This window comes from Pseudomonas sp. AF32 (assembly GCF_022342325.2).
Classification (GTDB): Bacteria; Pseudomonadota; Gammaproteobacteria; order Pseudomonadales; family Pseudomonadaceae; genus Aquipseudomonas; species Aquipseudomonas uvaldensis.
In genome coordinates, this window is sequence record NZ_RQJK02000005.1 from 113391 (window position 1) to 225036 (window position 111646).

114 protein-coding genes, 5 tRNA genes and 1 pseudogene (2 of these 120 only partly in view) are annotated in these 111646 nt (G+C 60.8%); 99 read left to right on the plus strand and 21 right to left on the minus strand.

Annotated features, from left to right (window positions below; genetic code table 11):
• Together EGM97_RS06640 and EGM97_RS06645 are read right to left on the minus strand one after the other, a co-directional pair.
• Window positions 1-989 carry the 5' portion of a HAMP domain-containing sensor histidine kinase gene (locus tag EGM97_RS06640; RefSeq protein ID WP_238965442.1) on the minus strand. Its footprint begins 58 nt before the window's first position, so only the first 989 of its 1047 coding nucleotides appear in the window; its start codon is at window positions 987-989; the stop codon falls past the left edge of the window.
• Window positions 989-1744, minus strand: coding sequence for a response regulator (locus tag EGM97_RS06645; RefSeq protein WP_238965441.1), 756 nt, complete (start codon window positions 1742-1744; stop codon window positions 989-991). Before EGM97_RS06645 ends, EGM97_RS06640 begins: the two co-directional genes overlap by 1 nt.
• A gap of 292 nt (window positions 1745-2036) precedes the next feature.
• On the opposite strand from EGM97_RS06645, the gene pyrF reads away from it, so the two are divergent.
• On the plus strand, window positions 2037-2735 hold the full coding sequence (gene pyrF, locus EGM97_RS06650; RefSeq protein WP_172679608.1) for an orotidine-5'-phosphate decarboxylase: 699 nt from the start codon (window positions 2037-2039) through the stop codon (window positions 2733-2735).
• 120 nt (window positions 2736-2855) lie between these two features.
• Here the strand turns inward: pyrF and EGM97_RS06655 are convergent, their stop codons facing one another.
• Window positions 2856-3860 (minus strand): NADP-dependent oxidoreductase, encoded by a 1005-nt coding sequence (locus EGM97_RS06655; RefSeq protein ID WP_238965440.1) that lies wholly within the window; start codon window positions 3858-3860, stop codon window positions 2856-2858.
• 224 nt (window positions 3861-4084) lie between these two features.
• Between EGM97_RS06655 and EGM97_RS06660 the strand changes: the two genes are divergently transcribed.
• From EGM97_RS06660 to EGM97_RS06675, 4 genes and pseudogenes are all read left to right on the plus strand, one after another.
• Window positions 4085-4846 (plus strand): SDR family oxidoreductase, encoded by a 762-nt coding sequence (locus EGM97_RS06660; protein ID WP_238965439.1) that lies wholly within the window; start codon window positions 4085-4087, stop codon window positions 4844-4846.
• A gap of 215 nt (window positions 4847-5061) precedes the next feature.
• Window positions 5062-6453 carry an aminotransferase-like domain-containing protein gene (locus tag EGM97_RS06665; protein WP_238965438.1) on the plus strand — a complete coding sequence of 464 codons (1392 nt, stop codon included), beginning with the start codon at window positions 5062-5064 and terminating at the stop codon, window positions 6451-6453.
• A gap of 148 nt (window positions 6454-6601) precedes the next feature.
• Window positions 6602-7666 (plus strand): annotated as a pseudogene (locus EGM97_RS06670) (HAMP domain-containing protein); the annotation flags it as partial.
• Complete coding sequence (locus EGM97_RS06675) at window positions 7664-8527, plus strand: methyl-accepting chemotaxis protein (protein WP_477788791.1); 864 nt, start codon at window positions 7664-7666, stop codon at window positions 8525-8527. The pseudogene EGM97_RS06670 and the gene EGM97_RS06675, both read left to right, overlap by 3 nt.
• A 112-nt stretch (window positions 8528-8639) precedes the next feature.
• Here EGM97_RS06675 and EGM97_RS06680 read toward each other — a convergent pair whose 3' ends face one another.
• Window positions 8640-9398 (minus strand): VHS/ENTH/ANTH domain-containing protein, encoded by a 759-nt coding sequence (locus tag EGM97_RS06680; RefSeq protein WP_238965436.1) that lies wholly within the window; start codon window positions 9396-9398, stop codon window positions 8640-8642.
• A 370-nt stretch (window positions 9399-9768) separates the two neighbouring features.
• On the opposite strand from EGM97_RS06680, the gene EGM97_RS06685 reads away from it, so the two are divergent.
• The 4 genes from EGM97_RS06685 to EGM97_RS06700 all read left to right on the plus strand — a co-directional run bounded on the left by EGM97_RS06685 (window position 9769) and on the right by EGM97_RS06700 (window position 10183).
• A tRNA-Glu gene (locus EGM97_RS06685) sits at window positions 9769-9844 on the plus strand.
• 2 nt (window positions 9845-9846) lie between these two features.
• Window positions 9847-9922: transfer RNA gene (locus EGM97_RS06690), tRNA-Gly, on the plus strand.
• Between the two features lie 106 nt (window positions 9923-10028).
• Window positions 10029-10104 (plus strand) — tRNA-Glu (locus EGM97_RS06695).
• Between the two features lie 3 nt (window positions 10105-10107).
• Window positions 10108-10183: transfer RNA gene (locus tag EGM97_RS06700), tRNA-Gly, on the plus strand.
• 55 nt (window positions 10184-10238) lie between these two features.
• Here EGM97_RS06700 and EGM97_RS06705 read toward each other — a convergent pair.
• Window positions 10239-11108, minus strand: a complete 870-nt coding sequence (locus tag EGM97_RS06705; RefSeq protein ID WP_238962781.1) for an AraC family transcriptional regulator — start codon at window positions 11106-11108, stop codon at window positions 10239-10241.
• 253 nt (window positions 11109-11361) lie between these two features.
• Between EGM97_RS06705 and EGM97_RS06710 the strand changes: the two genes are divergently transcribed.
• The 15 genes from EGM97_RS06710 (at window position 11362) to EGM97_RS06780 (ending at window position 24389) form a co-directional block, all read left to right on the plus strand.
• Window positions 11362-11556 carry a Flp family type IVb pilin gene (locus tag EGM97_RS06710; RefSeq protein WP_053150053.1) on the plus strand — a complete coding sequence of 65 codons (195 nt, stop codon included), beginning with the start codon at window positions 11362-11364 and terminating at the stop codon, window positions 11554-11556.
• A gap of 153 nt (window positions 11557-11709) precedes the next feature.
• Window positions 11710-11904, plus strand: a complete 195-nt coding sequence (locus EGM97_RS06715) for a Flp family type IVb pilin (protein WP_238962780.1) — start codon at window positions 11710-11712, stop codon at window positions 11902-11904.
• A 26-nt stretch (window positions 11905-11930) separates the two neighbouring features.
• A complete protein-coding gene (locus tag EGM97_RS06720; protein WP_238962779.1) occupies window positions 11931-12461 on the plus strand; it encodes an A24 family peptidase in 531 nt (176 codons plus the stop codon).
• A gap of 2 nt (window positions 12462-12463) precedes the next feature.
• Entirely contained in the window at window positions 12464-13792 is a 1329-nt protein-coding gene (locus EGM97_RS06725) for a P-loop NTPase family protein (RefSeq protein WP_238962778.1), read from the plus strand.
• 15 nt (window positions 13793-13807) lie between these two features.
• Window positions 13808-14623 carry a Flp pilus assembly protein CpaB gene (gene cpaB / locus EGM97_RS06730; RefSeq protein ID WP_238962777.1) on the plus strand — a complete coding sequence of 272 codons (816 nt, stop codon included), beginning with the start codon at window positions 13808-13810 and terminating at the stop codon, window positions 14621-14623.
• A 31-nt stretch (window positions 14624-14654) separates the two neighbouring features.
• On the plus strand, window positions 14655-16007 hold the full coding sequence (locus tag EGM97_RS06735; RefSeq protein WP_238962776.1) for a TadE/TadG family type IV pilus assembly protein: 1353 nt from the start codon (window positions 14655-14657) through the stop codon (window positions 16005-16007).
• Window positions 16008-16015: 8 nt separating this feature from the next.
• A complete protein-coding gene (locus tag EGM97_RS06740; RefSeq protein ID WP_238962775.1) occupies window positions 16016-16495 on the plus strand; it encodes a TadE/TadG family type IV pilus assembly protein in 480 nt (159 codons plus the stop codon).
• Between the two features lie 11 nt (window positions 16496-16506).
• Window positions 16507-17001: a TadE family protein gene (locus EGM97_RS06745; RefSeq protein ID WP_238962785.1), complete on the plus strand. Its 495-nt coding sequence runs from the start codon at window positions 16507-16509 to the stop codon at window positions 16999-17001.
• Complete coding sequence (locus EGM97_RS06750) at window positions 16995-18215, plus strand: AAA family ATPase (RefSeq protein ID WP_238962774.1); 1221 nt, start codon at window positions 16995-16997, stop codon at window positions 18213-18215. Before EGM97_RS06745 ends, EGM97_RS06750 begins: the two co-directional genes overlap by 7 nt.
• A gap of 3 nt (window positions 18216-18218) precedes the next feature.
• On the plus strand, window positions 18219-19655 hold the full coding sequence (locus EGM97_RS06755; RefSeq protein ID WP_238962773.1) for a TadA family conjugal transfer-associated ATPase: 1437 nt from the start codon (window positions 18219-18221) through the stop codon (window positions 19653-19655).
• Entirely contained in the window at window positions 19652-20638 is a 987-nt protein-coding gene (locus EGM97_RS06760; RefSeq protein WP_238962772.1) for a type II secretion system F family protein, read from the plus strand. The genes EGM97_RS06755 and EGM97_RS06760 overlap by 4 nt, the downstream gene beginning before the upstream one ends.
• A gap of 27 nt (window positions 20639-20665) precedes the next feature.
• Entirely contained in the window at window positions 20666-21631 is a 966-nt protein-coding gene (locus EGM97_RS06765; RefSeq protein ID WP_238962771.1) for a type II secretion system F family protein, read from the plus strand.
• A gap of 475 nt (window positions 21632-22106) precedes the next feature.
• Window positions 22107-23330 (plus strand): type II and III secretion system protein family protein, encoded by a 1224-nt coding sequence (locus EGM97_RS06770; RefSeq protein ID WP_238962770.1) that lies wholly within the window; start codon window positions 22107-22109, stop codon window positions 23328-23330.
• A gap of 56 nt (window positions 23331-23386) precedes the next feature.
• Window positions 23387-24097, plus strand: a complete 711-nt coding sequence (locus EGM97_RS06775; RefSeq protein WP_238962769.1) for a tetratricopeptide repeat protein — start codon at window positions 23387-23389, stop codon at window positions 24095-24097.
• 22 nt (window positions 24098-24119) lie between these two features.
• Window positions 24120-24389 carry a DUF3613 domain-containing protein gene (locus tag EGM97_RS06780; RefSeq protein ID WP_238962768.1) on the plus strand — a complete coding sequence of 90 codons (270 nt, stop codon included), beginning with the start codon at window positions 24120-24122 and terminating at the stop codon, window positions 24387-24389.
• 81 nt (window positions 24390-24470) lie between these two features.
• Here EGM97_RS06780 and EGM97_RS06785 read toward each other — a convergent pair whose 3' ends face one another.
• Both EGM97_RS06785 and EGM97_RS06790 read right to left on the minus strand, forming a co-directional pair.
• The gene (locus EGM97_RS06785; protein ID WP_053150088.1) at window positions 24471-24878 is read right to left on the minus strand and encodes a PA2817 family protein; all 408 of its coding nucleotides are present in this window, start codon (window positions 24876-24878) and stop codon (window positions 24471-24473) included.
• 83 nt (window positions 24879-24961) lie between these two features.
• Window positions 24962-27409 (minus strand): acyl-CoA dehydrogenase, encoded by a 2448-nt coding sequence (locus EGM97_RS06790; protein WP_238962767.1) that lies wholly within the window; start codon window positions 27407-27409, stop codon window positions 24962-24964.
• A gap of 309 nt (window positions 27410-27718) precedes the next feature.
• On the opposite strand from EGM97_RS06790, the gene EGM97_RS06795 reads away from it, so the two are divergent.
• The 4 genes from EGM97_RS06795 to EGM97_RS06810 all read left to right on the plus strand — a co-directional run bounded on the left by EGM97_RS06795 (window position 27719) and on the right by EGM97_RS06810 (window position 30887).
• Window positions 27719-28378: a transglutaminase-like domain-containing protein gene (locus EGM97_RS06795; RefSeq protein WP_238962766.1), complete on the plus strand. Its 660-nt coding sequence runs from the start codon at window positions 27719-27721 to the stop codon at window positions 28376-28378.
• A gap of 44 nt (window positions 28379-28422) precedes the next feature.
• Window positions 28423-29046 carry a glutathione S-transferase family protein gene (locus tag EGM97_RS06800; protein WP_238962765.1) on the plus strand — a complete coding sequence of 208 codons (624 nt, stop codon included), beginning with the start codon at window positions 28423-28425 and terminating at the stop codon, window positions 29044-29046.
• Between the two features lie 132 nt (window positions 29047-29178).
• On the plus strand, window positions 29179-30111 hold the full coding sequence (locus EGM97_RS06805; RefSeq protein ID WP_238962764.1) for an ABC transporter ATP-binding protein: 933 nt from the start codon (window positions 29179-29181) through the stop codon (window positions 30109-30111).
• Window positions 30108-30887: an ABC transporter permease gene (locus EGM97_RS06810; RefSeq protein WP_238962763.1), complete on the plus strand. Its 780-nt coding sequence runs from the start codon at window positions 30108-30110 to the stop codon at window positions 30885-30887. The genes EGM97_RS06805 and EGM97_RS06810 overlap by 4 nt, the downstream gene beginning before the upstream one ends.
• 208 nt (window positions 30888-31095) lie before the next feature.
• On the opposite strand, the gene EGM97_RS06815 is transcribed toward EGM97_RS06810, so the two are convergent.
• Window positions 31096-31611 carry a DUF2062 domain-containing protein gene (locus EGM97_RS06815; protein ID WP_238962762.1) on the minus strand — a complete coding sequence of 172 codons (516 nt, stop codon included), beginning with the start codon at window positions 31609-31611 and terminating at the stop codon, window positions 31096-31098.
• Window positions 31612-31758: 147 nt separating this feature from the next.
• On the opposite strand from EGM97_RS06815, the gene EGM97_RS06820 reads away from it, so the two are divergent.
• From EGM97_RS06820 to EGM97_RS06875, 12 genes are all read left to right on the plus strand, one after another.
• Window positions 31759-33993, plus strand: coding sequence for a DNA internalization-related competence protein ComEC/Rec2 (locus tag EGM97_RS06820; RefSeq protein ID WP_238962761.1), 2235 nt, complete (start codon window positions 31759-31761; stop codon window positions 33991-33993).
• A gap of 107 nt (window positions 33994-34100) precedes the next feature.
• On the plus strand, window positions 34101-34736 hold the full coding sequence (locus EGM97_RS06825; RefSeq protein WP_238962760.1) for a MotA/TolQ/ExbB proton channel family protein: 636 nt from the start codon (window positions 34101-34103) through the stop codon (window positions 34734-34736).
• Complete coding sequence (locus EGM97_RS06830; protein WP_238962759.1) at window positions 34733-35161, plus strand: ExbD/TolR family protein; 429 nt, start codon at window positions 34733-34735, stop codon at window positions 35159-35161. The genes EGM97_RS06825 and EGM97_RS06830 overlap by 4 nt, the downstream gene beginning before the upstream one ends.
• Complete coding sequence (gene lpxK, locus EGM97_RS06835) at window positions 35161-36171, plus strand: tetraacyldisaccharide 4'-kinase (RefSeq protein ID WP_238962758.1); 1011 nt, start codon at window positions 35161-35163, stop codon at window positions 36169-36171. The genes EGM97_RS06830 and lpxK overlap by 1 nt, the downstream gene beginning before the upstream one ends.
• Before the next feature lie 22 nt (window positions 36172-36193).
• Window positions 36194-36379, plus strand: coding sequence for a Trm112 family protein (locus tag EGM97_RS06840; RefSeq protein WP_003179363.1), 186 nt, complete (start codon window positions 36194-36196; stop codon window positions 36377-36379).
• Window positions 36376-37140 (plus strand): 3-deoxy-manno-octulosonate cytidylyltransferase, encoded by a 765-nt coding sequence (gene kdsB / locus EGM97_RS06845; RefSeq protein ID WP_238962757.1) that lies wholly within the window; start codon window positions 36376-36378, stop codon window positions 37138-37140. Before EGM97_RS06840 ends, kdsB begins: the two co-directional genes overlap by 4 nt.
• A complete protein-coding gene (locus EGM97_RS06850; RefSeq protein ID WP_238962756.1) occupies window positions 37140-37604 on the plus strand; it encodes a low molecular weight protein-tyrosine-phosphatase in 465 nt (154 codons plus the stop codon). The genes kdsB and EGM97_RS06850 overlap by 1 nt, the downstream gene beginning before the upstream one ends.
• Window positions 37601-38620, plus strand: coding sequence for a UDP-N-acetylmuramate dehydrogenase (murB, locus tag EGM97_RS06855; RefSeq protein ID WP_238962755.1), 1020 nt, complete (start codon window positions 37601-37603; stop codon window positions 38618-38620). Before EGM97_RS06850 ends, murB begins: the two co-directional genes overlap by 4 nt.
• 330 nt (window positions 38621-38950) lie before the next feature.
• Window positions 38951-39421: a (2Fe-2S)-binding protein gene (locus EGM97_RS06860; RefSeq protein ID WP_238962754.1), complete on the plus strand. Its 471-nt coding sequence runs from the start codon at window positions 38951-38953 to the stop codon at window positions 39419-39421.
• Window positions 39418-41733: a xanthine dehydrogenase family protein molybdopterin-binding subunit gene (locus EGM97_RS06865; RefSeq protein ID WP_238962753.1), complete on the plus strand. Its 2316-nt coding sequence runs from the start codon at window positions 39418-39420 to the stop codon at window positions 41731-41733. The genes EGM97_RS06860 and EGM97_RS06865 overlap by 4 nt, the downstream gene beginning before the upstream one ends.
• Window positions 41733-42704 (plus strand): XdhC family protein, encoded by a 972-nt coding sequence (locus EGM97_RS06870; protein ID WP_238962752.1) that lies wholly within the window; start codon window positions 41733-41735, stop codon window positions 42702-42704. Before EGM97_RS06865 ends, EGM97_RS06870 begins: the two co-directional genes overlap by 1 nt.
• Before the next feature lie 19 nt (window positions 42705-42723).
• Entirely contained in the window at window positions 42724-43314 is a 591-nt protein-coding gene (locus EGM97_RS06875) for a nucleotidyltransferase family protein (protein WP_238962751.1), read from the plus strand.
• Between the two features lie 148 nt (window positions 43315-43462).
• On the opposite strand, the gene rne is transcribed toward EGM97_RS06875, so the two are convergent.
• Complete coding sequence (gene rne / locus EGM97_RS06880; RefSeq protein ID WP_238962750.1) at window positions 43463-46639, minus strand: ribonuclease E; 3177 nt, start codon at window positions 46637-46639, stop codon at window positions 43463-43465.
• A 697-nt stretch (window positions 46640-47336) separates the two neighbouring features.
• On the opposite strand from rne, the gene rluC reads away from it, so the two are divergent.
• Genes rluC through sppA form a run of 3 tightly spaced genes read left to right on the plus strand, consistent with a single transcriptional unit; the run spans window position 47337 to window position 49955 of the window.
• On the plus strand, window positions 47337-48293 hold the full coding sequence (rluC, locus tag EGM97_RS06885) for a 23S rRNA pseudouridine(955/2504/2580) synthase RluC (protein WP_232777486.1): 957 nt from the start codon (window positions 47337-47339) through the stop codon (window positions 48291-48293).
• Window positions 48283-48945 (plus strand): HAD-IA family hydrolase, encoded by a 663-nt coding sequence (locus tag EGM97_RS06890; RefSeq protein ID WP_238962749.1) that lies wholly within the window; start codon window positions 48283-48285, stop codon window positions 48943-48945. The genes rluC and EGM97_RS06890 overlap by 11 nt, the downstream gene beginning before the upstream one ends.
• Window positions 48946-48965: 20 nt before the next feature.
• On the plus strand, window positions 48966-49955 hold the full coding sequence (sppA, locus tag EGM97_RS06895; RefSeq protein WP_238962748.1) for a signal peptide peptidase SppA: 990 nt from the start codon (window positions 48966-48968) through the stop codon (window positions 49953-49955).
• A gap of 62 nt (window positions 49956-50017) precedes the next feature.
• On the opposite strand, the gene EGM97_RS06900 is transcribed toward sppA, so the two are convergent.
• Window positions 50018-50596 (minus strand): Maf family protein, encoded by a 579-nt coding sequence (locus EGM97_RS06900; protein WP_238962747.1) that lies wholly within the window; start codon window positions 50594-50596, stop codon window positions 50018-50020.
• Between the two features lie 105 nt (window positions 50597-50701).
• Between EGM97_RS06900 and EGM97_RS06905 the strand changes: the two genes are divergently transcribed.
• The 23 genes from EGM97_RS06905 to araH all read left to right on the plus strand — a co-directional run bounded on the left by EGM97_RS06905 (window position 50702) and on the right by araH (window position 70872).
• Window positions 50702-51229, plus strand: coding sequence for a YceD family protein (locus EGM97_RS06905; protein ID WP_053150148.1), 528 nt, complete (start codon window positions 50702-50704; stop codon window positions 51227-51229).
• Window positions 51230-51242: 13 nt separating this feature from the next.
• Window positions 51243-51425, plus strand: a complete 183-nt coding sequence (gene rpmF / locus EGM97_RS06910) for a 50S ribosomal protein L32 (RefSeq protein WP_003179396.1) — start codon at window positions 51243-51245, stop codon at window positions 51423-51425.
• Window positions 51426-51428: 3 nt separating this feature from the next.
• Window positions 51429-52439: a phosphate acyltransferase PlsX gene (gene plsX / locus EGM97_RS06915; protein WP_275300631.1), complete on the plus strand. Its 1011-nt coding sequence runs from the start codon at window positions 51429-51431 to the stop codon at window positions 52437-52439.
• Between the two features lie 123 nt (window positions 52440-52562).
• Window positions 52563-53501, plus strand: coding sequence for an ACP S-malonyltransferase (gene fabD / locus EGM97_RS06920; RefSeq protein ID WP_238962746.1), 939 nt, complete (start codon window positions 52563-52565; stop codon window positions 53499-53501).
• Between the two features lie 15 nt (window positions 53502-53516).
• Complete coding sequence (gene fabG, locus EGM97_RS06925; protein WP_238962745.1) at window positions 53517-54260, plus strand: 3-oxoacyl-ACP reductase FabG; 744 nt, start codon at window positions 53517-53519, stop codon at window positions 54258-54260.
• 191 nt (window positions 54261-54451) lie between these two features.
• Entirely contained in the window at window positions 54452-54688 is a 237-nt protein-coding gene (gene acpP, locus EGM97_RS06930; RefSeq protein WP_192306028.1) for an acyl carrier protein, read from the plus strand.
• Window positions 54689-54796: 108 nt separating this feature from the next.
• Window positions 54797-56041 carry a beta-ketoacyl-ACP synthase II gene (gene fabF / locus EGM97_RS06935; protein WP_238962744.1) on the plus strand — a complete coding sequence of 415 codons (1245 nt, stop codon included), beginning with the start codon at window positions 54797-54799 and terminating at the stop codon, window positions 56039-56041.
• Window positions 56041-56856, plus strand: coding sequence for an aminodeoxychorismate lyase (gene pabC, locus EGM97_RS06940; RefSeq protein WP_238962743.1), 816 nt, complete (start codon window positions 56041-56043; stop codon window positions 56854-56856). The genes fabF and pabC overlap by 1 nt, the downstream gene beginning before the upstream one ends.
• 3 nt (window positions 56857-56859) lie before the next feature.
• Window positions 56860-58020 carry an endolytic transglycosylase MltG gene (gene mltG / locus EGM97_RS06945; RefSeq protein ID WP_238962742.1) on the plus strand — a complete coding sequence of 387 codons (1161 nt, stop codon included), beginning with the start codon at window positions 56860-56862 and terminating at the stop codon, window positions 58018-58020.
• A gap of 19 nt (window positions 58021-58039) precedes the next feature.
• Complete coding sequence (gene tmk, locus EGM97_RS06950) at window positions 58040-58672, plus strand: dTMP kinase (protein WP_238962741.1); 633 nt, start codon at window positions 58040-58042, stop codon at window positions 58670-58672.
• A complete protein-coding gene (locus tag EGM97_RS06955) occupies window positions 58665-59651 on the plus strand; it encodes a DNA polymerase III subunit delta' (protein ID WP_238962740.1) in 987 nt (328 codons plus the stop codon). Before tmk ends, EGM97_RS06955 begins: the two co-directional genes overlap by 8 nt.
• A gap of 87 nt (window positions 59652-59738) precedes the next feature.
• On the plus strand, window positions 59739-60095 hold the full coding sequence (locus EGM97_RS06960) for a PilZ domain-containing protein (protein WP_238962739.1): 357 nt from the start codon (window positions 59739-59741) through the stop codon (window positions 60093-60095).
• An 11-nt stretch (window positions 60096-60106) separates the two neighbouring features.
• Window positions 60107-60901 (plus strand): TatD family hydrolase, encoded by a 795-nt coding sequence (locus tag EGM97_RS06965; protein ID WP_238962738.1) that lies wholly within the window; start codon window positions 60107-60109, stop codon window positions 60899-60901.
• 384 nt (window positions 60902-61285) lie between these two features.
• A complete protein-coding gene (locus tag EGM97_RS06970) occupies window positions 61286-61924 on the plus strand; it encodes a TetR/AcrR family transcriptional regulator (RefSeq protein ID WP_053150184.1) in 639 nt (212 codons plus the stop codon).
• Between the two features lie 137 nt (window positions 61925-62061).
• Window positions 62062-63030 (plus strand): GTP 3',8-cyclase MoaA, encoded by a 969-nt coding sequence (locus tag EGM97_RS06975; RefSeq protein ID WP_238962737.1) that lies wholly within the window; start codon window positions 62062-62064, stop codon window positions 63028-63030.
• A 132-nt stretch (window positions 63031-63162) separates the two neighbouring features.
• A complete protein-coding gene (locus EGM97_RS06980) occupies window positions 63163-63768 on the plus strand; it encodes a DUF4823 domain-containing protein (protein ID WP_238962736.1) in 606 nt (201 codons plus the stop codon).
• Between the two features lie 15 nt (window positions 63769-63783).
• Window positions 63784-64344 (plus strand): DUF1285 domain-containing protein, encoded by a 561-nt coding sequence (locus EGM97_RS06985; RefSeq protein WP_238962735.1) that lies wholly within the window; start codon window positions 63784-63786, stop codon window positions 64342-64344.
• Window positions 64345-64523: 179 nt separating this feature from the next.
• Window positions 64524-65270, plus strand: a complete 747-nt coding sequence (locus EGM97_RS06990) for a FadR/GntR family transcriptional regulator (RefSeq protein WP_238962734.1) — start codon at window positions 64524-64526, stop codon at window positions 65268-65270.
• Window positions 65267-66142 carry an SMP-30/gluconolactonase/LRE family protein gene (locus EGM97_RS06995; protein WP_238962733.1) on the plus strand — a complete coding sequence of 292 codons (876 nt, stop codon included), beginning with the start codon at window positions 65267-65269 and terminating at the stop codon, window positions 66140-66142. The genes EGM97_RS06990 and EGM97_RS06995 overlap by 4 nt, the downstream gene beginning before the upstream one ends.
• A 113-nt stretch (window positions 66143-66255) precedes the next feature.
• Entirely contained in the window at window positions 66256-67074 is an 819-nt protein-coding gene (locus EGM97_RS07000) for an SDR family oxidoreductase (protein WP_238962732.1), read from the plus strand.
• 171 nt (window positions 67075-67245) lie between these two features.
• Window positions 67246-68250, plus strand: a complete 1005-nt coding sequence (locus EGM97_RS07005; RefSeq protein WP_053150209.1) for a substrate-binding domain-containing protein — start codon at window positions 67246-67248, stop codon at window positions 68248-68250.
• A gap of 99 nt (window positions 68251-68349) precedes the next feature.
• Entirely contained in the window at window positions 68350-69894 is a 1545-nt protein-coding gene (gene araG / locus EGM97_RS07010) for an L-arabinose ABC transporter ATP-binding protein AraG (RefSeq protein WP_238962731.1), read from the plus strand.
• 9 nt (window positions 69895-69903) lie between these two features.
• The gene (araH, locus tag EGM97_RS07015; RefSeq protein ID WP_053150214.1) at window positions 69904-70872 is read left to right on the plus strand and encodes an L-arabinose ABC transporter permease AraH; all 969 of its coding nucleotides are present in this window, start codon (window positions 69904-69906) and stop codon (window positions 70870-70872) included.
• A 138-nt stretch (window positions 70873-71010) separates the two neighbouring features.
• On the opposite strand, the gene EGM97_RS07020 is transcribed toward araH, so the two are convergent.
• Together EGM97_RS07020 and EGM97_RS07025 are read right to left on the minus strand one after the other, a co-directional pair.
• Complete coding sequence (locus EGM97_RS07020) at window positions 71011-71391, minus strand: Rho termination factor N-terminal domain-containing protein (protein ID WP_238962730.1); 381 nt, start codon at window positions 71389-71391, stop codon at window positions 71011-71013.
• A 31-nt stretch (window positions 71392-71422) separates the two neighbouring features.
• Complete coding sequence (locus tag EGM97_RS07025; protein WP_238962729.1) at window positions 71423-71767, minus strand: hypothetical protein; 345 nt, start codon at window positions 71765-71767, stop codon at window positions 71423-71425.
• A gap of 187 nt (window positions 71768-71954) precedes the next feature.
• Between EGM97_RS07025 and EGM97_RS07030 the strand changes: the two genes are divergently transcribed.
• Complete coding sequence (locus tag EGM97_RS07030; protein ID WP_238962728.1) at window positions 71955-72437, plus strand: GNAT family N-acetyltransferase; 483 nt, start codon at window positions 71955-71957, stop codon at window positions 72435-72437.
• 5 nt (window positions 72438-72442) lie between these two features.
• Here EGM97_RS07030 and EGM97_RS07035 read toward each other — a convergent pair whose 3' ends face one another.
• A complete protein-coding gene (locus EGM97_RS07035; RefSeq protein WP_238962727.1) occupies window positions 72443-73075 on the minus strand; it encodes a glutathione S-transferase family protein in 633 nt (210 codons plus the stop codon).
• Window positions 73076-73261: 186 nt separating this feature from the next.
• Between EGM97_RS07035 and EGM97_RS07040 the strand changes: the two genes are divergently transcribed.
• The 5 genes from EGM97_RS07040 (at window position 73262) to EGM97_RS07060 (ending at window position 78430) form a co-directional block, all read left to right on the plus strand.
• Complete coding sequence (locus EGM97_RS07040) at window positions 73262-74233, plus strand: 2-dehydro-3-deoxygalactonokinase (RefSeq protein WP_238962726.1); 972 nt, start codon at window positions 73262-73264, stop codon at window positions 74231-74233.
• A gap of 19 nt (window positions 74234-74252) precedes the next feature.
• Complete coding sequence (locus EGM97_RS07045) at window positions 74253-74873, plus strand: 2-dehydro-3-deoxy-6-phosphogalactonate aldolase (protein WP_238962725.1); 621 nt, start codon at window positions 74253-74255, stop codon at window positions 74871-74873.
• A 47-nt stretch (window positions 74874-74920) separates the two neighbouring features.
• Window positions 74921-76069 (plus strand): galactonate dehydratase, encoded by a 1149-nt coding sequence (gene dgoD / locus EGM97_RS07050; RefSeq protein ID WP_238962724.1) that lies wholly within the window; start codon window positions 74921-74923, stop codon window positions 76067-76069.
• Window positions 76070-76256: 187 nt separating this feature from the next.
• A complete protein-coding gene (locus tag EGM97_RS07055) occupies window positions 76257-77567 on the plus strand; it encodes an MFS transporter (RefSeq protein WP_238962723.1) in 1311 nt (436 codons plus the stop codon).
• Window positions 77568-77626: 59 nt separating this feature from the next.
• Complete coding sequence (locus tag EGM97_RS07060; RefSeq protein WP_053150246.1) at window positions 77627-78430, plus strand: IclR family transcriptional regulator; 804 nt, start codon at window positions 77627-77629, stop codon at window positions 78428-78430.
• 82 nt (window positions 78431-78512) lie between these two features.
• Here the strand turns inward: EGM97_RS07060 and EGM97_RS07065 are convergent, their stop codons facing one another.
• A complete protein-coding gene (locus EGM97_RS07065) occupies window positions 78513-79565 on the minus strand; it encodes an NAD(P)-dependent alcohol dehydrogenase (protein WP_238962722.1) in 1053 nt (350 codons plus the stop codon).
• Between the two features lie 179 nt (window positions 79566-79744).
• Between EGM97_RS07065 and EGM97_RS07070 the strand changes: the two genes are divergently transcribed.
• A complete protein-coding gene (locus EGM97_RS07070; protein WP_238962721.1) occupies window positions 79745-80635 on the plus strand; it encodes an AraC family transcriptional regulator in 891 nt (296 codons plus the stop codon).
• A gap of 87 nt (window positions 80636-80722) precedes the next feature.
• On the opposite strand, the gene EGM97_RS07075 is transcribed toward EGM97_RS07070, so the two are convergent.
• Window positions 80723-82387 (minus strand): electron transfer flavoprotein-ubiquinone oxidoreductase, encoded by a 1665-nt coding sequence (locus EGM97_RS07075; protein ID WP_238962720.1) that lies wholly within the window; start codon window positions 82385-82387, stop codon window positions 80723-80725.
• A 544-nt stretch (window positions 82388-82931) separates the two neighbouring features.
• Between EGM97_RS07075 and EGM97_RS07080 the strand changes: the two genes are divergently transcribed.
• The 12 genes from EGM97_RS07080 to EGM97_RS07135 all read left to right on the plus strand — a co-directional run bounded on the left by EGM97_RS07080 (window position 82932) and on the right by EGM97_RS07135 (window position 91788).
• A complete protein-coding gene (locus EGM97_RS07080; protein WP_238962719.1) occupies window positions 82932-83681 on the plus strand; it encodes an electron transfer flavoprotein subunit beta/FixA family protein in 750 nt (249 codons plus the stop codon).
• A gap of 2 nt (window positions 83682-83683) precedes the next feature.
• Window positions 83684-84613, plus strand: a complete 930-nt coding sequence (locus tag EGM97_RS07085) for an electron transfer flavoprotein subunit alpha/FixB family protein (RefSeq protein ID WP_238962718.1) — start codon at window positions 83684-83686, stop codon at window positions 84611-84613.
• Window positions 84614-84698: 85 nt separating this feature from the next.
• A complete protein-coding gene (locus tag EGM97_RS07090; protein WP_238962717.1) occupies window positions 84699-85523 on the plus strand; it encodes a substrate-binding periplasmic protein in 825 nt (274 codons plus the stop codon).
• A gap of 9 nt (window positions 85524-85532) precedes the next feature.
• Window positions 85533-85892, plus strand: coding sequence for a DUF4398 domain-containing protein (locus EGM97_RS07095; protein ID WP_238962716.1), 360 nt, complete (start codon window positions 85533-85535; stop codon window positions 85890-85892).
• A complete protein-coding gene (locus EGM97_RS07100) occupies window positions 85889-86698 on the plus strand; it encodes an OmpA family protein (RefSeq protein WP_238962715.1) in 810 nt (269 codons plus the stop codon). The genes EGM97_RS07095 and EGM97_RS07100 overlap by 4 nt, the downstream gene beginning before the upstream one ends.
• A gap of 197 nt (window positions 86699-86895) precedes the next feature.
• Entirely contained in the window at window positions 86896-88338 is a 1443-nt protein-coding gene (locus EGM97_RS07105; protein WP_238962714.1) for an aminotransferase-like domain-containing protein, read from the plus strand.
• 106 nt (window positions 88339-88444) lie between these two features.
• A complete protein-coding gene (locus EGM97_RS07110; protein ID WP_238962713.1) occupies window positions 88445-88918 on the plus strand; it encodes a translation initiation factor 2 in 474 nt (157 codons plus the stop codon).
• 139 nt (window positions 88919-89057) lie between these two features.
• Window positions 89058-89312 (plus strand): YkgJ family cysteine cluster protein, encoded by a 255-nt coding sequence (locus EGM97_RS07115; protein ID WP_238962712.1) that lies wholly within the window; start codon window positions 89058-89060, stop codon window positions 89310-89312.
• Window positions 89313-89385: 73 nt separating this feature from the next.
• Window positions 89386-89994 carry an START domain-containing protein gene (locus EGM97_RS07120; protein WP_238962711.1) on the plus strand — a complete coding sequence of 203 codons (609 nt, stop codon included), beginning with the start codon at window positions 89386-89388 and terminating at the stop codon, window positions 89992-89994.
• A 138-nt stretch (window positions 89995-90132) separates the two neighbouring features.
• Window positions 90133-90369, plus strand: coding sequence for a hypothetical protein (locus tag EGM97_RS07125; RefSeq protein WP_238962710.1), 237 nt, complete (start codon window positions 90133-90135; stop codon window positions 90367-90369).
• A gap of 202 nt (window positions 90370-90571) precedes the next feature.
• Entirely contained in the window at window positions 90572-90913 is a 342-nt protein-coding gene (locus EGM97_RS07130; protein WP_238962709.1) for a ribonuclease E inhibitor RraB, read from the plus strand.
• Between the two features lie 71 nt (window positions 90914-90984).
• A complete protein-coding gene (locus EGM97_RS07135) occupies window positions 90985-91788 on the plus strand; it encodes a transglutaminase family protein (protein ID WP_238962708.1) in 804 nt (267 codons plus the stop codon).
• A 44-nt stretch (window positions 91789-91832) separates the two neighbouring features.
• Here EGM97_RS07135 and EGM97_RS07140 read toward each other — a convergent pair whose 3' ends face one another.
• Window positions 91833-92660, minus strand: a complete 828-nt coding sequence (locus EGM97_RS07140) for a c-type cytochrome (protein WP_238962783.1) — start codon at window positions 92658-92660, stop codon at window positions 91833-91835.
• Window positions 92661-93247: 587 nt separating this feature from the next.
• Between EGM97_RS07140 and EGM97_RS07145 the strand changes: the two genes are divergently transcribed.
• The 3 genes from EGM97_RS07145 (at window position 93248) to EGM97_RS07155 (ending at window position 97441) form a co-directional block, all read left to right on the plus strand.
• A complete protein-coding gene (locus tag EGM97_RS07145; RefSeq protein WP_238962707.1) occupies window positions 93248-94453 on the plus strand; it encodes an acetyl-CoA C-acetyltransferase in 1206 nt (401 codons plus the stop codon).
• A 39-nt stretch (window positions 94454-94492) separates the two neighbouring features.
• On the plus strand, window positions 94493-96637 hold the full coding sequence (locus EGM97_RS07150) for a 3-hydroxyacyl-CoA dehydrogenase NAD-binding domain-containing protein (RefSeq protein WP_238962706.1): 2145 nt from the start codon (window positions 94493-94495) through the stop codon (window positions 96635-96637).
• An 84-nt stretch (window positions 96638-96721) separates the two neighbouring features.
• Window positions 96722-97441: an amidotransferase gene (locus EGM97_RS07155; RefSeq protein ID WP_238962705.1), complete on the plus strand. Its 720-nt coding sequence runs from the start codon at window positions 96722-96724 to the stop codon at window positions 97439-97441.
• Window positions 97442-97553: 112 nt separating this feature from the next.
• Here EGM97_RS07155 and EGM97_RS07160 read toward each other — a convergent pair whose 3' ends face one another.
• The 3 genes from EGM97_RS07160 to EGM97_RS07170 all read right to left on the minus strand — a co-directional run bounded on the left by EGM97_RS07160 (window position 97554) and on the right by EGM97_RS07170 (window position 100495).
• Entirely contained in the window at window positions 97554-98525 is a 972-nt protein-coding gene (locus EGM97_RS07160) for a magnesium and cobalt transport protein CorA (protein WP_238962704.1), read from the minus strand.
• A 136-nt stretch (window positions 98526-98661) separates the two neighbouring features.
• Entirely contained in the window at window positions 98662-99384 is a 723-nt protein-coding gene (locus tag EGM97_RS07165; protein WP_238962703.1) for a 1-acylglycerol-3-phosphate O-acyltransferase, read from the minus strand.
• A 421-nt stretch (window positions 99385-99805) separates the two neighbouring features.
• The gene (locus tag EGM97_RS07170) at window positions 99806-100495 is read right to left on the minus strand and encodes a crotonase/enoyl-CoA hydratase family protein (protein WP_238962702.1); all 690 of its coding nucleotides are present in this window, start codon (window positions 100493-100495) and stop codon (window positions 99806-99808) included.
• Between the two features lie 307 nt (window positions 100496-100802).
• Between EGM97_RS07170 and EGM97_RS07175 the strand changes: the two genes are divergently transcribed.
• The 5 genes from EGM97_RS07175 (at window position 100803) to EGM97_RS07195 (ending at window position 104097) form a co-directional block, all read left to right on the plus strand.
• Window positions 100803-100892, plus strand: a tRNA-Ser gene (locus tag EGM97_RS07175).
• Between the two features lie 229 nt (window positions 100893-101121).
• Entirely contained in the window at window positions 101122-101601 is a 480-nt protein-coding gene (locus tag EGM97_RS07180; RefSeq protein WP_238962701.1) for a DUF2059 domain-containing protein, read from the plus strand.
• A gap of 90 nt (window positions 101602-101691) precedes the next feature.
• The gene (locus EGM97_RS07185; RefSeq protein WP_238962700.1) at window positions 101692-102792 is read left to right on the plus strand and encodes an apurinic/apyrimidinic endonuclease family protein; all 1101 of its coding nucleotides are present in this window, start codon (window positions 101692-101694) and stop codon (window positions 102790-102792) included.
• Between the two features lie 49 nt (window positions 102793-102841).
• Window positions 102842-103342, plus strand: a complete 501-nt coding sequence (locus EGM97_RS07190; RefSeq protein ID WP_238962699.1) for a nuclear transport factor 2 family protein — start codon at window positions 102842-102844, stop codon at window positions 103340-103342.
• A gap of 119 nt (window positions 103343-103461) precedes the next feature.
• Window positions 103462-104097, plus strand: a complete 636-nt coding sequence (locus EGM97_RS07195; protein ID WP_238962698.1) for a hypothetical protein — start codon at window positions 103462-103464, stop codon at window positions 104095-104097.
• A gap of 458 nt (window positions 104098-104555) precedes the next feature.
• Here EGM97_RS07195 and EGM97_RS07200 read toward each other — a convergent pair whose 3' ends face one another.
• Complete coding sequence (locus tag EGM97_RS07200) at window positions 104556-105119, minus strand: TetR/AcrR family transcriptional regulator (protein ID WP_238962697.1); 564 nt, start codon at window positions 105117-105119, stop codon at window positions 104556-104558.
• 170 nt (window positions 105120-105289) lie between these two features.
• Between EGM97_RS07200 and EGM97_RS07205 the strand changes: the two genes are divergently transcribed.
• Both EGM97_RS07205 and EGM97_RS07210 read left to right on the plus strand, forming a co-directional pair.
• Window positions 105290-106087 carry a crotonase/enoyl-CoA hydratase family protein gene (locus EGM97_RS07205; RefSeq protein WP_238962696.1) on the plus strand — a complete coding sequence of 266 codons (798 nt, stop codon included), beginning with the start codon at window positions 105290-105292 and terminating at the stop codon, window positions 106085-106087.
• 20 nt (window positions 106088-106107) lie between these two features.
• Window positions 106108-107025 (plus strand): alpha/beta hydrolase family protein, encoded by a 918-nt coding sequence (locus EGM97_RS07210; protein WP_238962695.1) that lies wholly within the window; start codon window positions 106108-106110, stop codon window positions 107023-107025.
• On the opposite strand, the gene EGM97_RS07215 is transcribed toward EGM97_RS07210, so the two are convergent.
• The gene (locus tag EGM97_RS07215; protein WP_238962694.1) at window positions 106988-107920 is read right to left on the minus strand and encodes a helix-turn-helix transcriptional regulator; all 933 of its coding nucleotides are present in this window, start codon (window positions 107918-107920) and stop codon (window positions 106988-106990) included. The genes EGM97_RS07210 and EGM97_RS07215 overlap by 38 nt on opposite strands.
• Window positions 107921-108274: 354 nt before the next feature.
• On the opposite strand from EGM97_RS07215, the gene EGM97_RS07220 reads away from it, so the two are divergent.
• The 4 genes from EGM97_RS07220 to EGM97_RS07235 all read left to right on the plus strand — a co-directional run.
• The gene (locus tag EGM97_RS07220; RefSeq protein ID WP_238962693.1) at window positions 108275-109624 is read left to right on the plus strand and encodes an MFS transporter; all 1350 of its coding nucleotides are present in this window, start codon (window positions 108275-108277) and stop codon (window positions 109622-109624) included.
• A gap of 98 nt (window positions 109625-109722) precedes the next feature.
• Complete coding sequence (locus tag EGM97_RS07225; protein WP_238962692.1) at window positions 109723-110415, plus strand: fumarylacetoacetate hydrolase family protein; 693 nt, start codon at window positions 109723-109725, stop codon at window positions 110413-110415.
• A gap of 41 nt (window positions 110416-110456) precedes the next feature.
• Window positions 110457-111215, plus strand: a complete 759-nt coding sequence (locus tag EGM97_RS07230) for an SDR family oxidoreductase (RefSeq protein ID WP_238962691.1) — start codon at window positions 110457-110459, stop codon at window positions 111213-111215.
• Between the two features lie 32 nt (window positions 111216-111247).
• On the plus strand, window positions 111248-111646 hold the beginning of the coding sequence (locus EGM97_RS07235) for a 2-hydroxyacid dehydrogenase (protein ID WP_238962690.1). It continues 558 nt past the right edge of the window; the window shows 399 of its 957 coding nt (coding positions 1-399); its start codon is at window positions 111248-111250; the stop codon falls past the right edge of the window.

Sequence of the window (111646 nt, forward strand, 5' to 3'; positions counted from 1 at the left end):
CTCAATTGTCCGCCCAGGCGTTCGGCGGCTTCCCGGGCGATGGTCATGCCCAGGCCAACACCTCCGGAGTTGCGGTTGCGCGAACCTTCCAGCCGATAGAAAGGTTCGAAGACTGCCTCGCGCTTGTCTTCGGCGATACCTGGCCCCTGGTCGATGACCCGGATCAGCAAATGGGAGCCTTGGTCATCGAGGGTAATCAGTGCATGACCGGCGTAGCGCAAGGCATTGTCCATGAGATTGGCTATGCACGAGCGCAACGCCATCGGCTGCACCAGCAGCGGCGCGCAGGAACCCATGACCTGCACTTCGGCGCCATGGTCCTGGGCGTTTTCACTCAAGGACTCCACCAAGGCCTGCACGTCCATCCATTGCAGTGCTTCACTGGTGCGCTGTTCGTGCAGGTAGGTCAGCGTGGCGTCGAGCATGCCGATCATGTCATCCAGGTCCTGGCGCATCTGGCCTTGCAACTTGGCGTCATCGATCTGTTCCAGGCGCAGCTTGAGCCGCGAAAGGGGAGTGCGCAGGTCGTGGGACACCGCCCCGAGCATGCGCGAGCGTTGCTGGACCTGTTCGCGTATGCGCTGTTGCATCAGGTTGAATGTATGGGCCGCCTGCCGGGCTTCACGAGGGCCGGTTTCGTCCAGCTGCGGGCTGTCGAGGTCCTCGCTCAGGCGCTCGGCTGCATCGCTCAGGCGCTGGATCGGTCGGGTCAGCAGTTTGGCGCCATACCACGCCGCGACGATCAGGCACACGAACTGAAACGTCAGCGGCACCACCGGGCCGCCGAACCAGGGGCGAGGCGGGCGCCCGTGCGGGGAACCGAAGGGCGGCGGCCCTTCACCTGGACGGGAAAACTCAGGCGGCGGCCTGGGAGGGGGCGGCTGGTCGTAATGAAAAAACCAGGCGAAGGCCAGCAGGTGCGCCAGGACGATTGCCAACAGCAGCATGCCGAACAGGCGGCCGAACAGGGAGTCGAGGCGCAGTTGCATCAGCCGATGTCCCTGGCGTCGAACAGGTAACCTTCACCGCGAACGGTCTTGATCAATTGCGGGGCCTTCGGGTCGTCGCCCAGTTTCTGGCGCAGGCGCGAGACCAGCAGGTCGATGCTGCGGTCGAAGGCCTCGATGGAACGTCCACGGGCGGCGTCCAGCAGTTGTTCGCGGCTGAGCACCCGGCGCGGTCGTTCGAGGAAGACCCACAACAGTCGGAATTCGGCGTTGGACAGCGGTACCACCAGCCCCTGGGCGGAGATCAGTTGGCGCAGCACGCTGTTGAGTCGCCAGTTATCGAAGCGGATATTGGCCCGTTGCTCGGTGCGATCGTCGCGTACCCGCCGCAGGATCGTCTGGATCCGTGCCACCAGCTCCCTGGGTTCGAAAGGCTTGGCCATGTAATCGTCGGCACCCAGTTCCAGGCCGATGATGCGATCGGTCGGTTCGCAACGGGCGGTGAGCATCAGGATCGGAATGTCCGATTCGGCGCGCAGCCATCGGCACAGTTGCAGGCCGTCTTCGCCCGGCAACATCAGGTCGAGCACGATCACGTCGAAATGCTCGGATTGCATGGCCTGGCGCATGGCCGCGCCGTCGCTCACGCCGCTGGCGTGGATGTTGAAACGGGCCAGGTAGTCGATCAACAGTTCGCGGATCGGTACATCGTCATCGACGATCAGCGCACGGATGCTCCAGCGCTTGTCGTCGCAGGCTTTTTGATCGTCAGAATTGGCAACGGGGGTGTTCTGCATGGATGCTTCATCTGCCTGTCAGGCTGCCATCCGCGTAGAACGGTGGCAGGGTTGTGGCTTCAGCATAAGCTCCGTGCCGCGAGGCGTGAAGCGCTGCAAGGGTGGGGGGCGGCGGCGAACGGTAGCGTGCGGGCGTGTTGTGCGCATGTCATGAGTGTATCGGTTTGGACACAAAGCACCCCGTCGTCCATGCTGGTGGGCGCGCGATGAGGATTTACCGATCATCGGGTCCCGCACGGGCGCTGGTTCCGCTACAATGCGCGCCGATTTCGACTTGCCTGAGAGCCCGCTCATGTCCGCCTGCCAGACGCCCATCATCGTCGCCCTGGATTTCCCTACCCGTGACGCCGCCCTGAAGCTGGCCGACCAGCTGGACCCCAGCCTCTGCCGGGTCAAGGTTGGCAAGGAGCTGTTTACCAGCTGCGCTTCGGAGATTGTCGGTACCCTGCGGGACAAGGGATTCGAAGTGTTCCTGGACCTGAAATTCCACGACATTCCCAATACCACCGCCATGGCCGTCAAGGCTGCCGCGGAGATGGGCGTGTGGATGGTCAACGTGCACTGCTCCGGCGGCTTGCGCATGATGGCTGCCTGCCGTGACGTACTGGATCAGCGCAGCGGTCCGAAACCGCTGCTGATCGGTGTGACGGTTTTGACCAGCATGGAGCGCGAGGACCTGGCGGGCATCGGCCTGGACATCGAGCCCCAGGAGCAGGTATTGCGCCTGGCGGCGCTGGCGCAGAAGGCGGGGCTGGATGGCCTGGTCTGTTCGGCCCAGGAGGCCCAGGCCCTGAAGGCGGCGCATCCGTCCTTGCAACTGGTGACTCCGGGAATCCGTCCGGCAGGCAGCGCCCAGGACGATCAGCGCCGCATCCTGACCCCGCGCCAGGCCCTGGACGCCGGCTCCGATTACCTGGTGATCGGCCGTCCGATCAGCCAGGCGGCCGACCCCGCCAAGGCATTGGCGGCGGTGGTGGCCGAACTGGCCTGATCGAACACTGAAGTTCCCTTGTGGGAGCGAGCTTGCTCGCGAAAGCGGTGTGTCATTCAACAATAAAGTCGACTGATCTACCGCATTCGCGAGCAAGCCCGCTCCCACAAGTGCAATGCATCAGACCTTCAATACCAGCTTCCCGAAGTTCTCCCCGCTGAACAACTTGGTCAACGTCTCGGGGAATGTCTCCAGCCCCTCGACGATGTCTTCCTTGCTTTTGAGCTGCCCCTTGGCCATCCAGCCAGCCATTTCCTGTCCCGCAGCGGCAAACCGCGCGGCGTAGTCCATGACCACGAAGCCTTCCATGCGCGCCCGGTTCACCAGCAGCGACAAGTAGTTGGCCGGGCCTTTCACGGCTTCCTTGTTGTTGTACTGGCTGATGGCGCCGCAAATAACGACGCGGGCCTTGAGGTTCAGGCGGCTGAGTACCGCATCCAGGATATCGCCCCCGACATTGTCGAAATACACATCTACGCCGTTGGGGCATTCGCGCTTGAGTCCGGCATGGACATCTTCGTTCTTGTAGTCGATGGCGCCGTCGAACCCCAGCTCATCGATCAGGAACTTGCATTTGTCGGCACCACCGGCGATGCCCACCACCCGGCAGCCTTTGATCTTGGCGATCTGCCCGGCGATGCTGCCCACGGCGCCGGCGGCACCCGACAGCACCACCGTTTCGCCGGCCTTGGGGGCGCCGACGTCCAGCAAGGCAAAGTAGGCGGTCATGCCGGTCATGCCCAGTGCGGACAGATAACGTGGCAGCGGCGCCAGTTTCGGATCGACTTTGTAGAAGCCTCTTGGCTCCCCCAGGAAATAGTCCTGCACGCCCAAGGCGCCGTTGACGTAATCCCCGACTGCAAATGCCGGGTTGTTCGAGGCAATTACCTGGCCCACGCCCAGGGCACGCATCACCTCACCAATGCCGACCGGAGCAATGTAGGACTTGCCCTCGTTCATCCAGCCACGCATGGCCGGGTCCAGGGACAGATATTCGTTCTTGACCAGAATCTGGCCGGGCCCCGGTTCGCCGACCGGCACTTGTTGATAAGTGAACGTCTCACGGGTCGCGGCGCCTACCGGGCGTTTGGCGAGCAGGAATTGGCGATTGGTCTGGGCAGTCATGGCTGGCACTCAATATGAATGAAGCCTTGTTGATAGACCCTTGAAGGATTTGTCGCAAGGTTAGCTGACACAGCGAATGCACGCCGATCCAACGCAGTGATGTCGCCGCCGGGCCTGTTATCACTGGCACCCATGAACAGCCAACCGGCACCTGGATAGTGCTGCCGTGTGACGCGAGGCTGTGGCTACACTGGCCTGATCCCGTATCCTTCGAGGAACAGACAATGAGCATGACGTTTTCCGGACAGGTCGCCGTAGTCACGGGCGCCGCCGCAGGCATTGGCCGCGCTACTGCCCAGGCGTTCGCGGCGCAAGGGTTGAAAGTGGTGGCGGCCGATCTGGACAGGGCTGGTGGCGAAGACACGGTGCGGTCGATTCTGGACGCGGGCGGCGAGGCGGTATTCGTGCGCTGCGATGTGACCCAGGAAAGCGAAGTGCAAAACCTGATGAGTGAGGTGATCAATACGTACGGTCGCCTCGATTACGCCTTTAACAATGCCGGGATCGAAATCGAGAAGGGCAAGCTGGCCGACGGTACGCTCGATGAGTTCGACGCGATCATGGGCGTCAATGTCAAAGGCGTCTGGTTGTGCATGAAATACCAATTGCCGTTGCTGCTGGCCCAGGGCGGTGGCGCCATCGTCAATACCGCCTCGGTGGCCGGCCTGGGCGCGGCGCCGAAAATGAGCATCTATGCGGCTTCCAAGCACGCTGTGATCGGCCTGACCAAATCCGCTGCCATCGAATACGCCAAGAAGGGAATCCGCGTGAATGCGGTCTGTCCGGCGGTGATCGACACGGACATGTTCCGTCGTGCCTACGAAGCGGACCCGAAAAAGGGCGAATTCGCCAACGCCATGCATCCTGTGGGACGTATCGGCAAGGTCGAGGAAATCGCCTGCGCCGTGTTGTATCTGTGCAGTGACGGCGCGGCATTCACCACCGGTCATTCGTTGGCGGTGGACGGCGGCGTTACGGCTTTTTGAAGCAAGCTTGTAGGAAGAAGCCCGCACTGGTTGCGGGCTTTTTTCTTGAGAGACGGAAACCTTCTTGAATGTCTCGCCAATGTGTTTCAAAGGATGAGATTCAGCGATTTTGGCGGCGTTGTCGTACCTCCTTTCCGAGCACCCTGTGCTTAACTGTTTCCCTAAAAGCAAACTGTTTCCAGAAATAAAACAAACGCTTAGGAGCTTGGTTACTCATGGAATTGAGAATCGACCGACAGGCCCTGGTGCCTGTCGTGCAGCAAATCGTCGACGCACTGACCGGCTGGATTCGACAGGATGCGGTACAACCGGGAACGCGTCTGCCCTCCATTCGGCAACTGGCGCGGGATAACCTGCTCAGCCAGTCCAGTGTGAATGAAGCCTGTGAGCGCCTGGTTGCCCAAGGCATATTGGCGTCCCGTCATGGCTCAAGTTTTTTCGTGGCTCCACCACCTCTGGCCGGGTCTGTATCCGGCGACTGGCCGGACGAGGCGCCGTTCATCCAGGTCGGCCGGGTCGACGACGCACAGTGGGAGCTGCAACTGGGAGGTGGCGGGCTGCCCGAGCGCTGGCGCGAAAGCGATGACCTGGGTTACGCGATCCGCCAGGTGACCCGCACCGACATGGCGGGGCTGTTCAACTACAGCACGCCATTGGGGCTGCCCGCATTGCGCGAGCAACTGTCCAGGCGTTTGAGGCAGCTCAATATCGATGCCGACGTAAGCCGGATCCTGACCACGACGGGGGCGACCCATGGGCTGGACCTGATCGTGCGAACCCTGCTTCGGCCGGGATGCTGCGTCGTAGTGGAAAGTCCCGGTTATTCGAGCCTGTTCGAGTTACTCAGGCTTCACCGCATCGACATGATCGAATTACCCCGGACGCCCCGTGGCCCGGATGTCGATGCGCTGCAAGCGCTGCTGGCCAGTCACCGGCCCAGCGCCCTGTTCGTCAACAGTGCCTGCCATAACCCGACCGGAAGCAGCCTGGCGCCGGCTGTGGCCCAGCGGCTGCTGCAACTGGCAAGGAAGCACGCCATGCTGGTAGTCGAAGACGATGTCTACGCTGACTTTCAGGGCACCGCGCGGACCCGGCTGGCAGCGCTGGATGCGGAGGTCCTTTACGTTGGCAGTTTTTCGAAAACCCTGAGCAGTTCGTTGCGGGTAGGTTTCGTGGTGGCCGGACCCGATGTCATCGAGCGACTGAGCGAGGTCAAGGGGATCACCAGCATGGGCGGTTCGCGGTTCTGTGAATCGGTTGTGGCCAGCCTGTTGGCCAATGGTGCCTATCGCAAACTGACCCAGCGTCAACGGCAACGTCTGAATGTCGACATGGCGGCGGTGCTGCAGGTGCTGGAAGATGCCGACTGGACAGTCTTCGGCAAGCCGGCGGGGGGGCTGTTCATCTGGGCGCGTCCGCCCTTGTGCGACTACGCTGGATTACAGCGCCTGGCCAAGCGGTTCGGCGTGCTGTTGTCTTCGCGTACGGCGTTCAGCCCTTCAGGCGCCGAAAGCGACTGGCTACGGATCAATGTGGCCTATGCCCGGGATCCCAGGGCACTGGCGTTCTTCCGGGCGACGGCTTTGGATCGACCTCCAGTGTTCTGAAAACGACGGGGTTGTAGCTTTTTGCCATTATTCCGACGCCAGCATCTTGTGTTGGAGGGTGTCTGGTTGCGAATCTGCGATCACACACACTGGCAGAGGACTGAGCGCAATGATTTCGGCCGTGCAAGGACGTTTTGCCAACCTGGGTATGGCAAAGAAATTGGGGATCGGGTTTGTCCTGGTGCTGTTGCTCACTGCTGTGGTGGCGGCCATCGGTGTCTGGTCCCTGCAAACCATCAGCCAGCGCTTCGGTGGTTTGAAACAGATGTCGGCCCTTAACAGCGAACTGCTCAAGGTCCGGTTGCTGGAGCAGGAATATGCCTTGCGCTCCGACCCCAAGACCGTCGATGCCCTGCGCCAGGGTGTCGATGGGCTGCTTGCTCTGGCAAATGAACTCAAGACGAAATCGACTGCCAACGTGCCGGTGATGAATGACGTCGAACAAGCCCTGGCGGCTTATCGCAAGGCGTTCGATGAATTTGTCGAATTGAACCAGAGCAAGGAGCTGGCGTTGGAAATGGCCAGTTGGTCGGTTTCCAGCGTCGCCAATAACCTGGATGTGCTGCAAGCAGGGCTGGCGGATGATGGCGCCTATACCTTGAAAGATTCCGAAGGCAAGGAAGGGGCCGAGTTCATCGAACAGGCCAATCAGGTCAGCGAAGTGTCACGGTTGATGCTGCAGGCCATGAACGAAGCGCGGGTGCGCCTCGACCAGAGCCGCAAAGGCAATGAAGAAGCAGGGCAAGGCGACATCGAACAGGCCGAGCAGGCCATGAAGCAGGCCGAAGTGCTCAAGACCGCCGTCAAGGACGCGGGTTACCAGACCGTGCTTAACGAAGTGGCCGGGCATATTGCCGGGTTCAAGCAGCAACTTGCCGACTACACCGGCCTGTTGGCCAAGGAAAAGATTGTCTACGGGCAACTGCATGAACGCGCCGCTCAAGTCGTGGAACGGGTCAACCAGGCCTACAACGCCGAAGACGGTGCCATGCAGGCGGAACTGAAGAAAAACTCCTTGCTGATCGTCGGTTCGTCGGCCCTGGCCTTGCTGGTGGGGTTGATCGCGGCCTGGGTCATCACTCGTCTGATCGTTGCACCGCTGCGCAGTGTCATCCGTGTGGCTCAGCAGATCGCCTCGGGTGACTTGAGCGCAACGATCGAGGTGACGCGGCGGGATGAAATCGGCCAATTGATGCTGGCGATGCAGCAGATGGGGGCCGGTCTGAGCAGCATTGTCAGTGGCTTGCAGGCCGGGATCGAACAACTGGCCAATTCTGCCCAGTCCCTCTCGGCCGTGACCGAACAGACCAACCTGGAAGTCAGCAGCCAGAAAGAGGAAACCGAGCAAGTCGCCACGGCCATGAACCAGATGACCGCCACGGTGCACGATGTGGCGCGCAATGCCGAAGAAGCGGCCCAGGCGGCCCAGACCGCCGATGACAAGGTCGAAAGCGGCCAGCAGGTGGTGCGCCAGAGCATGGTGCGCATCGAGCAATTGGCCGATTCGGCCACTTCGGCCAGCTCCAGCATCGAAAACCTCAGCGCTGAAATCCAGAACATTGGCACTGTGTTGAGTGTGATCAAGAGCGTGGCCGAGCAAACCAACCTGCTGGCGCTCAATGCGGCCATCGAGGCGGCACGGGCTGGCGAACAGGGGAGGGGATTCGCGGTGGTAGCCGATGAAGTGCGCGCTCTGGCACGGCGCACGCAACAGTCCACCGAGGAAATCGAACGACTGGTCAGCGCCTTGCGTGCAGCTGCCCAGACGTCCGTGCAACAGATTCAGAGCAGTGGCGAGCTGGTGAAGATGGCGGTCAGCGATGCGCTACAGACCGAAAGCGCGTTGGGCAGCATCGCGACAGCGGTGTCGTTGATCCAACAGATGAACCAGCAGATTGCGGCAGCAGCCGAGCAGCAGAGTTCGGTAGCCGAGGAGATCAATCGTAGTGTCACCAGCATTCGCGCCAGCGCCGATCAATCTTCCCTGGCGATGCAGGGCAACGCCGCGTCCAGCATTGAACTGGCGCAGTTAGGCGTTGAGCTGAAGGGGATGGTGGGGCATTTCAAATTGTAAGCGTGTAGGAGGAAGGCTTCCGCGATGAAGAGCGTGGCGGCCCTCGAGACTCGAGGCGCCCCTATCGCGAGCAAGCTTTACTCCCACAGTGTCTTCAGGTGTACCAGGTCACTCAGTCGTAGACCCTTTTCTTCTTCCATTCCGATTCCTCTTCGTCTTCCTTGAGCCCAGCGGTCAACTGGTTGACTTCGTTCTCGGCTGCCTTGGTGCTGGCCAGGACCATGGCATTGGCGCGCTCCAGAAGTTTTTCAAGATAGGCCAATTGTTCGGCGTAGACCTGGGGTTCCTGCTGTTTGCGCAGGTACTGCACGCCGCGCTCGAACGCCAGGCGTGCCTGCCCGGGTTGTTCCTGTTGCAGGGCCTGTTGACCGAGATTGTTGAAGAATTCGATGTGCAGCAGGACCAGGATGTGCCGTACTTCCCGAATCCAGCGCTTGGCTTCGTTGGGGGGCAGGAAACCGTCCTGGGCGGCCCGTGTGATCTGGCCATGCAGGGCTTCGAGCAAAAAGCGCACGTCCTTTGCCTTGGCTTCTGTCAGGATCGGCGCCGGTGGATTGTTCACCGGGATCGATTCGCCTTGGGCGGCCAGCGCGTTGAGTTCGTCCAGGCGCGCCTTTACCGCGGCATTACTCTTCTCCATATTCAGCAAACGCTGGCAAACGTTGATCTCCAGACGGGTGATCAACAGCTTCAGGGCCGGGGTCATCAATTGGCCGGGAAAGGTTTCGGTGAGTTCGCCGCAACGACGCAGGCGGTCGTTGAGTTCAACCTTGGTGCGGGCCTTTTCCAGCTTGTTGTTCTCCGCCACGTGGTTCATGTAACCAATGGCGATCAACAGTGCGATCCCGGCTACGACGAGCAGGGTGATCATGAGTGGTGTCACCGGTAAGACCTCTTTTATAGGGTTCGCATACTTCAGTGTAGTGGCTTGGCTTTTAAGCGCATAGGCCCGCAAGACGACATTAGACGGGCGTCATGCCGTTTGCAGGGCGCCCAGGAACTGGATGCACATTGCCACTATTTGTCCGGCGCGACTATAGCGTCTTGGCGGGCGACAGAATATAGGCGTCAGAGACTGGGCGGGCGAAATGTCCGAATAGGCCCTTAAACCGGGGGAAGTCATTGATTTAAATAAATTTATATCTGGGGGTTGACGACCTGCCCAACCATCCATAGAATGCGCGCCACTTACAGCGTAAAGCACTCAGCCAAACGCGATAAGCAGTGAATGTTGTACGTGTGTCCCCTTCGTCTAGTGGCCTAGGACACCGCCCTTTCACGGCGGTAACAGGGGTTCGAGTCCCCTAGGGGACGCCAATGCGGGAATAGCTCAGTTGGTAGAGCACGACCTTGCCAAGGTCGGGGTCGCGAGTTCGAGTCTCGTTTCCCGCTCCAATTTTAAGCAGCCTTGCTTTCGGGCAGGGTTGAGTGAAACCAGAAACGATATCTTCGGATGTGGTTCTGGGCACTGGAACACACACCAATGTGTTCCGGGCAGCGTGTCCCCTTCGTCTAGTGGCCTAGGACACCGCCCTTTCACGGCGGTAACAGGGGTTCGAGTCCCCTAGGGGACGCCATTTGCGGGAATAGCTCAGTTGGTAGAGCACGACCTTGCCAAGGTCGGGGTCGCGAGTTCGAGTCTCGTTTCCCGCTCCAAATTCAAAAAACGCCGCTCAATGAGCGGCGTTTTTTTATGCCCGTAAAAAAGTGCTCAGTCCTCCAGGCTATGAACCAGATTCTCAAGCGCCTCGACGCTGGTTTCTTCCGGCGAGGGCTGGATGGCGATCGCTGTTCGCATATGACGCGCCAAACGGTATTCGCTGGGTGTGCAGTTGGCGAATTGCTTGAAGGCACGGGCAAAGTAGGACGGATCCTTGAAGCCGGCCTCGTAGCCGATGCTGGTGATGGGCATCTCGCTGTTATCCAGCAGCTCCTTGGCAAAGCTCATGCGTTTGTTCAGCACGTAGTCGGTGAAGCCCAGTCCGTTGGCCTCCTTGAACAGTCGACTGAAGCGAAACGTGGTCATGCCGCAACGCTTGGCCAGGTCCCGTTGATCGATGCTGTCGCGAAAATGCTGGTCGATGTACAGCATGATGTGGCTGAGCGCCTGGTGTTTCTGGTGTCCTGAGGTCAGGCGGATGCTGTCCGGCAAGATGGGCGCGTGGTCAATCAGCGAAGTCTTGCCACGGCTGCCGTTATTGCGCCGCAACTCGCATAACTGCACCACGGCAGCCAGGTAGCGCTTTCTTTCTGTGGCTGACAGGGGAAGCACCATGTATTCCCAGACGCTGGAGCGCATGGCCCAGACCGCCAGTTCTTCGGAGTGCTGTACGGTGAACATGGTGATCGGGATGGCGGGTACGGTGCGCTTGATCTCCAGCAGGCGCCTCAAGCCCGGTGTGTCCGGCCTGTCAAAATGGATGCAGATCATGTCGACCTGCTCCCCGGTAGGCAGCACGGCATTTTTTGCCACCGTGCAGATACAGGTGGCCTCGAACTGGGTGATGAGTTCTTTTGTGGAGCGATCGCGAGTCAGATCGAACCACAACAACCTTGGCTTACCGGTCAGATTCGACGTCATGTGCGTACTCAGTGGTTCTTCCTGCCCTTTAGCCGGAAGTATCGCCAATGTGCTATCACCGCGCCGAATAAATTTCTATAAGAAACACCTTTTTCATCGCGATACCTGATCGAGCTTTCCCCGCCGTCTCCGCGCAAAAAAATCCTAGCGATGTGCAAAATCCTCCTAACGGCTATCCCGCCCCCCTGACTAGGGTTGCATCAGGCAGTTCGCAATGTACTGCCTTCTAAACAACCCCGATGAGGTGTGCGAAATGACTCTTCAAACTATCAAGGCTTCGGTAATGAAGTTCGCCAAAGATGAAGATGGGCTGACCATTGTGGAATACGCAGTGGCCGGTGGGTTGATCACGGTATTGGTCGCCGCGGCCTTCGTTCTTCTGGGCGGCGCCGTGAACACGAAGATCCGTGCTCTGTGCCAGGCCGTCAACGGCAACGTTGCCTGCTGATCGCAACACTTGAATGGGGGACACGGCAACTGTCATGGAATAGCGCTTGCGACTCTTTTGCTGTGAGTACAACCCACTTATTCAAACGGACTTCGCGTTGTCCCCGACCACCAGGTTATTCGCCGTACAACTTATGTAGTTGAGGTAAATAAAATGACTCTGCACACAATCAGAACTTCCATCGGCAAGTTCGTTAAAGATGAAGAAGGCCTGACCATCGTTGAATATGCGGTGGCGGGTGGCTTGATCACCGTGGCGGTGGCCGCGGCCTTCGTACTGTTGGGCGGCGCTGTGGATACCAAGATCCGTGCGCTGTGCCAGGCCGTCAATGGCAACGTCGCCTGCTGACGATAACCGCAACCGGGAGACGCGCCATGTCCATGGAATTGCTGGTGTCGACGGTACTACTGCTGGGACTTTTGGGCGTGGCGGTGGCGAGCGATCTGCTTCGCCACCGTATACCCAACGTGCTTGTCCTGTTGGGGCTTGCCCTTGGACTGACCAGCCAGGTTTATACAGCCGGCATCGGCGGGCTGGGCGACAGCCTGCTGGGCATGCTGATCTGCTTCGGTTTGTTTTTGCCCATGTACGCGGTGGGCGGCATGGCGGCCGGGGACGTCAAGCTGATGACCATGGTCGGCAGCTTCCTGCCCTTTCATTACGCATTGTGGGCGGCCTTGTTCAGCCTGATCGCCGGCGGCGTGTGCGGTTTCCTGATCGTCCTGGCCCGCGGCCAACTGCTTCAGACCCTCGGGCGTTACTGGCTGATTGTTCGCGCCCAGTCTTACCTGGCGCCCACGGCCGATGAAGTGGCCGGCAAGCCCTTTCCTTATTCGATTGCGATCCTGATCGGCACCTTGAACAGCGTCTACTGGCAACTGGTTGCCGGCGGCTGGGGAGTCTAGTCATGCATGTCATCAATGATAGCGATGCCTACCCCAGCGAACGGGAGGCCGTGCAACGCCTGGCACCGCAGCCGTGCACGATTCGCGACACCGGTTTGAGCGACAGCTTCCTGGGTGAACTGGTGTGCAAGCATCTGCATGATGCCGGCGTACTGGACATGTCGAGACTGGTGGAACGCCTGGCCCTGACCGGTGCGGTGCTGGAAGAGGTCCTGGCGTTCCTGCGCAAGGACGGCCGTGTCGAAGTGCTCGGCCAGATCGGCCAGGCGAATGTACAGACACTGCGTTATGGCCTGACCGAGCGCGGTCGCAGTTCCGCCCGCGATGCCCTGGCCCGTAGCGGTTACATCGGTGCGGCACCGTTCCCGGTGAGCACCTATCGATCCCTGATCAAGATCCAGACCATCCACCATGGTCGAATCACTGCCAGCGACATGCAACAGGCCTTGTCCGGCCTGGTACTGACCCAAGGCATGCTCGACCAGTTGGGCGTGGCGTTGAACTCCGGCCGGGCCATCATGATTTATGGGCCGGCGGGCACCGGCAAGACCTACGTCAGCAGCCGGTTGATCCGCCTGTTCGCCGAAGCGATCTGGGTGCCCCATGCCATCGTCATCAACGAGTCGGTGATCGAAATCTACGATCCGCAGGTGCACCAGCGCCTGGACGACAACAGCCAGTCGAACAACCTGATGCTCAACGAAGGCATCGACCGCCGGCTGCTGTGCTGCAAGCGGCCCATTGTGATCACTGGCGGCGAGTTGAGCATGGAGCAATTGGACGTCCGCTATGACCCGTTTACCCGTCAATACCAGGCCGCGTTGCAGCTCAAGGCCAGCAATGGCCTGTTCATCATCGATGACATGGGGCGCCAGCGCATGGCCCCGGCCGAGTTGCTCAACCGCTGGATCGTGCCCATGGAAGAGAAGCGCGATTTCATCAACCTGGGGGGCGGCCGGCATTGCGAGTTGCCGTTCGACCTGATCCTGGTGTTCTCCACCAACCTCAATCCCCTGGAGCTGGCCGACGAAGCCTTCCTGCGTCGCATCGGCTACAAGGTGCAGTTCGGTTACCTCAAGCCCGAGGAATACGAACGCATCTGGCGCCAGGAATGCGAGCGCCTGGGCATTCCCTACGACCCGCTGCTGGTGCGCTATGTGCTGCAGCGCCTTTATGGCGGCGAAGGCATGCCGCTGGTGCCGTGCCACCCTCGCGACCTGTTGAACATGGCGCTCGATCGACAGCGCTACCTGGGCGGTGCCGGGCCGTTGTCGCCCCAGGAGCTGGAATGGGCCTGGCACAACTACTTCGTTCAGCTCGACTTTCTTTGATCCGGAGATACCGACATGAGCTCTCGTACGCTTCCACTGATAGGCGTTTCCCTGGTAATGGGCCTCGGTGCCGCATGGATGGCTGACTCCTGGCTGAGCGCGCGACTCAACGCGACCCCCGATGACCACCTTCGAAGCGTGGTGGTCGCCACGGTGGAAATTCCCTTCGGTCAGATGGTCGAGGCCCAGCAGGTCACGACCGTGCGCATGCCCATGGACACAATCCCGGAAGATGCCCTGGATTCCAGCGAAAAGGCCGTGGGCAAGATCGCCACCTTCGACATCCTGCGCGGCGACATCCTGCGAGGGGCGCGCCTGAGCGAGCATCTGGGGGGCAGCACCCTCGCTTCGCTGATCGCGCCAGACAAGCGTGCCGTCTCGGTTCGGGTGGATGACGTGGTCGGCGTCGGCGGCTTTCTGTTGCCGGGTAACCGGGTCGATGTGCTGGCGACCAAGACCACCAGCGCCGGCAGCAACAACGCGGTGTCGCGGACCATCCTGGAAAACCTTCGCGTACTGGCGGTCGACCAGACGGCGGGGACCGACAAGACCCAACCGGTGGTGGTGCGAGCCGTGACGCTGGAAATGACGGCTGCCGAAGCGGAGGCGCTGGTCACCGCCCAGACCGAAGGCAAGCTCCAGCTGGCCCTGCGCAACCCCTTGAACCTGGAGAAAAAAGCCGTGGCCGTTGCGCCACCGGCTCCCGCACCGGTCGTGGTGGCGGCCGCTCCGGCACCCAAACCCGTGGTGCAGCGCATCGTCAAGGCGCCGGACAGCGCGGCGGTCACAGTGATTCGCGGGGTTGAAAGCAAGGTGATCAATCTGCGCTGAGCGGTGCAAAACACCGCCTGGCTTGCAGGCGATGACGATCCTCAAGGCAGTCAGCGAGGGCGTGACGATGAGTTCCAATATTCGGCAACGCCAGGGAGGGGCGGTAAGTGTTTTAATGGTGATCGCGCTGGTGGCGATTTCCATGGTGGCGGCGTTGGCCCTGGATGGCGGCCATATGCTGCTCAACAAGACCCGCTTGCAGAACGCCGTGGATGCCGCGGCCCTGAGCGGGGCCAAGACCCTGAGCCAGGTCTCCGGCGGCCTCAACATGGCCAGCACGACCCGGACGGCGGCCCTCGACACGCTGACGAAAAACGCCGATGCCTCGGGCAATACCGAGCTGTCGACCGCGGTGGCCGGCAACCCGGGCGCGTTTGCCGTGGTGGAACTGGCCAGCAGTGTCTATGGCCCTTTCTCCTATCCTGGGCCCGCGGATGCCAAGTATGTGCGGGTGTCGGTGTCGAGTTATCAACTGAACGGCTTCTTCTGGAGTTTCGTTCAAACGATGGGGAGCGCAGGGCTGGGTAACAAAAGAGTGGCGGCGATTGCCACGGCGGGTCCCAGTCCCACTTCGCCCTGTGATCTGGCGCCTCTGATGATCTGTGGCGACCCCGCCCAGTACGATCCGGCGGCCGGCAATTTCTGGGGCTATCGCTTCGGTGATCTGGAAGTCCTGAAGACGGCGGCAGGGAACACGTCGCCCATCGGGCCGGGCAACTTCCAGTTGCTCGATTTCGGATCCGGCGGCAGTACGGTCCGGGAAGACCTGGCCGGTGGTGGTTCGGTCTGCCGCAGTGTGGGCGACAACGTCCAGACGGCTCCCGGCAACAAGGCCGGCCCCACATCCCAGGGCCTGAACACGCGCTTTGGCATCTACAACGGCCCCGTCAGCGCCTCTGACTATCCACCGGACCTGGTGACCTCGTCGAGCAATCCGGCGATGACCTACGACGATGCGCTCGCCCAGGCGAAATACAAGAACCAACCCGTTACCTCGAACAACGGCGATCTCTCGGCGGGCGGTGAAGCGATACAGGATTACAACGACTGGCGGACCCAGGTCGCTGCTTGTGTGGCCGGCAGCGGCAGCGGCTGTGAAAGCAACGGGGTGTTCGAGCGCCGGATGCTGAAGATCGTGATCGGCAACTGCACCGGCAAGCAAGGAGGTTCCACCTCGATTCCGGTGCTGGGGTTCGGTTGCTACTTCGTCGTGCAGCCGGTGGATGGTGGAGGCTCGGATTCCCTGGTCTTCGGCCAGTTCGTGCAGGAATGCGAGGGCGATGGCGTACCGGGGCCAACACCGTCCACCGATGTCGGGCCACAGATCATCCAGCTCTACAAAACCTATCTCAATGGCAGCGGCACGCCGAGCACCGACTCGTAGGAGGCGTCATGAGACTTGCCCAGTTCAATCCGCCCCACGCCCAGCGCGGCGTGGCGCTGGTGGAGTTCACCCTGGTGTTGCCGCTGATGCTGTTGCTGTTGCTGGCCTTTGGCGAGTTCGGTCGCATGCTCTACCAGTACAACGTGCTGTTGCAGGCCAGCCGGGACGCCGATCGCTTCGTGGCCGCCCAAGCCTGGAACTCTACCCTGGGAGGCATCGTCCTGAGCAGTACGTTGCAGACTCAGACGAAAAACGTAGCGGTGTACGGCGTGCCCAGCGCAGTCGGCAGTCCCGTGGTGTCGGGGTTGACGACGGCCCAAGTGGAAGTCGCCGTCGTGGGCAGCGATCACGTGCGCGTCACCATTACCTTCCCCTTCTGTCCGGTGATCGGTGCAGGCAACTGTGCCGGATCGATTCCGGGTTTCTTTGGCAGCGCCATGTCATTGGGCATACCGCTGGTCGCGACAACGGTCATGAGGGTGCTGTGATGAACAGGCAGATAAACATGAAGCACATGCGCGGCACCTACATCGTGGAGTTCTCGTTCGTAGGCCTGCTGGTGTTCGTCCTGCTGTTCGGCGTGGTGGAAATGGGCCGGTTGTACTTCACCGCCAACGCCCTGGACGAAGCCGCCCGGCGCGGCGCCCGGTTGGCGGCCGTGTGCAACATCAGCGATCCGGTGGTGTTGCGCCGGGCCATCTTCAATGCGGCGACCGATGCGGGGAACAGCCAGCTCATCAGCAACCTGGCCACCTCGAACCTGACGCTGACTTACCTGGATGTCAATGGCGCCGTGGTCGCCAACCCGGCCGATACGTCCGGCGCCAACGGCTTCCGGGCGATCCGCTACGTCCGGTTAAGCGTGCAGAACTACGTGTTCAACCTGTTCATTCCCGGCCTGGGCGTGCCCATTACCTTGCCCGCGTTCCGGGCGACCTTGCCACGCGAAAGCCTCGGGCGTCATTCCGATTCTGCGGAGATCACACCATGCTGAATACCAGGGAAAATCCGCTGTCGACCGTCACCGGCAAAGCCGGGCTGCGGCTTCTGATCAGCAGCCGTGATGCCACGTCCCTGCGCGATCTGCAATGCGTCTGCCAGCGCATGCCGTGCCTGGAGGTGAGTACGCGCCTGGTGAGCAACGGCCATGTCGATCCGCTTTACGGCCTGGAGCGCATGCCCGACCTGTTGCTGTTGCGGGTCAGCCACCTGTGGCGTGAAGAATTGGCGGCACTGCTGCAGCGTCCGGCCCATGAGCGTCCGCCGATGCTGGTGTGCGGCTTGATGGGCGACCAGGAGGGCATGCGCCTGGCGATGCAGGCCGGTGCCCGCGATGTGTTGCCCGAGCCTATCGCCGAGCCGGAATTGGTGGCGGCCCTCAATCGCCTGGTGGCCGAAGTGCGCCTTGGCAATGGTGCCGAAGGCAAGCTGGTCGCCGTGATCAGCGCCAAGGGCGGCTCCGGCGGAACCCTGGTGGCCTGCAACCTCGCCCAGCAGCTCAGCGTCAAGGCGGGCAATACCTTGCTGTTGGACATGGACCTGCAATTCGGCAGCGTTACCCACTACCTGGATGTGGCGCAGTCCCACAGCCATCTGGAAGTGCTGCAACAGATCGACGACATGGACAGCATCGCGCTCCGGGGTTTCTGCAGTCACTTCAGCCCGACCCTGCATGTGCTGGGTGGCCGGGCCGGCGAATTGTGCCTGCCCCAGGACGCCCAGCCCGAACAGCTCGACACCCTGCTGCAATTGGCCCGCACCAGCTACGACTGGGTGGTGGTGGACCTGCCGCGGCAGATCGACCACCTCACCGGCTCCGTGCTGGAACAGGTGGACCGCGTCTATGTGGTGGTGCAACAGAGCGTCAGCCATCTGCGCGACGCCTGTGCCCTGGTGCGGATCCTGCGCGAAGACCTGGGCGTACGCGGGGACCAATTGCAGATCGTGGTCAACCGCTATGACAAGGCCGCCACGGTCAGTCTCAAGGACATCGGCGAGGCCTTGCGCTGCGCCAACCTGTCCCGCTTACCCAATGACTTCAACCTGGTCAGCCAGAGTCAGAACACTGGCGTGCCGTTGGGGCTGCACGCGCCGAGGGCGGCCATCACCGTTGCCCTGCGCGATTTGACCGAAGACCTGGTCGGTCACCAGATGGCCTCGGACAAGGGCCTGCTCAAACGCGCCTTCAACCGTTTCTTCGGGGGATGACCCATGATCAGCGACTTCCGCAACCGCTTGCGCAAACAGTCCGGTAAACCCGGTGCCTCGGCCCCGCAGGGCGACAGCCTGCCGGACTCGGCGGAGGAACTGATGGCCTGGGAACAGGCCGTCCCGGATGTGCTCTACGAAACCCGCAGCCAGGTCACTCCGGTTGAAGCCGAGTGGCGGGAAAAGATCTACCAGCAGTTGCTCAAGGTCATGGACCTGTCCTTGCTCGATGCCCTCGAACAAGCCGAGGCCACGCGGCAGATCCGCGAGATCTGTCAGCGGCTGCTCGATGAACACTCGGCGCCGGTGAGTTCCGCCAGTCGCCAACTCATCATCAAGCAGATCACCGACGAGGTGCTGGGCCTGGGCCCATTGGAACCGCTGCTGGCCGACCACAGTGTGTCCGACATTCTGGTCAACGGGTTTGCCTCGGTCTACGTCGAGCGTTTTGGCAAACTGCAACGCACCGACGTGCGTTTCCGCGACGACCAGCACCTGCTGAATATCATTGACCGCATCGTTTCCAGCCTGGGGCGGCGTATTGACGAGTCCTCGCCACTGGTGGACGCCCGCCTCAAGGACGGTTCGCGGGTCAACGCGATCATCCCGCCGCTGGCCATCGATGGTCCGAGCATGTCGATCCGGCGCTTCGCCGTGGACCTGCTCAACACCGACAGCCTGATCCAGGTGGGCACCATGACCCCGGCCATTGCCCTGTTGCTCAAGGCCATTGTGCGCGGGCGCCTGAACGTGCTGATTTCCGGCGGGACCGGCAGCGGCAAGACCACCATGCTCAACGTGTTGTCCAGCTTCATTCCCCATAATGAGCGCATCGTCACCATCGAAGACTCCGCCGAATTGCAACTGCAGCAGCCCCATGTAGTACGCCTCGAAACACGGCCTTCGAACATCGAAGGGCGTGGCGAGGTGAGCCAGCGGGAGCTGGTGCGCAACAGTTTGCGGATGCGCCCTGATCGCATCGTCATCGGCGAGGTGCGCGGTGCCGAAGCGCTGGACATGCTCACGGCCATGAACACCGGTCACGACGGTTCCCTGACCACGATCCACGCCAACACCGCGCGGGATGCGTTAGGCCGGATCGAGAACATGGTCTCGATGACCGGTGCGACATTCCCGATCAAGGCCATGCGTCAACAAATTGCCTCGGCCATCGATGTGGTGATCCAGCTGGAGCGTCAAGAAGATGGCAAGCGACGTGTGGTGAGTATTCAAGAGATCAACGGTATGGAAGGGGAGGTCATCACCATGACCGAAATCTTCTGCTTTGCCCGTCAGGGTATCGGCGAGCACGGCGAGGTGCTCGGCGAGTACCGGCCCAGCGGCATGATTCCAGCGTTCCGCGATGTGCTGGCCAAGCGTGGCATCGAGTTGCCGCTGACCCTGTTTCGCCCTGAATGGATGGAGGCCCGGCCGTCATGAAAGACATTCCTGCCGAGTTCATTCTGATTTTCCTGGGCATGGTGTTCATCGCGGTCTTCCTGCTGTCGCAGGGCGTGGTGGTACCGGTGTTCGGCGAAGCCGGCAAGATGCGCAAGCGCATTCGCGGGCGCCTGCATGTGCTGGAGAAAGCCAACCATTTGCCCAACATGCAGACGGTGTTGCGGCAAAAGTACCTGACACGGTTGTCCCCGCTGGAAGCGCGCCTTGAGCAATTGCCGTTCATGGCCAACCTGACCCAGATCATCGAACAGGCCGGTCATGAATACCGTGCTTATCGGGTGATGCTGCTCGGCCTGGTCCTGGGTGCCGCGGCGGCGGGGTTGGTGTTGATGGTTTCACCCCTCTGGTGGACAGCTTTGCTGGCGGCCTTCGCGCTGTTCTGGTTACCGCTGTTGAAGATCATGCGCGACCGCAGCAAGCGATTTGCCGCGTTCGAAGAAGGGCTGCCGGATGCGCTGGACGCCATGTGCCGGGCCTTGCGCGCCGGCCATCCATTCAACGAGACCCTGCGTCTGGTGGCCGATGAGCACAAGGGGCCGGTGGCCCAGGAGTTCGGCCTGACGTTCGCCGATATCAACTATGGCAACGACGTGCGCCGGGCCATGCTGGGCCTGCTCGAACGCATGCCGAGCATGACGGTGATGATGCTGGTGACCTCGATCCTGATCCACCGTGAAACCGGCGGTAACCTGACCGAGGTGTTGGAGCGACTGAGCCGCTTGATCCGTGGGCGTTTCCGCTTTCAGCGCAAGATCAGGACGTTGTCGGCCGAAGGGCGCATGTCGGCCTGGGTACTGGTGGCGATCCCCTTCGTGCTGGCGATAGCCATCGTGCTCACAAGCCCCAGCTATATGCCCGTGCTGATCAACGATCCCATTGGTCACAATCTGATCATCGGGGCCTTCTGCGCCATGTTGATCGGAATTTTCTGGATACGAAAAATCATCCGGATCCAGGTTTGAACGCTGTATTGCCGTGGGGTATCAGTCATGGATTATCTGCTCGGGTTGTTCAGTCGGTTTACCGGGAGCGAGGAGGCGGCGCGGCTGTTGTTCATCGCGGCGGTCGGCTTCAGTGCGGTACTGGCGGTGGTCGCGTTGATGCTGTTGGTGCTGGGGCTGCAGGACCCGGTCCAGCGGCGCCTGGCCCTGATCAAGCGCGGTTACTCGGGGGGCGCGGCCGGGCATGAGTCGCCCGGTAACCTGCAACTGCTGTTGGAGCGGGTCGGCCAGCGCTTTGCCTCGACCGACCCGGCCCAGACGTCCGCCACCCAGACCTTGTTGACGCACGCCGGTTATCGCTCCGCGTCGGCGGTGCAAATGTACTGGGCCGTGCGTCTGATGCTGCCGCTGTTGCTGCTCGGCCTGGCGCTGTTGCTGCTGCCGCTGATCAAGGTATCCGTGATCGTCGGCTTGCTGGGCGTGATCGTGGTGGTAGGGATCGGATGGCTACTGCCAGCGCTCTACGTTGGCAGGCGCAAGCAGGCGCGACAAGGCCGGTTGCGGGCCGCGTTTCCGGATGCCCTGGACCTGATGGTGGTGTGCGTCGAGTCGGGTCTGGCCCTGCCCACGACCATTGAAAGGGTCGCCGAGGAAATGGCGGTGAGCCAGGTCGAATTGGCTGAGGAACTGGCCCTGGTCAATGCACAGATCCGCGCCGGCATAACGAGCACCGAGGCACTGCGGCACTTGGCGCTGCGCACCGGCCTGGAAGACATCCAGGGCCTGGTCAGCCTGTTGGCCCAGAGTATCCGCTTCGGTACCAGCGTGGCTGACACCCTGCGTATCTACGCCGATGAATTCCGTGACCGGCGTACCCAGGCCGCTGAGGAAATGGGCGCCAAAATCGGAACCAAGCTGATTTTTCCGCTGATCTTCTGCCTGTGGCCGAGTTTTTTCCTGGTTGCCATTGGGCCTGCGATGATCGGGGTGTTCAGGGCATTCGGGAATATGTGAGCGCTGTGGTGAGTGCTGTGTTTGAAACAGACGTCTCGGGCGACCGATGACTGGGTTTCACGATGCTGAAAAGTGTGAAGGAGTCGGTTTATTGACGCCTTCTTCGTCGGGATTTTTGCTTGCGCCACTTTTCAGACGTTTTTTTTGTTTCAGTTGTGGCGCTTTGCCATGCTTGAACTACCGTCAAAAAGAAGCGGGCAGGTGACAGGTCAGTCGCTTCTTCAAGCGAGCTGTCGAGACCCATCTTCTGCTCAAACCTGGGCGGTTCCAGGTGCTTAAAAGCGTTATGAAAGTCGCGTCATGCAAGTCGCCTGTCGTTCAGTCGGCATGGTCTATCGTCGCTTTCGTCCTGCGATGAGGCCAGTTGCCGTGACACCGAAGCAGCAGGTGAGAAGGGGGGAGCAGCCCGGGCTCCATAAAATGATCCGAGGCATTTTTCAAGCCTAGGGACGGCCAGTCTGTCGAGGATCATGTTATGAGCTATCGTACCGCGTCTGCGTTGAAACACCTTGTCCATGGCCTGTTCTGGATGGGCCTCGGCCTGGATGCGGCGCAGGCCGCAGCAGGTAACTGTTCGCAGCTGGACAGCTTGCCGGCGACCTTCGAGGTCGGCCAGGGACACCAGAATGAGCTACGTATCCTGGCCCCCGTGACGAAGCTGGCCGTGGGTGATCCAAAAATCGCCGACGTGCAGCCCAGTGGCAGCGACGCTTTCATTCTGACTGGCATCGCGCCGGGCGCCACCAGCCTGATGGTCTGGACGGCGTGTTCGAAGACCCCTCGCCAGAGCATGATCTTCGTCAAGGGTAGTGCCACCGAGGCGCTGACCAGCGCCGCGACGTTGCCTTCCGAAGACCCGATGCTGCTCGCCCAGGTACAGACCGACATCCGGTTCGTCGAGGTCAGCCGGACCAAGCTCAAGGAAGCCTCGACGTCGATTTTCGGCAGTCGCGGCAACTTCCAGTTCGGCGCACCGCGGACCCTACCCACCATCGGGGGTGTGGTCCGGCCGGCGTTGCCGGTCAATAACGACATGTTCAACCTGTCGTTCGCCACCGGTCAGACCCTGTTGATGATCAATGCGCTGGAAGGCAGCGGCTTTGCCTACACCCTGGCGCGGCCGAGCCTGGTGGCCTTGAGTGGTCAGAGCGCAAGCTTCCTGGCGGGCGGCGAAGTGCCGATTCCGGTCCCCAGCGCCGGCAGCGATAACGTGTCGATCGAGTACAAGGAGTTCGGTATCCGCCTGACCCTGACGCCGACTGTCATTGGCAAAAACCGCATCGCTTTGAAGGTCGCGCCCGAAGTCAGTGAACTGGACTTCACCAACGGCGTGAACATCGCTGGCACGCTGGTTCCCGCGCTCACGGTGCGCCGCACCGATACCAGCATCGCCCTGGCAGACGGCGAAAGCTTCGTCATCAGCGGCCTGATCAGTACGCGAAATGCTTCCCAGGTGAACAAGTTTCCAGGCCTGGGTGATATTCCGGTTCTCGGCGCGTTCTTTCGCGATCACTCCATCGATCGCGAAGAGCGGGAACTGCTGATGATCGTCACGCCGCACCTGGTCCAACCCCTGGCCGCCGACGCGCAATTGCCGACGTTGCCGGGCGAACAGCTGCGCAACTATGACCCGAACTTCTATCGCATGTACTTCCTTGAACATGGCGAGTTCGACAACCGCAGCGGGCTTTCCCAATGAGCCGGTGTTCGATGGGCCTGGAAGCGAGAAGTCAATCTGTCGTCGGAGGACATGCCATGAAAGCAATGATCGCGATAACGGCGGCCCTGGTGCTGGCCGGCTGTGCCAGTAACGGCGTGGCCCCCTCCACGGCCAGTTGCGCCAAACCCGGCTCCGACCAGGAGCTGAAGTTGAACCTGGCGGATGACATGGCCAACGACGGTCGTTTGTACGCCAGCCTGGCGAACCTTGAAGGCCTGCCTGAAGACCTGGTCCAGGTTCGCCTGCGCAAGGCGCGCGTGCTGCGGCTGATGGGGCGCAACGACGCCGAACCGCTGTACAAAAGCCTGCTGGGGACTTGCCTGGCAGCGGACGGCGAACATGGCCTCGGTCAGTTGGCCGCCGCGAAGAACGATAACGCCGCCGCCACCGAGCATCTCGAACGTGCGGTGAAAATGGCTCCTACCGAAGCCAAAATCCGCAACGACCTGGGCGTCGTCTACCTCAATCAGCGCAAGATCCCCGAAGCGCGTTTTCAGTTCATGACCGCCATGGAACTCAGGCAAGGGGACTCCCTGGCCGCCCTCAATATGGTGACGCTGCTGATCTACCAGGATAACTGGAAGCAGGCAGCCGAGCTCGCGAGCATGGCCAGGCTGAGCCCCGCACAAGTGGCAGAAGCCCAGGCCCGCGCGGAGCGGATCAGGGGGGCAGCCAATAAGGTGGGAGTGACACAGGCAGACCATTCGACCGAGGTCGTCGATGCCTCATCCGGCGCGGTCAAGTAGAGCGTTACGAGGAGTTCGAGAGATGAAAACGAAACAGTTTTTGATCGTCGGCATCGCATGTTTGTCCACTTCGGCCTGGGCAATCGAGCCAGGGCCTTCTTCGGCCGCGCAACAAGGCACCGAAAGCTGGATGCAATTGCAGATTCGCGGCGTGGTGGCTTCTACCAATCTGCAAACCGTCTCTGCCACCGAGCGTGAATTGGCCATGCGGCGCTGGCTCAACAGCTTCAACTATCCGATTCCGGAATTTTTTGACCAGGATTCTGGAGGGGAGATCACCAGCAGCAAATGAAGCACCGGGATATCGGTGGTGTTCGTCCAATGAAAAGGCCCGCCGGATGACCGTGCGGGCCTTTTCATGAACGGCTCTCTGTCAGTGCTTACTGTCCTGATCCGACAGCGCAAGCAATTGTTTTTCCTGGTTCCAATCGAACGGTTCGTCATTCTGTTCGGCTTCGAAACGGCGCTCTTCCAATGCCTGGTACAGGCTGATTTCTTCGTCGGGCATGTAGTGCAGACAATCACCGCCGAAGTACCACAGCAGGTCACGAGGCACGAGGTGAGCAACCTGTGGATAACGAACGATTACCTGGCACAGCAGGTCCTGGCCCAGGTATTGGCTTTCGATCGGATCGACGGGCAATTGGGCCCGCAGTTCATCGAAGCGCTCCAGGAACAAGGCATGGCTTTCTTCGGGAACCTGTTCGGCCTCACCCACGGCGACCAGGATGCTGCGCAAGTGGTCAAGCAAGACAAGGTGATCGGCAACGACATTGGACACGAGATAAGTCCTCAAGAGCAAAACGGGCGCAGGAGTATAAAGCCACTGCGCCCGTTTTTACATGGTGGTGCCGGTCGGCGTGATCAGCGGACCCTGGCTTCGGCGAGGGTCAGCGCCTCCTTGTCGAAATCATCCACATCGATGACCTTGCGTCGTGCCGCTTCGGCCGCTCTCAGGGCCTCGGCTTCGCCGGCCTGCAGCACGCCGGCTTCGAGGGCCGCGTCGATAAGGTGTTCGCCTGGGGCCGGGCTGAGCTGGCCCTGCTTGAGTGCCGTGTGGATTTTCTTCTGCGTCGGTCGGGCGGCCAACAGCAGGTCGACGGCATGCTGCAGGGCGCCCACCGGATCGTCTACGGATTGAGGGCGGTAGCAACCTTGCAGCAACTCCTCCAGGGTCGGATCGCCCTTGGGGCGGCCGATGACCGCTGCTACTTCAGCATCCAACCGGTCGCTCGGGCCTTTATGTCGGCGGCCGAAGGGGAACACCACGCAGCGCAACAGGCAGCCCAGCGCCCGGTTAGGGAAGTTGCCGAGCAATTCATCCAGCGCACGCTCCGACTGGCCCAGGCTTTCTTCCATGGCCCAGGTGAACAGCGGGGCCATGTGGTCTGGCGAGTCGAGGTCGTGGTACCGCTTGAGCGCGGCACTGGCCAGGTACAAGTGACTCAAGACATCGCCCAGGCGCGCCGACAGGCGTTCGCGTCGTTTCAGTTCGCCGCCCAGCAACATCATGCTCAGGTCCGCCAACAGGGCGAATGCCGCAGACTGTCGATTAAGGGCGCGGAAATAACCCTGGCTCAGGTCATTGCCGGGCGCTCGCTCGAAATGCCCCAGCCCCAGGTTCAGCACCAGGGTGCTGGCGGCGTTGCTGATAGCGAAACCGATGTGCTTGAGCAGCAACCGGTCGAACTCGAGCAGCGCCTGGTCTTTATCCTCGCGGGTCGCCAAGGCCATTTCCTTGAGCACGAAGGGGTGGCAGCGGATCGCCCCCTGGCCGAAGATCATCAGGTTGCGCGACAGGATGTTCGCCCCTTCCACGGTGATGAAGATCGGCGCACCTTGCCAACTACGGCCCAGGTAATTGTTCGGGCCCATGATGATGCCCTTGCCGCCATGCACATCCATGGCGTGGCTGATGCATTCGCGGCCGCGCTCGGTCAGGTGGTACTTGAGGATGGCAGAGAGTACCGAGGGCTTTTCCCCCAGGTCCACCGCGTTGGCGGTCAGCATGCGTGCGGCATCCATCAGCCAGGCGTTGCCGCCGATACGCGCCATGGCTTCCTGGATACCTTCGAAGGCCGACAACGGTACGTTGAACTGCTCCCGCACCTGGGTGTACTGGCCGGTGACCAGGCTGGTGAACTTCGCCGCCCCGGTCCCCACGGCCGGCAGGGAAATCGAACGCCCCACCGACAGGCAGTTCATCAACATCATCCAGCCCTTGCCCAGCATGGCCTGGCCGCCGATGAGGAAGTCCAGCGGGATGAACACATCCTTGCCCCAGTTCGGTCCGTTCATGAATGCCGCGCCGAGGGGCAGGTGGCGACGACCAATGTGGACGCCGGGAGTGTCGGTGGGAATCAGGGCAAGGCTGATACCCAGGTCTTCTTCGTCGCCCAGCAGGTGGTCGGGGTCATAGGCCTTGAACGCGAGGCCGAGGAGGGTAGCCACCGGTCCGAGGGTGATGTACCGCTTCTCCCAGTTCAGGCGCAGGCCGAGGGTTTCCTGACCCTGCCATTGTCCCTTGCAGACGATGCCGGTATCGGGCATTGCCCCGGCGTCGGAACCGGCCAGCGGCCCGGTCAGTGCAAAGCACGGAATATCATCGCCACGGGCCAGGCGCGGCAGGTAATGGTCGCGTTGTTCGTCGGTGCCGTAGTGCAGTAGCAGTTCCGCCGGGCCAAGGGAGTTGGGGACCATTACGGTGGACGCCAGGTCACCGCTGCGGGTCGCCAGCTTCATGGCCACCTGGGAGTGGGCATAGGCGGAGAAGCCCTTGCCTCCATAGGCCTTTGGAATGATCAGGGCAAAGAATCCGTGTTCCTTGATATGGGCCCAGGCTTCGGGCGGCAGGTCCATGGCCTGGCCGATCTGCCAATCGCTGACCATGGCGCAGAGTTCTTCGGTGGGGCCGTCGAGGAAAGCCTGTTCCTCCTCGGTCAACTGCACCTTGGGGTAGGCGAGCAAGGTGTCCCAGTCGGGCCGGCCGCTGAACAGCTCGCCGTCCCACCATACCGTGCCGGCATCGATGGCGTCGCGTTCGGTTTCCGACATCGGCGGCAGGGTTTTCTGGAACCAGTCGAACATCGGCGCGCTGAAATATCTGCGGCGCAGGTCCGGCAGCAGCAGCGGGGCCGCGATGACGCCGAGTAGTACCCACAGGATCAGCATCAGCCAACCGGGCGCAGAACTGAAGATGCCCATGGCCAGCAGGTAGACCGCGACGACACCCAGCACGGGCAGCGGGGCGATGCGCCGATGCGCCAGCCAGGCGACCCCGACGACCAGGACCAGTATCCACAACAACAGCATAATTAATCCTCCGTGAACCAAGGCAAGACCGACCCCCAGAGCTTAGACGGCATCGGCCATTCCGGCGGTCAGCGCGAGGCGATGGTTTTCGTGAGAAACCCCGCACGCGTTGCGCCAGTCTGGTGGGCAACAGACGTGGGAAATCGTTCGCCGATCAGGTGAGAAAACGCCATTGTTTGGCCGAAACGTCGTTATCGCTGTGCCGGGGCTATGGATAGACTCAGCATTTCCCCCTGATGCCCTGACGTCGCGCTGAAGCCGAAGCCAGTTTGAACCTGTCGGCGGCGTTGCAGTGCGAGAGGTCTTCCCATGCAGCCATACCTGAACCCCGGCCGCTTCATCGACAGCGACCATCCTGCAGTCATCGAGTTCGCCGAAACCCATCGCGGCCCCGAGGGCGACGCTACGGCACAGGCAGTGAGCCTGTATTACGCCGTGCGCGAGGCGGTGCGCTATAACCCCTACACGTTCAGCCGCGACCCGGCGACTCTGCGTGGCAGCCATGCATTGGCCTGTCGTGAAAGCTATTGCGTGCCCAAGGCGACGTTGCTGGCTGCCTGCGCCCGTCACTGTGGGATCCCGGCGCGGATCGGCCTGGCGGACGTCCGTAATCATCTATCCACGCCGCGCCTGCTGGAGTTGCTGCGCAGCGATGTGTTCGCGATGCACGGGTATACCGAGCTGTACCTGAGCGACCGCTGGGTCAAGGCTACGCCGGCCTTCAACCAGGGGTTGTGTGAGTTGTTCGACGTCGCGCCGCTGGAATTCGATGGTCGTCATGACAGCATCTTCCATCCTTTCAATCGCCAGGGCGCGCGGTCGATGGAGTATGTCATCGACCATGGCCCTTTCCCCGACGTGCCCGAAACCTTCTTTTTCGAGCACTTGGAAAAATGCTATCCGCACCTGTTTCAGGATCAATTGCCGCTCCAGCTGGGCGATATGCAGGGCGATTTGAGTCGTGGCTGATCCGGCGTATGCTGCTGCGGCACTTATCCATTGAGGAAGCCGTGATGCTGAAGATCTGGGGTCGGAAAAATTCATCGAATGTGCGCAAGGCGTTGTGGTGCGCCGAGGAACTGGGACTGGTGTTCGAGGCCATCGACGCCGGTGGTGCGTTCGGTGTGGTGGACACGCCCGAGTACCGTGCGAAGAACCCCAATGGTCGCGTTCCGATGATCGAAGACGACGGTTTCGTGCTTTGGGAGTCCAATACCATCGTGCGGTATCTGGCGGCTCGCCATGCCTCGGGAACGGCCTGGTACCCCGTTGACCTGCAGGCGCGGGCCAACGCAGAGAAATGGATGGACTGGACGACGTCGACGTTTGCCGGACCGTTTCGCACCGTGTTCTGGGGCGTCGTGCGCACCCCGACCGAGCAACAGGACTGGACGGCGATCAACGAGGCGATCGGGGTTTGCACCGAGCTGCTGGCAATGGCGGACCAGGCGTTGAGCCAGCAGCCTTATCTCTCGGGTAATGAAATCGGCATGGGCGATATCCCCCTGGGCAGTTTCATTTATGCCTGGTTCGAGATGCCCATCGAGCGCACCCGGTTGCCGCACCTGGAGGCCTGGTACGCACGATTGCAGCAGCGTCCCGCGTACCGCAAGGCGGTCATGACTGCGTTGACTTAATAATTACTATCGACACGCTTGACTGTACTTGTGCGGCGACGCCAAGCACCATGGCCTACGTATGCAGTGGTTGTATTGCTCGCCGCTCGCCCTTATCTATTTGTTTCCTCCCTCTTGGTGCGTAAATCCGATATGAGTTCCGCTCTGTCCATCCGGCAGCTAACCAAAACCTACGGCAACGGTTTCCAGGCCTTGAGTGGTATCGATCTGGATGTCGCCGAAGGTGACTTCTTCGCCTTGCTCGGCCCCAACGGCGCCGGCAAATCCACCACCATTGGCATTCTGTCCACCCTGGTGAACAAGACCAGCGGCACGGTGAATGTCTTCGGTCATGACCTGGACCGCGAGCCCGCCGCGCTCAAACGCTCCATCGGCGTGGTGCCCCAGGAGTTCAATTTCAACCAGTTCGAAAAGACCTTCGACATCGTCGTGACCCAGGCGGGTTACTACGGCATTCCGCCGAAGATCGCCAACGAGCGCGCCGAGCGCTACCTGACCCAGTTAGGGCTGTGGGACAAGCGCGATGTGCCGTCCCGTTCGTTGTCCGGTGGCATGAAGCGGCGTTTGATGATCGCCCGGGCCCTGGTGCATGAGCCGCGTCTGCTGATCCTCGATGAACCGACGGCGGGCGTGGACATCGAGCTGCGCCGTTCGATGTGGTCCTTCCTGACCGAGCTGAACCAGAAGGGCATCACCATCATCCTCACCACCCATTACCTGGAAGAGGCCGAACAGTTGTGCCGCAACATCGGCATCATCGACCACGGCACCATCGTCGAAAATACCAGCATGCGCCAGTTGCTCAGCCAATTGCATGTGGAGACCTTCCTGCTGGACCTCAAGGGAGACCTGAAGACAGCGCCTCAGCTGGCTGGTTACCCGACCCGGTTGGTAGACCACCACACCCTGGAAGTGCAGGTGGATAAAACCGTTGGCATCACCGGGCTGTTCACCCAGCTGGCGCTGCAGAACATCGAAGTGCAAAGCCTGCGCAACAAGACCAATCGCCTCGAGGAGTTGTTCGTGTCCCTGGTGGAGAAAAACCTGGCGAAGGTGGCGGTATGAGTTCCGAATTCCGACCCAACCTCATTGCCCTCAATACCATCGTTTACCGTGAGGTTCGGCGTTTCATGCGGATCTGGCCGCAGACGTTGCTGCCGCCGGCCATCACCATGGTTTTGTACTTCGTGATCTTCGGCAACCTGATCGGCCGGCAGATCGGCGACATGGGTGGCTTCACGTACATGGACTACATCGTGCCGGGCCTGATCATGATGTCGGTGATCACCAACTCCTACGGCAACGTGGTGTCGAGTTTCTTCGGCAGCAAATTCCAGCGTTCCATCGAAGAACTGATGGTCTCGCCGGTTTCGCCCCACACGATCCTGATCGGTTATACCTTGGGGGGCGTGTTGCGAGGCCTGGCGGTGGGGCTGATCGTGACCCTGCTGTCGCTGTTCTTCACTCATTTGCAGGTCCATCACCTGGGGGTGACCGTCCTGGTAGTGGTACTCACTGCGACGATCTTCTCCTTGCTGGGCTTCATCAATGCCGTGTTTGCACGCAACTTCGATGACATTTCCATCATCCCGACGTTCGTGCTCACACCACTGACTTACCTGGGCGGAGTGTTCTACTCCATTTCGCTGCTGCCGCCGTTCTGGCAGAGCGTGTCCCTGGCCAATCCGGTGTTGCACATGGTCAACGCGTTCCGCTACGGGATTCTCGGGGTTTCGGACATCCGGATCAGCGTGGCGATTACTTTCATGCTGGTGGCGACCGTGGTGCTTTATATCGGGTGTGCGCGGTTGTTGGTCAGTGGGCGTGGGATGCGGACCTGAGTGTGGGGTGGATCCAGGCGGTGGGAGCGAAGCTTGCTCGCGATGACGGTCCGTCATTCAACATCTGCATTGACTGATCCACCGCTATCGCGAGCAGGCTCGCTCCCACCGGGATTTTGCAGTGACAGACAGGTCCCGGCCCACCACCAGTCTCTGTGGAAGCAAAGCCTGCTCGCGAGACGGCCAGCCAGGCGGTACCCGATCGCTGTCACATCCGGCTTTTCTTGCGCCGCTTCCATTGCCGCGCCACCCACCAGCGCCAATAGCTCATGGTCGCGAAGTAGGCCAGGACGCCGAGCACCAGGCCGGTCACGACCGAGCCCAGCAGGAACGGCCGCCACAGGGTGGACAACTGGTCGGTGATCCATGCCCAGGTCAGTTCCTCCGGCAATGTCCGAGGGGGAATGTCCATCAGCCAGGCACCGGTCTGGTAGGTGCAGAAAAACACCGCCGGCATGGTGATGGGATTGGTCAGCCAGACCAGGCTCACCGCAATGGGAATATTGCCTCGTACCGTGACGGCCAGCGCGGCGGCCAGCAGCATTTGTAAAGGGATGGGCAGGAAGGCGGCGAACAGACCGACGGCCATTGCCCGGGCCACGGAGTGGCGATTGAGGTGCCAAAGGTTGGGATCGTGCAGCAGCGTGCCGAGAAAACGTAAGGATTTGTGTTCCCGAATGCTCGCTGGGTCTGGCATGTAACGTTTGAATAAGCGCCGGGGCATAAGGCTTCTCGGTCGATGCAAGGCAATAAAAGCCGCAAGTATGTCCGGATTCTAAGAGCGGCAGATTCAGACTTTGTGACAATTGATAACGGCCACGGTGCCGCTGACCGACTATGCCTTGAGTGGGAAGCTCTCAAGGAAGGGGTTATGCGCACGGGGATGGTCGCGCTTGCACTGGGGCTGTTGGCCCCGTTTTTTTTGCCGGTATTGCCACACTTGTGGGTGATTGCCGCCATGCCGGTTCTGGCGTTGATGGTTCTGCCGTTTCGAACCTATCCGCTGGGTTTCTGGCTGCTGGGGTTGGCCTGGGCCTGCCTGGTGGCACAGTGGGCGCTGGATGATCGTTTGCCTACGGCGCTGGATGGCGAAACCCGGTGGGTCGAAGGGCGGGTTGTGGGTTTGCCGCAACAAGGCGACGGCGTGGTGCGTTTCGAGTTGGCCGATATCCGTTCACGGCGCGCCCGGTTGCCGTCGAAGATGCGCCTGGCCTGGTTTGGCGGGCCGCCTGTCGGCAGTGGCGAGCAATGGCGATTGGCGGTGAAGCTCAAGCGGCCCGCCGGGCTGCGCAATCCGCACGGTTTCGATTATGAGGCATGGCTGTTGAGCCGAGGGATCGGGGCCACTGGTGTGGTCAAGGACGGCCATCGCCTGCAACCAGCCTGGGGGGCGTGGCGCGACGGGGTTCGCCAAGCGCTTGCGCAAGTCGATGCCCAGGGACGCTCCGGCGCGCTGATGGCGTTGGTCCTTGGCGATGGTGCGGGCTTGAGTCGTGACGATTGGCAGGTGCTGCAGGACACCGGCACCGTCCACCTGCTGGTGATTTCCGGGCAGCACATTGGCTTGCTCGCCGGACTGGTGTACTTGTTGGTGGCCGGCGCCGCACGTTATGGCGTATGGCCGGTGCGTCTGCCGTGGTTGCCCTGGGCTTGCGGCCTGGCGTTCAGTGCGGCGTTGGGCTACGGCTTGCTCGCAGGCTTCGAGGTGCCGGTGCGACGGGCCTGCGCGATGATCGGGCTGATGCTGTTGTGGCGCCTGCGCTTCCGGCACCCGGATCCGTGGTGGGCGTGGTTGCTGGCTTTCGATGGCGTGCTGGTGTTCGATCCGCTGGCCAGCCTGCGACCGGGGTTCTGGTTGTCTTTCGCCGCAGTCGCGATCCTGATGTTTACCTTCGGCGGGCGCCTCGGCCCTTGGCGGTGGTGGCAGACCTGGACGCGCGCCCAGTGGCTGGTTGCGGTGGGGTTGTGCCCGTTATTGCTGGTATTGGGTTTGCCGGTCAGTCTGAGCGGGCCGTTGGTGAACCTCGTCGCGGTGCCCTGGATCAGTCTGTTGGTATTGCCGTTGGCGCTGCTTGGCACGGCATTGTTGTCGGTGCCGTTCATCGGCGAGGGGCTGTTGTGGGGCGCCGGTGGTTTGCTTGACCTGTTGTTCAAGGGGCTGGCACTGGCGGCCACGGGGATGCCAGCCTGGGTCCCTGTTCCGGTCCCTCTATGGGGCTGGTGTATCGCTGCGCTTGGTGCGTTCCTGCTGTTGCTGCCGCCAGGCGTGCCGTTGCGCTTGCTGGGTTGGCCGATGGTGTCGCTGATGGTGTTCGCACCCCGGCAAGAAGTGCCAGCAGGGCGCGCCGAAATCTGGCAGTTGGACGTGGGCCAGGGGCTGGCGGTGCTGGTGCGCACCCATCGCCATGTCCTGCTGTATGACACAGGACCGCGCTTTGGCGATGCCGATGCAGGCGAGCGTGTCGTGCTGCCAACCCTGCGCAAGTTGGGCGTGCGCGGGCTGGACCTGATGCTGATCAGTCATGCCGACGCCGATCATGCCGGCGGCGCTCTGTCGGTGCGCAACGGGTTGCCCACGAGTCGGGTCATCAGCGGCGACCCTGTCGCGTTGCCTGCCGCGCTACAGGCCCAACCTTGCGAGAACGACGAGCAATGGGAATGGGACGGGGTCAGGTTCCGGTTGTGGCGCTGGTCATCTGCCCTGGAAAGCAATCAGAAGTCGTGCGTCTTGCTGGTCGAGGCCGGTGGCGAGCGGTTGTTGCTGACCGGTGACATCGATAGCCATGCCGAGCGCGCTCTGCTCGAAGGGCCTCTGGCAGTCCCGATCCAGTGGCTGGCCGCACCTCATCACGGCAGTCGCAGCTCGTCGTCGATGGCATTGCTCTCGCGTCTCAGCCCCCACTCGGTCTTGATTTCGAGAGGGCAGGGCAACGCGTTCGGCCATCCTCATCCTCGGGTGATGGCCCGGTACCAGCGGCTGGGCATGGCGATCTACGACAGTGCGGAACAGGGCGCCATTCGTCTGCAACTGGGCGCGTTCGAACCGCCGGTTACCCAGGCCGGGCAGCGCCGCTACTGGCGCAACCCGCCGCCTGCGCGGCCATGACGCCAGTGTTGATCCAGGTCGCTTCATGACGCAGTTATCGGCGGACCGGGCCTGCATGCGCGGTTCTGTATGATAAAGTGGCGCACTTTTTCGAGGGGGCTGTCACTGTGTGGGAATTGGTCAAATCCGGCGGCTGGATGATGTTGCCGATCATTCTGAGTTCCATCGCGGCACTGGGTATCGTTGCCGAACGCCTGTGGACCCTGCGGGCCAGCCGCGTGACCCCGGAGCATCTGCTCGGGCAGGTCTGGGTCTGGATCAAGGACAAGCAACTGAACAAGGACAAGCTCAAGGAGCTTCGGGCCAGTTCGCCCCTGGGGGAAATCCTCGCGGCAGGCCTGGCGAACTCCAAGCATGGTCGCGAGATCATGAAGGAATGCATCGAGGAGGCCGCCGCCCGGGTCATCCATGAACTGGAACGCTACATCAATGCCCTGGGCACCATTGCCGCCATGGCTCCGCTATTGGGCTTGCTGGGTACGGTACTGGGCATGATCGACATTTTCAGCGCCTTCACCGGTTCCGGCATGACCACCAATGCCTCGGTCCTGGCAGGAGGTATCTCCAAGGCCTTGATCACCACGGCAGCGGGTCTGATGGTGGGTATTCCATCGGTGTTCTTCCATCGGTTCCTGCAACGTCGGGTCGATGAACTGGTCGTCGGCATGGAGCAGGAAGCCATCAAGTTGGTCGAGGTGGTGCAGGGCGATCGTGACGTGGACCTGGCCGGGAGCAAGAAGTGAAGTTCCGCCGTAAACCCAGGGAAAACATCGAGATCAACCTCGCGTCGCTGATCGACGTGGTGTTCATCCTGCTATTGTTTTTCGTCGTCACCACCACCTTTACCCGAGAAACCCAGCTCAAGGTCGAGTTGCCGCAAGCTGTCAGCGGCTCGCCGGCCGAGGACCAGCAGCTGAAAAACCTGGAAATCACCATCAGCGCAGAGGGGGCGATTTCGGTGAATAACCAACTGCTGCCCAAGAGCGATCTGGCAACCCTGATCGACGCGCTGCAGAAGGAGTCCGGTGGCGACACCAACCTGCCGTTGTCCATCAGCGCCGACGGCAAGACCCCCCATCAATCGGTCATCACCGCCATGGACGCGGCCGGCAAGCTCGGCTTCAGCCACCTGCGCATGACCACCGTCGAGGCGGCGCCGGCACCCTGATGGCCATGTCCGATCGATTGCTCGCCGCGTGGTACGAAGGCCACCCGGCCCTGACGCTGTTGCGCCCGCTGGAGTGGTTGTACCGGCGGGTGGTGGTCGGCAAGCGCGAGCGCTTTCTGGCGGGTGAGGGCACCATTTACCAACCACCGGTACCCTTGGTGGTGGTCGGCAACATCACCGTGGGCGGCACCGGCAAGACGCCGATGATCCTGTGGATGATCCAGCACTGCCAGCGCAGTGGCTTGCGGGTCGGTGTGGTCAGCCGAGGCTACGGAGCCAAGCCGCCGCAACTGCCGTGGCGGGTCCAGGCCGACCAGGGCGCCGACATTGCGGGTGACGAGCCGCTGCTGATCGTCCAGCGCACTGGCGTGCCGCTGATGATCGACCCGGATCGCAGCCGCGCGGTCCAGTCACTGCTGGCAAGCGAAGCGCTGGATCTGATCCTGTCCGATGACGGCATGCAGCATTATCGGCTGGCCAGGGACCTGGAATTGGTGCTGATCGACAATGCCCGGGGCCTGGGCAACCGGCGTTGCCTGCCGGCCGGGCCTCTGCGCGAGCCGGTCGAGCGCCTGCAATCGGTCGATGCGGTCCTGTACAACGGTGCCAGCGCCGACCGCGAAGACGGCTTCGGTTTCGAGCTGCGGCCCACCGCCCTGGTGAACCTGGCCAGTGGCGAGCGTCGGCCGCTGGATCATTTCCCACCCGGCCAGGCCTTGCACGCGGTGGCCGGCATCGGCAACCCACGGCGTTTCTTCAAGACCCTCGAAACGCTACACTGGCGGCCTATACCGCACGGGTTTGCCGACCATGCCGAATACAGCGTCCAGGCCTTGAGCTTTACACCCTCGTTGCCAGTGGTCATGACGGAAAAGGACGCGGTCAAATGCCGTATCTTCGCCTCGCCTGACTGGTGGTACCTGGCGGTGGATGCCGCGCCATCAGCGGCCTTCGCGGCCTGGTTCGATACGCAGTTGATGCGCCTGTTGCCGGATCGTCTTTTGCCTTAAAACGTTTATCCAGGGGAATCTCATGGACACCAAACTGCTCGACATTCTGGCCTGCCCGGTCTGCAAGGGCCCGCTCAAGCTCAGCGCCGACAAGACCGAACTGATCAGCAAGGGCGCCGGTCTTGCGTATCCGATTCGCGACGGCATCCCGGTGATGCTGGAAAGCGAAGCCCGTACCCTGACTACCGACGAGCGCCTGGACAAATGACCACGGCTTTTACTGTTGTCATTCCGTCGCGTTTCGCTTCGACGCGCCTGCCCGGCAAACCGTTGCTGCCGATTGCCGGCAAGCCGATGATCCAGCATGTGTGGGAGCAGGCCTGCAAGAGCAGCGCCGGGCGCGTGGTCGTGGCCACGGACGATGCGCGCATCGTCGAGGCCTGCAACGGCTTCGGCGCCGAAGTGGTGCTGACCCGCGAAGACCACAACTCCGGTACTGATCGACTCGCGGAAGTCGCGGCGAAGCTGGGTCTGGATCCCGATGCGATCGTCGTCAACGTGCAAGGCGACGAGCCAATGATCCCGCCCAGCGTGATCGACCAGGTCGCGGCCAACCTGGCGGCCCACCCCGAAGCGCGCATGGCCACCCTGGCCGAGCCGATCAAGGACGTCCAGACCCTGTTCAACCCGAACGTGGTCAAGGTGGTCAGTGACCTCAATGGCCTGGCGCTGACCTTCAGCCGTGCGACGTTGCCCTGGGCCCGGGATGCCTTTGCGCACAGTCGCGACGTGATGCCCGATGGCGTGCCGTATCGCCGTCACATTGGCATTTATGCCTACCGCGCCGGTTTTCTTCAGGACTTCGTGAACTGGGGCCCGTGCTGGCTGGAAAACACTGAATCTCTGGAGCAGTTGCGTGCGCTCTGGCATGGCGTGCGAATCCACGTCGCCGATGCCTTGATCGCCCCGCCGACCGGAGTCGACACACCTGAAGACCTCGAGCGCGTTCGTCGCCTGCTGGAGGCCTGATGCGGGTTCTGTTCGTCTGCCTCGGCAATATCTGCCGGTCGCCCACCGCCGAGGGCATCCTGCGGCACAAACTGCGCGAGGCCGGGCTGGCCGGGCAGGTGGAAGTCGCTTCCGCCGGCACCGGCGACTGGCACGTGGGCAAGGCCCCGGACAAGCGCAGCCAGGCTGCAGCCCTGCGGCGCGGCTACGACCTGTCGGCCCAACGCGCGCAGCAGGTCAGCCGGGCTGACTTTGCCGCCTACGACCTGATCCTGGCGATGGACGGCAACAACCTGCGTCATCTCAAAACCTTGCAACCGGCCAATGCCAGGGCCGAACTGGACCTGTTCCTGCGCCGCTACGAAGCTGAACTCGATGACGTGCCGGACCCGTACTACGACGGCGAACAGGGTTTCGAGCACGTGCTCGACCTGATCGAACGCGCCACGGATCGCCTGGTGATCGAACTGAAGGGGCGGCTATGAGCTTGCAGATACGCAGTGACGTCAGCCTCAAGCCGTTCAACAGTTTCGGCGTCGACGTCAAGGCTCGGTTGTTCGCCGATGCCAAGGGCGATGAGGATGTCCGCGAGGCGCTGGCCTATGCCGCCGGGCACGATGTTCCACTGCTGGTGATTGGTGGCGGCAGCAACCTGCTGTTGACCGGCGACATCGACGCGCTGGTGCTGCGCATGGCCAGCCGCGGGATTCGTCTGCTTGACGACGACGGCGAGCGGGTGGTGGTCGAGGCCGAAGCGGGGGAGCCGTGGCACCCGTTCGTCCAACACACGCTGGCGCAAGGTTGGTCGGGGCTGGAAAACCTCAGCCTGATCCCCGGTACCGTGGGGGCTGCGCCGATGCAAAACATCGGCGCCTACGGCGTCGAGATCAAGGACGTCTTTGCCGGTCTCACTGCGCTGGATCGCCAGACCGGCGAGCTGCGGGCCTTCACCCTTGAAGAATGCCGCTTTGCCTACCGCGACAGCCTGTTCAAGCAGCAGGCGGGCCGCTGGTTGATCCTCAGGGTGCGCTTTGACCTGAGCCGCGTCGCACATTTGCACCTGGAGTACGGCCCGGTCCGTCAGCGGTTGGCCGAACAAGGCATCGACCAGCCGACGCCTGCCGACGTCGGCCGGGCCATTTGCAGTATTCGCAGCGAAAAACTGCCCGACCCTGCCGTGCTGGGCAATGCCGGCAGTTTCTTCAAGAATCCGTTGGTGCCGGCCGCGCAGGTGGAGCAACTCAAGCGCGAATACCCCGACCTGGTGGCTTATCCACAGCCTGAGGGGCAGATGAAACTGGCCGCCGGCTGGCTGATCGAGCGGGCCGGGTGGAAGGGCTTTCGCGAAGGCGACGCCGGTGTGCATAAGTTGCAGGCACTGGTGCTGGTCAATTACGGCGAGGCGACCGGTTCGCAACTGCTGGACCTGGCATTGCGCATTCAAAAAGATATTTCCGAACGTTTCCAGGTCGAGCTGGAAATGGAGCCCAATCGGTACTGACTGGTTGCCCTTGCCGTCGCCAGCCCGCACAGGTGATGAGTGAGCTGTGGGAACAGAGCTTGCTCGCGATCAACTGAGCCACGCCCTGAGCCACGCCCTGAACAACCCTTGCACACGCTCATTTGTGCAGGATTGTGCAGGGCGTTTTGCTTGATCCTGGGTTAATTTAGTTCGCTGACGATGCGACCATCGCATCCCGAAGGCCCGGTGCAGACGCCTGCGTGTCTGCATAAGAGAGCCCGATCAGCCTGAGCCAGTCTGCGAAACCGAACCGTTACCCAAGCGGCAGATTGCTCGACCCCATAACTCGATAACTATGCGGGCGTGCCCATGATTACCCTGAAACTCAATGGAAAAGATCATCAACTGGATGTGACCGAGGACATGCCGCTGCTGTGGGCGATCCGGGATGTGGCCGGCTACAACGGCACCAAGTTCGGCTGCGGCATGGGCTTGTGTGGTGCGTGCACCATCCACATCGACGGCGCTCCGGCGCGCAGTTGCATCACGCCGATTGGTTCGGTGAAAGGCCAGAACATCAGCACCATCGACGAGCTGCATGCCGACCCGATCGGGCAAGTCGTCCAGAAGGCCTGGCTCGACACCGCCGTGGCCCAGTGCGGTTATTGCCAGGGCGGGCAGATCATGTCCGCGACGGCCTTGCTCAAGCGCAATCCCAACCCGAGCGATGAGCAGATCGAAGAAGCCATGGTCGGCAATATCTGCCGCTGCGGCACCTACAACCGGATCAAGACCGCGATCCGCCAGGCCTCCACTCATCTGAAGGAGGCCAAGGCATGAGCCGTTTTCCCGATGATTTCGTACTGAGCAACCTCAGCCGTCGCGGCTTCCTCAAGGGCGCGAGCGCTACGGGTGTGTTGGTATTGGCCGCCAGCTGGGGGCTGCCGGACGCCTTCGCCGAAGAGGAGAAATTCGGTGCCGAGGGCATGCCCCATGGTGCGGTCGACGACCCGAAGGTGTACGTGAGCATTGCCGCCGACGGCAGCGTGACGGTGATCTGCAACCGCTCGGAAATGGGCCAGGGCATCCGCACCAGCCTGAGCATGGTGGTGGCCGATGAACTGGACGCTGATTGGGCTCGGGTGAAGGTGCAGCAGGCCCCAGCCGATGAGGCGCGCTTCGGCAACCAGGACACCGATGGCTCGCGAAGCATGCGCCACTGGTACGAGCCGATGCGTCGCTGCGGGGCCGCCGCCAGGACCATGCTGGAGCAGGCCGCCGCCGCGCAGTGGAAAGTCCCGGCGGGCGAATGCCGGGCCCAACTGCACAACGTGGTTCACCAGCCTTCCGGTCGACAGTTGGGCTACGGTGAGTTGGCGGCCGCGGCCAGTGCCTTGCCGGTACCGGCCCGCGATGGCTTGCGCCTCAAGCAGCCATCGGAGTTTCGTTACATCGGCAAGGAGGCGACCCGGGCCATCGATGGCGCGGACATCGTCAACGGCCGTGCCGTGTTCGGTGCCGACGTGCATTTCGACGGCATGCTCTACGCCGTCGTGGCGCGTCCGCCAGTCTATGGCGGCAAGGTCAAGACCGTCGACAGCAGCGCGGCGCTGAAGGTACCGGGCGTGCTCAAGGTGGTGCAGATCGAAGGCCGGCCGTTGCCTTCGGAGTTCCAGCCCCTGGGTGGCGTGGCGGTGGTGGCGAAGAATACCTGGGCGGCGATCAAGGGGCGCGAGGCGCTGAAAATCGAATGGGACGACGGCCCGAATGCCGGCTATGAGTCCGGCGCCTATCGCAAGGCACTCGAAGCCGCGGCCCTCAAGCCCGGCAAGGTCGTACGCAATACCGGTGACGTAGACGACGCGCTGACGAAGGCCGATTCGACCCTGGAAGCGACGTATTACCTGCCGCATCTGTCCCAATCGCCGATGGAGCCCATGGTCGCCGTCGCCCGGTTCAAGGATGGCCAGTGCGAAGCCTGGGCGCCGAGCCAGGCCCCTCAGGTCACCCGCGAGCGCATTGCAGAACGCCTGGGGATCCCCTTCGAGAAAGTCACGGTGAACATCACGCTGCTGGGCGGTGGTTTCGGGCGCAAGTCCAAGCCCGACTTCGTCCTCGAAGCGGCCGTGTTGGCCAAGGAGTTTCCCGGCCAGGCGATCCGGGTGCAATGGACTCGGGAAGATGACATCCATCACTCTTATTTCCATACGGTCTCGGTCGAATACCTGAAGGCCGGGCTGAACCGGGACGGGATGCCGTCCGGCTGGCTGCATCGCACCGTGGCCCCCAGCATCACCGCGCTGTTCGCACCGGACATGACCCACGAAGCGCCGTTCGAACTGGGCATGGGCATTACCAACATGGCCTATGCGATTCCCAACCTGCGCCTGGAAAACCCCGAAGCGACCGCCTACACCCGGGTGGGCTGGTACCGCTCGGTGTCGAACATTCCCCATGGTTTTGCAATCCAGAGTTTCATCGATGAACTGGCTCACAAGGCTGGAGAAGACCCGTTGAAGTATCACCTCAAGTTGCTGGGGCCGGATCGCAAGATCGATCCCCGTACCTTGAGCGAGGAATGGAACTACGGTGAATCCCCCGAGCGCTATCCCATTGATACGGCACGGATCCGCACGGTGCTGGAAACCGCCGCCAAAGCGGCTGGTTGGGGGCAGAAGCTGCCCAAGGGGCGTGGTCTTGGACTGGCGGTACATTACAGCTTCGTCACCTACGTAGCGGCGGCGATCGAAGTGGAAGTCAAGGAAGACGGCACGGTGATCGTGCACAAGGCCAACATCGCGGTGGACTGCGGTCCGCAGATCAACCCCGAACGCATCCGTTCCCAGTTCGAAGGGGCCTGCGTCATGGGCCTGGGCAATGCGATGGTGGGGGAAATCAGCTTCAAGGATGGCAGGGTGCAGCAGGACAATTTCCACATGTACGAAGTGGCGCGCATGTCGCTGGCGCCCAAGGAAGTGGCCGTGCACCTGGTGACGCCGCCAGGCGACGTGCCGTTGGGCGGTGTTGGTGAGCCGGGCGTGCCACCGATTGCGCCTGCCCTGTGCAATGCGATTTTTGCCGCGACCGGCAAGCGCATCCGCAACCTGCCTGTGCGCTACCAGCTGCAAGGCTGGCAACAGGCCAAGGCCTGATGGACAGCGTTGACCTGAACGTCCTGCGTAGCGTGCTCCAATGGCGCCGCGCCAGGCAGCGAGTGGTGCTGTTTACCGTGGTCCAGACCTGGGGCACCGCGCCGAGACCGCCGGGAGCAATGCTGGCCCTGCGGGAGGATGGCGTGGTGATTGGTTCCGTGTCGGGCGGTTGTGTCGAGGACGACTTGATCGCCCGGCTGCACGACGGCCGCATCCCGGCGGACGGCCCGCCGGTGCAGCTCATCACCTACGGTGTCACCCGCGAAGAGGCCGCGCGCTTTGGCCTGCCGTGCGGCGGCACCCTGCGCCTGACCGAAGAGCGGGTCGGCGATCCGCAATGGGTCGCCGAGCTGTTGGAGCGTTGCGAAGCTCATGAGATTGTCGCCCGTGAACTGAACGTCGCCACCGGCAGCGTGACCCTGGCCCCCGCCAGCAAAAGCGATACATTGGTGTTCGACGGCCAGACGCTACGGGCCATCTACGGCCCGCGTTGGCGACTGCTGTTGATCGGCGCCGGGCAACTGTCCCGTTACGTGGCGGAAATGGCCCGGTTGCTGGATTTCGAGGTGCTGATCTGCGATCCCCGCAAGGAATTTGTCTATGGCTGGGAAGAGCAGCACGGACGTTTCGTCTCAGGGATGCCCGACGAAGCGGTGTTGAGTATCCAGACCGACGAACGCACGGCCATTGTCGCCTTGACCCATGATCCGCGCCTGGACGACATGGCGCTGCTGACAGCCCTGGATTCGAAGGCGTTCTATGTCGGAGCCCTGGGTTCGCGGGTCAACAGCCAAAAGCGCCGGGATAATCTGGCTCAGCTAGGCTTGTCAGCACAGGCCATCGAACGGCTGCATGGTCCGATCGGCTTGCACATCGGCAGCCACACCCCGGCGGAGATCGCCCTGTCGCTGCTGGCCGAAATCGTGGCCATCAAGAACGGCGTGGAGCTTCGACAGAAAAAGCCGTTGTGAGGTGCCGCAAGGAGGGTGCATGGCGGATTCTATTGGCGTGATCATTGTGGCAGCCGGATTGGGCAACCGTTTTCGGCAGGTTGCAGGTCCTGACAAGGATAAATTGCTGGCCGATTGCGCGGGGCGTGATGGTGCCGTGCGCTCGGTGATCGAGCACGTGTTGGTGAATGTGCCTGCCTCCCTGGCAAAGCGCGTGCTGGTCGCCCGCGAGGGGCGGCCCCAGGCCATACGCATGGCTCAGGCTTATGGTTGCGATATTGTCGAGCTGGACTCGCCGGGCCTGGGGGACAGCATCGCAGCCGGGGTCCAGGCCTGCCCGGATCAGGATGGCTGGCTGATCCTGCTGGGCGATATGCCATTCATCTTGCCATCGAGCATGGAACGGGTGGCGGCGGGGATTCGTGAAGAGGGTATTTGTGTGCCAGTGCTCGCCGGTGAATACGGACACCCCGTGGGGTTTGGCCGTGCTTTTGGTCCCGGGTTGATGGCTCTGACTGGAGATCGCGGCGCTAAGACGTTGTTTGCCGGGGCGCAAGTGGTCGAGGTGAGCGTGGATGATCCTGGTGTGACCTGGGACGTCGACGTCCCTGACGCGTTGATCTTCAACTGACAAGCGTCTTGAATCTCTATGGGATCGGCATTACACCCGACTCCTCTGTGGGAGCGAGCCCTGCTCGCGATAAGGGCGACTCGGTCCGATTGACATGAAAAAGCCCCGCCTGGCGTAACCAGGCGGGGCTTTTTATCGGGCGATGGAATCAGGCGTGAGGCTTAGGCTCGTGCTCTTTTTCCAGGGTCGGGGTGTGACGCGGTGCAACTTCTTCAGCTTCCACGGAATGCTGAGGCTCGTCGTGCGCAGGTGCCGATTCAACCGGAGCAGGCTCGGCAGCGGTTTCAGCGACCGGGGCAGGAGCTGCCTCGGCGTCTTCAACTACCGGAGCAGGCTCGGCGACCGGTGCCTGAGCGGCAGCAGCGGCGGCCAGTTCGGCTTCCTTCTGCAGACGTTCGGCTTCACGTTTGCGACGACGCACTTCACGTGGATCGTTCGGCGCACGACCGTTCGGCGTCAGGGCGCTGACCGGTGCGGGTGCTGCGACGGGGGCCTGTACCTCGGCAACCGCTGGAGCTTCGACCACAGGCGCTGGCTCGACCGCCTTCACAGGCTCCGGCGTCGGCTCTGGTTCGACAACCGGGACCGGTGCTGCAGGCTCTGGATTCCAGTTGAACGCGGTCTGTTCTTCGCGTACCGGCTCCGGTGCTTTTTCCCCGGCCGGCGTTTCGACCACTGGCTCAGCTTCAACGGCAACGACAGGTTGCTCGACGACCGGCGCAGGTTCGGCGACGGCGTCGGCCTCAGGCTGGGCTTCACGAACCGGTGCGACTTCCACTTCCGGCGAAGCGGTGGCTTCGACTGGCGTGGTGGCTTCGACCACTGGGGCTTCCACTGGCGCGTTTTCCACTGCGGCGGTGGCGCGTTCGGCCTGTTCGTTGGCCTGGGCTTCGGCTGGTGCACTGACGGTGCTGCTGGCAACTGCGGCAGTGACGGCCAGGCCGGCGGCCAGGTCCGCAGCGCTTGGCGCCTCGGTGGCGCCGGACTCTTCCGAACCTTCGATCACGTTACCGTTGGCATCGCGTTGACGCTCGCGGCGGTTGCTGCGACGACGCTGGCCACGGGAGCGGCGGCGTGGACGATCGCCTTCGGCGGCGTCGTGACCGTCTTCCTGCAACTGCTCCTCGGTGTTCAGTACTTCGTCTTCGCTGGCAGCGGCGGCCTGTTCGGCCCGTGGCTGACGTTCTTCACGCGGAGGACGTGGTGCGCGTTCTTCGCGAGGCTGGCGAGCCGGACGCTCTTCAGCGGCAGCGGCAGGGGCGGCATCCAGCGGCTCGCGCAGTTCACGAACACGCTCTTCGCGCTCGCCACGTGGCTTGCGATCCTCGCGCGGAGCACGTGGTTGACGTTCTTCACGCGGTGGACGTGGTGCGCGTTCTTCGCGGGCTACGGCAGGTGCTTCTTCACGAAGCTCGCGTGGCTGGCGTTCTTCACGTGGCTCACGTGGCGCGCGTTCTTCACGCGGGGCACGTTCTTCACGAGGCTTGCGCTCCTCATCACGACGACCGTTGCGGTTACGGGTCTGTTGACGACCGTTGCGACGCTCTTCGTTGCGGGCAGGGCGTTCGGCCGCGGGTTTGGCGACAGCGACTGGCGCGGCTGGCTCCTCCTTGGTGGCGAACAGGCTGACCAGGGATTTTACCAGGCCCTTGAACAAGCTTGGTTCAGGCGCAGCGGCCGGTGCAGGTGCCGGTGCGGCGACTTCGGTCGGTACCGGAGCGTTTGCACGGGCCGGAGCGGTCTTGACGGCAGCTTCCTGGCGAACCAGGGTGCGGGTGGCGGCGGCCGGCTGGACGTCTTCCACTTCGGCGGCGGCAGCGGCGATCTCGTAGCTGGACTGGTTGGTGTGGGCTTCCGGGCTGTCGTCGCGCAGGCGCTGGACTTCGAAGTGCGGCGTCTCGAGATGATCGTTCGGCAGGATGACGATGCGGGCCCGGGTGCGCAGTTCGATCTTGGTGATCGAGTTGCGTTTTTCGTTGAGCAGGAAAGCGGCCACCGGGATCGGCACCTGGGCACGGACTTCGGCGGTGCGGTCTTTCAGGGCTTCTTCTTCGATCAGGCGCAGGATCGCCAGGGACAGCGACTCGACGTCACGGATGATGCCGGTGCCGTTGCAGCGTGGGCAGACGATGCCGCTGCTTTCACCCAGGGAAGGACGCAGGCGCTGACGGGACATTTCCAGCAGGCCGAAGCGCGAGATGCGGCCAACCTGTACGCGGGCGCGGTCGGCTTCCAGGCACTCACGGACTTTTTCCTCCACGGCGCGCTGGTTCTTGGCCGGAGTCATGTCGATGAAGTCGATGACGATCAGGCCGCCGATGTCACGCAGGCGCAACTGACGGGCGATTTCCTCGGCCGCTTCCAGGTTGGTCTGCAGGGCGGTTTCTTCGATGTCGCTGCCTTTGGTGGCGCGGGCCGAGTTGATGTCGATGGACACCAGGGCTTCGGTCGGATCGATGACGATGGAGCCACCGGACGGCAGTTCGACGACGCGCTGGAACGCGGTCTCGATCTGGCTTTCGATCTGGAAGCGGTTGAACAGCGGGACGCTGTCTTCGTAGAGCTTGATCTTGCTGGCGTACTGCGGCATCACCTGGCGAATGAAGGTCAGGGCTTCGTCCTGGGCTTCGACGCTGTCGATCAGCACTTCGCCGATGTCCTGGCGCAGGTAGTCGCGAATCGCACGGATGATGACGTTGCTTTCCTGGTAGATCAGGAACGGCGCGGAGCGATCCAGCGAAGCTTCCTTGATGGCGGTCCACAGCTGCAGCAGGTAGTCGAGGTCCCACTGCATTTCTTCGCTGCTGCGGCCCAGGCCGGCGGTGCGAACGATCAGGCCCATGTCGGCTGGAGCGACCAGTCCATTGAGGGCTTCACGCAGTTCGTTGCGTTCTTCGCCTTCGATGCGGCGGGAGATGCCACCGGCACGCGGGTTGTTAGGCATCAGGACCAGGTAACGGCCGGCGAGGCTGATGAAGGTGGTCAGGGCGGCGCCCTTGTTGCCACGCTCTTCCTTTTCGACCTGGACGATGACTTCCTGGCCTTCGCTCAGGACGTCCTTGATGTTGACGCGACCTTCGGGGGCTTTCTTGAAGTATTCGCGGGAGATTTCTTTGAGGGGCAGGAAGCCGTGGCGCTCGGAGCCGAAATCGACAAAGGCAGCCTCAAGGCTTGGTTCGATGCGAGTAATCCGGCCTTTATAGATGTTGGCCTTCTTCTGCTCGCGTGCACCGGATTCGATATCCAGGTCGTAGAGGCGCTGGCCGTCTACCAGTGCAACACGCAACTCTTCGGGTTGAGTTGCGTTAATCAGCATTCTTTTCATGTAGTACCGTCGGTTTCCGGGCTGCCGGAAACGGCGTTCGGCACACACGACTTCTCACGGTCGGTGTCAGGTGCGTCATGGAAGTGGCTGACCACTCCAGTGTCCAGCGAGTCCGGCCCGATGAGGGCGGAGTCGCGACGGACGCGTCCTGCTTGCTGGTACTCAAGCACTCAGTCAGGAGGAGGAATCAACCGGCGCCTGTGGACGAGATGAAGCGTCTATATATAAGCCTAGTGCTACACAGTCCGACGGTTGTACATCTCCACCCTACACGTATCCCTGATAATTCGGGTGCTGCCGCGCGCAGAATCCGCAGCGGGTTGGCATTTACCGTGAGCTCCGGAAGGGGAGGTCACGCATCATGGCTAATTAGGCGTTGTTTCCGAAGCTTTCGCCCGGGGTCGTTCGCAACTGACTGCACTTTGTGAACTGGCCGTGAATGTGGCACGCAAGGCGAGTCAAAACTCTGCTTCGCGGCGTATTTCAGGCCTCATGTCACCTGCGCTCGTTACACCTGCAAACTCTGCCGATACGTAGCAAAAGCCCCGTAGGACGGCCTCTCGTCCTCGTGAATTGCGTTGGTCAGGGCCGGTTTTTGACCGCTGGTCCGCTGTCCAGCCACTTTTGGCGGCGTTCGCGACTATAGCAGCAATGATTAAGTGCTTCAATTCCATAAAAAATTGTTATGATCGCCGCCATGACGACTACTGCCCCTTCGACCCCTGGCGTTCAACTGCTCGAGGTCTCGCCGGAATATGCCGGCCAACGAATCGATAATTTTCTCCTGGCCCGACTCAAAGGCGTGCCCAAGACCTTGATTTACCGCATTTTGCGCAAGGGCGAAGTGCGCGTGAACAAGGGCCGGATCAAGCCCGAATACAAGCTCCAGGCCGGTGATATCGTGCGCGTGCCGCCGGTTCGCGTGCCTGAGCGCGATGAGCCGGTGCCGGTGGCCCAAGGCCTGTTGCAGCGCCTTGAGGCTGCGATCATCTACGAGGACAAGGCCCTGATCGTGATCAACAAGCCCGCGGGCATTGCGGTTCACGGTGGTAGCGGCCTGGATTTCGGCGTGATCGAAGCCTTTCGTCAGTTGCGCCCCGATGCCAAGGAGTTGGAGTTGGTCCATCGCCTGGATCGCGATACCTCGGGCCTGCTCATGATCGCCAAAAAGCGCAGTATGTTGCGCCACCTGCACGAGCAGTTGCGTGGCGATGGTGTCGACAAGCGCTACATGGCGCTGGTCCGTGGTCACTGGGCGACGTCCATCAAGCAGGTTCGTGCGCCATTGCTCAAGAGCAATCTGCGTTCCGGCGAACGCATGGTCGAAGTCAACGACGAGGGCAAGGACGCGTTGACCGTATTCAAGGTGCTGCGTCGATTCGGCGAGTTCGCCACCATGATCGAGGCCAAACCGATCACCGGTCGTACCCACCAGATTCGCGTGCATACGCTGCACGCCGGGCATTGCATTGCCGGTGACCCCAAATACGGGGACGACGATTTCACCCGGGAAATCCGTGATCTGGGCGGCAAGCGTCTTTTCCTCCATGCTTACATGCTCACCGTGCCGCTGCCCGATGGGGGCGAGTTGAAGTTGCAGGCGCCAGTGGATGAAATGTGGGCCAGAACCGTGGAGCGGTTGAGTGCACCCTGACTACAAGCTGCTGATTTTCGATTGGGACGGCACTCTGGCCAATTCCATAGGTCGGATCGTTGAGTCGATGCATGCCGCGTCCGATCGTACGGGTTTTGCCAGGCGTGACGACTATGCGGTAAAGGGCATTATCGGCCTCGGCTTGCCGGAAGCGATTCGCAGTCTGTATCCAGAGATCAGTGACGAGGAGTTGGTGCTCTTCCGGCAGCATTACGCCGACCATTACATCGCGCTGGAGGCTGAGCCTTCGCCGTTGTTCGAAGGTGTGGTGGATACGCTTCAGGCGTTGAGGGCGGAAGGCTATCAACTGGCTGTTGCCACCGGGAAGGCTCGTCGTGGCTTGGATCGGGTGTTGAAGGCCCATGGTTGGGAGGATTATTTCGATATCACTCGCGCCGCCGACGAAACGGCCAGCAAACCTCATCCGCTGATGCTCGAACAGATCCTGGCCCACTGTGAGGCGCGCCCGGAACAGGCGTTGATGGTGGGGGATTCGTCGTTCGATCTGCAGATGGCGCGTAATGCCTGCATGGGGTCGGTGGCGGTCAGCTACGGCGCGCAGACGATCGAGGCGCTACGGGCGTTCGAGCCGCAACTGTCGATCGATCATTTTCCTGAATTGCACGCCTGGCTGCGCCGGGGTGCCGATTAAAGTCTGTTGGGGATGCATGTATGACCGATGAATGGAAGGCACCGGCCAAGGCAAGCGCTGATAACGGTGACGACAAGAGTTGGAAGCTGCTGGAGAAGACCCTGTTGGCCGGGGTACAGGAGCAGCGCCGCGCTCGCCGTTGGGGGATCTTCTTCAAATCGCTGACTTTTATTTACCTGTTTGTTGCGTTGTCGCTGTTCATTCAGGCGATCGAGATGAAGAAAAGCCCGGGCGGCGGTTCGGCCTACACCGCGGTGATCGATATCGAGGGCATGATTGCCGATAAGGAGTCCGCCAGCGCGGATAACATCATCGGCAGTCTGCGGGCGGCGTTCGAGGATTCGAAGGTCAAGGGTGTGGTGCTGCGTATCAACAGTCCGGGTGGCAGTCCCGTGCAGGCGGGCTATGTCTACGATGAGATCGTCCGTTTGCGTGCGGCGCATCCGGATATCAAGGTTTATGCGGTAATTTCCGATCTTGGTGCCTCTGGTGCCTATTACATTGCCAGTGCAGCAGATCAGATCTATGCCGACAAGGCCAGTCTGGTGGGGTCCATTGGTGTGACCGCGGCCGGTTATGGTTTCGTCGAGACGCTGGACAAGCTGGGTATCGAGCGCAGGGTGTACACCGCCGGCGAGCACAAATCGTTCCTTGATCCATTCCAGCCGCAAAAGCCCGAGGAAACTGCGTTCTGGCAGGGTGTGCTGGACACCACCCATAAACAATTCATTGCCAGCGTCAAGAAAGGGCGGGGTGAGCGACTCAAGGACAAGGAACATCCTGAGTTGTTCTCCGGCCTGGTCTGGTCCGGAGAGCAGGCTCTGTCGTTGGGTTTGATCGATGGGTTGGGCAGTGCCAGTTCGGTGGCGCGGGATGTGATTGGCCAGAAGGAATTGGTGGATTTCACCATCGAAGAGTCGCCGATCGACCGCTTCTCGAAGAAGCTGGGCGCGAGTATCGCCGAGCATCTGGCAATGTGGATGGGCTTCCAGGGGCCTGCGCTGCGCTGAGCCCTTGTGAGAGGCTCCTGTGAGGAGTCCCAGCGGGAGGGCGGTGTGTGCAATCGCCCTGCTCAGGGTATCTGCACGCCCTCGGCCAGCAACATATCCACAAGACGAATCAGCGGCAGGCCGATCAGGCTGGTGGCGTCCGGGCCATGGGTGCTTTCGAACAGGCTGACCCCCAGGCTTTCGGCCTTGAAGCTTCCAGCACAGTCATAGGGCTGTTCGATCCGCAGATAGCGTTCGACGCGTTCCGGGTCCAGCGTGCGCATGTTGACGGTAAACGGTACGCAATCGACCTGGCAACTGCCGGTCTGGCTGTTGAGCAGTGCCAGGCCGGTCAGGAATGTAACCTGAGTGCCGCTGGCAGCCAGCAGTTGTTCGCGAGCCTTCTCGAAGGTGTGGGGCTTGCCCAGTATGCGTTCGCCGAGTATTGCGACCTGGTCCGATCCGATGATCAGGTGGGCTGGATGACTGTCCGCCAGTGCCAGGGCTTTTTCCCGGGCCAGGCGTTTCACCAGCTCCACGGCGGGTTCGCCTGGGCGTTGGCTTTCGTCGATATCCGGCGAGCGGCAGACGAATGGTAGTCCCAGGCGGTCGAGCAATTCCCGGCGATAGGCCGAGCTGGAGGCAAGTAATAAAGGCAGCATGGACATCTCCAAAGGGCAGGGGCGAATTCTAGCGAGGCGCACCAGTGACGGACAGGGCTGAATTTCCTTTGACATGGCCGGGTGCATCCCTATAATGCTGCGCCTATGTTGAATGACCCGATTCCACCTCACGTTGACCCGCGCAAATTGGCTGACCGTGGCACCACCCTTCAAGGTGAACTGCCGCTGGCCGATTTGAAGAGACTCTGCGACCCGCTTTCCGACGATATCGGAACGGTCCAGGCCAAATTCGTTTTTGAACGAGATGAACGTAAATCTGTGGTGATCCACAGCTTTATCGACACTGAAGTCAAAATGGTTTGCCAGCGTTGTCTTGAGCTGGTCACCCTGCCGATCCACAGCGAGTGCAGTTACGCCGTGGTGAAGGAGGGTGCGAATACCCAGTCGTTGCCGAAAGGCTATGACGTGCTGGAACTGGGCGAAGATCCTTTGGATCTGCAGGCGCTGATCGAGGATGAGCTGTTGCTCGCCTTGCCCATTGTGCCTGCTCATCATCCGGAAGAATGCCAGCAGCCGGCGGGAGCAGATGAACCCGAGCCGAGCGAGGACGAGGTAACGCGGTCCAACCCGTTCAGTGTATTGGCGCAGTTAAAGCGTGACCCAAACGTTTAGGAGTTAATCAATTATGGCTGTTCAGCAGAACAAAAAATCCCGCTCTGCCCGTGACATGCGCCGTTCGCACGACGCTCTCGAGGCTAGCACTCTGTCTGTAGAAAAAACCACCGGTGAAGTTCACCTGCGTCACCACGTATCGCCAGAAGGCGTATACCGTGGTCGCAAAGTGATCGACAAGGGCGCTGACGAGTAATCCTTGTCCGCTCAAGTCATCGCGATTGACGCAATGGGCGGGGACTTCGGTCCCCGCAGCATTGTTCAGGCCAGTCTCGCTTGCCTGAATGCTACGCCCTCGCTGCACCTGACCCTTGTCGGTCAACCCTCCCTACTTGAAGAAATGCTCAACGGCCAGCCGGCTGTGGATCGCTCGCGCCTGACGATCACTCCTGCGTCTGAAATCATTGCCATGGACGAAAAACCTGCCCAGGTACTGCGGGGCAAGCCCGACGCATCGATGCGAGTGGCTCTGGAGTTGCTGCGCGATGGCAAGGTTCAGGCCTGTGTCAGTGCCGGAAATACAGGTGCCTTGATGGCGCTGTCGCGTTACGTGCTCAAGACGCTTCCGGGGATCGACAGGCCGGCAATGGTTGCGGCAATACCGACCCGGCGCGGTTTCTGTCAGTTACTCGATTTGGGGGCCAATGTCGATTGCAGTGCCGAGCATCTGCTGCAATTCGCGGTGATGGGCTCGGTGGCCGCTGAAACGCTGGGTATCGTACGTCCCCGCGTAGCACTGTTGAACATCGGTACCGAAGACATCAAGGGCAACCAGCAGGTCAAGTTGGCCGCCACCCTGTTGCAGGGTGCGCGTGGGATCAACTACATCGGTTTTGTGGAGGGCGACGGCTTGTACCGGGGCGAGGCGGATGTGGTGGTGTGCGACGGCTTCGTTGGCAACATCCTGCTCAAGTCCAGCGAGGGGCTGGCGGTCATGATCAGCGAGCGCATCGAGACCTTGTTCCGGCAAAGCCTGGCCTCCCGGCTGGTGGGTGCCCTGGCGCTGCCCCTGATGCGACGCCTGCAGGCTGATCTGGCGCCGGCTCGGCATAACGGTGCAAGTTTCCTCGGGTTGCAGGGCATCGTGATCAAGAGTCACGGGTCCGCCGGGGTGCAGGGTTTTCAAAGTGCCATCAATCGCGCGGTGATCGAAATACAGGAAAACCTGCCCGAGCGTCTTCATGGTCGCCTCGAAGATTTGTTACCTTAGGCGTTTTCGTCCGACAATGCTTAAATGTGACCGGTCGGTTCAACCCGCCATCCAATTGTCAGTTTCCTAGCGCCCCCAGGGGCGTCAATTTTTGACGACAAGATCATTAGGGGCTTTGTTTTCATGTCTGCTTCCCTCGCATTCGTCTTTCCAGGACAGGGTTCGCAGTCCCTCGGCATGCTGGCCGAACTGGGCGCGCAATACCCGCTGGTCCTCGAAACATTCAAAGAAGCGTCCGATGCACTCGGCTATGACTTGTGGGCACTGACCCAGCAGGGGCCCGAAGAGCTGCTCAATCAAACCGACAAGACCCAGCCGGCCATCCTGACGGCCTCGATCGCGCTCTGGCGCCTGTGGCTGGCTGAAGGCGGTGCGCGCCCTGCGTTCGTTGCGGGCCATAGCCTGGGTGAGTACAGCGCCCTCGTGGCAGCCGGCAGCCTGAGTCTCGGCGACGCGGTAAAGCTGGTGGAGCGTCGTGGTCAATTGATGCAGGAAGCCGTGCCGGCCGGGCAGGGCGGCATGGCTGCGATTCTCGGTCTGGAAGACGCCGATGTGCTGGCGGCCTGTGCCGAAGCGGCGCAAGGCGATGTGGTCAGCGCGGTGAACTTCAATTCGCCAGGTCAGGTGGTGATCGCCGGGGCCAAGGCGGCCGTCGATCGTGCCATCGAGGGCTGCAAGGCACGTGGGGCCAAGCGTGCCATGCCGCTGCCGGTCAGCGTGCCCTCGCATTGTGAGCTGATGCGCCCTGCAGCCGAGCGCTTCGCCGAGTCCATTGCCGCCATCGATTGGCAAGCTCCGCAGATTCCCGTGGTACAGAACGTCAGCGCCGATGTAGCGCCTGACCTCGAAAGCCTCAAGCGCGATTTGCTGGAACAACTCTACAAGCCGGTTCGCTGGGTCGAAACGGTGCAGACCCTGGCGGCCAAGGGCGCGACCGAACTGGTCGAGTGCGGCCCGGGCAAGGTGCTGGCCGGTCTGAACAAACGCTGCGCCGAAGGCGTGTCGACATCCAACCTCAATACCCCAGACGCTTTCGCTGCCGCCCGTGCAGCGCAGGCCTGAACAGGAGAAACTTGCATGAGTCTGCAAGGTAAAGTTGCACTGGTGACCGGTGCAAGTCGCGGCATAGGCCAAGCCATTGCCCTGGAACTGGGTCGCCAAGGCGCCATCGTCGTTGGCACCGCGACTTCCGCTTCGGGCGCCGAGCGTATCGCCGCAACCCTGAAGGAAAACGATATTCAAGGCACGGGTCTTGAGCTGAACGTCACCAGCGATGAATCCGTCACGACGGTACTGGCAGCTATCCAGGAGCAGTTCGGTGTCCCGGCGATCCTGGTCAATAACGCCGGTATCACTCGTGATAACCTGATGATGCGCATGAAAGATGACGAATGGTTCGATGTGATCGATACCAACCTGAACAGTCTGTACCGGCTGTCCAAGGGTGTTCTGCGTGGCATGACCAAAGCCCGCTGGGGTCGTATTATCAATATCGGCTCGGTTGTAGGTGCCATGGGCAACGCAGGCCAAGTAAACTATGCTTCGGCCAAGGCCGGTCTGGAAGGTTTCAGCCGTGCGCTGGCGCGCGAAGTGGGCTCACGGTCGATTACGGTAAACTCGGTAGCCCCGGGTTTCATCGATACCGACATGACCCGCGAATTGCCGGAAGCGCAGCGTGAAGCCTTGTTGACACAAATTCCGCTGGGGCGTCTGGGGCAGGCTGAAGAAATCGCATCCGTGGTGGCTTTTCTTGCATCCGACGCTGCGGCATACGTCACAGGGGCTACAATCCCGGTGAACGGCGGGATGTACATGAGTTAAATGTGACGGATTGCTTCAAAAAAATGTCATACGAGCTGTCTAAAATCCGTTATAAAGCTGCAACTTATTTATAGGCGGCGGGCCGTCAGGGTTCGAGGGGCAAGCTTTCGGTTGAAAAACCGAAAAGTCTTTCTATACACTTACCCACCGGCCAGCTGCCTGAATTTGTCCATTAGGAGTGAAAACAAGGTATGAGCACCATCGAAGAGCGCGTCAAGAAAATCGTTGCCGAGCAACTGGGCGTCAAGGAAGAAGAAGTCATCAACACTGCTTCCTTCGTTGAAGACCTGGGTGCCGACTCCCTTGACACCGTTGAGCTGGTGATGGCTCTGGAAGAGGAATTCGAGACCGAGATTCCTGACGAAGAAGCTGAGAAGATCACTACTGTACAAGCTGCCATCGACTACGTTACTGCCCACCAGGCGTAATCGTTTTTAGTCGTCGCTAGCTGTCATGGAAAAACCGCACTGCCGTTACGGCGTGCGGTTTTTTCTTTAGGCCTGATGCAAAGTCGTCATTAGAAAAAGGAGAGTGCTGTGTCGCGTAGACGCGTCGTAGTCACCGGTATGGGTATGTTGTCGCCACTGGGCACGGATGTGCCGAGCAGCTGGCAGGGCATTCTGGCTGGCCGTAGTGGCATTGGTCTGATCGAACACACCGACCTTTCTGCCTATTCCACCCGTTTTGGCGGCTCGGTAAAGGGTTTTAATGTCGAGGAATACCTGTCGGTCAAGGAAGCCCGCAAACTTGACCTGTTCATTCAATACGGTCTGGCGGCCGGGTTCCAGGCGGTGCGTAACGCTGGCCTGGAAGTCACCGATGCCAACCGTGAACGTATTGGCGTCGCCATGGGGTCGGGTATTGGCGGTTTGACCAATATCGAAGAAACCAGCCGTACATTGCACGATTCGGGGCCGCGGCGGATATCTCCGTTCTTCGTGCCGGGCTCGATTATCAACATGATCTCCGGTTTCCTGTCCATCCATCTGGGTGTGCAAGGGCCCAACTACGCCATTGCCACGGCCTGTACCACGGGTACCCACTGTATCGGCATGGCTGCCCGCAACATCATGTACGACGAAGCTGATGTCATGATCGCCGGCGGTGCCGAGATGGCGGCGTGTGGCCTGGGCATGGGGGGCTTTGGTGCGTCCCGTGCGCTGTCGACCCGCAACGACGAGCCGACCCGCGCCAGCCGTCCATGGGACAAGGGCCGTGATGGCTTCGTGCTCTCCGACGGTTCCGGCGCATTGGTGCTCGAAGAGCTGGAGCATGCCAAGGCGCGTGGTGCCACGATCTACGCCGAACTCATCGGCTTCGGTACCAGTGGCGACGCTTACCACATGACATCGCCTCCGGCCGACGGCGCCGGTGCGGCCCGTTGTATTGCCAATGCCCTGCGGGACGCGAAGGTCAACGCCGAGCAGGTCCAATACATCAATGCCCACGGGACCTCGACCCCGGCCGGTGACCTGGCCGAAGCCCAGGCGATCAAGACTGTGTTCGGTGAGCACGCCTACAAGCTGGCTGTCAGCTCGACGAAGTCCATGACCGGCCATCTGTTGGGAGCTGCAGGTGCGGTGGAGGCGATCTTCAGCGTACTGGCGATCAACAGCCAGGTCGCGCCGCCGACCATCAACCTCGACGAGCCGGACGAAGGCTGCGACCTGGACTTCGTACCGCATACCGCCCGTGGCATGGACATCGATGTGGTGATATCCAATTCCTTCGGCTTCGGCGGGACCAACGGCTCGCTGGTGTTCCGCCGGTTCGCGGGTTGATGGATAGCTGGGTCGACGGTCAGCCGGCCGACGTTCTGTCGCTGAGGGATCGCGGCCTGGCTTATGGCGATGGGTTGTTTGAAACCATCGCCGTACGCGACGGCGTACCCGTGCTGCTGGAGCGCCATCTGCAACGCCTGGGGCTTGGGTGCCAGCGGTTGGGGCTCGATGTCGACAAGGTTGCATTGAGCGCCGAGTTGCAGGCCTACGCGCAGCAGCTGGGGCAAGGTGTGATGAAGCTGATCGTGACCCGGGGCGATAGCCAGCGCGGTTATGCCGCTACCCCTTCGGCCTCGACCCGGCGCATCCTGCAAGGCAGCCCCCCGGCCGCTTACCCCTCCACGCATGCCGAGCAGGGTGTTTCCCTGTTTCCCTGTGCCACGCGCTTGGCCGAGCAGCCTTTGCTTGCCGGCCTCAAGCACCTCAACCGCCTCGAACAAGTGATGGCCCGCGCTGAATGGGGCGGTCCGGAACATGCCGAAGGGCTGATGCTGGATACTTCCGGGCGCGTGATCGAAGGCGTGTTCAGCAACCTGTTCCTGGTGTGCAATGGCGTTTTGATTACGCCCGACCTGAGTCGCTGCGGCGTGGCCGGGGTAATGCGCGCTGAATTGTTGTTTCAGGCCCAATCCCAAGGCATCGCTACGCAGATCACCGATGTTGATCTCGAGCAGTTGTACCGGGCGGATGAGGTTTTTGTCTGTAACAGCGTATATGGCGTGTGGCCGGTACGCGCATGCGGTTCGGCGCGCTGGTCGACCGGGCCGCTCACCCGTAAACTGCAGACCCTTGCCCGCGCGTTATTGGATGTTTGATTCGTGAGACGTAAATTCTTGCTGCTGCTGGAGACCGGACTGGTTCTGGCAGGGCTGTTGTGGGGCGCCTCTGCCTGGAAGATCCATTCGGCGCTGCAGCAGCCGCTGAACATTACCCAGGAAGAACTGCTGGATATTCCCAGTGGAACCACTCCGACCGCCACCCTCAAGCGCCTCGAGGCCGAAGGCCTGATCAGGGACGCGTTCTGGCTCAGAGTATATTGGCGCTTCAATCTTGCCGGTCAGCCCTTGCATGCTGGCGAATACCGGATGGTCCCCGGCATGACGATGGACGGTCTGATCGCCGTGTGGAAGCGCGGCGAAGTGGTGCAGTACAGCGTGACGCTGGTGGAAGGCTGGAATTTCCGCCAGGTTCGTGCAGCGCTGGCCAAGGATGAAAAGCTCCAGCAGACCCTGACCGGCCTGAGCGACAGCGAGGTCATGGATCGTCTTGGCCATACCGGGGTGTTTCCCGAAGGGCGTTTTTTCCCCGACACCTATCGTTTCGTGCGCGGGACTTCTGACGCCGACCTGCTGAATCAAGCCTATGGTCGGCTGGAAGAAGTGCTTGCCAGGGAGTGGGCCGAACGCTCTGCCGATGTGCCTTACACCCAGCCTTATCAGGCGTTGATCATGGCGTCGCTGGTGGAAAAGGAAACCGGCGTGCCACAGGAGCGCGGCCAGATTGCCGGTGTGTTTGTGCGTCGACTGCGCATGGGCATGTTGCTGCAGACCGACCCTACGGTGATCTATGGTCTGGGCGAACGCTATACCGGCAAGCTCACCCGTGCGCATTTGAAAGAAGAGAACCCATACAACACGTATATGGTTCCTGGCTTGCCCCCGACGCCGATTGCGATGGTGGGGCGCGAAGCGATTCATGCCGCGTTGAATCCGGCACCGGGAAGCAGCCTTTACTTCGTTGCTCGCGGCGATGGCAGCCATGTGTTCTCCGACACCCTGGAGGCGCATAACAACGCGGTGCGCGAGTATCAGCTCAAGCGTCGCGCCGACTATCGCTCCAGCCCGGCGCCGGCTACGCTGGACGAGACTGCACCTGTCCCCGCCGCATCGCCCGACACGGCGCCTGAAGCCGTGCCCCAGGTACCTGCGCAGCAGCCGGCCCCCGAGCCGAATGCCAGCGAGCCACCGAGCCCGCAATGACTCTGATTAAGGATTGCCCGTGACTGGCTTGTTTATAACGCTGGAAGGCCCGGAAGGCGCCGGCAAGAGCACTAACCGCGAATACCTGGCCGAACGTCTGCAGGCGGCGGGCATCGAGGTCGTCTTGACACGCGAGCCCGGTGGTACGCCGCTGGCGGAGCGGATTCGCGAGGTACTGTTGACCCCAGCGGACGAAATCATGAACCCGGACACCGAGCTGCTACTGGTGTTCGCTGCCCGGGCACAGCATCTGTCCGAGGTGATTCGTCCGGCACTGGCTCGCGGTGCGGTGGTGCTCTGCGATCGCTTCACCGATTCGACCTATGCCTATCAGGGCGGCGGTCGTGGATTATCCCTGGAGCGCATCGCGACACTGGAAAGTTTCGTCCAGCGCGAGCTGAGACCGGACCTGACGCTGGTGTTCGATCTGCCGGTGGAGATCGGCCTGGCCCGCGCCAGTGCTCGCGGCCGGTTGGACCGTTTCGAGCTGGAAGGCGAGGCGTTCTTCAATGCCGTACGCAACGCCTTCCTGAGCCGCGCCAAGGCCGATCCATCACGTTACCTGCTGATCGATGCGGCGCAACCGCTGACCCGGGTCCAGCAGTCGCTGGATGATCTGTTGCCAGGTCTGCTGGAGCGTGTCCGTGGCTGAAGCCTACCCCTGGCAGGACGCTCTATGGCAGCAATTGGCCGGCCGTGCCCAGCATGCTCATGCCTACCTGCTGCATGGCCCGGCCGGTATCGGCAAGCGGGCGCTGGCGGAGCGTTTGATGGCCAGCCTGTTGTGCCAGCACCCCGAGGCTTCGGAGGCATGCGGTGAATGCAAATCCTGCCTGTTACTCAAGGCTGGTAGCCATCCCGACAATTATGTCCTGGAGCCAGAAGAAGCGGACAAGGCGATCAAGGTCGACCAGGTCCGCGATCTGGTCAGTTTCGTGGTCCAGACCGCGCAACTGGGCGGGCGCAAGGTAGTGCTGATCGAACCGGTCGAATCGATGAACATCAATGCGGCCAACGCTTTGCTCAAGAGCCTTGAAGAGCCGTCGGGCGATACCGTGCTGTTGCTGATCAGCCACCAGCCGAGTCGCTTACTGCCGACCATCAAGAGCCGTTGCGTGCAGCAGGCCTGTCCGTTGCCGAGCGAGGCGGTGAGCATGCAATGGCTGGCTCAGGCCCTGCCTGAAAGCACCGAGGATGAGCGGGTCGAGTTGCTGACCCTGGCTGCCGGCTCGCCCCTGGCCGCTGTCAGCCTTCAGGCCCAGGGTATACGTGAACAGCGGGCCCTGGTGGTGGACGGGGTGAAAAAGCTCCTCAAGCAGCAGCAATCTCCCACGCAATTGGCCGAGGGCTGGAACGCCGTACCGCTGCTGTTGCTGTTCGATTGGTTCTGCGATTGGTCGAACCTGATCCTGCGCTACCAGCTCACAGAGGATCAGTCCGGCCTGGGGCTAGCGGACATGCGCAAGGTGATTCAGTACCTGGCACAAAAGAGCAGCCGGGACAAAATCTTGAACATTCAGGACTGGATACTTGCCCAACGTCAGAAGGTGCTGAGCAAAGCGAATCTCAACCGAGTACTTTTGCTGGAAGCCTTGTTGGTGCAATGGGCGAGTCTGCCGGATCGAAACTGACAGGCTTCGGCTGGAGGAACCCGGTGAGAATGCTCCTGGGCTTTGTACGAAAAGTCTAGACTCAGCTCAATCGAAGCGGAGATCAGCATGAACGAACCTGTCAGTCCCGGTCCACGCAACGGCATCCTGTCCCTGGCCATCAAGGACAAATCGGTGCTTTATGCCGCCTACATGCCTTTTATCAAGAATGGCGGCCTGTTCATTCCCACCAACAAGCATTATCGCCTGGGCGATGAAGTGTTCATGCTGTTGAGCCTGATGGATGAGCCTGAGAAAATCCCGGTCGCCGGCAAGGTGATCTGGCTCACGCCCAAGGGAGCCCAGGGCAATCGAGCCGCCGGCGTTGGCGTGCAGTTCAACGAGGGCGACAACTCTGCCCGCAACCAAATCGAAACCCACCTGGCCGGAACCCTGAAATCCGACCGTCCTACCCATACGATGTAGCCTGACGCCTTATGCTTGTAGATTCCCATTGCCACCTTGACCGCCTCGACCTCACCGCCCACGCCGGCTCCCTCGATGCTGCGCTGGACGCGGCTCGTCAGCGCGGCGTCGGGCACTTTCTGTGTATAGGCGTCAGTGCCGACAATGCCGCTGACGTCAAGGTCCTGGCCGAGCGTTATGAGGATGTCGATTGTTCGGTGGGTGTCCATCCCCTGGACGTCCAGTCCGACGCCGCGCCGGCACTGGATTGGCTGTTGCAGGAGCTCGATCATCCACGGGTGGTCGCCATTGGCGAAACCGGCCTCGACTATCACTACGAGCCGGAGGCCGCCGAGGTCCAGCAAGCGTCGTTCCGGCTGCATCTGGAGGCTGCGCGCCAGACCGGAAAACCGGTGATTATCCATACCCGAGGCGCCCGGGCCGACACCCTGGACTTGTTGCGCGATGCCGCACTTCCACAGGCTGGCGTGCTGCACTGCTTCACCGAAGATTGGGAAATGGCCAAGGCCGCGCTGGACATGGGTTATTACATCTCCCTGTCCGGTATTGTCACGTTCCGCAACGCCGATGCCTTGCGTGATGTGGCCAGCAAAGTGCCGGCCGACCGCCTGCTGGTGGAAACCGATTCTCCGTACCTGGCGCCGATCCCGTATCGCGGTAAACCGAACCTGCCGCAGTACGTCCGGGAAGTGGCGGAGTTCCTGGCAATGTTGCGCGGCGAGTCCTACGAGCGGTTCGCCGAGCAGACGACGGAAAACTTCAGGCGTCTGTTCCCGTTGGCTCATGTACGTTCGGTACGGGCTTGAACGACAAGCAAAAAAAACCCGGGTTCTGGGGGGTGAATCCGGGTTAAGACCATTAGGAGTAAAACAAAGGCACGCGGTCCTTTGGTACCTTTATCGGCGCGTCACTTGGGGGAGATGTCGCGCCGACAGTTCAAGTATTGATCAGTATGCGGACGCGTCCAGTTTGGCCCGGGTGGTTTTTAAACAAATTTGGAATACGCTCGCTTCGGATAAGTTCTCATGTCGCCAATGTTTGCCTGCACGACATGCTGGGGCAGGGCATGGGGGAGCCAGATTCGTACGATTTTGTGAAGAACTGTGGCCGGGAACGGATGATCCGTGCATTTTTACGTAAGTTAGGCATAATACCCGGCTTCGAATTTTGACCTGTCAGACCTTTTTCTTATGCACAAAGAACCTCGTAAGGTCCGTGAGTTTCGTCGCCGCGAGCAGGAAATTCTCGACACCGCGCTCAAGTTGTTCCTCGATCAGGGTGAAGACAGCGTCACCGTCGAGATGATTGCGGATGCCGTGGGTATCGGCAAAGGCACGATTTATAAACACTTCAAGTCCAAGGCAGAGATCTATCTGCGCCTGATGCTCGACTATGAGCGCGATTTGAACGAGCTGCTGCATTCGGCGGATGTGGACAAGGACAAGGAAGCCCTGTCCCGGGCGTACTTCGAGTTCCGCATGCGCGATCCGCAGCGCTACCGTTTGTTTGACCGCCTGGAAGAAAAGGTCGTCAAGGGTAACCAGGTGCCGGAAATGGTCGAGGAGCTGCACAAGATCCGTGCCTCGAACTTCGATCGCCTGACCTTGCTGATCAAGGGGCGGATCAGCGAAGGCAAGCTCGAGGATGTGCCGCCTTATTTCCACTATTGCGCTGCCTGGGCATTGGTGCACGGTGCGGTGGCGTTGTACCACTCGCCATTCTGGAGCAACGTGCTGGAGGATCAGGAAGGCTTCTTCCAGTTCCTGATGGACATCGGCGTACGCATGGGCAACAAGCGCAAGCGCGATACCGACGCCCCGAGCCACTGACATTCACCTGTCTGATAGCGCCATGTCTGCTTACATGGCGCAGTGCCCCAGTAATATACTCAGGCATGGGACTTGCTAAAACTTGAATTCTAGGTCAAGTTTCGGCTCGTCCGATTCTTCTTCCGCCGGAGTGATCCATGATCGTTGATCGTCAGGGCAGGCGTTTTCGCAATTTGCGGGTCAGCCTGACTTCCGCCTGCAACTACGCCTGTACCTATTGCGTACCCGACGGTAAGCGACTGGTGGCTGCGCAGGATGAACTGTCGGCCGAAGCGATGGCTCGGGGCGTGGCTTACCTGATCGAAGCTGCCGGCATCGAGCGGCTACGCATCACCGGGGGTGAGCCGCTGGTCAGTCCCAAGCTGGAGCACTTCATGACGGCAGTGGGGCAGATGGGGCTGGAGGACATCAGCCTGACCACCAACGGCCAACTGTTGGCGAAGAAACTGCCGCTGCTGGTGCAAGCCGGTATCCGTCGCCTCAACGTTTCCCTCGATACCCTGGACCCCGCGGCATTTCGCGGTATCGCTCGTGGCGGTGACCTCGCGACGGTGCTCGACGGCATGCAACAGGCTCGCGCGGCGGGGATGAAGATCAAGGTGAATATGGTGCCGCTGCGCGGGCAGAACCTGGACCAGGTGATGCCGCTGCTCGATTACTGCCTTGAGCGGGGTTATGAGCTGCGCTTCATCGAGTTGATGCGCATGGGCCACCTGGCCAGCGACTCCAATGGTTTTCTGCAGCAGTTCGTCAGTCTTCAACAGTTGTTGAGCCTGATTGGCGACCGGTACGAGTATCTGCAAGCCAACGCGCCGGTGGATGCCACGGCGGTGCGTTATGAAATACCGGGAATGGGGTATTTCGGAGTGATTGCCAACGAGAGCGTTCCGTTCTGCCGCACCTGTTCACGGCTGCGGTTGTCGTCTACGGGCTGGTTGCATGGTTGCTTGTCGTCGAGCAATCGCCACTACATTGGCGATCTGCTGGACAAGCCTCGCCATCAGGCATTGCCGGCCATCCAGCGGCTGCTGGTCAAGGCTCTGGGAGACAAGCAGGAAGTGGCGTTCTCCGGTGGAGCGACCATCATGAAGATCATCGGCGGCTGATACTTCCCTGTGGCGAGGGGATAAATCCCCTCGCCACAGACATTTAACCAACCCCTCATACATCGAGCTGGCGCAAAAGCTGCATTCAACGGCCATTCGCCGGTTTTCCGACACCGGTTTCTGGAGGGTAGGATGCGTAGCCTGGTTTTGCTGCTGGCCGTCATGGCGCTTGGTGGCTGCATGAATGTCAGCGACATGGGGGAGGGCGTGCGTTATCACATGAGCGACGCCGGTCTGCTGGATCACAGCGACAGCCGTCGTGTGAATAACCTGCGTATCCAGCCCGATTCGTTCATCTACATTGCCCAGGGCGCCTTCGCTCCGCCGGGCAGTGCCTATCCACGTCCCAATGTCGTGGCCGAAGAAGCCTTCAATGGTTTCATCGAGTATTTCCCCATGGTCCGTCGTGCCCGAGTGCCCGAAGGACTTGACCAGGCCATGGGCGAAGCCCGTGCCGCCGGTGCGCATTACCTGCTGTACACCCGGTTCGCCAAGGCTGACAACCGTATTGGCAATACGGATGAATGGCTCGATGAAGAGGCGGTAGATCGTCTGGGCGTCGACACCAGCGTGATTCAGATCATGTTGATCGAGACCAGCACCCAGTATTTGATCGATACTGCACGTATCAAGAGTCGCGGCGGTTTGCTGACGCTGCACGACAAACAGCCACAAGACCTCATCGCCACGCCCTTGCGTGAATATGCCCGCAGCCTGTTGGGGATGAGCGACGAGTAAACATAAGGAATCACCATGAGCGGACCGCAAAAAGCCAATGACCTGTTGGGGCAGATCCCCAAGACCAAAGGCCTGCCGCCGGTCCACTTGTGGAACCCCGACTTCTGCGGCGACATCGACATGCGCATCGCCCGCGATGGCACCTGGTATTACCTGGGCACGCCTATCGGGCGCAAGCCGATGGTCAAGCTGTTCTCCACCATCATCCGCCGCGACGGCGATGATTACTTTCTGATTACCCCTGTGGAAAAAGTCGGCATCCGGGTCGACGATGCGCCGTTCGTAGCTGTGACCCTCGAAGTCGAAGGCGAGGGAGCGGGACAGGTATTGCGCTTCACGACCAACGTCGATGAAACCACCGAGGCCGGTCCCGAGCATCCGCTGCGAGTGGTGATCGATCCGCAGACCCAGGAACCCGCGCCCTATGTGCATGTGCGCAGTAACCTCGAAGCGTTGATTCATCGCAATGTGTTCTACCAGTTGGTGGAGCTGGCGGTGAGTCATGAGATCGAGGGGCAGAGATGGTTGGGCGTGTGGAGTGGTGGGGTGTTCTTCCCGATCGGCCTGGAGCCCTGATTTCCCTGTGGGAGCGAGCCTGCTCGCGATTGCGGTCTGCCAGCCAAAACCTACATGGACTGAGCCACCGCTATCGCGGGCAAGCCCGCTCCCACAGTGCTCGTGCAAAAATTCGCATTGACACCCAATCATATGATGATTAGCGTGAGCCACCCATAAAGAGTGTCCGCGGGGTTTCCATGTCCAGCAGTTTTCATGCATCGACCGTCGATTGGCTGGGTGGCTGGATCGCCGCCGGCCAGGTCAAGCCTGGGCAGACCATCAAGGTCGAGGCGGACCTGGGGGAACAACTGGGGGTCAGCCGCACGGTCATCCGCGAGGCGATCAAGACTCTGGTGGCCAAGGGCATGCTGGAAGTCGGGCCAAAAGTCGGTACGCGGGTCTTGCCGGTGCGACGCTGGAATCTGTTCGATCCACAGGTCGTCGGTTGGCTATCGCGCAGCGGGCTGCCGGAGAACTTTGTCGACGACCTGCTCGACTTGCGTCGCACCATCGAGCCCATGGCGGTGCGTTGGGCCTGCGAGCGGGCGACCGCCGAACAGATAGAGGCAATCCGTCTGGCCTATCATGCGCTGGAGCGGGCCGTGGACAGCGACGCCGACTACAACCGCGCCGACCAGTATTTCCACGAGTGCATCCTTGCCGCCAGCCACAATCAATTCATCGAGCAAATGGTCCCGGCGTTGGGTGCGTTGCTGGCGGTGTCGTTCGAGGTGTCGGCGGCCGATCCGGATGAACTGCGCCGCACTTTACCCATTCACAAGGATATCGCCGACGCCATCGCCGCCCGTGACGCTGCGCGGGGTGTCTGGGCCTGCATGACCTTGATCGATAACGCTGACCTGGCTATCAAGCGCTTTTACCCTGACTTGATGGCCGGTCGTACAGACACTACCGGGCAAGCCGGAAACAGGAGGATTCAATGATGTGGACGGCTGTGACGGAACACCGGGCGAAACTGGGCGAGGGGCCGTTCTGGGATGAGGCGACCCAGGCGTTGTATTGGGTTGACATCGCGGGCAAGCAGGCGCTGCGGTTGATCGGCGCCAACGTGGATATCTGGCAGATGCCCGAGCACGTCTCCGCGTTCATCCCGACGCAAAGCGGCGATGCCCTGGTGACGCTGAGCAGTGGCGTTTACCGGTTGGACCTGGAATCGCCGGGCCTGGAGCCCCGGTTAACGTTGCTGTGCATGGCCGACCCCCAGCCTGGCAATCGGGCCAACGAAGCCCGTTGTGATGCGTTGGGCCGGCTCTGGCTCGGCACCATGCAGAACAACATTGGCGAAAATGGCGAAGACCTGCCCATCGAGCGGCGCTCGGGTGGCCTGTTTCGCGTGGGTGGCGATGGCCGGGTCATGCCATTACTGCGCGGACTTGGCATCCCCAACACGCTGTTATGGTCCCCCGACGGGACCACGGTGTATTTCGGTGAAAGCCTCGACGGCACGTTGTACCGGCACTTCATTCATCCCGATGGCAACCTGGCGCCAGCCGAGGTCTGGTTCGGCCCTCACTCGCGCGGTGGCCCGGATGGTTCGGCAATGGACGCCCGGGGGTATATCTGGAATGCCCGCTGGGATGGCAGCTGCCTGCTGCGGTTGAGTCCGGATGGCCATGTCGACCGGGTCATCGAGCTGCCAGTCAGTCGCCCCACCAGTTGTGTGTTCGGTGGCGAGGATCTCAAGACGTTGTACATCACCAGCGCGGCGAGCCCGCTGGGACATCCCTTGGACGGTGCGGTGCTGTCCATGCGGGTTGATATCCCGGGCGTAGCCTGCACACGGTTTGCGGGTTAAATCCCAAAATATGGGATGTAAATATATATATTGAGATTGTTTGGCGGACGGGTTTATAGTCGGTCCCATCAGCGATACGCACTTACAAAAAAAACAAAGCAGGTGAAGTTTCCATGGCTGAACCCCTTTCCTTGCCGCCGGTGCCCGAGCCACCGAAGGGCGAGCGACTGAAGAACAAGGTCGTGCTGCTGACGGGCGCCGCCCAAGGCATTGGCGAGGCGATCGTCGCTGCGTTCGCCTCGCAGCAGGCTCGGCTGGTGATCAGCGATATCCAGGCTGAAAAAGTCGAGGAGGTCGCCGCGCATTGGCGTGAGCGCGGCGCCGACGTGCAGGCATTGAAAGTCGATGTATCGAACCAGCAGGACCTGCACGCCATGGCCCGTCGCGCCGTGGAGCTGCATGGCCGCATTGATGTGCTGGTGAACTGCGCCGGGGTCAATGTGTTCCGTGACCCGCTGCAAATGACCGAAGAAGATTGGCGACGCTGCTTCGCCATCGACCTGGACGGCGCCTGGTATGGCTGCAAGGCCGTGTTGCCACAGATGATCGAGCAGGGCGCCGGCAGCATCATCAACATCGCTTCGACCCATTCGTCCCACATCATTCCCGGTTGCTTCCCTTACCCGGTGGCCAAGCACGGCTTGATGGGGCTGACCCGCGCCCTGGGCATCGAATACGCACCCAAGGGCCTGCGCGTGAATGCCATCGCGCCGGGCTATATCGAAACCCAACTGAACATCGATTACTGGAACGGCTTCGCCGACCCTCATGCCGAGCGCCAGCGAGCAATGGACCTGCACCCGCCACGGCGTATCGGCCAGCCGATCGAGGTGGCGATGACGGCCGTGTTCCTGGCCAGCGACGAAGCTCCATTCATCAACGCGTCATGCATCACCCTCGATGGTGGGCGTTCGGTCATGTATCACGACTGAAATGTCCGGGGTCGCAGGCATCAATGTGCCTGTCATCCAATCATCATACGATATGACTATTTGGATCTATGCTGTAGCAACACGACTTGACCGCCCGGCCTGCGCAGTACCACCGATGGTGGAGTAGAAACCGGACGTTTGGCTTTCAATAAAAAAAACAAGGAGTCAGCTATGAATCATCGCCGTGGGATTCGTTCCCTGTGCCGCGCCGCCCTGGCGGTTACCGCGTTCAGCCTCAGCAGCAGTCTGCTGGCGGCTGAGGAAGTGAAAATCGGTTTCCTGGTCAAGCAGGCCGAGGAACCCTGGTTCCAGACTGAATGGGCATTCGCTGAAAAAGCCGGCAAGGATAAGGGCTTCAAAGTCATCAAGATCGCCGTGCCTGACGGCGAGAAGACCCTCTCGGCCATCGACAGTCTTGCCGCCAACGGCGCCAAGGGTTTTGTCATTTGCCCGCCGGACGTGTCTCTGGGCCCGGCCATCATGGCCAAGGCCAAGCTCAACGATTTGAAAGTCATCGCGGTGGACGACCGCTTCGTCGATGCCAGCGGCAAGTTCATGGAGGATGTGCCGTACCTGGGCATGGCCGCATTCGAAGTGGGCCAGAAGCAAGGGGCCGCCATGGCCGCTGAGGCGAAGAAACGCGGTTGGGACTGGAAAGACACCTACGCGGTGATCAACACCTTCAACGAACTGGACACCGGCAAGAAACGCACCGACGGTTCGGTCGACGCCCTCAAGAAAGCCGGCATGCCGGAGGACCACATCCTCTACTCGGCACTCAAGACGCTCGACGTACCGGGCAGCATGGATTCCACCAACTCCGCGTTGGTGAAACTGCCCAGCGCTGCGAAGAACCTGATCATCGGCGGCATGAACGACAACACCGTGCTGGGCGGCGTGCGCGCCACCGAAGCCGCCGGCTTCAAGGCAGCCAACGTGATCGGCATCGGCATCAACGGCACCGACGCCATCGGCGAGTTGAAGAAACCCGAGAGCGGCTTCTTCGGCTCGATGCTGCCTAGTCCGCACATCGAAGGCTACAAGACTGCCGAGATGATGTTCGAGTGGGTTACCACCGGCAAGGAACCGCCAAAGTACACCGCCATGGACGAGGTGACGCTGATCACCCGGGAGAACTTCAAGCAGGAGCTGGAAAAGATCGGTCTGTGGAATTGATGGCCGGTTGATTCAAAAAGCGGTGCCGGTGTCCGTTCTGCGGTCTGCAGGACGGCCACGCAGGCGGCGCCGCTTGATCTCTGTGAGTTCGAGGTGGTTATGCAAGCGCAGACAGCGACACAGCAATACAGCATCGGCGGCAGCTTGCGGTTCAACGGGATCGGCAAATCCTTTCCCGGTGTGCAGGCGCTGGCCAATATCAGTTTCGTCGCCCATCCGGGACAGGTTCATGCCTTGATGGGTGAGAACGGCGCGGGCAAGTCCACGTTGTTGAAGATTCTCGGCGGTGCCTATATCCCGAGCAGCGGCGAGTTGCAGATCGGCGAGCAGACGATGGCCTTCAAATGCACCGCCGACAGCATCGCCAGCGGTGTGGCAGTGATCCACCAGGAATTGCACCTGGTGCCGGAAATGACCGTCGCCGAAAACCTGTTCCTGGGGCATTTGCCGGCTCGTTTCGGCCTGGTCAATCGCGGCGTGCTGCGCCAGCAGGCGTTGGCGCTGCTCAAAGGCCTGGCCGATGAGATCGACCCCCAGGAAAAAGTCGGGCGTCTGTCCCTTGGTCAGCGGCAGTTGGTGGAAATCGCCAAGGCCTTGTCCCGGGGCGCCCACGTTATTGCTTTCGACGAACCCACCAGCAGCCTTTCGGCACGGGAAATCGACCGTCTGATGGCGATCATTGCGCGCCTGCGGGACGAGGGCAAAGTCGTGCTTTACGTCAGCCACCGCATGGAAGAAGTGTTTCGCATCTGCGACGCGGTGACGGTGTTCAAGGATGGCCGCTACGTGCGGACCTTCGAAGACATGGGCGAACTGACCCATGACCAGTTAGTGACATGCATGGTTGGCCGCGATATCGAGGACATCTATGACTACCGCCCCCGCGAGCGCGGCGAGGTCGCGTTGCAGGTGGATCGGTTGCTCGGTCCTGGGCTACGCGAGCCGGTCAGTTTCCAGGTGCACAAAGGCGAGATCCTTGGGCTGTTCGGGCTGGTGGGGGCCGGGCGCACCGAGCTGCTGCGCTTGCTCAGCGGCCTGGAGCGTCAGACCGATGGGCGATTGCTGCTGCAGGGTGAGGAGCTGAAGCTGCGCTCACCTCGGGATGCCATCGCCGCCGGCGTGCTGCTCTGCCCGGAAGATCGCAAGAAGGAAGGCATCATGCCGCTGGCCAGTGTCGGCGAGAACATCAACATCAGCGCCCGCAGCGCCCATTCCACTTTTGGTTGCCTGTTGCGCGGCGACTGGGAACGGGGCAACGCCGACAAACAGATCAAGGCGTTGAAGGTGAAGACCCCGACGGCGGGGCAGAAAATCATGTACCTGTCCGGCGGTAATCAGCAAAAAGCGATCCTCGGTCGCTGGCTGTCGATGCCGATGAAGGTTCTGCTGCTGGACGAGCCGACCCGTGGCATCGACATCGGCGCCAAGGCCGAGATCTATCAGATCATCCACAACCTGGCGGCCGAGGGCATTGCCGTGATCGTGGTGTCCAGCGACCTGATGGAAGTAATGGGCATTTCCGACCGAATCCTGGTGCTCTGCGAAGGGGCCATGCGTGGCGAACTGCCGCGTGACCAGGCCAATGAATCCAACCTGCTGCAACTGGCGCTGCCACGCCAACGCGTTGCCGACGCGGCGAACTGAGAGGTAATCATGACCATTCAAAACAATGCACTGCCGACGGCACGCAAACCCCTGGACATGCGGCGTTTTCTGGACGACTGGGCCATGCTGCTGGCGGCTATCGGGGTCTTCGTGCTCTGCACGCTGATGATCGATAACTTTTTGTCGCCGCTGAACATGCGAGGCCTGGGGCTGGCGATCTCCACCACCGGCATTGCGGCCTGCACCATGTTGTATTGCCTGGCGTCCGGTCACTTCGACCTGTCGGTCGGCTCGGTGATCGCCTGTGCTGGTGTGGTCGCGGCGGTGGTAATGCGTGACACCAACAGCGTCTTCCTGGGGATCAGTGCAGCGCTGGTGATGGGGCTGATCGTCGGCCTGATCAACGGCATCGTCATCGCCAAGCTGCGGGTCAACGCGCTGATTACGACGCTGGCGACCATGCAGATCGTCAGGGGCCTGGCTTACATCTTCGCCAACGGTAAAGCGGTGGGCATCTCCCAGGAGTCGTTCTTTGTCTATGGCAACGGCCAGTTGTTCGGTGTGCCGGTGCCTATCCTGATCACCATCGTCTGCTTCCTGTTCTTTGGCTGGTTGCTGAACTACACCACCTACGGGCGCAACACCATGGCCATCGGGGGCAACCAGGAAGCGGCACTGCTGGCGGGGGTGAACGTTGATCGCACCAAGATCATCATCTTTGCCGTGCATGGCGTAATCGGTGCGCTGGCGGGTGTGATCCTGGCATCGCGCATGACTTCGGGCCAACCGATGATCGGCCAGGGCTTCGAACTGACGGTGATTTCGGCCTGCGTGCTGGGCGGTGTGTCGTTGAGCGGTGGTATTGGCATGATCCGCCATGTCATTGCCGGGGTGCTGATCCTGGCGATCATCGAGAACGCGATGAACCTGAAAAACATCGACACCTTCTACCAGTACGTCATCCGTGGCTCGATCCTGCTGCTGGCGGTGGTCATTGACCGGATGAAACAGCGCTGAAGCCTGCGTCGATCGGGCGGGCCTCATCGCGAGCAGGCTCGCTCCCACAGGGTCTTGTGCCACTGCGAAACTGAGTTGCAGCGCTGATCCACTGTGGGAGCGAGCCTGCTCGCGAAGGGGGCGCCCGGGTGCCAGCGATCATGCGGCCTTGCGCAAGGCCTCGATCAGTTCCTGCTTGCGCATCTTCGAGCGGCCGGGAATATTCTTTGCCCGCGCCTCCTTCATCAGGCTATCGACCGTCTGGGCCTCATGGGAGGTCTTGCTGGTACGCGGATGGCCTTCGCGGGTCTTGGCTGCGCGACGGGCTGATTCCTTGCGATCGGTTTTCTTCTCGGCGGCCGGCTTTTTCTTCCCCGAACCGCCGGAGCGCTCGCCGCCGCCGGACTGTTTGTTCACGGTCGCCCAGGCCCGCGCTTCGGCTTCGTTCTCGGACACACCTTTTTTCTCGTAACTCTCTTCGATGTGCTCGGCCTTGCGCTTTTGCTCGGCGGTGTATTTGTCTTTGCTTCCACGAGGCATGGGCGGGTCCTCCTCAAGTATGTGACCGGGGTTATTGGCTGGCAGCGCCACCCTCTGAGCCCGACCCGCCCGTGGTGGTCTTCGAACCCACGCCGGTCTCGGCGTTATCAGGCGCGGTAGAGTCCGGCGTGGTCATGCCGCCCTGGCGACCCATGTCGTTACCCTGCACACGGGGATCGGTGCCGGTGGCGGGTGGCTGGCCATTGTTCAGGGTGCCGCCGGTGCCGTCCGTGTTCAGCTTGGGCATGCCCTGGGTGGCGGGGGAATTGGGCGCTTGCACCGGATCGGTTGGCCCGGTACCGGAAGTGGAAGCCGCGAAGGCCACCGAAGAAAGCAATGCGGCAAATGTGAACGCTGTCAGCCTTGAAGTGATCATGGTGTCGCCTCCATTTTTCAGATGCTTGCCTGATCTTGGGCCGTGGGGGGATGACGATGGTGCCTCGGGATCGACGAATGGCGCTTTCAGAAAATGAGCTTGTTGCGGCCATTCCCATGGATTGGCATGTGACGAGCGCCGCATAGCGGCTTAGTATGGCGCTTTCAATTGGCTACAAGGCCCGTTCATGTCGATCGAGATCCGTCCTGCGCAACCCAGCGATGCGCCTCAAATCCTTGCCTTCATCACCGAACTGGCCGATTACGAGAAAGCCCGTCACGAAGTCGTTGCCAGTGTGGCCGACATCGAGCGCAGTCTGTTCAGCGAAGGCTCCACCGCACACGGGTTGATCTGCCTGCGCGATGGCGTGCCGATCGGTTTCGCTGTGTTTTTCTTCAGTTATTCCACTTGGCTGGGCAGCAACTGCCTGTACCTCGAAGACCTGTACATCACGCCTGAGCAGCGCGGTGGCGGAGCGGGCAAGACCTTGCTGCGCCACCTGGCCAAGATCGCCTGCGACAACGATTGCGGTCGTTTCGAATGGAGTGTGCTGGACTGGAACACACCGGCAATCGAGTTCTACAAATCCCTCGGCGCGCAACCCCAGGAAGAATGGGTGCGCTACCGGATGGACGGCAAGGTGCTGCGGGATTTCGCCCAAGGCAACTGAGGGCTTCAGGAATAAGCGTCCCCGCCGTATTCGGCAAAGCCCGGCCGTTGTTCGAGTCGTTTGCAATAGGCGGCCACCGCCGGGTAGTCGGGACGCTCCATGGGCGTCTGGCGCCAGCGGTGCACGGACAAGCCGATGAGCACGTCCGCCAGGGAAAAGTCTGTGCCGGCCACGTAGGCGCCGGTCCGGCTGAGTTGCTGTTCAAGCAAACCCATTTTCTCGTTCCAGGCCTTGACTCCGGCGGCAATGCGCTGCGGGTCCTGGAAGTCCGGATTCTTGCGCACCAAGGCGTGGAACGCGTAGCCCCATGACGGGTTGAGCTCCGTCGCCTGCCAATCCATCCATTGCTCGACGCGCGCCCGGGCAGCCGGCTCGGTGGGCAGCAGATCGCTGCGCTCGTGTTTGCCGACCAGATAGCGGCAGATGGTGTTCGACTCCCACAGCACACCGTTCTCGTCAATGATCACCGGCACCTGGGCGTTGGGATTAAGGGCCAGGAACGCCGGGTCATGGGTGGAATTGAAGCCGATTCCCCAGTCCTCTCGTTCGTAGGGGATATCCAGTTCCTGACAGGTCCACAGCACTTTTCTGACGTTGATCGAAGAAGTGCGACCGAGGATTTTCAGCAGTTGGCCCATAAACGTTTCTCCCTGAGTGGCGAAGGCATCCAGGCAGGAACTTAACAGGGTCGCTGGCGGTTGGCGATGGGATTTAATCTTAATTTATCCCAATATATGGGAGTGATATTTATATATTGAGATTTTCCTGTGCCAAGGTTTATAGTCCGTTCCACTCACTGCCAATAAACAGAACAGGTGAAGCGGATGCAGGCGCAATTGATCGCGCTCGATTGGGGGACCACCTCCCTACGGGCTTATAAACTCGCCGCCGGAGGCGAAGTGCTCGAACAGCGTTCGCTGTCGTCGGGGATCATGCAGTTGCCCTCGGGGCCGCGGACCGTGGCGGGGCAGGTCTGCACAGACGGATTCGAATTGGCCTTCGATGATGCGTGTGGCGACTGGCTGGACGCACAGCCGGACCTGCCTGTCATTGCCTGCGGCATGGTCGGCAGTGCCCAGGGATGGCGCGAAGCGCCTTACTGCGACACGCCTGCCAACGTCGCCAACCTTGGACATTCCCTGCAAACCGTTCGCAGCCTTCGCGGTGTCGATGTGCACATCGTGCCCGGCGTGATCCAGCGTTCGCGGTTGCCCAATGTCATGCGCGGTGAAGAAACCCAGGTGCTTGGCGCGCTGCACAGCCTGCCGAACGAAGCCGTACTGATCGGCCTGCCCGGCAGTCATTCGAAATGGGTGGAGGTGGCAGACGGCTGCATCGTGCATTTCGATACCTTCATGACCGGCGAGATCTTTGCCGTTCTCAGTGACCACAGCATTCTCGGGCGCACTCAACAGCGTGGCGCGGCGTTCGACGGCCAGGCCTTCGATCGTGGTGTGCAAGTGGCGTTGTCTCCCGACGGTCAGGCCGGTCCGTTGTCCACCGTGTTCAGCGCCCGCAGCCTGGGGCTCACCGGTGAACTCGGCGCAAGCGCCCAGGCGGACTATCTCTCCGGCCTGTTGATCGGCCATGAGCTGACGGCGCTGGCAGCGGTGCAACGTCAACGACGTAACAGTGTTCATCTGCCCGCCGTGGTGTTGATCGGCAATTCACAACTCTGCGCCCGCTATCAACGGGCCCTCGACGCCTGCGGTTTTGCCCGGGTGACCCTGGCCGAACAGGCCACCGAACGTGGTTTGTGGCAACTGGCCCTGGCGGCCGGGCTGCTCGATTGCTGAACTTGACTGGAGGTCTGACATGCTCACACAAGCACTGGCGCAAAACGGGCTGATCGCGATCCTTCGCGGTTTGCGTCCCGAAGAGGCCGCCGCCATCGGCGAAGTCCTCTACAGCGCCGGATTTCGCGTCATCGAAGTACCGCTCAATTCCCCCGAGCCGTACGAAAGTATCCGCATCCTGCGCAGTACCTTGCCCGCTGATTGCCTGATCGGTGCTGGCACCGTGCTCACGCCGGAGCAGGTGGAGCAGGTCAAGGCCGCTGGCGGCCAGGTGATCGTCATGCCGCACAGCGATCCGAAAGTCTTGCGGGCGGCGAAAGCGGCGGGGTTGTACCTGTCCCCGGGCGTCGCCACGCCGACCGAAGCCTTTGCCGCGCTGGCCGAAGGTGCCCATGTGTTGAAGATGTTTCCCGCTGAGCAAATGGGCCCGGCGGTGGTCAAGGCCTGGCTTGCGGTGTTGCCGGCCGGGACCGTGCTGGTGCCGGTGGGCGGGATCACGCCGGACAACATGGCGGCGTTCGTCCAGGCCGGGGTCAAGGGCTTCGGTCTCGGTTCCGGTTTGTTCAAGCCGGGCCTGACGGCTGACGAGGTGACGGTACGCGCCAAGGCTTACGTGGCCGCGTGGAAGGCCCTGAACTGAAGAATTTTCCGGCGCTCGGCGCTGCATCCAATAAGAGAGACAAGAAGATGAAAATCACCAAACTGACCACCTTCATCGTTCCTCCGCGCTGGTGTTTCCTCAAGGTCGAAACCGACGAAGGCGTCACCGGTTGGGGCGAGCCCGTGGTCGAAGGTCGTGCCCATACGGTGGCGGCTGCCGTCGAGGAATTGTCCGACTACCTGATCGGCAAAGACCCACGCAACATCGAGGATATCTGGACCGTGTTGTATCGCGGCGGCTTCTACCGGGGCGGGGCGGTGCACATGAGCGCCCTGGCCGGTATCGACCAGGCGTTGTGGGACATCAAGGGCAAGGCACTGGGCGTGTCGGTCAGCGATTTGCTCGGCGGCCAGGTGCGCGACAAGATCCGCGTCTATTCGTGGATCGGCGGCGACCGTCCGGCCGACACCGCCCGTGCCGCGAAAGAGGCGGTAGGGCGCGGGTTCACCGCCGTGAAGATGAACGGCACCGAAGAGCTGCAATTCCTCGACACCTTTGAAAAAGTCGACCTGGCCCTCGCCAACGTTGCGGCAGTGCGCGATGCGGTGGGACCGAACGTCGGCATCGGCGTGGACTTCCACGGCCGGGTTCATAAGCCCATGGCCAAGGTGCTGATGAAAGAACTCGACCCCTTCAAGCTGATGTTCATCGAAGAGCCGGTGCTCAGCGAAAACTACGAATCCCTCAAGGAGCTGGCGCCGCTGACCAGCACGCCGATCGCCTTGGGCGAGCGCTTGTTCTCCCGCTGGGATTTCAAGCGTGTGCTCAGCGAAGGCTACGTGGACATCATCCAGCCGGACGCATCCCACGCCGGCGGCATCACCGAAACCCGCAAGATCGCCAACATGGCCGAAGCCTACGACGTGGCTCTGGCGCTGCATTGCCCGCTGGGCCCCATCGCGCTGGCGGCCTGCCTGCAACTGGACGCGGCCTGCTACAACGCCTTCATCCAGGAGCAGAGCCTGGGCATTCACTACAACGAGAGCAACGACCTGCTGGATTACGTCAAGGATGCGCGGGTGTTTGATTACGAAAAAGGTTTCGTGAAGATCCCCAATGGCCCGGGCCTGGGCATCGAGATCAACGAGGAGTACGTCATCGAGCGCGCCGCCGTCGGCCACCGCTGGCGCAACCCGATCTGGCGGCATGCCGATGGCAGTTTTGCGGAGTGGTGAATCACGCCTGACTCACCCAGCCCTCTTGTGGGAGCGAGCCTGCTCGCGATAGCGACGTGTCAGTTGACTCAGCTGTGACTGACACACCATCGCGAGCAGGCTCGCTCCCACAAATTGATCTCCACAAGCCGGGAGATCTCCAGCAAAGCGCCCGCCCCCTCAATAAACATAAAAAGAGGCACCTCACATGCAAGCGCACACCCTGAGCGCGCAGGCGTCGTTGGTGACGCCCAGCCGCAAGCGTTTTTTCATCATGGTCCTGCTGTTCATCACGGTGGTGATCAACTACCTGGACCGCAGCAACCTGTCCATCGCCGCCCCCGCGCTGACCAGTGACCTGGGGATCGATCCGATTCATGTCGGGCTGATCTTCTCGGCGTTCGGCTGGACCTATGCGGCCATGCAGATTCCCGGCGGCTGGCTGGTGGACCGGGTGCCACCGCGCATTCTCTACAGTGCCGCGCTGCTGCTGTGGTCGGTGGCGACGGTGATGCTGGGTTTTGCCGCCAGTTTCATCGCATTGTTCGTGTTGCGTATGGCGGTCGGTGCGCTGGAAGCGCCGGCTTATCCGATCAACAGTCGCGTAGTCACCACCTGGTTTCCTGAGCGCGAACGGGCCACGGCCATAGGTTTCTACACCTCCGGGCAGTTTGTCGGTCTGGCATTCCTGACGCCCGTACTGGCCTGGCTGCAGCATGCGTTCGGCTGGCACATGGTGTTCGTGGCAACCGGCGCGGTGGGCATTCTCTGGGCGGTGATCTGGTACGCGGTGTACCGCGAACCCCGTGATTTCAAAGGGGCCAACGCGGGCGAAATCGAACTGATCCGCGAAGGTGGCGGGTTAGTGGATATCCAGGCCGACACGGCCAAGGTCAAGGTGAAATTCAGCTGGAGCGATTTGGGCATCGTCCTGTCCCAGCGCAAATTGTGGGGCATTTACCTGGGCCAGTTCTGCCTGAACTCCACGCTGTGGTTTTTCCTGACCTGGTTCCCCACCTACCTGGTGAAATATCGCGGTATGGATTTCATCAAGTCCGGTCTGCTGGCGTCGCTGCCATTTCTCGCGGCGTTCGTCGGCGTGCTGTGTTCCGGCTTCTTTTCCGACTGGCTGATCCGTCGCGGTACCAGCGTAGGTTTTGCACGCAAGCTGCCGATCATTGGCGGGTTGCTGATCTCCACGTCGATCATCGGTGCCAATTTTGTCGAATCGACACCGCTGGTGATCGCCTTCCTGGCGCTGGCGTTCTTTGGTAATGGGCTGGCTTCGATCACCTGGTCGTTGGTGTCCACCTTGGCGCCGGCGCGTCTGCTCGGGCTGACGGGTGGGGTGTTCAACTTCATCGGGAATCTCGCCGCCATTGCCACGCCGATTGTGATTGGTTTCCTGGCCAACGGCGATTCGTTTGCCCCGGCCATCACCTATATCGCTGTACTGGCATTGGCAGGTGCGCTGTCTTACATCTTGCTGGTGGGGAAGGTCGAGCGCATCGAGTTGTAGTCAGACGAGGCGGGCGACCATAATGCCGCCCGTTCCCCGATCACTGTTGAAGGCCGGATATGCAGCAAGACGATCCAAAAATCACCAAGGACGCAGCGCCTACAGGCACCCAGACATTGCTGCGCGGCCTGGGTGTGGTCCAGGCGGTTGCCAGCGGTGCCCGGGACTTGAAGGAGATCGCCCGGCTGATCGGCACCACCCGCAGCACCACACATCGCCTGGCCAGTTGCCTGGTAGACGAACGTTACCTGCGCGTGGTGCCGCAAGTGGGCTACCTGTTGGGGCCCAAGTTGATCGAGCTGGGTTTCCAGGCGCGCGAAGAGTTGCCGCTGGTCAACCTGGCGGGGCCATATCTGGATGAGCTGTCGGCGCTGACCGGCGACACGGTGCATCTGGCGATTCGCGAGGGCGACGAGGTCTTGTACCTGTTGAAAAATCCGGGCCGCTACGGTCCGGAGATGCGTTCGCGCGTAGGTCATCGCATGCCGTTGGCGCGCACGGGGATCGGCAAGGCGCTGATGCTGGACGACACCGAGGAGCAGTGGCAAAGGTTGTTTGAAATCAGCCAGCCGGCGGCAGGGAAGAATCAGTTCTGGCCGCAGCATCAAGAGCAATCCTGGGAGCAGTTCCAGCAGCGGATGCGCGAATATGTGGCGGGAGGCTACGCGTTCGACCTGGAAGACAACGAACCGTCGATTCGCTGCGTGGCGGCGCCGATCCGCGATGCGGGCAAGCGCATCGTCGCGGGTATCAGCATTGCCAGCACCGTGCCTTACATGCCGCTGGAAAAAATGGCCGAGCTGATTCCCCTGGTCAAAGGGGTCACAGCCCGGCTGTCGGCGGAGTTGGGCGCGAAGGTCTGATGAGTGGCCTGTGTGGCTAATTCATGCATTCGACTTCGGCGCCAGAACTTGAGTACACGAATCAACCATACAGGCCGCTGCGTCAGGCCTTGAGGGTCGCCATGTCGATGACGAAGCGGTATTTGACGTCGCCGGCGATCATGCGGCTATAGGCTTCATTGATCTGACGGATGTCGAGCATCTCGATGTCGCAGCTGATGTTATGTTCGGCGCAGAAATCCAGCACTTCCTGGGTTTCGGCGATTCCGCCAATCAACGAGCCGGCCAGAACCCGACGGCCCATGATCAGATTGGCCGCATGGACCGGCGGATCGATCGGCTCGACCAGCCCCACCAGGATGTGCACACCGTCGAACCGCAGGGTGCTCAGGTACGGGTTGAGGTCGTGCTGCACCGGAATGGTGTCCAGCAGGAAGTTGAACCGACCGGCCGCGGCGGTCATCTGTTCGGCGTCCGTGGACACGATCACATGGTCGGCGCCCTGGCGACGGGCTTCTTCGGCCTTGCTGGCCGAGCGGGTAAACAACGTCACTTCCGCGCCCATGGCCTTGGCGAACTTGATGCCCATGTGGCCCAGTCCGCCCATGCCCAACACGCCGACCTTGTCGCCGGCTTTTACGCCAAAGTGCTTGAGGGGCGAGTAGGTGGTGATGCCGGCACAGAGAATCGGTGCGGCGCTGGCCGGGTCGAGCGCGGCCGGGATGCGCAGCACGAAGTGCTCCCTGACCACGATGCTGTTGGAGTAACCGCCCATGGTGTGCCCGCCGCTGACACGGTCCGGGCTGGCATAGGTCTGGGTCATGCCCTCTAAACAGAATTGTTCCAGGTCGGCGCGACAGGCATCGCATTGGCGGCAGGAGTCGACCATGCAGCCGACGCCCACCAGGTCGCCAACCTTGTAGCGCGTAACATTCGCACCGACGGCGGTAACCTTGCCGACGATTTCGTGACCGGGCATCAGCGGGTAAACAGCGATGCCCCATTCGTTGCGGGCCTGGTGGATATCGGAGTGACAGACGCCGCAGTAGAGAATGTCGATTGCCACGTCGTCGGCCTGCGGGCTGCGCCGTTCAAACTTCATGGGGGCGAGGGGCGCGGTGGGCGATTGGGCGGCGTATCCGATGGCGGTGTACATAATGAACCTCGCTTAGCAGTGAACAGTGAGGCGGTCTATTCTGGTAGTCGTGGCGACATGGGGCGATGGCGATTCCTACGGGTGTCATGCCTAATCCTCCGACCTTGGCCGTGGATTGATCCTATGGAGTGCCAGACCTGCGATGATGTTCCCATCCCTTTTGCCGTGAAGTCTTTCCCATGTTGTTGACCCGCCATCTCGATGCCAACGCGGCGCTGGTTTCGCTGATCGAACCCTTGGCGAACCGTGACGGTTTCATCCCTACGCGATTGCCTGGCGTACAAGTGCTGCGGTGCAGCCAGGATATCGCCCGTGGTCCGCAGCTCTACGAACCGAGCCTGGTCATCATCGCCCAGGGCAGCAAACTGGCGTACCTGGGGCCTCGCACGTTGGAGTACGGCGCGGGGCATTACCTGATCCAGGCGTTGCCGGTGCCGTTCGAATGCGAAACCTATGCCATGCCCGATGCTCCGCTGCTCGGGATTTCCGTTGCGATCGATCGGGCGATGTTGGGAGAGCTGGTGCTGACCATGGGGTTGACGCCGGGGCGAAGCCTGGCAGCCCAGACGCCGGAGTCCATGACCAGCGCCGAGCTCGATGACGCCATGCGTGGTTGTGTCGAACGTCTGTTGCAGTGCTTGCATGATCCGTTGGAGTGCCAGGTCATGGGCCAGGCGCGGCTGCGGGAGTTGCTGTTCGTTGCCTTGCGCGGACCCCAGGCTGACGTATTGCGGGCGTTGGTGGAGCAGCATGGGCAATTCGCCCGGATTGCCGCGGCCCTGAGTCATCTGCATGCGCATTTCACCGAGCCGTTGAACGTCGAGACATTGGCCAGTTGCGCCAACATGAGCGCTTCGACGTTTCATGAGCATTTCAAGCGCAGCACGTTGCTCTCGCCGGTGCAGTACCTCAAGCGTTTGCGTCTGCTGAAGGCGCAACGGTTGTTGCTCGTCGAAGGGCTGGGCGTGGCGCAGGTGGCACATCAGGTGGGGTATCAGAGCTCGTCGCAGTTCAGTCGGGAGTACAAGCGTTATTTCGAGCGTAGCCCAGGGGAGGAGCGCGCGGCTTGATCCGCTGAAGATCCTTTGTGGGGTTGTAGGAACCGCACGCAACAAAAAGGCCCCCATTGCGGGAGCCTCGTTGTTCAGTGAATCGGCTTACATGTTCGGGTAAGTCGGTCCACCGGCGCCTTCCGGCGTTACCCAGGTGATGTTCTGTGCCGGATCCTTGATGTCGCAGGTCTTGCAGTGCACGCAGTTCTGGGCGTTGATCTGGAAGCGCTTCTCGCCGTCTTCCTGGGTGACCACTTCATAGACCCCGGCCGGGCAGTAGCGCTGGGCTGGTTCGTCGTACAGCGGCAGGTTCTTGCTGAGCGGGATGCTCGGGTCGGTCAGCTTCAGGTGGCAGGGCTGTTCTTCTTCATGGTTGGTACCGGAGATGAACACCGAGCTGAGTTTGTCGAAGCTGAGCTTGCCGTCCGGTTTCGGGTAGTCGATCTTCTTGCAATCGGCCGCCAGTTTCAGGCACGCATAGTCGGGCTTGTTGTCGTGCAGGGTGAACGGCAGCTTGCCGCCGAAGATGTTCTGGTCGAGCCAGTTGAAGCCGCCGCCGATGATCGCGCCGTACTTGTGGATCGCCGCGCCGAAGTTGCGGCTGGCGAACAGCTCTTCATAGAGCCAGCTGGCCTTGAACGCGTCGACGTAGGTGGTCAGTTCGTCGGTCCCTTCGGAGCCGGCGAACAGCGCGTCGGCCACGGCGTCGGCGGCGAGCATGCCGGACTTCATGGCGGTGTGGCTGCCCTTGATCTTGGCGAAGTTCAGGGTGCCGAGGTCGCAGCCGATCAGCGCGCCGCCCTTGAACACCATCTTCGGCAGCGAATTGAGGCCACCCTTGCAGATGGCGCGGGCGCCGTAGCTGACGCGCTTGCCGCCTTCCAGGTACTGCTTGAGCACCGGGTGGTGCTTGAGGCGCTGGAACTCGTCGAATGGCGACAGGAAGGTGTTGCTGTAGGACAGGTCGACGATCAGGCCGACCACCACCTGGTTGTTTTCCAGGTGATAGAGGAAGGAGCCGCCGGTGTTCTCGGTGCCCATGATGTCCAGCGGCCAGCCGGCGGTGTGGACCACCAGGCCGGGCTGATGCTTGGCCGGGTCGATTTCCCAGATTTCCTTCAGGCCGATGCCGTAGTGCTGGGCGTCGGCTTCGCTGTCCAGGTTGAAGCGTTTGATCAGTTGCTTGCCGATGTGGCCACGGCAGCCTTCGGCGAACAGCGTGTACTTGGCGCGCAATTCCATGCCAGGGGTGTACAGGCCTTCTTTCGGGTGGCCTTCGCGGTCGACACCCAGGTCGCCGGTGATAATCCCGCGCACCACGCCGTTCTCGTCGAACAGTGCCTCCTGGGCGGCAAAACCGGGGTAGATCTCCACGCCCAGGTTCTCGGCCTGTTGGGCCAGCCAGCGGCAAAGATTGCCCAGGGAAATAATATAGTTGCCTTCGTTGTGCATGGTCTTGGGCACGAAGAAGTCAGGGATTTTGCTCGCCGTGTCGGCGTTTCTCAGGACATAAATGTCATCGCGCTTGACGGGCGTATTCAGCGGCGCGCCCAGCTCTTTCCAGTCCGGGAACAGCTCGTTCAAGGCGCGGGGCTCGAACACCGCACCGGAGAGAATGTGAGCACCGACTTCGGAGCCTTTTTCCACCACGCAGACGCTGATTTCCTTACCGGCTTCGGTGGCCTTCTGTTTCAGTCGGCAAGCGGCAGACAGGCCAGCGGGGCCGGCACCGACGATGACCACGTCGAATTCCATGTATTCGCGTTCCACAGGCTATCTCCTACTCAAGGCTCAGCGGTTTTTTCTAATTGGAGGTTTGGCGTTGCATCCATTGTTTCCTTCACCGCAGCGACGAAAGCGACAATGGATGACCCGCGTTTCTCTCTTGGGGGCGCATTATATCTACACCACTCTCAGGGTCCAATACAAACGTTTGTTTGAAATCGCTGGAGGCCCGGTAAATCACTGACGTACGGCTTATGACTGGCTATTTTGCCGTATTGACCGGAATAGGTGTTCCGGTCAAGATACGGGCGGTTTTGCGCTCGCCGTAGGCTGACTGTTGGTTCCAAGAGCACCTCTAAAGACAGGGCGAAGGCAGCACAAAGTGACGTAACGCGTGGTTCGGACGCGCAGTTTACACGCCGCGATAATGAATGACTCATCGGTCACCACTGACGAACGGTCTTCACTCCCGTGAGCAAGTCATGTGTGGTTCATGCCGGCGTTTTTAGAGGTGCCCTTGCGCCCATGAGCATCAACCGCCAGGTTCGCCTAGGCGACTTTCTATTCACCGGAGAGTAACGAGGAATCCATGAAGGTTCTTGTAGCTGTCAAACGAGTGGTCGACTATAACGTCAAGGTTCGCGTCAAGGCGGACAACTCCGGCGTCGACCTCGCCAACGTCAAGATGTCGATGAACCCTTTCTGCGAAATCGCCGTAGAAGAAGCCGTACGCCTGAAGGAAAAAGGCGTGGCGACTGAGATCGTCGTTGTCTCCATCGGTCCGACCACTGCCCAGGAGCAACTGCGCACCGCGCTGGCGCTGGGTGCCGATCGCGCCATCCTCGTCGAATCCGCCGAAGAGCTGACCTCCCTGGCCGTGGCCAAGCAGCTCAAGGCCGTCGTGGACAAGGAGCAGCCACAACTGGTGATCCTCGGCAAGCAGGCCATCGACAGCGACAACAACCAGACCGGCCAGATGCTCGCTGCATTGAGCGGCTACGGTCAGGGTACCTTCGCATCGAAAGTCGAAGTGTCCGGCGACAGCGTTGCCGTGACCCGCGAAATCGACGGCGGTGCGCAGACCGTTTCCCTGAAACTGCCGGCCATCGTCACCACCGACCTGCGTTTGAACGAGCCGCGCTACGCGTCCCTGCCAAACATCATGAAAGCCAAGAAGAAGCCGCTTGAAGTGCTGACGCCTGACGCTTTGGGCGTTTCCACCGCTTCCACCAACAAGACCCTGAAAGTCGAAGCGCCGGCTGCACGCAGCGCGGGTGTCAAGGTCAAGTCGGTGGCTGAACTGGTCGAGAAACTGAAAAACGAAGCGAAGGTGATCTGATCATGACTATCCTCGTAATCGCCGAACACGATAACAAGGCGCTGGCTCCAGCCACGCTGAACACCGTTGCTGCCGCTGCCAAGATCGGTGGCGACATCCACGTGCTGGTGGCCGGGCAGGGCGCTGGCGCCGTTGCCGAAGCGGCCGCGAAAATCGCTGGCGTGGCCAAAGTGCTGTCCGCTGACAACGCCGCCTACGCGCACCAGTTGCCGGAAAACGTTGCGCCGCTGGTTGCCGAGCTCGGAAAGGGCTACAGCCACATCCTGGCTGCTGCCACATCCAACGGTAAGAACATCCTGCCACGTGTTGCCGCTGCGCTGGACGTCGACCAGATCTCCGAGATCATCTCGGTGGAAAGCGCCGACACCTTCAAGCGTCCGATCTACGCGGGTAACGCCATCGCGACCGTGCAGTCGACCGCTTCGGTCAAGGTCATCACCGTGCGTGCCACCGGTTTCGACCCGGTTGCCGCCGAAGGTGGCTCGGCTACCGTTGAGGCCGTAGGCGCTGCCCATGACGCGGGCATCTCCAGCTTCGTCAACGAAGAACTGGCCAAGTCCGATCGTCCTGAACTGACCGCTGCCAAGATCGTCGTTTCCGGCGGCCGCGGCATGCAGAACGGCGACAACTTCAAACACCTGTACGCCTTGGCCGACAAGCTGGGCGCTGCTGTCGGCGCTTCCCGCGCGGCGGTCGACGCAGGTTTCGTGCCCAACGACATGCAGGTCGGCCAGACCGGCAAGATCGTTGCGCCACAGCTGTACATCGCCGTTGGTATCTCCGGCGCGATCCAGCACCTGGCCGGTATGAAAGACTCCAAGGTGATCGTTGCGATCAACAAGGACGAAGAGGCGCCGATTTTCCAAGTGGCCGATTACGGCCTGGTAGCGGACCTGTTCGAAGCTGTTCCCGAGTTGGAGAAGCTGGTCTGATCCGGCATCTTCACTTATAAAGAGCCCGGCCTTTTGGCCGGGTTTTTTATTCTTGCACTGTCCACTTTCAAGGGAGCGTATCGCCATGGAGCTTCGCTATTTGGCCGGCTGGTCGTTGTCATGGGTACTGGCATGCCTGCCCTTGGTGTCTGTCGCCGCCGGCAAGTGCGAGCGACTGATCGCCACCGGCAGTCCGGATGCGCCTCCCTACCTCTGGCAAGACCCCCAGGATCCCAAGCACTTGATCGGCGCCGGTGCCGACCTGCTGACACAAGTGGCAGGCGAGTTGGGCATCAAGGTCGAATTGCTCTACGCGGGCAAGCGTGCCCAGGCGCTGGAGGAGGTGCGCAGCGGGCGCATGGACCTGCTCACCGACGCTCCGCTGACCCCGACCGGGCTTGATTCCCTGGACTACGTTCATCCGCCCTTGCTGGAAAACGACTACCTGGTCTGGACCCGCGAGGATTCGACGCTGGTCGTCAATCGCCCGGAGGACCTTCACGGACATCCCGGTGCGTTGTCGGAAAAAGCTCGGATGACCCAGGGATTCAGCACTTTTGCGGAGGAGCAATTGTCCCTGACCCGTACCGCCAACTTGACCCAGGCCTTTCAGAAACTGCTGCTGGGAGAGGTGGAATATGCCCTGGCGGGCCGCTATTCGGGCCTGGCGATGGCGCAGACACTGGGCATGGCGAACGATCTACAGGCCGCAGCGCAACCGGTGGACAAACCGGGTCTGTTCCTCGCGGTTTCCCATAACTCCGCCTGCAATGAGCCATGGTTACGCGGACAGCTGGCGCAAAAGATGACAGAATTGGCCGCGTCCGGCCTGACGGAGGCTGTGTTGCAGCGCAATCTAGAGCGTTGGAACATGCAGTCACAGCCACCTGTCAGTGCCCCAAAACAGTAGGGAACATTAGTGACTATTCGACCTCTTTTCGCTGCCCTGGCCGTTCTGGCTCTGGCGGGCTGCGCAGCCGATCCGGCGCCGAATGAACAGATCCGCCTGACCGAACAGGCACTGGAACAAGCCCGGGCGGTGGGAGCCACCGCCGACGAAGTGCCCGAACTGAAACTGGCCGAAGAAAAGTTCGCCAGGGCCAAGAGCAACATGGCCGACGAATCGTACAAAAAGGCCCGCATGCGTGCCGAGCAGGCCGAGCTGGATGCCCGACTGGCCGAAGCGAAGGTGCTGACGCTCAAGAGCCAGGAGCAATTGAGCGTGCTCGAAACCCGCATCGCACGCTTGCGTAAACAGCTGAGGGAGGATGCCCAATGAAGCACTCCCGTATCGTTGGCGGTCTGGTCCTGCTGGGGTTGGCCAGTTTGTATGGCTGTGCGGGGCAACGCAGCGAGGCAGCGCTGGAAAAAGCCAGCGACGACTTCCAGAAGGTCAAGGAAGACTCCAACGTGTTGCGTGCCGCGCCCAAGGACGTGATACGTGCCGGTGAATCACTGGCCCGTGCCGACCGGCTGTCCACGTACTGGGGCACTGGCGAAGATGTGCTGCATTACGCTTACCTCAGCCAGCGCTACAGTGAAATTGCCCGGGAGCACAGCAATCAGGTGCTCAACGAGGAACGCGCGACGAAACTCGAGCTGGAACGCCAGCGCCTGCAATTGGCCTTGCGCGAATCCAAGCTGCTCAGCGTCCAGCAGCAAGGCAAATGGCTGGAAGAGCAGATCAAGGAAATGGCGACGACCCAGACCGATCGCGGCCTGGTGATGACGCTCGGTGACGTCCTGTTCGACACTGGCGAAGCTGAACTCAAGAGTTCGGCCAACCGGCTCGTGCTCAAGATCGTGCAGTTCCTGCAGCTTAACCCCAAGCGCGTGGTGCGCATCGAAGGCTATACCGACAGCACCGGCGGCAAGCAGGAGAATCTGAAGTTATCGCGTGACCGCGCACAGGCGGTGGCGGACGTGTTGGTGGACCTGGGTATCGATGAAAAACGCATCCAGGTTGAAGGCTACGGCGATCAATTCCCGGTGGATGTCAACGCCACCGAGCGTGGCCGGGCGCAAAACCGCCGCGTAGAGATCGTGTTCTCCGACGAAAAGGGCCAGCTCGGCGCCACCCGCTGAGGATGGCGTCACTGGAAAACCCGGCCCCTGCAATGGCGCCGGGTTTTTTTGAGCCTTTGGATCGCACCATGAGAACAGTTGGGGCTGTCACTCCACTGTACTGTCGAGTAATCTGGCAACTGTCCCAGTACACTTCTAAACTGTTCCGGTATCGTTGCTCATAAGAATAAAACGCCCGTGAAATCGAGTGCTGCGCCATGACCAATCTCTTGCTCTATCAACGTATTGCACAGCAACTGGCTGAAGACATCCGCCGGGGTGTCTACCAGCCCGGTGAACGCGTGCCTTCGGTGCGCAAGATGAGCTCGCAGCTCAACGTCAGCCATGCGACGGTGCTACAGGCTTATGCCAATCTTGAAGACCAGGGATTGATCCGGGCGCGCCCACAATCAGGCTATTACGTGCACCAGACGCCCGCGCTCACGGCGTCGACCCCGGACATCGCTCGGGTGGAGCGTCCGGGGCTGGTGACCCGCAGCAGTATCATTCAGCAGGTGCTGGTCGAATCGCGGCGCGAAGGGGTGTTTCCGCTGGGGGCGGCGGTACCCAGCGTCGACTACCTGCCGGTACGGGCGCTGCATCAACAGCTGGCCAAGGTCACACGCTTCCACAGTCCTCGGGCGTTCAGCTACATGTTCAGCCCGGGCTTCGAGCCGTTGCGTCGTCAGGTGGCAATCCGCATGCGCGATGCCGGTGTGGTGGTCGACCCCTCTGAAGTGGTGATTACCCACGGCTGTGTCGATGCGCTGCAAATGTCCCTGCGGGTCCTGACCCGGCCAGGGGATCTGATCGCCGCCGAATCACCCACCTACTATGGCTTGTTGCAACTGGCGGATCTGCTGGGCCTCAAGGTCATCGAGATTCCCAGCGACCCGGTGACTGGCATGAGTCTGGAAGCCCTTCAACTGGCGGCCAACCAGTGGTCGATCAAAGCGCTGGTGCTGACCACCCGCTTGAGCAATCCCCTTGGCGGTACCATGCCTGAAGAGCGGCAGAAACACCTGCTGCGCCTGGCGTCGGACTTCGACATCCAGATCGTCGAGGATGACATCTATGGCGAATTGATGTTCGAACAGGGGCGTACCAAGGCGCTCAAGGCTTACGACCGGCTGGACCGGGTCATCTACTGTTCGAGTTTTTCCAAGACGCTGTCGCCGGGCGTACGCATCGGTTGGATGATTGCCGGGAAGTTCCAGCAGGAGATCCAGCGGCTTCAGACCTTCAGTACCCACTCGGCCTGCAGCGTCACGCAGATGGGGATTGCTGCTTATCTGGAAAACGGCGGTTATGACCGCCACCTGCGCTACATCCGCCAGGAATACCGCAAGAATCTCAGCGCCTTCCAGTTGGCGGTGCAGCAGCATTTTCCCGAGGGCACGCAGATGAGCCGTCCCACCGGAGGGTTCATTCTGTGGGTCAGCCTGCCGGGGCGGGTCAATACCCAGGAACTGCATGTCCGGGCGTTGCAGCAAGGCATCAGCATTGCGCCGGGGTTGATCTTCAGTAACACCGAGCAGTTCAACCACTGCATCCGCCTGAACTGTGGCATACCCTGGAATCGCGAGGCGGAACGGGCCTTGATGACGCTGGGGCTGCTCGCCACGCAGTTGTGCCAGGAAACGGCCGGTGGTTTCTTTTAGGCTTTATACCGAATCCTTCAAGGATCAGCGTATTGAGTTGATGTGCTTGTCAGCGCCCTGATATCGGGCGAGCATGTGGTTCTCTGTCGTAACTGCCCGTGTATTTATGAAAGTCATTGCTCCTGCTGCCTGGATTTTGATCGGCCTGTTGACTGCCTTCCATGCCGAGGGCGTCCTGGCTGCTCCGGCGCAGGAGAAACCGGCCGCCAGCGACACGAAAAAAGTGTCGAAAAAAACGGCGGCGGTGAAACAGGCTCCGGCCAAAAAAGCAGCGGCCACGGCGAAGAAACGACCCCCCATTGCCTCCAAGACCAAGTCTGCCCGGGAAATTGCCAAGACTCCTTTGCCACCGGCCAGGCTGGACCTGAGTCTGCCTCATGAAATGGTCGAGGAGCTCGAACCGCCGGGAAAAGTCCCGCTACCCAAGCGTGAGCCCCTGCTGCCGTCGATGTTCGAAGGGAAGCCCGGTCCGTTCCAGCTCAATGGTCGCCTGCTCAGTAACGAAATGCAGCTGCCGTTGCGTAATCAGGAACGTAATGAGGTCGAAGGCGCCGCATTGGACTTCGAATTCAAGCAATGACCTCCGGCGAGCTGTCGCTGACTGTCCGGTCATCTGTATCGAGCAAAAAAACGCCTCCGCGGTAATTTAAAACGAGCGTTTTAGCCGTTACTCTGTGTTGCGTTATTTATCCGTTACCTGTCGTGAGGATGTTGACGTCATGAAATGCCGTGAAGGCTGTGGCGCCTGTTGCATTGCCCCTTCCATCAGCTCGTCGATTCCCGGCATGCCCCAGGGCAAGCCTGCCGGCGAACGCTGCGTGCAATTGTCAGTCGATAACCTGTGCCAGATCTTCGGGCAGCCGGAACGCCCGGCGGTGTGTTCGGGATTTGCGGCCGATATCGAGGTCTGCGGCAACAGCCGTGAAGAAGCCATCCGACTCCTTGGGTGGTGGGAAGAGGTCACCGCAGCGTAACGGGGGATGGGTCTGAAAGATCCGTCACGATGAAGAAATTTAACGAACGGACTTGAACAATAAGGAAAACACTATGGGTTCGCTGCATCGTATGGCTGTGTTGTGTGGTTTGACCGTGTTGTTGGCGACGGCAACCGCTCAGGCGGAAGACTGGAAAGTCGCCAAGGAGCAGGACGGCATCAAGGTTTCCCTCAGTGAAGTAGCCGGTTCCAAATACAAGGCTTACCGTGGCGTGACCGTTATGAAAACCTCCCTGGCCAAATTGCGCGCCCTGCAGGAAGACGTGCCGGGGGCCTGTGCCTGGATTCATGAATGCAACACCCAGAAGCTGATCAAGCATGAAGGTGACAAGAGCTGGACCTACACCCAGTTCAACACGCCGTGGCCGGTCACATCCCGGGACTCCGTGCTGCAGGTCACTACCGTTGAAGGCGCCGATGGCAGCCTGACCCGGAACCTCAAGGGCGTACCGACTTATTTGCCAGAAGAGAAAGGTTTCGTACGGGTGACCCAGGTGGATGGCTTCTGGAAATTCACCCCGAAAGGCCCCGATCAGGTCGAGGTGATCTATCAGGTCCACACCGAGCCGGGTGGCGATGTACCGTCCTGGCTGGCCAACAAATTCGTGGTGGACGCGCCATTCAACACCTTGAAAGCCTTGAGAGAGCGTGCCGAAAAGTAATCGGTATGGCTTGATGAAAAGACCGCCCCTGAGGCGGTCTTTTCATGTGTACCGTCCGGTGACTCAGCGGAACGATTATTCCGCCGCCAATGTCGAGATAGAGGTAAGCCCGGCCATGAATTGATCGAGGAGACACCAATGCAAAAGTGGGAAATCACTTTCGTTGATGACCACGGCGAAGCCATCGCCGAGCAGTTCGACTATGACCAGGAGCCTACCATGGAGCAGGCGGCACAATTGATTCGCGAAAGGCTGCTCCCGGTGCCCGCCAAGCTGGATCTCAATGATCTGGAGGGACGCACCGAGGAGCCGACGGTCAAGAACCTAAAATCCCAACACGCCATCGAAATCATCAGCATTACACCGATTTCATGAAGTCATGGCCTGGCCCCGCTTGGCAGTGGCGATGACTTGCGGCTACTCTGCACTTGAGATCAGCGAAAGGATCGCCAAGGTCCGGTCTTGTCAGCTACATGCTTGTGTCCCGACGGTCAGTTGATGCCGTATTGCTTGCAATCCACGGGTTGTCTGCGCGGGAAGACGGAAAGTCTATCCATCGATTTGAGGAGGACGTTTCATGAGCACAGCCTATCAAGAAGACATCAGCACCCTCGTATTGCGCCGCATGAAAGAAGGCGGGTTCGATTTCTCACAATTCCATCCCATCGAGTTCTACGCCATTTTCCCGGATGAGGAGCGGGCGCGCAGGGCGGCGGGTCATTTTCGGGGTGAGTCATTGAATGCACAGATCAGCGCACGGGACGATGGTGCTTGGTCATTGGAACTGAGCCGGGTGATGTACGCCACTTACGATGACATTGGCGACTTCGAGCAAGACTTCGAAGCGGTGGTGGAGCCGTTGGGAGGTGTCACTGAAGGTTGGGGCGTCAAACAAGAGATCCGGCGCTTGCAGGCCTGACGTCTCACGCTTGGCAACCGACAACGGCTGACCTTCGGGTCGGCCGTTTTCATTGATTATCTGGAGGTCATATGAGACTTTCGATCAGCCACGAAACGGCCTACCAGTATGAAAATCAGGTTCGCGCCAGCATCCAATACCTGCGCCTGACGCCCCACGACAGTGAACGCCAGCAGGTGCTGAGCTGGCAGCTCGATTTGCCTCGGCCCGCGCGGGCCCAGGTGGACCCGTTCGGCAACATTTTTCATGTACTCACCCTGGACGAGCCTCACGAAACGGTCATTGTCGGCGCCCGTGGCCAGGTTGATATCGACCCGTTGCGCGAGGCCGAGCACGAGGACCAGTCGGCGCTGCCGTTCCTGCGGTTCACCCGCTTGACCGAAGCGGACGAGGCCTTGCGCACCTTCGCTCGCGGGCAATGTGGACATCGGCGCGACCGTACGGCGTTGATCGACCTGATGCACGGGCTGAACGGGCACATGGCCTACGCGCCGGGCACCACTGAAATCGAGACCAGCGCAGCCCAGGCGTTCGCCAGTCGTAGCGGGGTGTGCCAGGATCACACTCATGCGTTCCTGGCCTGTGCCCGCAGCCTGGGCGTACCGGCGCGCTATGTGTCGGGCTACGTTTACAGCGCAGGCAGCGAGCACTTGGTCAGCCACGCCTGGGCCGAGGCCTGGCTGGATGGCGCCTGGTACAGCTTCGATGTGACCCACCAACTGTCCCGCCCCGAGCGACACCTGAAGCTGGCCGTAGGCCTGGATTACCTGGATGCCTGCCCGATACGCGGCATGCGTCGTGGCGGTGGGTGTGAGCAGATGCGGGCCAAGGTGGTAGTGACACCGGCAACGGTGATCACCTTGCAGCAACAGTAACGCAGCACCTGCCTGGCCTGCAGGCGCGTCAACCTGACCCGGGCCTACTGGCCTGAAGGCTGTTTGCGTCCCGCCATGTGCTTGAGATACCCCACCAGCAGATCCAGCTCCGAGTCTGGCAGCACGTTCGCCGAGAACCCTGGCATTTTTCCCTGGGGCCAGCGACGCAAGCTTTGCGGATCGCGGATATAACGCTTGAGGAAATCCCCTGCAAAGTATTCGGTGGGGTTGAAGGGAATATTCAGATCCGGACCAAACTGTGCGTCACCCGCGCCATTGAGGCGATGGCATGCCAGGCAGTTTTTCTGAAACAGTTCGAAGCCTTTGTTGACGGGATCGTCCTTGGCCAGCGTAGGCGCCGGCAGCAGGGCAGGGAAGCGGTCGGCCACGGCTGACAGGCGCTTGATGCTCGCCACTGCGTAGGGCCATTGCTCAGGGCTGATATGGCCTGCCTGGGGATCGGTCCAGACCAGGTAAAAAGGCCCGGCGCTGTGCTTGCCCTCACCCAGCGCAGGCCAGGGGCTGGCCGGGTCTTCGATCGCCAGCCAGGCTCTCGCGCCGCTCTTGTTAAGCAACGGCGCAGCGGGCATTTCAGCGGCGAAGCCGTCCAACGCTACGGCTTGCAGATGATCCTCAGGCTTCACATCGGTCAACAACGCCGCCAAGGGTACGGCGCGATAACTCATCGCTTTCTTGTAGGAAACGTCATCAGTGATCCGGACCGTCTGGGCCTGTGGATGCTTGAGCAGTTCTTCGGTTTGCCAAGTGCGCGTATTCGCGCCCAGTTCCAGCGTCAGCTGGGCGGCGTACAGGGGCGTGCCGAGCAGCAACGCCCCAAGCATGATAAGAGCCTTCAATGGATCGCCTTCCATGTCGAGTGGGGTGCGCAAAGGTTGGCACAGCCACTGTGGCCCGAACAACGAGCCCGTCGCTTTTTTTAGCGAGACAACACAGTATCGAGGCAGCTACCCGTGTATGGACTCAGCCGATTACCTTGGGAATATTCGGGAGAATCAACAGTAGCGTCGTGGCGAAGAGAATGAGTCCGGCTTGACGAACTTTCGAATGTTTGAACATGGCTGACCCGCCTTTTTTGTTATTTCCTGAGCCAGCCTGTGTCACTCCCTATGGCTGGCGTTGCACTTCCTGTCTGACAAGCGCCTCGGCAAAACCCGACGACTCTCTTGTACAAGGATTACATTAGGGGCCGCAGCCGACTTGGCTTAGATCCAATTCGTATCAATTCCTGGCGCGCAGTTATCAAACCGGTATGAGGCTTATTGCCATCCACATGAAGGACCTTTTGCTAGACAGCTTGGCCTCCTGAAACGGTTAACCCGATAGCACGCTACCGTTCGTCTGACCGTGCTCGTCAACGCTGTTGAGCGCTGGGGTCATTGAATTCATCCCCGCTGGGCTTATGGTTGGGGCATTGCATACAACCGTGGTTGAGGATGTCATGACCCAGGCTTTGATCTTCGATGCGTTGCGCACGCCCCGTGGCAAGGGCAAGGCCGACGGTGCCTTATACAGCGTCAAACCGGTGAGTCTGGCAAGTGGTCTGCTTGGCGCCTTGCAGCAGCGCATGGGGCTCGACACCGGTCAGGTGGACGACATCGTGCTCGGGTGTGTGACGCCGGTGGGCGACCAGGGAGCCGACATTGCCAAGACCGCCGCCGTGGTGGCGGGCTGGGATACCAGTGTGGCGGGTATGCAGCTCAACCGCTTCTGCGCTTCGGGTCTGGAAGCGGTAAACCTGGCGGCGATGAAGGTGCGTTCCGGTTTCGAAGAGCTGGTGGTGGCCGGCGGCGTCGAATCCATGTCCCGGGTGCCCATGGGCAGCGATGGTGGCGCCTGGGCGCTGGACCCACAAGCCAACCTGCAAGGAAATTTCATCCCCCAAGGCATCGGTGCGGATTTGATCGCCACCTTGGAAGGCTTCAGCCGCGAGGACGTCGACGCTTTCGCGCTGCGCTCCCAACAAAATGCCGCCCGGGCAAGGGCCGACGGTTCGTTCGACAGGTCCCTGGTGGCGGTACGGGACCAGAACGGCATCGTATTGCTGGATCACGACGAATTTATCCGTGCCGACTCTACGCTCGAAGGGCTGGGTAAGCTCAGGCCGAGTTTCGAGGCCATGGGCCAGATGGGCTTCGACGCCACGGCGCTCAGGGTCTACAGCCATGTCGAGCGGATCGACCATGTGCACACGCCGGGCAACAGCTCGGGAATCGTCGATGGCGCGGCGCTGATGCTGATTGGTTCTGAAACCAAGGGACGCGACCTGGGTTTGCGGCCCCGTGCGCGGATCGTCGCCACGGCCGTCACCAGTACCGACCCGACCATCATGCTCACCGGCCCGGCACCCGCCACCCGCAAGGCCTTGGCCAAGGCCGGGCTGCGGGTACAGGACATCGATCTTTTCGAGGTCAACGAAGCCTTTGCCTCGGTGGTGCTCAAGTTCATCAAGGACATGGCCATCGATCCGTCAATCGTCAACGTCAACGGTGGTTCCATCGCCCTGGGGCATCCCTTGGGAGCGACGGGGTGCGCCATTCTCGGCACCTTGCTCGATGAGTTGGAGGCGCGGCGCCTGCGCTATGGCCTGGCGACCTTATGCGTAGGTGGCGGCATGGGCATTGCCACGGTTATCGAGCGCTTCTGAGCCCGACTTCAGGAATGGTTTTTTCGAGGAATGTTGTTCATGAGCGATGCCATACGCTACGAAACCGGCCCGGACCGGATCGTCGTCCTGACCCTGGACATGCCGGGCCAGAGCGCCAACACCATGAATGCGGTGTATCGCGAAGCCATGGCGGCCTGCGTAGCCCGTTTGAGCGCTGAAAGAGACTTGATAGCGGGAGTAGTCATCACGTCCGCCAAGAAGACTTTTTTCGCTGGCGGTGACCTCAACGAACTGGTCAAGGTCCAGAGGACCGAGGCCAAGGCGTTCTACGACATGATCCTGGCCCTCAAGGCGCAATTGCGTGCGCTGGAAACGTTGGGCAGGCCAGTGGTGGCCGCCATCAACGGTGCGGCCCTCGGTGGTGGCTGGGAGATTTGCCTGGCCTGCCACCACCGCGTGGCGCTGGATGACCCGTCGCTGCAGATCGGCCTGCCGGAGGTCACCCTTGGCCTGCTGCCGGGCGGCGGCGGGGTGGTGCGGATGGTTCGCCTGCTTGGCCTGGAGAAAGCCCTGCCATACCTGCTCGAGGGTAAAAAGCTTCACCCTCGACAAGCGTTGCGGGCAGGCTTGATCGATGAGCTGGCGGCCGATCGTGACGAGTTGCTGTCCAAGGCGCGCGCCTGGATTCTTGCCAACCCGAACGCGGTCCAGCCTTGGGATATGAAGGGATACAAGATCCCGGGAGGCACGCCATCCGATCCTGGCGTTGCCCAGATGCTGGCAATTGCCCCATCGATCCTGCGCAGCAAGACCCAGGGATGCCTGCCCGCGCCCGAGAGAATCCTTTGCGCCGCGGTGGAAGGCGCCCAGGTCAACTTCGACGCGGCTCAGTTGATCGAAACCCGCTATTTCACTGAGCTGACCACCGGCCAAGTGTCGAAGAACCTGATCGGTACGTTCTGGTTCCAGCTCAACCAAATCAAGGCCGGAGGATCTCGCCCACAGGGCTTCGCGCCTTATCTGACAAAAAAGGTCGGTGTGCTCGGTGCCGGCATGATGGGCGCTGGCATCGCCTGTGTCTGCGCTCTGAGCGGAATCGAGGTGGTACTCAAGGATATCGACCTTCGCATGGCAGAGAAGGGCAAGGCCCGTTTGGTGGCGCTGCTGGACAGGAAAGTCGCCCGCGATGAGATGACCGTGCAACAGCGCGAGGCCACGCTGGCCCGAGTCCATATCACGGACAGCGATGCCGACCTCGCCGGTTGCGACCTGGTCATCGAAGCGGTGTTCGAAGATCGCGGCCTGAAAGCCAAGGTCTCGGCCGCAGCCCAAGCGGTGGCCGGGCGCGAGGCGGTCATTGCCTCCAACACCTCGACATTGCCCATTACCGGCCTGGCAACGGCGGTGCCGGACCCGGCGAAGTTCATCGGCCTGCATTTTTTCAGCCCCGTGGAAAAAATGCCTCTGGTGGAAATTATCAGGGGCGCCTGCACCAGCGATGAAACCCTGGCTCGCAGTTTCGATTTCGTCCTGCAAATCAACAAGACGCCGATTGTGGTCAATGACAGTCGCGGCTTCTTCACCTCAAGGGTATTCGGTACCTTCACCCAGGAAGGTATCGCCATGCTCGGCGAGGGCGTGAGCGCGCCCATGATCGAGGCTGAAGCGCGCAAGGCCGGCATGCCGGTCGGCCCTCTGGCGGTTTCTGACGAAGTTTCCCTCAGCTTGATGAGTCATATCCGCACCCAAACCCTCCTGGACCTGCGAGCGGAAGGGAAAACACCGGTCGACCACCCGGCGTTCGCGGTGATCGATCTGCTGCTCAACGAATACAAACGTCCCGGTAAAGCCGCTGGCGCGGGTTTCTACGACTATCCGGCCAATGGGCCGAAGCATTTGTGGCCGGGCCTCAAGACGCGTTTCGAGAACGTTGGCAGGCAAATCTCCGAGCAGGACATTCGTGACCGTCTGCTGTTTATCCAGGCCCTGGAAACTGTGCGCTGTATGGAAGAGGGTGTACTCGCTTCGACCGCAGACGCCAACGTCGGGTCGGTTTTCGGCATCGGCTTCGCGGTCTGGACCGGCGGCGCGTTGCAGTTCATCAACCAGTACGGCCTGAAGGATTTCGTTGCCCGCGCCCAGTATCTGTCCGAGCAATATGGCGAGCGTTTCGCTCCGCCGGCCCTGCTGTTGGAAAAAGCCGCGAGGCAGGAGCTGTTCTGACCGTGAGGAAAGGCTTGCCTTGGAGCAGTGTTTCGAGGCAGGCTCTGGTGTGCAATATTCCCATCACCGTGTCAGGTATTTTTTATGTCGCTACGCATCTGCATCTTGGAGACCGATATCCTGCGTCCGGAATTGGCCGATCAATATCAGGGCTACGGGCAGATGTTCCAGCGCCTGTTCTCGCAACAGCCCATCGAGGCGCAATTCGTCGTCTACAACGTGATGCAAGGCCATTACCCCAGCGACGACGAGCAGTTCGACGCCTATCTGGTGACTGGCAGCAAGGCGGACTCCTTTGGCACCGACCCCTGGATCCAGACGCTCAAGAGCTTCCTGCTGGATCGCTATAAGCGCGGCGACAAATTGCTGGGCGTCTGTTTCGGGCATCAATTACTGGCGCTACTGCTGGGCGGCAAGGCTGAACGTGCGACCCAAGGCTGGGGCGTGGGCACCCATCGCTATAAATTGGCGGCCAAGGCGCCGTGGATGAGCCCGGTGATGGAAGAACTGACTTTGCTGATCAGCCACCAGGACCAGGTCACTCAATTGCCCGAGAACGCCACGGTCATCGCCTCCAGCGATTTCTGCCCATACGCGGCTTATCACATCGATGATCAGGTGCTGTGCTTCCAGGGCCATCCCGAGTTTCTCCACGACTACTCCCGGGCGCTGCTGGATCTCCGTCAGCAACACCTGGGGGAGCAGGTCTACAGTCAAGGCATTGCGAGCCTTGAACAGGAGCACCACGGCACGACGGTGGCGGAGTGGATGATGCGTTTTGTGGCACACAAACCGCAGGCCTGACAGACCCTGCGTTCGCCGACGCTGCGTACCCTCTCCCATACGCAGCGAAACCCCTGTGGGAGCGAGCCTGCTCGCGATAACGGCGACAGTACTCCCGCAGAATGACGGTGCGCTACAACCACCCCGACCGCTTGAAGCTGGCCCACAACGCGGTGCATCCCACGGTAATCACGCCCAGCACCATGAAATACCCGTAGTGCCAGCTCAACTCCGGCATATCCTCGAAATTCATGCCGTAGATCCCCGCCACCGCCGTCGGGAACGCCAGGATGGCCGCCCAGGCCGCGAACTTGCGCTGCACCACGCTCTGGCGTGATGCCTCGAGCAGCACGCCGACCTCAATGGTCTGGCTGGCGATGTCCGCCAAGGTGGTCAGGTCTTCCATTTGTCGTGTGACATGGATCTGCACGTCGCGGAAATACGGACGCATATTTTTGTCGATGAAAGGGAAGTTCAGCTTTTGCAGTTCTTCGCTGATCTCCACCATCGGCGCCGCATAACGACGCAGGCGCAGCACGTCCCGGCGCAGGCTATGCAGTTTCTGGATATCCCGTTCGTTCAAGGCGCTGCATAGCACATACCGCTCCAGCTCATCGATCTCGGCATGAATGGCTTCGCCCATTGGCTGGTAGTTTTCGATCACGAAATCGAGGATCGCATAGAGCACGAAATCTTCTCCGTGTTCCAGCAGAAGGGGACGTGCCTCACAGCGCTGTCGGACGTGGGCGTAGGAGGCCGAATGGCCGTTGCGGGCAGTGATGATGTAACCCTTGCCGGCGAAGATATGGGTTTCGATGAACTGGAGTTTGCCGTCCTTGCGTATTGGCGAATACGTCACGATGAACAGCGCATCGCCGAAAGTCTCCAGCTTCGGGCGGCTGTGCTTCTCCATGGCGTCTTCGATGGCGAGCTCATGCAAGTTGAATTGACGCTGCAGATTGGTCAGTTCTTCGGCATTGGGCTCTTCAAGACCGATCCACACGAAATGGCCGGGTTTGGCAGCCCAGGCGCTGCCTTCGTCGAGAGTGATGTTGGTGACTTTCTTTCCGGCGCTGTATACCGCAGCAGCAACGACTCTACCCATAATGGCGGTTCACTTCTCTTCTTCTAATTGGCAGTCAGGCAGTGTGCAGCTTAGCGTGCCCTGATGCTTGAGAGTCAGCAAAATCCATCGAGTTCGCAGGAAAAAGAAACCCGCCATGCGGGCGGGTTTTGCGGGTTCAAGCGTTCTTCACCTGTCGATCCATCGACTCGATGCATTCACGCATTTGCTCGCGACATTGGGCCATGAGCCGAGGCATGTCCTCCATGCCAAGCCCAGCTGTGGGAATGACCGGCAACGAGCGTATGAGAATGTCACCACTGCGCCAGCGATTGAGGCGCATGTGGTTGACGTAATTGCTGACGCACACCGGGACAATCGGCACTCCGGCGGCAATCGCCATCTGAAAGGCGCCTTTCTTGAACGCCAGCAACTCATGACCTAGATTGCGCGTACCTTCCGGGAACACCCAGATGGACGTTTCCTCGTGCTGCAGTGTATGGGTGGTGGTCAGCATCGACCGACGTGCCTTGATCGCATTGCCACGATCGATCAACACGTTTCCCGCCAGCCAGAACAACTGCCCGAACAGCGGCACCCATTTCAGGCTTTTCTTGCCGATACAGACCGTACGATGGGGCACCACGTTGCCAAACACGAACAGGTCATAGTTGGATTGATGGTTGGCGATGATCACGCAGCTCGGAGGCTTATTGGCCAGCGTTTCGATCTCGGCCTTGACCCGCAGGCCCAAGATCCGCATCGCGGGCCAGGCATACAGCCTCGCGCATAAACGGCTGTTGTCCGGATTGAACGGGCGGCATACCCCCAGGACCAGACCGAGTACACCCGCCAGGATAAAGTGCAGGCCCATCAACAACATGCGCAGTACGAACAACATCTACAGGCCCCACTGGGACAAAGGTGGCGCAGTGTACGGATGTGCACTGTTTTCGGCAATTCTCGCTACGGGCAGGTGAGATGGACGATCTTCAACGACATGTTTCGAACTAACGCGTAAGAAGCGAGCTAGAGCGGCTAGAGATTTTAAACGCGAGGTGTAATAAAAAGCCCGACACTGGGTCGTAATGCCGTTCACTCAAGACTTGCCCGGTTCATTGTGGCGAGGGGATTTATCCCCGCTGGGCTGCGAAGCAGCCCCAATACAGGCGACTCAATCCGCCTGATGCACCGAGTAACAGGGCTTTGGAACTGCTGCGCAGCCCAGCGGGGATAAATCCCCTCGCCACAGGTGCATTGTGTTTCTTAAGTGAACAGCTTTACGACGCTGGGGTCGGGCTTTCCTTCGAGCAGTCAGTGCGTTAGCCCATATATTCCTGGTCCAGCAGAATGGCACTGTCCAGCGTTTCCAACAGGGCCTTGCGGACTTTCAACTTGGTGTTCTTGTGAGCGCTCATGTTGATCTTTTTCAACTGACGCGCGGCCTCCATGGCCGCACCTTGCAGCTCTTGCGCCGATACCACTTTGTCGAGGAAGCCGGCATCCACGGCGCTCTGCGGATCGAACATCTCGGCATTGATGACCGAGCGATGGAAGGCCGACTTACGTAACCGATCGCGGGCCAGTTCGATACCGGCGTGGTGCATGGTCATGCCGATCTGCACCTCGTTCAGGCCGATGGTGAACGGCCCCTCGACACCAATGCGGTAATCCGCCGAGAGCAACAGGAAAGCGCCCTTGGCCACCGCGTGCCCCGGGCAGGCGACAACGACGGGGAAGGGGTGGGACAACAGGCGACGGGCCAGGGTCGAACCGGCAGTGACCAGGCTCACCGCTTCCTTGGGGCCGGCGGTCATGACTTTGAGATCGTAACCGCCGGACAGAATCCCTGGCTGCCCGGTAATGATTACCACCGCGCGGTCTGCCGTAGCCTGGTCCAGCGCAGCGTTGAACGCCGTAATCACATCCGGCGAAATGGCGTTGACCTTGCCGTTGTTCAAGGTCAGGGTCGCGATACCATCCTCTAGGTGGTAGGCAATCAGATCGCTCATGGCGCTATTCCTTGTAAGAGAAGTGACGCAGACGTTACCCACCGCCGCAGGTCCGGTAAAGCGCTATGACTGACTCACCGGTCAGCCTTCCGGCACCGCAAACGCCCCGAACCGCCCGACCGGCCGCGCCCCCCGTTAAAGAACAGTGCGCTGACATACCCGAAGATTGTCCGGTTTGCCATGCGCCAGCCTGTTTGGAACCCCGATCCCTTTAACCGCATGAAAATTCTGAAAAAAACCTTTGCCATTGGAAAGCCTTTCGACTACATTAGCGCGCCTCGACAGACTGAACAGTTTGCCGAGACACGGTGAAGTGTCCGAGTGGCTTAAGGAGCACGCCTGGAAAGTGTGTATACAGGAAACTGTATCGAGAGTTCGAATCTCTCCTTCACCGCCAAATTCTGAAAACACAAACCCCTGATTTTCCTGGAGAAAGTCGGGGGTTTGTGGTTTTTGGCGTCGTGAAAAACCGGTGATATGGGAACAGCAGGGGATTCAAACCGTTCAAGCGGAGCGTTCTTCGGTGCCGGTCGGCTGCTGACTCAAACACTCAATCCCCTCTGGCACCGCCCCTCGGATGAAACTAAGCTAGAGCCCGACTGCTTTCCCGTAATTGGATATGAAAGATGAAAAGGATTTTGTGCAGCGCAATCGCGCTGAGTACGCTCATTGCGTTCTCGAACCCCGTCTACGCCGGGCCTTCTTCTCTGGATGACGCTCGCGCCCTCGTTGCTCAAACCGGAATGGGCAAGAAGCTCTCTTCCCTTGCGCTCCTGACAGCGAAAAGCACTACCACTTACGCGATGATCGCCGAGAAGCTGGGGAATGCGAGCGCAAACAGCGCGGTGTCCGACGAGATCAATGCGTTGCTGCCGAAATATCAACCCAAATGGGATGAAAGCCTTGCAGCAGCTTATGAGAGGTCGTTCTCCAAGGAAGAACTGTCATCGCTTGCCTCTGAAGGTCGCGCTTCAAAATACGCGCCGGAGGTCAGGGAGCGGCAGGCCGGGATCGGCCGCTACATGGAGTCGAACGCCAAGCCCATCCTGGTCGGCCTGGTTTCCGATGCGCTCAAGGCAGCCATGTCCAAGCACGTGCCTCAATAGATCGCGAAACGCACCCTCTCGAATCGAAAGGGACGACTGGCCAATCGGGATGTCTATCGCCAACAGGATCCCCAATGGCCAGGACATCCCATGCCTCATCCCCGTATCGGTTTCGCTTGCCAATACCGACATCCCGCGCGCGACCTGTCAGCGAGTGAACTGAAGACGATCGAAAGCTCCTTCAACCCACGCACCACCACGCTGCGTTGGATGGATGGGGTCGAGCCGCAGGTGGCCCGCGACAGGTTGGTCGACATCGTGGTCCACAACCTCGAAGCCCAGCTGCGCTTGATTGCCTATGTGGCCGAGCTGCCACCCACGTTACGCATGCTTCGATTGAGCAGCGACCTGTTGCCTTTCTACAGCCACGAAAAGGTGCGCGGTTTCTATCTGGACCGCATGATCCAGAGCCTGCTGGAGGAGCGCTTCGCCGCGATTGGTCTATCCGCACGCGCCGCGGATGTTCGCCTGTCGTTTCATCCCGGCCAGTATTGCGTGTTGGGTTCGGACAAGCCGACAGTGGTCGAGAACAGCATCGCCGAATTCGAGTACCACGCCGACATGATCAGGATGATGGGCTACGGCCGTCGCTTCCAGGATTTCAAATGCAATGTCCATATAGCCGGTCGGCTGGGCAGCGAAGGGGTCCGTTCTGTCTGGTCACGGTTATCGGAGGTGGCGCGCAATTGCATCACCTTCGAGAACGAAGAGAAGACCTACGGGGTGGATGACTGTCTGCAGCTGGCGGATCTGGCGCCGGTTGTCCTGGATATTCATCACTGCTGGATCAACGAAAACGACTACATTGCCCCGGATGCGCAACGGGTCGAACGCATTATCGATAGTTGGCGCGGTGTGCGGCCCACCATGCATTACTCACAGCCGCCGGAGCGCCTCCAGGACCTGGGTTTTGACGCCGAGCACAAATTGGAAATGGAGGCGTTGCTCAAGGTGGTTTCCAAGCGTGATCTATATGGTCACAGCGCCCGGATGTGGAATCGTTGGACGAACGATTATGCCCTCAAGTTTCTGGACCGCTTCGACATCATGCTGGAGGCCAAGGACAAGAACCTGGCTGCACTGGCGTTCCATGAACATTTCGTCTCGACACTGAGTGAACGTGACCGCTCAAACAGCATCGTGCAACCCCTCGGCAGTATCGAGCAAAAGCATCCCGGTACATGTGGTTAAGGTTCTCTTGAAGAGAGTCTTATCAGATGAATCGCCGGGAGAAAACATCATGTTCATATGGAAGAGTCCAACGGTCCGCTTTCGAGCGCTTGCGGTGTGCCTGGTACTTTCAACGGGCACCGCGTTGGCTTCGCAAACCGCCAACCAGGACGCCAATGCACATCGGGTGCGCCAGGCGTTTGCGGATTGGCAGCACGGCAGGGGCACCGTTTTCGATTTGCTGGCGCCTGATGCGACGTGGACCGTCGCCGGATCCAGCCCCGTTTCCGCCGTGTATGGCAGCAAGGCCGATTTGATGGAGCGCGCCGTACGCCCCATCAGCGCCCGGCTGGCGACACCCATTTCCCCAACCGTCGAAAGTATCGTGGCCGATGACGATATCGTCGTGGTGCTATGGCATGGAGAAGCGACAGCACTGGATCGCAAGCCCTATAACAACACCTATCTTTGGCATATGACATTCAAGGATGGGCGGGTCATCGACGTGAAGGCGTTTCTGGATACTTTTGTGCTGAACGATCTCTTGGTTCGTGTGAAGCCAACCCGTTAGCGGTCTTTCTTTGCTTCGTTCATTCAAGGAGGGTGGCATGGGCTCACATCGTGTCCTAGCCTTGCCTTGACTGGAAAATCCCACTGGTCGCACCGGAAAGTAACCCGGGGAGTCATGGAATGACCAAAAGAAAAGGAACTCATTTAGTGGCCGGTCTGGAAAAGATCAGCGGCGCGGCGGGCATTTTCGGCATTTGCTATTCGATACTTACATGGAGCGGTGTAGGGAAAGGATTCAGCCCCTTCAGCCTGGGCGCCTGGAAGAAGACCCTTGGAAAGCTTGTCGAGGACGGGCATGCCACAACTTTCCTGATCGTAGGCGAGAACATCACGCTGACAGGTATCAGTGAGGACGGCTGGGAGTTCAATACAGGGAATCTTGGGGAAATGGATTGGGCCCGCACCACGGGAAGCTCAACGACTTACGTTTACTATATCGGTGTCAACAAGCAGTTCGTGAAGAAGTACAAGACCCTTGCAGCCAAGCTGAAAAAGACCAAGACCACTTACGATGCTTTCTGGCCAAACCTTCCTTTGGCGAACACTCAGTATCAGAACTGTGTCAGCCATAGTCATTACTTGATTTCCGAGCTCGGCCTTGCGCACTGGGGAAATACCGTCAAGGGCTGGTGGATGCCATCCGCCAGTAACTGGGTGGATTGGTTCAAGAGTTTCGCCCCCGTACAACGAGACGGGTTCAGTTGGAAATACAAGAAGTTCGACAGTATCAATACCCATATTCCCGTTACTCGATAGGCGACCCAAGCGTTTTGTGTTCAATGCGTTGGCGATTCAGAACGAAAGCTGTCAGAGATGGTCTTTCGAAGGCCAGAAATTCAACTTCTCAGAGTACGCACTATGAGTCTGATCGATTGCCCTGAATGCGCTTCCCGGATCTCTGACAAGGCTTACGCCTGCCCTCATTGTGGCAACCCCTTCCGGGAACCGAGTTTCCGGCTGACGGAGAAAAACGTCGGTCAGATTGCCGGGGTTACCGGAGTCTGGCTCACGGCGCCCTGGATAGCGCGCATGGTGTTTGGCGTTGTAGCTGTGATCGCTGTAGCGGCGGTGTTGATCTTGCGCTGATTCGCACAGAAGTACATGGAACGGCTCGTTGGATAACGAGCCGTTTTTTCAACTTTCGATTGTTATCTGGCAGTGCCGCTGTGACGCCATTGCCTCCATCGAAGGTTCTGTCACCTGGTGAAAATACCTCAGACAGCCGCCAACTGACGCAAACCGCGTTCGGTCACGGCATCGATGTAACTCGGGTCGCCATAGATCCGCGCCAGCAGGATCGCTCCCTCGAAATCGGCCACCAGTTGCCGCGCGAGGCCGTGCGCCTCGGCCTCGCTGTAGGCGGTGCGGTAGAGTTCGGCGAACGCTGCGGTCCAGTCATCCAGGAAGCGCCGGATCGGTTCCATGAGTTCAACCTTCCCATAGGTGGCATCGACTGCCACCACGCCCATCAGACAACCAATCGAGTCATCCTGGAAAAGTCTCTTGGCCTTGCGGCCCATACTTGCGAGCCGTTCCCGCGCGGTCATTTTTTCATCGGCGGCAATGGCGAACAGCGTCTGCTTCAAGCGTTCGTGGGTCCATTCCAGCACGTCGCGCAGGAGCGCTTCCTTGTTGGGGTAGTGGTGGTAGAAGGACGCCTTGGTCAGGCCGCAGGCGGAGGACAATTCATCCATGGTGGTGCCATGGTAGCCGAGGCGCTTGAAGGTATTGGCGCAGCGCAGAAGAAGCTCGTCGCGAGGGATTTTCGGTGGACGCACGGGAGGGCTTCCTGGTGGCGATCATGGAAATTGATTCTATGTCATAAGCCATGGCGTCTCAATTTGACGGTTACCGAATGTTTGTTTAGTTTGTTCAAACCAAACGTTCAGTAAGTAACTGGGCGTCTGGGGCCTCCCTCCCTCGCGTCATGAACCCAGGAGAGTTTTCCATGAGCGAAGCCAACAGCGGTCCGGGTCGAGTCACTCGGGAGCAGCGTGGTCATCTGTTTCTTGTCGGCCTGGACCGGGCCGGTAAACGTAATGCGTTCGATAGTGCGCTGTTGACCGACTTCGCCCTGGCCCTGGGCGAATATGAACGCAATGACGAGATGCGTTGCGCCGTGGTGTTTGCCCATGGCGAGCATTTCACTGCCGGCCTCGACCTGATGGAGCTGACGCCGAAGCTGGCTTCGGGCGGTTTCAAATACCCGGACGAGGGCATTGATCCGTGGGGCGTCTCAAAACCGCGTCGCAGCAAACCGGTGGTCCTGGCCGTGCAAGGCACCTGCTGGACCGCTGGTATCGAACTGGTGCTCAACGCTGACATCGCCATTGCCGCCAGCAATGCCCGTTTCGCTCATCTGGAAGTGCTGCGCGGTATTGCGCCATCCGGCGGCTCGACCGTGCGTTTCACCCAGGCTGCCGGCTGGACCGACGCCATGCGTTACATGCTGACCGGTGAAGAATTCAATGCCCAGGATGCGCTGCGCATGCGCCTGCTGACCGAGGTCGTCGAGCCGGGCCAGGAACTGGCTCGCGCCATCGACTATGCCGAGCGCATTGCCAAGGCAGCCCCTCTGGCGATCAGGGCCACCTTGCAGTCCGCTTTCCAGGCCCGTGACGAAGGTGACGACGCGGCGCTTTCCTCGCTCAATGAGCGGTTGTTCGCCTTGATCAAGAGCGACGACGTGCGCGAAGGCGTCATGGCAATGATTCAAAAGCGTGAACCAGTGTTCAAAGGTCGTTAATTCACAGGGCAGGGCAGGTGATGGGGCATTACCAAGGCGCCATGGATTTTACCGTGGTCGATCAACCGACTCTGGTGGCGGACGATGGCTATCGCCTGGCCGCCATCCGCTATCGTGCCCAAGGGACGCTGAAGGGCAATCTGATCATGGCGGGCGCGACTGGCGTGCAGCAGCGCTTTTATCGTCGCTTTGCCGAGCATGCCAGTCAGCAGGGGTTCAATGTCCTGACAATCGACTACCGAGGCGTCGGGGCGTCCGGGCCGGAGTCCCTGAAAGGTTTCGAGATGTCTTACCTGGACTGGGGACGGCGCGATCTGGCGGCGGCCGTCGAGCATATGGATGACGGCCGGACGCCGCTGTATTGGGTCGGACACTCCTTTGGCGGGCATGCCTTGGGCTTGTTGCCGAACCATCACAAGATCACGGCAGCCTATTGCTTCGGTACGGGTGCCGGCTGGGCCGGTTGGATGCCCAGACTGGAAGCGTTCAAGGTTCGTTTGCTGTGGCGGTGCGTCCTGCCGCTGATTGTGGCCTGCAAGGGCTACATGGCGTGGAGCCTGCTGGGAATGGGCGATGACCTGCCGCTCGGGGTCTACAAGGACTGGCGCCGCTGGTGCGTTTATCCCCATTACTTCTTCGATGATCCGTCCATGACGGCTGTCGCTGATCAGTACGCGCAAGTGCGCACGCCTTGCATGTTTGCCAACGCGGTGGATGATCCCTGGGCGCCGCCGGTATCCCGGGACGCCTTCATCAAAGGCTATCGCAATGTGCCGTTGCAGGTGCGTGACCTGCATCCCGAGGAGAAAAAACAAACCATCGGCCACATGGGATACTTCCGGCCAACGGCGGCGCCGATCTGGGATGAAGTGCTCGACTGGCTGCTTGGCCATCAGCCGCTCAGGTATTCAACGCCGACTGCGGTGTGTCCGGATTGAGCTGCTGGCGCCGGAACTGTCCCGGTGGCAGGCCATGTATCTGGCGAAAGCGCCTGGAAAAATAAGCTTCGTCGGCGAACCCGCACAACCTCGCCACTTCGCCCACCGGGCGGGTGCCGTTGAGCAAGTAATTGCGCGCCGCATGCATCCTGCGCTCAAGCACCAGTTCGGTGAAGGTCTTGCCGATTTCCTTGCGCAACCAGTGGGTCAGGTAAGTGGGCGACAGGTAAGTCGCGGCGGCGACTTTGATCAGGTTGAGATCGGGGTCGGCGATGTTCTTGCGCAGGTATTCGGACATCCTGCCCAACGCATCGCGCCGGCTGACTTCGGCGGCGTTTTCTTCAGCCAATCGCTTGAGCGGCTCGGCATACAAGGCACAGACGCTGCCGATCAGTTGCAGCAGTAACCCCTTGAGCATCTCTCGGGTGCCGAATTGACGGTTTTCATCCAGCACGCGCATTTGCTCGATCAACCCGCAGACCTTGCTGAAATCCTCCTGGCCCAGAATGAAATCCAAGTGCTCCTGGAAACGGAACGGCGATAACTCGGGGGCCAGGAGAATCGAGACTTCCTCCAGGTCCATCGGGTCGCATTGCAGATGCGGCAACAGGAAGGTCTGGGAAAAGTTGATCACGATGAAGCTGCTGTCCGCCGGATGCGGAATCACATGCACGCGATGGGGCAGGATGAAAGCCAGTGTGTTACGGGGAAATGGGCGCTGGACGTTGCCGATGTGTTGCACGGTGTCGCCGCCGAGGTTGATCTGGATCTGGAAATATTCGTGGCGATGGGGACTGGTTTCGGCTCGCCGGCCCTTTTTGTCGCGGATGTAGAAGTCCGTCAGTTCGCTGCGTTGTTGCATGAAATAGGTGGGTACCTGGCTCGGTGATGACATCGCCTGGGGATCCTCGACTGGTACGGAGGGAGGCGTTGATTGTGACGGGGCTCTTAAGTGATTTTCAAGGAGTCATACGATGACGTGGGCTAAGGGAGAAATTTATTTTCAAACAAGGGAAAGAGGCACTGTCCAAAATTCAAAAAATACTCTCAAATAATTTTTGCTTTAAAAACAATCAGTTAGTAATTTTTTTGTGACTTCATGAAAATTTTCACTGGCTTTTGCTTTTTGGACAGGTTTTTCACTCGCGGTGGCAAAGATAAAAAATGATCTAACGCTTCCATTGATTTTGCGGTGTTGTACGACCACTGTCGGGCTCTCGATTTTTCTAACAATAACGAGGGCTTATCCATGTCGAGTTCACAAACCTCCCAGGCTGGCGCGTCGCCGGCGCAGGCCGGCGCCCGAGATGCCGCAGCGTCGACCAGGCTGCCGTCCCGTCGGCGCTGGTTCATGCTGTCGCTGTTGTTGATCGCGACGATCATCAATTACATCGACCGGGTGAACATTTCGATTGCCGCGCCGTTCCTGGCCAAGGACCTGGGTCTGGACAAGATTGAGATGGGCCTGATCTTTTCTGCTTTCGCCTGGACCTACGCCATCGCATTGGTGCCCGCCGGGTTCATTGCCGATCGCTTCGGGTCGCGGTTCACCTACGGGGTATCGCTGATCAGTTGGTCGACAGTCACCGTGTGCCAGGGCTTCGCCACGGGATTCGCTTCACTGTTCGGCCTGCGCCTGGCCGTCGGCGCCATGGAGGCACCGGCGTTTCCGGCCAACAGCCGGGCGGTCACGGTGTGGTTCCCGGCGCGGGAGCGCGGCATGGCCAGCAGTATCTATGTCTGCGGCCAGTATTTGGGCACCGCATTGTTTACCGGTGCGTTGCTCTGGCTGGCGACTACTTTCGACTGGCGCCATGTGTTCTACAGCACGGGCGCGCTCGGTATCGTTTTTGGCGTGGCCTGGCTGTTCCTGTATCGCGATCCGATGAACTGCAAGAAGGTCAGCAAGGAAGAGCTGAAGTACATCGAGGCCGGGGGCGGACTGGTCAAGAGCAGTCAGGAACGCACCCGCTTCAACTGGCGGCAGATTGCCGAACTGTTCAGCTATCGGCAGGTCTGGGCGATCTGCATCGGCAAATTCGCCAGCACCTCGGCGCTGTATTTCTTTCTCACCTGGTTCCCGACGTACCTCATCGAAGAGCGTCAACTGACGACGATCAAGGCCGGGATCTTTGCGGTGATGCCATTCGTGGGCGCGACGGTGGGCATCCTGCTTGCTGGGATCGTGTCTGACCTGTTGATCCGCCGTGGCTATTCGCTGTCCTTCGCCCGCAAGCTGCCGCTGGTGGTGGGTTCTATGCTGGGCATGTCCATCGTCCTGGTGAACTTCACCGATTCGAACGCGATCTGCATCGCCGTGCTGACGATTGCCTTCTTCGCCCAGGGCATTGCGTCGTCTTCCTGGGCGGCGGTGTCGGAAGTGGCGCCCAAGGAACTGATCGGGTTGACCGGCGGGATCACCAGCCTGGCCGCCAATATCGGCGGCATTGTCACCCCCATCGTGATCGGCGCGATCGTCCACAAGACCGGCTCGTTTGCCTTGGCCTTCTGGTTCATCGGCGGTGTCGCGCTGATCGGCACCTTGTCTTACTCATTGCTGCTCGGTCGCCTGTATCGCATCGAACTCAAGGCTCGCTGAGTCACGACAACCGATTTCTCCAATACGAGGCGGCTTTCGTCCAACTTCGCAACAGACAGCCGCCGTACGCTGACCCTTCCATCAGGACTTTTATCAGGATGAACATGCCCGAGTACGTCTTTACCCCCGACCTGCCCGTGACCTTGCCGGTAGCCGGCAGCCCCCAGCGTTTTCCCGTGGGGCGGGTATTTTGCGTCGGCCGCAATTACCCTTGGCCAGATACTCAAGGCCAGTCCCGACAACCGCCAGTGTTCTTCATGAAGCCGGCGAGCACCGTGATAGAGGCGGTGGGCGAGATGGCTTATCCGTCCGTGACAGAGGAATTCGTCCACGAAATCGAGCTGGTCGTCGCCATCGGCGAGGGCGGTGCTCACATTCCCGAAAGCCAGGCCCTGGCCTATGTGTGGGGCTACGCGGCGGGCCTTGATCTGACCCGGCGTGATGTCCAGCGCATGGCCAAGCGCAACGGCCTGGCATGGGAGGGCGCCAAAGTGTTTGATGGCGCCGCGCCAATGACCGCCATTGTGCCGGTGGCGCAAGCCGGTCATCCGCAGGGCGAATTGTGGTTGAGCGTGAACGGCGAGGAACGCCAGCGCGACAGCCTCGACAGCCAGATCTGGTCGGTCAGCGAAGTCATCAGCCGCATTTCCCAATCGGTGCCCCTCAGGGCCGGTGACCTGATCATGACCGGCAGCCCGGCGGGCGTCGATCTGTTGTTGCCGGGGGATGTCGTCACCGCTGGCATCGATGGTCTCGGCGAACTGGAAATGCGCGTCGGCCCGCGCCCGTAAACCTGGCAATCGTCCTACTGATTTGAGAAAGGGAGCACCACATGTCCAATACCTTGAAAGTAGCGCTGGTGACCGGTGCCGGCAGCGGCATCGGTCGCGCCGTCGCCTTGGGGCTGATGCAGGATGGATTCACCCTGGTGTTGGCGGGACGCCGCACGGAACCCTTGCAAGCATTGGTCGAACTGGCCGCCGCCGAGGGCCGTGAAGCGCTGGCGGTGCCCACCGATGTGCGTGATCCGGCCAGTGTCGACGCGCTGTTTGCAACCATCGCCGAGGTCTACGGACGTCTGGACGTTGTGTTCAATAACGCCGGGATCAACGCCCCGGCCGTGCCTCTGGATGAGTTGACGTTCGAACAATGGCGCAACGTGATCGACACCAACCTCAACGGGGTTTTCCTCTGCGCCCGTGGCGCGTTCGGGCTGATGCGCCGGCAACAACCCCAGGGCGGACGCATCATCAACAACGGCTCGATTTCCGCTCATACGCCACGCCCCTTCAGCAGTGCCTATACCGCCAGCAAACACGCGGTACTGGGACTGACCAAATCACTGGCCCTGGACGGCCGCGAATTCAACATCGCCTGCAGTCAGATCGACATCGGCAACGCCCTGACGGAGATGTCGGTGCGCATGACCAAAGGCGTGCGCCAGGCCAACGGCACCGTCGCGGTGGAGCCGATGGTCGACGTCAGTCATGTGGCTGACGCGGTGCGCTACATCGCTGGCCTGCCGCTGTCGGCCAACGTCCTGAACATGACCATCATGGCCACCGCCATGCCCTTTGCCGGCCGCGGTTGAGCCGGCGTTTTTATTCGCTACACGAGGTCTCCATGAAGCCAGAAGTCTTGCAGCTCAGCCCGATCCTGATCCCTGAAATCAATACCCGGCTCAACGAGCTGTTTACCATCCGGCGCTATTTCGAACAGGCCGACAAAACCGCCTATGTGCAGGAGCATGGCGCCAACATTCGCGGTGTGATCACCGGTGGGCACACCGGTATCAGCCAGGCGCTCATGGCACAACTGCCCAGACTGGAGGTGGTCGCGGTCAACGGTGTAGGCACCGACGCAGTGGACCTGGCCTATGCCAGGGATCGCGGCATTCGTGTCACTGCCACCATCGGCGCGCTGACCGAAGACGTCGCCGACCTGGCCATCGGATTATTGATCGCTGTGTGCCGTGGCTTGTGCACCGGTGATCGCTACGTACGCTCCGGCCAATGGCCGCAG

Coding starts and splice junctions, on each gene's coding strand:
- EGM97_RS07210 (WP_238962695.1), top strand. CDS start 106,108: ATGGGGCATTACCAAGGCGCCATGGATTTTACCGTGGTCGATCAACCG.
- rluC (WP_232777486.1), top strand. CDS start 47,337: ATGACGACTACTGCCCCTTCGACCCCTGGCGTTCAACTGCTCGAGGTC.
- EGM97_RS06960 (WP_238962739.1), top strand. CDS start 59,739: ATGAACGAACCTGTCAGTCCCGGTCCACGCAACGGCATCCTGTCCCTG.
- EGM97_RS06680 (WP_238965436.1), bottom strand. CDS start 9,398: ATGATCACCCTGCTCGTCGTAGCCGGGATCGCACTGTTGATCGCCATT.
- EGM97_RS06820 (WP_238962761.1), top strand. CDS start 31,759: ATGCGCACGGGGATGGTCGCGCTTGCACTGGGGCTGTTGGCCCCGTTT.
- EGM97_RS07165 (WP_238962703.1), bottom strand. CDS start 99,384: ATGTTGTTCGTACTGCGCATGTTGTTGATGGGCCTGCACTTTATCCTG.
- EGM97_RS06645 (WP_238965441.1), bottom strand. CDS start 1,744: ATGCAGAACACCCCCGTTGCCAATTCTGACGATCAAAAAGCCTGCGAC.
- EGM97_RS07180 (WP_238962701.1), top strand. CDS start 101,122: ATGAAAAGGATTTTGTGCAGCGCAATCGCGCTGAGTACGCTCATTGCG.
- EGM97_RS07215 (WP_238962694.1), bottom strand. CDS start 107,920: ATGTCATCACCGAGCCAGGTACCCACCTATTTCATGCAACAACGCAGC.
- EGM97_RS06815 (WP_238962762.1), bottom strand. CDS start 31,611: ATGCCCCGGCGCTTATTCAAACGTTACATGCCAGACCCAGCGAGCATT.
- kdsB (WP_238962757.1), top strand. CDS start 36,376: ATGACCACGGCTTTTACTGTTGTCATTCCGTCGCGTTTCGCTTCGACG.
- EGM97_RS06725 (WP_238962778.1), top strand. CDS start 12,464: ATGCATGTCATCAATGATAGCGATGCCTACCCCAGCGAACGGGAGGCC.
- EGM97_RS07070 (WP_238962721.1), top strand. CDS start 79,745: ATGTTGTTGACCCGCCATCTCGATGCCAACGCGGCGCTGGTTTCGCTG.
- EGM97_RS07170 (WP_238962702.1), bottom strand. CDS start 100,495: ATGAGCGATCTGATTGCCTACCACCTAGAGGATGGTATCGCGACCCTG.
- EGM97_RS06970 (WP_053150184.1), top strand. CDS start 61,286: ATGCACAAAGAACCTCGTAAGGTCCGTGAGTTTCGTCGCCGCGAGCAG.
- EGM97_RS06710 (WP_053150053.1), top strand. CDS start 11,362: ATGACTCTTCAAACTATCAAGGCTTCGGTAATGAAGTTCGCCAAAGAT.
- dgoD (WP_238962724.1), top strand. CDS start 74,921: ATGAAAATCACCAAACTGACCACCTTCATCGTTCCTCCGCGCTGGTGT.
- cpaB (WP_238962777.1), top strand. CDS start 13,808: ATGAGCTCTCGTACGCTTCCACTGATAGGCGTTTCCCTGGTAATGGGC.
- EGM97_RS06990 (WP_238962734.1), top strand. CDS start 64,524: ATGTCCAGCAGTTTTCATGCATCGACCGTCGATTGGCTGGGTGGCTGG.
- EGM97_RS07005 (WP_053150209.1), top strand. CDS start 67,246: ATGAATCATCGCCGTGGGATTCGTTCCCTGTGCCGCGCCGCCCTGGCG.
- EGM97_RS07130 (WP_238962709.1), top strand. CDS start 90,572: ATGAGCACAGCCTATCAAGAAGACATCAGCACCCTCGTATTGCGCCGC.
- rpmF (WP_003179396.1), top strand. CDS start 51,243: ATGGCTGTTCAGCAGAACAAAAAATCCCGCTCTGCCCGTGACATGCGC.
- EGM97_RS07195 (WP_238962698.1), top strand. CDS start 103,462: ATGACCAAAAGAAAAGGAACTCATTTAGTGGCCGGTCTGGAAAAGATC.
- EGM97_RS06775 (WP_238962769.1), top strand. CDS start 23,387: ATGAAAGCAATGATCGCGATAACGGCGGCCCTGGTGCTGGCCGGCTGT.
- EGM97_RS06660 (WP_238965439.1), top strand. CDS start 4,085: ATGAGCATGACGTTTTCCGGACAGGTCGCCGTAGTCACGGGCGCCGCC.
- EGM97_RS06850 (WP_238962756.1), top strand. CDS start 37,140: ATGCGGGTTCTGTTCGTCTGCCTCGGCAATATCTGCCGGTCGCCCACC.
- EGM97_RS07135 (WP_238962708.1), top strand. CDS start 90,985: ATGAGACTTTCGATCAGCCACGAAACGGCCTACCAGTATGAAAATCAG.
- murB (WP_238962755.1), top strand. CDS start 37,601: ATGAGCTTGCAGATACGCAGTGACGTCAGCCTCAAGCCGTTCAACAGT.
- EGM97_RS07105 (WP_238962714.1), top strand. CDS start 86,896: ATGACCAATCTCTTGCTCTATCAACGTATTGCACAGCAACTGGCTGAA.
- lpxK (WP_238962758.1), top strand. CDS start 35,161: ATGGCCATGTCCGATCGATTGCTCGCCGCGTGGTACGAAGGCCACCCG.
- EGM97_RS07225 (WP_238962692.1), top strand. CDS start 109,723: ATGAACATGCCCGAGTACGTCTTTACCCCCGACCTGCCCGTGACCTTG.
- EGM97_RS06790 (WP_238962767.1), bottom strand. CDS start 27,409: ATGCTGTTGTTGTGGATACTGGTCCTGGTCGTCGGGGTCGCCTGGCTG.
- pyrF (WP_172679608.1), top strand. CDS start 2,037: ATGTCCGCCTGCCAGACGCCCATCATCGTCGCCCTGGATTTCCCTACC.
- rne (WP_238962750.1), bottom strand. CDS start 46,639: ATGAAAAGAATGCTGATTAACGCAACTCAACCCGAAGAGTTGCGTGTT.
- EGM97_RS07115 (WP_238962712.1), top strand. CDS start 89,058: ATGAAATGCCGTGAAGGCTGTGGCGCCTGTTGCATTGCCCCTTCCATC.
- EGM97_RS07220 (WP_238962693.1), top strand. CDS start 108,275: ATGTCGAGTTCACAAACCTCCCAGGCTGGCGCGTCGCCGGCGCAGGCC.
- EGM97_RS06860 (WP_238962754.1), top strand. CDS start 38,951: ATGATTACCCTGAAACTCAATGGAAAAGATCATCAACTGGATGTGACC.
- EGM97_RS07110 (WP_238962713.1), top strand. CDS start 88,445: ATGAAAGTCATTGCTCCTGCTGCCTGGATTTTGATCGGCCTGTTGACT.
- EGM97_RS06675 (WP_477788791.1), top strand. CDS start 7,664: ATGGGGGCCGGTCTGAGCAGCATTGTCAGTGGCTTGCAGGCCGGGATC.
- EGM97_RS06870 (WP_238962752.1), top strand. CDS start 41,733: ATGGACAGCGTTGACCTGAACGTCCTGCGTAGCGTGCTCCAATGGCGC.
- EGM97_RS06755 (WP_238962773.1), top strand. CDS start 18,219: ATGATCAGCGACTTCCGCAACCGCTTGCGCAAACAGTCCGGTAAACCC.
- EGM97_RS06715 (WP_238962780.1), top strand. CDS start 11,710: ATGACTCTGCACACAATCAGAACTTCCATCGGCAAGTTCGTTAAAGAT.
- EGM97_RS06900 (WP_238962747.1), bottom strand. CDS start 50,596: ATGCTGCCTTTATTACTTGCCTCCAGCTCGGCCTATCGCCGGGAATTG.
- EGM97_RS07230 (WP_238962691.1), top strand. CDS start 110,457: ATGTCCAATACCTTGAAAGTAGCGCTGGTGACCGGTGCCGGCAGCGGC.
- fabG (WP_238962745.1), top strand. CDS start 53,517: ATGAGTCTGCAAGGTAAAGTTGCACTGGTGACCGGTGCAAGTCGCGGC.
- EGM97_RS06765 (WP_238962771.1), top strand. CDS start 20,666: ATGGATTATCTGCTCGGGTTGTTCAGTCGGTTTACCGGGAGCGAGGAG.
- EGM97_RS06810 (WP_238962763.1), top strand. CDS start 30,108: ATGAGTTCCGAATTCCGACCCAACCTCATTGCCCTCAATACCATCGTT.
- EGM97_RS06805 (WP_238962764.1), top strand. CDS start 29,179: ATGAGTTCCGCTCTGTCCATCCGGCAGCTAACCAAAACCTACGGCAAC.
- EGM97_RS06760 (WP_238962772.1), top strand. CDS start 19,652: ATGAAAGACATTCCTGCCGAGTTCATTCTGATTTTCCTGGGCATGGTG.
- EGM97_RS07160 (WP_238962704.1), bottom strand. CDS start 98,525: ATGGGTAGAGTCGTTGCTGCTGCGGTATACAGCGCCGGAAAGAAAGTC.
- araH (WP_053150214.1), top strand. CDS start 69,904: ATGACCATTCAAAACAATGCACTGCCGACGGCACGCAAACCCCTGGAC.
- EGM97_RS07040 (WP_238962726.1), top strand. CDS start 73,262: ATGCAGGCGCAATTGATCGCGCTCGATTGGGGGACCACCTCCCTACGG.
- EGM97_RS06905 (WP_053150148.1), top strand. CDS start 50,702: ATGTTGAATGACCCGATTCCACCTCACGTTGACCCGCGCAAATTGGCT.
- EGM97_RS06985 (WP_238962735.1), top strand. CDS start 63,784: ATGAGCGGACCGCAAAAAGCCAATGACCTGTTGGGGCAGATCCCCAAG.
- EGM97_RS06865 (WP_238962753.1), top strand. CDS start 39,418: ATGAGCCGTTTTCCCGATGATTTCGTACTGAGCAACCTCAGCCGTCGC.
- EGM97_RS06720 (WP_238962779.1), top strand. CDS start 11,931: ATGTCCATGGAATTGCTGGTGTCGACGGTACTACTGCTGGGACTTTTG.
- fabD (WP_238962746.1), top strand. CDS start 52,563: ATGTCTGCTTCCCTCGCATTCGTCTTTCCAGGACAGGGTTCGCAGTCC.
- EGM97_RS07035 (WP_238962727.1), bottom strand. CDS start 73,075: ATGGGCCAACTGCTGAAAATCCTCGGTCGCACTTCTTCGATCAACGTC.
- EGM97_RS07025 (WP_238962729.1), bottom strand. CDS start 71,767: ATGATCACTTCAAGGCTGACAGCGTTCACATTTGCCGCATTGCTTTCT.
- EGM97_RS07155 (WP_238962705.1), top strand. CDS start 96,722: ATGTCGCTACGCATCTGCATCTTGGAGACCGATATCCTGCGTCCGGAA.
- acpP (WP_192306028.1), top strand. CDS start 54,452: ATGAGCACCATCGAAGAGCGCGTCAAGAAAATCGTTGCCGAGCAACTG.
- EGM97_RS06770 (WP_238962770.1), top strand. CDS start 22,107: ATGAGCTATCGTACCGCGTCTGCGTTGAAACACCTTGTCCATGGCCTG.
- EGM97_RS06750 (WP_238962774.1), top strand. CDS start 16,995: ATGCTGAATACCAGGGAAAATCCGCTGTCGACCGTCACCGGCAAAGCC.
- pabC (WP_238962743.1), top strand. CDS start 56,041: ATGGATAGCTGGGTCGACGGTCAGCCGGCCGACGTTCTGTCGCTGAGG.
- EGM97_RS07120 (WP_238962711.1), top strand. CDS start 89,386: ATGGGTTCGCTGCATCGTATGGCTGTGTTGTGTGGTTTGACCGTGTTG.
- EGM97_RS07060 (WP_053150246.1), top strand. CDS start 77,627: ATGCAGCAAGACGATCCAAAAATCACCAAGGACGCAGCGCCTACAGGC.
- EGM97_RS07045 (WP_238962725.1), top strand. CDS start 74,253: ATGCTCACACAAGCACTGGCGCAAAACGGGCTGATCGCGATCCTTCGC.
- araG (WP_238962731.1), top strand. CDS start 68,350: ATGCAAGCGCAGACAGCGACACAGCAATACAGCATCGGCGGCAGCTTG.
- EGM97_RS07090 (WP_238962717.1), top strand. CDS start 84,699: ATGGAGCTTCGCTATTTGGCCGGCTGGTCGTTGTCATGGGTACTGGCA.
- EGM97_RS07205 (WP_238962696.1), top strand. CDS start 105,290: ATGAGCGAAGCCAACAGCGGTCCGGGTCGAGTCACTCGGGAGCAGCGT.
- EGM97_RS07140 (WP_238962783.1), bottom strand. CDS start 92,660: ATGGAAGGCGATCCATTGAAGGCTCTTATCATGCTTGGGGCGTTGCTG.
- EGM97_RS06875 (WP_238962751.1), top strand. CDS start 42,724: ATGGCGGATTCTATTGGCGTGATCATTGTGGCAGCCGGATTGGGCAAC.
- EGM97_RS07030 (WP_238962728.1), top strand. CDS start 71,955: ATGTCGATCGAGATCCGTCCTGCGCAACCCAGCGATGCGCCTCAAATC.
- EGM97_RS06735 (WP_238962776.1), top strand. CDS start 14,655: ATGACGATCCTCAAGGCAGTCAGCGAGGGCGTGACGATGAGTTCCAAT.
- EGM97_RS07190 (WP_238962699.1), top strand. CDS start 102,842: ATGTTCATATGGAAGAGTCCAACGGTCCGCTTTCGAGCGCTTGCGGTG.
- EGM97_RS07020 (WP_238962730.1), bottom strand. CDS start 71,391: ATGCCTCGTGGAAGCAAAGACAAATACACCGCCGAGCAAAAGCGCAAG.
- EGM97_RS07080 (WP_238962719.1), top strand. CDS start 82,932: ATGAAGGTTCTTGTAGCTGTCAAACGAGTGGTCGACTATAACGTCAAG.
- EGM97_RS06795 (WP_238962766.1), top strand. CDS start 27,719: ATGCAGCCATACCTGAACCCCGGCCGCTTCATCGACAGCGACCATCCT.
- EGM97_RS06975 (WP_238962737.1), top strand. CDS start 62,062: ATGATCGTTGATCGTCAGGGCAGGCGTTTTCGCAATTTGCGGGTCAGC.
- EGM97_RS06965 (WP_238962738.1), top strand. CDS start 60,107: ATGCTTGTAGATTCCCATTGCCACCTTGACCGCCTCGACCTCACCGCC.
- EGM97_RS06780 (WP_238962768.1), top strand. CDS start 24,120: ATGAAAACGAAACAGTTTTTGATCGTCGGCATCGCATGTTTGTCCACT.
- EGM97_RS07150 (WP_238962706.1), top strand. CDS start 94,493: ATGAGCGATGCCATACGCTACGAAACCGGCCCGGACCGGATCGTCGTC.
- EGM97_RS07125 (WP_238962710.1), top strand. CDS start 90,133: ATGCAAAAGTGGGAAATCACTTTCGTTGATGACCACGGCGAAGCCATC.
- EGM97_RS07065 (WP_238962722.1), bottom strand. CDS start 79,565: ATGTACACCGCCATCGGATACGCCGCCCAATCGCCCACCGCGCCCCTC.
- EGM97_RS07000 (WP_238962732.1), top strand. CDS start 66,256: ATGGCTGAACCCCTTTCCTTGCCGCCGGTGCCCGAGCCACCGAAGGGC.
- EGM97_RS06740 (WP_238962775.1), top strand. CDS start 16,016: ATGAGACTTGCCCAGTTCAATCCGCCCCACGCCCAGCGCGGCGTGGCG.
- EGM97_RS06705 (WP_238962781.1), bottom strand. CDS start 11,108: ATGACGTCGAATCTGACCGGTAAGCCAAGGTTGTTGTGGTTCGATCTG.
- EGM97_RS07145 (WP_238962707.1), top strand. CDS start 93,248: ATGACCCAGGCTTTGATCTTCGATGCGTTGCGCACGCCCCGTGGCAAG.
- EGM97_RS06800 (WP_238962765.1), top strand. CDS start 28,423: ATGCTGAAGATCTGGGGTCGGAAAAATTCATCGAATGTGCGCAAGGCG.
- EGM97_RS06655 (WP_238965440.1), bottom strand. CDS start 3,860: ATGACTGCCCAGACCAATCGCCAATTCCTGCTCGCCAAACGCCCGGTA.
- EGM97_RS06995 (WP_238962733.1), top strand. CDS start 65,267: ATGATGTGGACGGCTGTGACGGAACACCGGGCGAAACTGGGCGAGGGG.
- EGM97_RS07085 (WP_238962718.1), top strand. CDS start 83,684: ATGACTATCCTCGTAATCGCCGAACACGATAACAAGGCGCTGGCTCCA.
- EGM97_RS07055 (WP_238962723.1), top strand. CDS start 76,257: ATGCAAGCGCACACCCTGAGCGCGCAGGCGTCGTTGGTGACGCCCAGC.
- EGM97_RS07100 (WP_238962715.1), top strand. CDS start 85,889: ATGAAGCACTCCCGTATCGTTGGCGGTCTGGTCCTGCTGGGGTTGGCC.
- EGM97_RS07185 (WP_238962700.1), top strand. CDS start 101,692: ATGCCTCATCCCCGTATCGGTTTCGCTTGCCAATACCGACATCCCGCG.
- sppA (WP_238962748.1), top strand. CDS start 48,966: ATGACCGATGAATGGAAGGCACCGGCCAAGGCAAGCGCTGATAACGGT.
- EGM97_RS06840 (WP_003179363.1), top strand. CDS start 36,194: ATGGACACCAAACTGCTCGACATTCTGGCCTGCCCGGTCTGCAAGGGC.
- EGM97_RS06665 (WP_238965438.1), top strand. CDS start 5,062: ATGGAATTGAGAATCGACCGACAGGCCCTGGTGCCTGTCGTGCAGCAA.
- EGM97_RS06980 (WP_238962736.1), top strand. CDS start 63,163: ATGCGTAGCCTGGTTTTGCTGCTGGCCGTCATGGCGCTTGGTGGCTGC.